Raw genomic sequence first — 115,343 nt, forward strand, 5'->3', positions numbered from 1 at the left:
AGGAAGTTATGGAACGCCATCACCTCCCAGTTGAGGGGATAAAGCTCCTGTTGCCAGCTGACGCGCCGCGCCACATTGGCGACCAGCAGCGTATCGCCCGAGTCATAGTCGTCGTCCCACCGTTCCCAGCCGTTGGTGAACGGAAACGCCTGATAGGTGCGCCAGACGCCGATATTGGACTCCAACGCCGGCGTAAAATGGTAGCCGACGCGCGCGCCCCAGCCGGCATAAGGCGCCGGGCCGAATACCGCCGTTTTATTCAGAATAGTGTTCACGCAGGACGGCTGCACATTACAGTTGGTGAAACCGAAGAACGCGCCGGGGTTGCTCTTACCCACTTCGATCGACAGTTTGTCGTCAAACAGCTTCTGCTCATAGGTGAAACGCAGCAGATGCGCCGTTTTGGGGATATAGGGCGGCGGGTCGCCGGCCAGCATCCCGCCCGCCTTATTGCCGTATTGCAGGTTATGGGAGAAGGGCACCCACAGTTGCAAGAAGTGGATATGGCCGCCGGGGATCAGTCCCATGCGATCCAGATTGAAATCGGCGCCGGCGAAAAACATCGTATAGGTCTGATGCTCGTCGGTGGCGGTCCCGGCGCTGGGGTTGCCCAACCACAGTTGGGAGGCGAACAGATGCGGCGTAATACCATGATCCGCCAACCATACGCCGGCCTCGGACAGCGGACGCCCGGACGGTTCCTCGCCGGCGGCGGCAACCGCCTCGCCGGCGGCCAGCATCATGCCTGACACAACAACGCCGGCGGCCAACATTCTTGTCCGCATATTATGATGTGTTATTTTCATTTTTCTATCTCATCAAAAGCAATGAGACGGCAACGGCTGTCATTGAATGACAAAAAACCACAGAGCGCATGATTAATCTTTATTCATTGTCTTTTACTTCTTACCTTCTATTTATCTCCATCGGCGACGGCTGGCGCTGCGCACCGCAAAAACGGAGATTGACAGGCGTTGAATAAGATTTTCCCACGCTCTTTTCAGTCATAAATATATTTTCTATGACGACACGGCGGTAATTATTCCACTGGTAGCCAGCTTTATTATTTTTACCGCGTTGTTTCCGTCTCTGGTTTTTATTAATGCGGCACATTTATTCTGTGCCGCATGGTTTATTATCAATATCGATTTATGGTTTTTTCACAACATATTGCGCCGCGTGTTCACCGGCGATACGCCCGGAGTTGAGCGCAAAGCCGTTCGCCAATCCCTGATAAGGCGGATAGCCCGGTACGCTGTAAAAGCCGGCCGCATTGTTCCCCACCGCATACAGACCGGCAATGGGCTGAAGATCCCCATTGGTGACCTGCAGGTCGGAATTCACCCGCACGCCGCCCAGGGAGCTTAGACTGACCACCACCGCTTTAAAGGCATAGAAAGGCCCTTTTTCGATACCGTATGCCAGATATTCCGCCTTTTTGCCGAAATCCTTATCCTGTTTGGCCTTCACGTTGCCGTTATAGCGGTCGACGGTGGCTTTCAGACTTTCGGGGGCGATCCCCATGCGCGACGCCAGTTCGGCAATGTCCTTGCCCTTGACGATCGACTTGCTGGTTCCGCCTCTGGTGCCTGCATCCGCCAGCGCGACAAAGTCGCCGGGTTTGGGCGGATTGGCCGGACCGGCTCCCGACAGCGGGAACGGCATGGCGTTCTTGGAGAAGGACTGCAGCGTCGGCGTATCGACGATAATGTAATAATGGCCGCCGACGGAGTAGGCGACGTTGGCCCAGAAGGCGGTATCGTAGATATGGCCCTCGTCCGCAAAGCGTTCGCCGACCACATCCACCCACAGCAGCGGCGATTTCAGCAGCCAGATCAGCGGGCTGTCCAGCGCCGCCGCGTCGCCGCCGCCGTGATGCGCCTCTTCCGAAGGCTCGATGTCGACCAGTTGGGCGGCGTGGATCAGGGCGGACTGCATATCCCATTTCGCGCCGCCGGCCTTCCAGGCCATTTCCAGCCCTTCCCCCATATTAGGCCATGCCAGCGGGAAAATATTCGCCGTCAGCATCGCTTCATCCAGCATCTTTTTGTTGGCGCCGAAGCCGCCGCTGGCCAGAATCACCGCCTTGGCGTGTACGGTTAACTTACCGCCGTCCGCTTTTTCCGCGATCAGCCCGGTCACGTTGCCTTTATCATCCTGAAGCAGCGATTTGCCGACGGTTTGGGTCAGCACTTTGCCGCCCAGCTTGGCGAACTCGTCGTACAGCGTCTTATAAGCCGCTTCGCCCCCGTTTTTGATGCGGTGATAGACGTCAGATTTAATCGGATCTTCCAGGTGCGCCTGCTGTACCGAGCTCCGTTTGGCGTCGCGCGTGGTCGCCACGATTTCCAGCTCCACGCCGTGCTTGATCATCCAGTCAACCGTCGATGCCGATTTATCGACGATCCTTTTGGTCAACGGGCCGTTGGAGAGATACTGGTTATATTCCAGCAGCCGCTGCGTCAGCTCGGCGGCGGTGTACTTCATGCCCTTCGCTTTCTGCAGCGACGACTCTACCGCGGTAAAACCGCTGGCCATGCGCCCCGCGCCGCCCAGCACCGGCATTTTCTCTATCACCAGCACCTTGGCGCCTTTTTCCGCCGCGGCCAGCGCGGCGGCGGTGCCGGAGACGCCGCCGCCCACCACCACCACGTCGACGCGGGTTTCCTCATCCCGCCCCTGTTTCGCCACCTTTCCCTGGTAGCGCGCCACGTCCGCGCCCGCCTGACCCAGCGCCGCGGAGACCGCCTTCTTCACCGCGTTGCTGGTCATGGTCGCGCCGGTCACGCCGTCCACATTCAGACTCTGATGCTCGACAATCGCCGCTCCCACTTCCGGACCGGCTTTGCCGCCCAGCTCCGGCGTTTCCTTGCTGGCATCCACCGCGATATCCTTGATAACCCCCGCGGCATCAATGGTGACCGTCACGCCGACTATCCCTTCATTGCCCTTTTCCGTGGCGCTGTACTGGCCGGCGGTAATCGCGGCATGGGCCGATGCGCCCAGCATACCGCACGCCAGCAACATCATGGCGAGCCGCCGTTTATAGGTGCGTCCTCTATTTTTCATTATCATAATTTCACCTTTATAGCGTTATTTTCAGACTGCCTGCAAAGTTATGCGCTTTGCCATTAATGATCCCCTGCACCGATATGTGCTATATGCGCTCCACTATCACCGCCACGCCTTGTCCGCCGCCGACGCAGAGCGTTGCCAGCCCCAGCGTTTTATCCCTGTCCGCCAGCGCATACAACAGCGTTACCAGGATCCGCGCGCCGGATGCGCCGATGGGGTGCCCCAGGGCGATGGCGCCGCCATTGATATTGGTTTTATCCATGTCCAGTTTCAGTTCGCGGCCGACGGCGACAAACTGCGCGGCAAAGGCTTCGTTGGCTTCCACCAGGTCGATATCCGCTATCGTCAGCCCCGCCCGGCTCAACGCCTGCCGGGTCGCCGGCACCGGCCCGATCCCCATTACAGCGGGATCGACGCCGCTGACGGCATAAGCGCGGATGCGCGCCAGAGGCCGGATGCCGCGCTGTTTTGCCCAGGTTTCGCTCATTACCGCCAGCGCGGCCGCGCCGTCGTTAATACCCGATGCATTGCCGGCCGTTACCGAACCGGCGGGATTAAAGGCCGGCGCCAGTTTGCCCAGGCTTTCCGCCGAGACGCCCGCCCGCGGGTGCTCATCAACCGCAAACAGCGTGTCGCCCCTTTTGCTTTTCAGCGTTACCGGGATGATTTCCCGGCGAAACGCGCCGCGCTCAATCGCCGCCGCCGCCCGCTGCTGGGAAAGCAGCGCCACGTCGTCCTGCTCCTGGCGGCTGATATGGTAGCGTTGCGCGACATTTTCCGCCGTGACCCCCATGTGGTAACGGTTGACGGCGCAGAACAGACCGTCGCTGACCATGCTGTCGGTTACCGTCTGGTCGCCCATACGGTATCCCCAACGAGCCTGATTGAGCAGATAGGGCGCCGCCGACATGTTTTCCATGCCGCCGGCCAGCACCACGTCCGCATTACCGGCGGCAATGCTTTGCGCCGCGAATATCACGCTTTGCAGGCCGGAGCCGCACACCATATTGATGCTGGTCGCCGGCGTGGTATCCGGCAGGCCGGCCTGCAGCAGCGCCTGGCGGGCGGGATTCTGCCCCAACCCCGCCTGAAGCACGTTGCCGAAAATCACCTCGTCGACCGCCGCCGGTCCGAGACCCGCCCGGCGAACCGCCGCATCCATAACCAACGCGCCCAGTTGCGGCGCGGTAAAGGCGCTCAGGCTGCCGCCGAACTTACCGATGGCCGTACGCGCCGCGCCGGCAATAACAAGTGATGTCATAAATGCCTCTTGTAAGCGAAAATAAAACCTTGTTTATACCCATCGCCGGGAACACCCTTATCAACGCGGCGATCCGGCCCGCCGAGCGGCGGGCGCGTCAACCTCCACCGGCGTCACATCGGTCAGCCAGATCAGCAGCAGCGCCAGGGCGCCCACGCCCAGCAGCAGCAGATAGGCGCCGGTATAGCCACCCAGATACGCCAGGCCGAAAGCCAGAATGGAGAACGCGAAGCAGCGCACCACGGATTGAATCGGGTGCACGATGCCGATGGCGCGAATATAGAGACGGCGGGGGAACTTGGTGGCGATCAGCGCGGTGCTTAAATTGGTGGCGCCCGGCAGGCTGAAGCCGATCATCAGCAGGGAGATCCACAGCATAAAGGCCCGGTGAGCGAACAGGTTGATCACCACCGCCGCCATCCACCAGACGGTGTAGACCATCAGCGCCCGTTTGACCCCGAGGCGCTGGTTAAGCCAGCCCCAGCCGTAAGCCCCCAGCGTGCCGAACAGCGCCGACGCGGACATATAAAAGATGGCGGTACGCAGCTCATAACCCATCTCCATCAGCCGCGGCACGATCTGGCTGACCACGCCCACCAGCATGATGTAGATGGCGCCGGTGGCGACGCCCATAAACCACACGTCGCGCATCCCCAGCAATTGTCTGACGCCGAGCGGACAGACATAGTCGTCATGGGCGCGCATGCGCTCGCCCAGTTCGGCGGCGGAAAGCCGCTCGTTATCCGGGGCCAGGCCGATATCCTCGGGTTTATTGGCGACAAACAGCAGCACCAGCACCGCCATGATAAACATCATGGTCGATATACCCCAGAAGCCATGGCGGATACCCAGCCAGACGAACAGCGCGGTCAGCGTGGGAACGAAAAACGCGCTGGAAAACGTCTGCCCCACCGTGCTCCACCCCAGCGCCAGCCCCGCCTTACGCACGAACCAGCTGGTCATGATGGCGGTGCCGCCCACGTAGGCAAAACCGGTGCCGAAGAAACAGACGCCGGCGAACAGCAGCGCGAACCCCGTTAGCGAACCGCTGTACCCCAGCAGGCCGAAGCACAGCCCGCAGGCCGCCAGGCAGAAAATTATGTTGAATTTGGCGCCTCTCTTCTCGCACAGCCAGGCGCATATCGGCCCCGCGGGAATAGAGGCCCAGGACGCCGGCGTCGCCAGCGCCAGCAGCGTGCTGTAGTCCAGATCGTAGGTCTGCGACAGCGCCGGCAGCATCACGTTCAGGCCGTGGGTGATGGCGCCGGCGGCGATCCAGAACATGACCGCCTGCAAGATGATGATGGTCCAGCCGCGCGCGCCAAAACCGTTGCTGCTGGCGGCGGGATGCGCATCGCCCCGGGTAGAACAATTTGCGGTCTTATTAAACGCCATATTATTTTCTTGCCCAGTCATAGGATAGTGCTCCCACGATGCCGGAACGCTAATGCGGCGCCGGCGCCGTTATACGTTGGTGTCGGAATGTTCCGCGACGTTCCGACGGGGAGTGGTGAGTTAAGCCTGCATAGTTGCCAGCCGTTCGGCGATCAGCAGCCGGGGTTCAACCTGGCGTTGAATATCCTCCGGCGTCAGCCCTTCCAGCAGTTCCACCAGCACCAGTCCGTCGTGGGTGACGTCAATCACGCACTGCTCGGTGACGATATGGTTTACGCAGCCCTTGCCCGTTAGCGGATAGCTGCATGAGTCAACAATCTTCGGCTCTCCTTTTTTGGTGCACAGCTCCATGGTGATAATCACTTTCCGCGCGCCGTTGACCAGATCCATCGCCCCGCCCATGCCGAATACGCGGCCGGGCTGCGCCCAATTGGCCAGATCGCCGTTCTCCGCCACCTGCAATCCTCCCAGCACCGTCGCCGCCAGTTTGCCGGAGCGCACCAGGGCGAAGGATTCGGCGCTGTCGAAGGTACTGGCGCCGGGCGCCGGCACGAAACGCAGGGCGGTGGCGTTGGAGAACCCCTCCACCGCCAGCACGCCCTCCACCAGCGGCCCCATGCCCACCAGTCCGTTTTCGGTGTGGAACATCACGCCGGGAGGCGCGTAGTCGCTGCACAGGCTGGGGATGCCGATGCCGAGGTTGATGACGTCGCCGGCTAAAAAATAGGCCGCGGCGCGCCGGGCTATCCGATCTCGCGCGTTCATAAGCGTTCTCCTTGCAGCGTCAGAATCTTGTCTACGTAAGCGCCGGGGGTGATGATGCAATCGATGCCGAGCTCGCCCACGTCCACCAGCATATCGGCATCCACCAGCGTCAGGCGCGAGGCCTTGGCGACCAGCGGGTTGAAATTGCGCATCGTGCCGCGATAGGTCAGATTGCCCAGCGGATCGGCGGTGCGCGCGCGCACCAGACCGATATCCGCCCGCAGCGCCGTTTCCAGCAGATAGCGTTCGCCATCCGCCTCGACGAACTGCTTGCCCTCCTCCACCATGGTGCCGATGCCGGTTTTGGTCAGCACCCCGCCCAGCCCCGAACCGCCGCAGCGCATGCGCTCGGCCAGGCTGCCCTGCGGCACCAGCTCCAGCTCGATTTTTCCGGCGGCGACCAGCGCCACCGTTTCGGTATTGCGCCCGATATGCGAGGCGATCAGTTTGTCCACCAGACCGTGGTGGATCAGCCTGCCCACGGTCAGATCCGCATCGCCGCTATCGTTGGAAATCAGGGTGAAGTGGCGCGCGCCGCTGTCGATTACGCACTGAATCAGGCGATTCGGCACGCCGTGGTTGGCGAACCCGCCGCACATCAGCGTTTGCCCGTCCTTAAACAGCGCGGCGATTTCATCTATTGAAGTGAATTTTCCCGACATCATCATTCCCTCGTCAGCAGGACCGCAACGCCCTGACCGCCGCCGACGCAAAAGGTAATCACGGCGTTGTTCAGGTGACGGCGTTGCATGTCGTAAACGGTTTTAGTGGCCAGAATGGCGCCGCTTCCGGCCAGCGGATGTCCGAGCGCGATCGCCCCGCCGTTGGGGTTGACCCGCTGCGGATCCATGCCGATATCGCGGATACAGGCCAGGGACTGGGCGGCGAACGCCTCGTTCAGCTCCCACAGATCAACGTCCTCGACCGCCAGTCCGGTCTGGCGCAGCAGTTTGGCCGTCGCCGGCACCGGCCCCAGCCCCATAAAGTTGGGATCCACGCCGGCGGCGGCATAGCCGCGGAATACCGCCAGGATCTCCAGCCCCTGCGCCTCGGCCTGCGAGCGCTCCATCACCACCAGCGCGCCTGCGCCGTCGCTCATCGGCGAGCTGTTGCCGGCGGTTACCATGCCCTCCTGGCAAAAACTGGGGCGCAGAGCGGAGAGCGCCTCCAGCGAACAGTCGGGACGCACCGACTCATCCTGCCGCACCACGATCTCCCGCCCGCGGCGATCCGGCAGCGTAACCGGCACCACCTGGGCGTCGAAACGCCCTTCCTGCCAGGCGGCCGCGGCCAACTGGTGGCTGCGCAGCGAAAATTCGTCCAGTTGCCGGCGGCTCAGCAAATAGCGCCGGGCAATATTTTCCGCGGTGATGCCCATGGAGGGATTGCCCAGCCGATCCGGCGAGGTATGGATATCCACAAAGCGCGGCGGCTGCACCGAATACGCCGTTTCGGTTTTCTCCAGCGACCAGGTGCGCCGGGAATCGCTCTCCACGCCGCCGACCACCACCGTCTCGGCGAAGCCGGCCATAATCTGAATCGCGCCGTAGGCCAGCGCGTTAAGCGAGGCGGCGCACTGGCGATCGAGCGTGATGCCCGGCACCGACATGGGCAGCCCCGCTTCCAGCGCCACCATCCGCCCCATGTTATTGATTTCATTATTCATTAAATTGGCAAAGATAACGTCATCAATGCTTTCGGGGTCGATCCCGGCCCGATGTACCGCTTCCTTCACCGCCAGCGCGCCCAGCATATGCGCCGGAACCGGCGCCAGCGTACCGCGGCATCTGCCGATCGGCGTACGCGCCGCCGACACAATGACTGCCTGTTTCATAATCGTTTCCCGATGTAACCGTATAAAGGGGTCGCTACAGAGGACGCAGCCCCAATAGTTTTCTGGCGACGGCCGGCGTCGCCACCTGTTTGCCCGCCAGGCGAACGGCCTGCGCCGCGCGCTCCACCAGCTGTGGATTGGTGGCTTTCACCCCTTTGCTGAAATAGACGTTGTCTTCCAGACCCACCCGCACATGGCCGCCCAGCGCCAGGGTGGCGAACAGAATCGGCAGATGGTGTTTGCCGACGCCAAAGGCCGACCAGGTGGCGTCGGCGGGAATATGCGCCACCAGATAGTTCAGATTCTCCACCGTGGCGGGCATTCCCCCCGGCACGCCGAGACAGAATTGATAGTGCAGCGGAGCGCGTAATTTGCCCTGTTCGACAAAATAGCCGGCGACACCCAGCATGCCGCTGTCGAAGATCTCCACTTCCGGCTTGATCCCTCGTTCGCTGAGGATTTCTCCCAGTTTGCCCAGGAACTGCGGGGAATTGATAAACACGCCGCCGGGCATCCAGTTAAACGAGCCGGCGTCCCAGGAAGCGATTTCAATCCCTTCCAGCCGGGAAACGTGTTCCATACGCTGCGCATCGCTGGCCCGATGATCGCCGGAGGTGGTGCAGTTGATAATCACATCGCAGTCGCGGTAGCCGCGCAGCAGACGGATGGTTTCGGCAAATTTGTCGCAGTCCATCGTGCCCTGCCCCTGGTCGTCGCGCATATGCAGATGCACGATGGCGGCGCCCTGCCGCCAACAGCGGTAGGCGTCGGCGGCGATTTCCTCCGGAGTCAGTGGGATATGTTCATTGATCTCTTTTGGCGTTACCGCGCCGGTCAGGGCGGCGGAAATAATAACGTCGTTGCCTGTGTTCATGGTTTTTCCCCGTTTACTGCTTCTATAGTTTTAAATCAACAGGTTACCTAGACATACCCGCCGTTGCGGCCACAGGCGGGCGACCGGCGCTTACTTGATTTCGTCTTCTTCCTGACCGCCGCCGATGCGCGGACGAATAACCTTGCCTTTCTTCTCGGCGGCCTTGACCAGTTCGGCCTCTTCGTGCGCCCACCTCCAGTAATTGGCTTCGTGTGGAGAGTGCTCGGTGGCGGTAACGAACATTTCGGTGGCGAAGGAGCCGCGCAGTTCGTTGGCGATATCTTCCTTCCAGGCTTTACGCAGCATCTGGGTGGTGATACGGCGGGTCACGCGGGTGCCGGTGCGCATGATCAGCTCGGCGATTTCCCAGGCGCGGTCGTAGGTCGCTTCCGTATCGGTGCAGATTTCGTTGACCATGCCGAGGGCCAAGGCCTTGCGGGCGGTGATGATTTCGCCGGTCAGTTCGGCGTAGGCATAGCGTTTGCGCCCCATCAGCTCGCGCCAGGCGATTTGAATACCGTCGCCGGGCACCATGTTGGTGCGAAAGTGCATCTCGGTGGTCCAGGCGTCCTCGGTACACAGGGTGATATCGCTGAACAGCACCAGATCGGTGTGGAAAGCGGCGCCGTTCCATACGCCGATGGTGGGCACCTCGACGTCGAATACCTGGCCTTCAATGTCGTTGGTGCCGTCATAATACTGATATTCATACATTTTCCACGCTTCGTCCGGCGCGGAGGCGAACTCGGTGGCCGGCAGCCAGTTGCCGTTCTCATCCAGCCGGCCGATGCCCTTCATAAAGTCCTTGCCGCTGCCGCCGAGGATAATGATTTCGTTGTCAGGGTCTCTTCCGGCCCAGTCGAAGAAGTAGTGCAGCGCCTGATGCGCCGGCGCTCCCCATTGCAGGCTGTCGCCGTTGGTATGCAGACGAGCTTCAAGAATTCCGTTCTTCCGCCTCATGGTGAAGCAGTGTTTGAGCTTTTCCGAATATTCTTCAAAAGGCATATGGGGAATTGTTCCCAATTCCTTATGTGGCATTTCTTTGCGTTTTCCGGCATCAGACTCATAATTGGCTTTAATCACCATGATTTACTCCTTCTTTATGGCATTATTTTAATTGATCGGAATTTATAGGAAGTAACGTCGATTTAAATGATGTGATTCACATTTTTCCTCTGATGCTTCCAGACAGGAAAAACGTAACACCCCGATTTAAACGGGAGAAATTCTTTTTATTTTTTCGGCTATGTTTTTTAAACATAACCGTTTATTCAATCATGACGGATTATTATTTTTCCATTATAAAACAATCACAAACAAGCGCGCCAACCATAATGCTTGGCTATTTTTATTTAAAATAGATAATAAAAAACAAGATATTAATGGGATGCAAGTCACATTTGACAATCATCCATAACATGGTATTAATCAGGCGCGGGGGATATCAAATATATTCAGGAGGGCTGATTTTTATTTTTAAAAAACTGTTTAAACTCTTTTAAAAAAAGCGGAATGCAGGGGTTGGTATTTTTACTGTCCCATACCAGTTCCAGATTAAACCAGTAGTCATTTTCAATCACCTCCAGTAATACACTGTTATTCCCCAGTAAGTAGCCGCGGTGCCTGGGCATCAGCAATGCCACCCGATCCCTGAATTCCAGATTAAAACAGCAGGTTTTAATATTGGGATATTCTTTGTCCAGCGTATACGCAATATCATAGCAATCGAAAAAACGGGTGCTGTATGCTTCAGCCAATAAGAACTCACGGGGATCGACGCGAATAATCGGCCATTCGCTGACTTCTCTTAATGATACCCGCCCCCTCCCGGCCAGCGGATGGTTTCTGTTCACCGCCACGCACAGCGGATCGGTTTGAAATGACAAACTGCAAAACTTTTTATTTTCCCAAAAATTGGGACGAATTAAAAAACCCAGATCGCAGGTATGCCCTTCGAGAAAAAGCAATGCCTCATCCAGTTCGCTGTCCCGGCAATCTACGGCGATGCCGATATTATTTTGTTGGAACTGGGTGAGAAATTTGACCAGCACATGCTGAATAGCCTCCCCCAGAAAAGTAATGGTCAGGCGGCGTCGGCTTTTGCCCGAAAAAGCGTTAACGACGGATACCGAGCTTTCATATTGAAAGATGATTTTACGCGCTTCCCCGGAGAACAATTTTCCTATCGATGTCAACTCGACGCTGTGCGTATCGCGCCGGAATAATTCAACGCCGAACTGTTCCTCAAGAGATTTCATATGACGGCTGAGAACCGGCTGGGTCATATTCATTTTCTGCGCAGCTTTACTGAAATTAAGCAATTCCGACAATAGAATAAATTCGTATAAAAGCTGCATTTTCATCGTTGAACTTTTCCCCTTAAAGCGTCCCCCCATACATATCCGACACTATAGCGAAATCACCGCGCACGAAATGTGAAAGCTATCAAAGCGTTTATCCTTGTCGTTTTGGCGCCGGGGCGATCCGGGGGCGGCGCTGAGGGCTCCCTATAAATTTTTTGGGAAAGGGTTTCGGTATGCGCAGTGAGGGTTTCGTGCGCACTAACCTCAGTCGATTTCTGCGACCTTTGCAGCACGCGCCCGGCGGCGGCGCATGCCGGGCTCGGTGATCAGTGGTACGCGCGCATACGCAGCGTCGCCGACGGTTTTTCGTTGAATAAGCGCTGATAATCGTTGGCGAATTGGCTTAAATGCCAAAATCCCCACTGCATGGCGGCGTCCTTGACGGTATGGCTGCGGGAAAAAGGACTGATAAGTTCGCGGCGCACCGCGTTGAGGCGGATCATTTTCAGCCAGGCGTTCGGGCCGACGCCCAGAACCTCGCAGAACGCGTTCTGCAACGTGCGGCGGCTGACATACAGTTCCCGGCACAGATCGGGCACCGTCACCGGCTCCGACGTCTGCTCGATCACATATTCCCGCGCGCGGGAAACCAGTTGCCGATAGCCCATGCGCCGGTTCGTTGTGCGCGGTGGGAGCGGGTCCGCGCTTTCCAGCAGCGCCATCACCATCGTCAGCAGACTATCATTAAGCATCTTGCCGGCATGGCGGTTTTGCATCCATTGCGGGTCGCGGCAGCCGTAGTACAGCGCCTGCCGCACCAAAGACCATAGCGCCGCTTTCTGGTGCGGCTCCACCATCAGCGCCGACGGTTGATGCAGCAGATGGCGGAACCGTTCCTGATCCGCCGGCATGCCGTTATGCCGGAACAGCGCGTCGTAAGAAATCACCACGCCCAGGATAGCGTATTCATTCGGCGTACTCAGCTCGAACTCCTTACCGCCGGGACTCAGCGCGATGCTCCGTTCATCAATGGGCTGCGAACCGATAAAGCCCGCCGCGCTCTGCGCGGCGGGAATACCCAGCCAGAATGCATCGGGCCACACCATACAGGACTGGCGTAACGCCAGATTGGTGTATTCATGGCAGAACTGGATACCGTCGACCCGCAGCTCAGTTAACTCGCCGCGAAAATGGCCGGGATGAATTTGATCGTAAAGCTGCTGCCATGCCGTAATCGCGCAGGATTGCGCATACACATCCTGCGTATAACGTTGATGCACGTTTTCATCTTCAATCAGCGACGCCGCTTTTGCCTGCGCGGGATAACTCACGCCGTCGAGACCATGCAGATTGGGGCGTTTTATCGTCATCGTACGCTCCTTAAGCGATATCAATATCAACCACTCTTATAGCATAACGGGGCGGATTAACGTCTTGCCATCGCCGCCAATCGCCGCCGCCCGAACGCCTCCTCCATCCCGCGGCCTGGCCGCCGGGTATTGTTGCCATTCACGCGCCGATGCGCATCATACAATACGGAACATATCGACCATCACGCAGCGGCGCAGGCGGACAAAGGTACGGGCCGACGTCACTCCTTCGCCCGTCGGCGTGGAAATGGTCATGGATGTCCAGCCCTCGCCCCCCAGCCCCAGACCGGCGATACAGGGACCGTTCTTGACGAAGATACTGGTATCAATGGCGCTGGCCATACGATGCATATTGTTGATATTAGTGGAATGGATCGCCGCGGTATGGTGGCGGCCGCCCTCCAGTTTCACCGCCAGGTCAATCGCTTCCTTCACGTCCTTGACGCGCACCACCGGCAGCACCGGCATCATCATCTCGGTGACGGCAAACGGGTGCGCGGCGTCGGTTTCCGCCAGCAGCAGGCGGGTTTGCTCGCCGACGTTCAGGCCGATGGAGGCGGCGATTTTCGCCGCGTCGCGGCCGACCCACTCCCGGCTGACGTTCCCTTTACCATTTTCGTCGATATCCGTCAACAGCCGCGGCAACAGCCGCCGCACCTCATCGTCGCTCAGCAACGCCGCCTGATGACACTGCATTTCCGCCAACAGCGCGTCCGCCACGCTATCAACCACAATCAGCACTTTTTCATCGGCGCAGATGATGTTGTTGTCAAAAGACGCGCCGCGTACGATGGCGCGCGCGGCGCGCGCTAAATCCGCCGTCTCATCCACCACCACCGGCGGATTGCCGGCTCCCGCCGCGATCAGCCGTTTGTCGGTGTGCCTGCGCGCCGCTTCCACCACCGCCTCGCCCCCCGTCACCACCAGCAGGCCGATGCCGGGATATTTAAACAGGCGCTGCGCGGTTTCAATATCGGGATTCGCCACGCTGACCAGCAGGTTTTCCGGCCCGCCGGCCGTCACGATGGCCTTGTTCAACAGGGTGATGGTATGCAGAGACACCTTTTTCGCCGACGGATGCGGTGCGAACACCACGCTGTTGCCGGCGGCGATCATGCTGATGGCGTTATTGATAACAGTGGCCGCCGGATTGGTGGAAGGCGTGACCGAGGCCACCACGCCCCAGGGCGCGTTCTCAATCAGGGTCAGACCGTTGTCGCCGGTCAATACCTCCGCCGACAGGCATTCCAGCCCCGGCGTACCGCGCGCCTGCGACACATTCTTGGTGTATTTATCGAAAACCCGTCCCATGCCGGTTTCGGCTACCGCCATCTCCGCCAGCACCTGAGCATACCGCTCTCCGGCCTGACGAATAGCGGCGACCACGCTCTGGCGCAGGGCTACGCTGTTCAGCATTTTCTGCGCCTGCGTCGCGGCGTATACCGCCTCATCCAGCGAGTCGAACACGCCGGCCTGCGGCGCCAGCACCGCCCCTTCAGTCATTAGCTGTTCCATTGATTATTCCTCTTGTTGTATTGCGAGCCGCTTCTGCCAAATGGTGCTGCAAACGATTCTGGCAACGATTCGCCAAAGGAAATAACAAATTTCGGCAAGTGAGATAAAAAATTGAAGTGGATCACTTAAATGAGCGCGCCCGCCGGCGGCAAAACGAAGAAAAATATTCTGCTAAGCTGTGTATATCCCCGGAGTATTCCTATTCGACGACAACGTAATGGCAAAATCCAAGCATCTCTTCACCCCCGGTAACCTATTGCCGTTAATGATCGTCGGGCTACTCCCCTTTCTGCTGGGCATTATCTTCAGCTATATCACGGCAAGACAAAACGTAAAACAGGATCTGGAAATAGCCGCCCTGGTCATGGTGCATCAGGCGGAATCCATCAGCCGGCAGGCCTGGGACATGGTGTCCGCCCTGCGGACGTTCGAAGGAAACTCCTGCGCTCTCGTTTCCGCCAGGCTGGTGCGCTTGGGAACCCTGTCCCCCTATTTTCGCTCGCTGGGCCTTACCCTGGGGCCGAACCTGTACTGTTCATCGGTATCCGGCGACGTGCTTGTACCTCTGAGCGACATTCTGCAATATCCGCTGCCTTCCCCTCCGCCCGCCGCCTGGAATGTTTCGCTGCGCGCGACCAGAGGAGTTCAGGAGCGCCCCGCGGTGATCTTTGCCCGGTTGAATGCTTCATCGTTCGGCACCTTTGCCATCGTCGACGGGCAGTATTTGATCGACTTTATGAACGCGATGGGAATTAGCCGGCAATATCAGCTGACGATACAATTCGGCGATGGCTATCAGATTAAGCAAGGCCGGGAAGTTATTGATAATCATCCATTGTTCTCCCCACTGACCAACGTCAAAACCTCCTCCCGTTACCCGATCACGGTCAGGGCCACGCTGCCGGCGTCCGAGTTGATTCAATCGTGGAGACGCGCTTTCCTCACCTTTCTGCCGGTGGCGCTGATCCTCGCGCTGATTTTCGTCTCCGTCGTACGTTCATGGCAAAAACGCAAAATGTCGCTGCGCGATGAACTGCGCAAAGGCATGCTCACTAACGAATTCAGCGTACATTACCAGCCCGTCTACGATATGACTTCCCGCTGCTGTGTCGGCGTGGAAGCGCTGATGCGCTGGTATCGGCCCGGCGGCAGAAGCATCAGCCCCGATGTGTTTATCACCGCCGCGGAATCCGAAAAAATGATTATCCCGCTGACGTTGCATCTGTTCGAATTACTGGCCGCCGACGTCAGACACTGGCAGGTGCCCGACGGCTTCCATCTGGGGGTGAACATCGCCGTCGAACATATTCAGCACCCGGCCTTTGTGAATGATATTCGCCGGCTTGCGACCATGCTGGCGCCGCACAAACTGAATATCACCCTGGAGCTCACCGAGCGCAGCCTTATCGCCAATAAGCAGGATGTGGCGGATAAACTGACGCTGCTGCGTCGGGAGGGATTTATTATCGCCGTTGATGACTTCGGCACCGGCCACTGCTCCTTATCCTATCTGCAAATGTTTCCGTTGGATTATCTTAAAATCGACAAGGGATTCGTCGTCGCCATCGGGACCGCGGACAACGATACCCCGGTGCTCGACGCCATTATCGGGCTCAGCAAACGGCTCGCGCTGGATATGGTCGCGGAAGGGGTGAGCTCGCGCCATGAATACCGCTATCTTAAACGGTGCGGCGTAAGGTATATGCAAGGGTATCTGTATGCCCGTCCGATGGACAGCCGGGCATTGATGGCGTGGCTGCGAGCGCAGCGGCGGCATCTCCAAGCTGTAAAAGCCCCTGCCGCCGCTAAAAACCGGGACTACCGCGCCTGACCGCGGGCATCGTACTCCGGCCACACCTTGTCCCACTGGCGCTCGGTGAGCGCTCGATCGACAAAACGGCCGTCGAACCATTCGTTCAGCGGGAAGTCGCGGCGGATCAGACCGGCGGCTTTCGCCCGCTGAATGCTGTCCGCAAAGCTGGCCTGCAAAAAGTCGTCCAGCCGCGGCGAGCTCTGGAAATTCAGCTCCTCCGGCCGCAGCTCTTCCTCAAACAGCGCCGCCGGGATCTGGCTCTGCGCCGACATCAGCGCGATATACTCGGTTAAATGCGCCGGATCGGCGATCCAGCGGGCGTTGTCCGCCAGCACCTCCACCAGTTGCCGGGTCGCCTGCGGATAGCGCTGAATAAACGCCTCCGTCGCCAGCACCGCCGCCTGGGTGGTGTTGGCCCGCCCCAGCGAACGGCTGTCGGCGACGATATTGATCCCCTGCCGGCGCAAAGTCAGCAGCCCTACGCCGCCCCATACCGCATCCACCCGTCTGGCGGCCAGCGCCGCTTTACCCGCGGTCCAGTCCAGATTGATCACCCGGATATCACGCTCGTTCAGCCCGGCGCTGCTCAGCGCGCGCTCAAACGACAGCTGGTCCGCCGTGCCCTTGTACACGGCGACGCGTTTGCCGCGCAGGTCCGCAATGCGTTGGATCCCCGACTCCGGCGTCGCCGCCAGATAAGAGTTGGAGCCGCGCGACCCCACCAGCACGCGGGTGGGCAAATCGCCCGCCCGGCCGATAATGGCGGCCAAATCCCCCAGATAGACCACGTCCAACTGCCGGTTGGCCAGCGCCTCATTCACCGCCGGCCCGGCGCCTTTGAAAAACGACCAGCGGATTTTGATGCCCTGCGGCTCAAACGCCTGTTCCAACTGCTGGCGGATATGCGCCAGCCCCAGCGGCCCGCGGATAAAGGGTTTGCTGCCGGCGCTCTGGTCGGGCAGGCCGATGCGGATTTCCGTCGGTTTGCTCTCCGCCGCCCGCGCGCCGGTCCCGGCCAGCGTCAGGCCGATCAGCATCAGGGCGCCGGCGAGACGGTAAATGGCCGCTCGCCGGCGAGGTTCGCGCCGTAGTGTCGTCGTGTGCATTATTTTATTTTCTCCGCCAATAACAGGACATTGCCTCAAACTAGCGAAGGGGGAATACGCGTCTTAAATAACATTTCCCGATTTATTCAGTAAAAAAAAGCATAAATCAGCCATCAGGCGGCAAGACGCCGGATATGCGTTTTTTGCACGCCGCTAATCGATTTAATGCATTGGCGTTCGGCGCCTAAACCTGTTTTTTATTCCTTTATTCGTCTATTTCGACTGGCTTCACGCAAGAAAATGAATAAGGCTATGGTGCTAAAACGCTCTCCGCCCACGCGCTTCCGGCCGCCGGCAAGCGCGTGGTATCCTCTGGCGGCGCCGCTGATGCTGCTACTGCTGTGGTACGTCGGCAGCCGCCAGGGCTGGATGCCGGCGCAAATCCTTCCCGCACCCGCCACGGTGATGCGCACCGCCGCCGAACTGTGGCGCGGCGATTTGCTGTCGCAGCTGTGGGTTAGCCTGCAACGGCTGTTCAGCGGCCTGCTGGCCGGGTTGATCGCCGGTACGGCGCTGGGCGCGCTGATGGGCGCGTCGCCGCGGGCGGCCGCCCTGCTGCACCCGACGGTGTATGCCGTGGCGCAAATTCCCACGCTGGGGTGGATCCCGCTATTTATGGTGCTGTTCGGCATCGACGACGGCCTGAAGCTGGCGGTCATCGTCAAAGCGGCGATCGTCCCCGTCACGCTGCACACCCAGAGCGGGGTGAGCAATATTCCCGCCTCGCTGCTGGAAGCGGCGCGCACCCTCTGCCTGCCCTGGCAGCAACGGCTGATGCGCCTGACCTTGCCGGCGATGCTGCCGGTCTGGCTGACCGGGCTGCGGCTGGCGCTGTCGCAGGCCTGGGTCTCGCTGATTGTGGTGGAGCTGCTGGCGTCATCGCAGGGCATCGGCTATCTGCTGGTGTGGGGACGTCAGCTGTTTCAACTGGATATCGTATTTGTCTGCATCGCGGTTATCGGCGCCGCCGGACTGCTGATGGAGTGGGGAATAGACCAACTGGAGCGGCGGCTGGTCTACTGGCCGCACCCCCCGGTCAGCCGCCTTAACGCCGCGCCGTCGCGCCGTCGCGCCGGAGTCGTGTTGCCGCTGGCGCTGCTGGCGCTGTGGCATCAGGCCGGCCAGTCCGGCTGGGTGGACGCCGCGCTGCTGCCGCCTCCCTCCGCCGTCTGGCACGCGCTGGTTCAGGGATTCGCCGACGGCGTCCTGCCGGACGCCATGCGCCACAGCCTGCTGCGCGCGCTGGCGGGCGCAGCAGGCGGCATCGCCGCCGGTCTGCTGCTCGGGGTGCTGCTCGGCCTCAGCCCGCGCGCCGACGCGCTGCTCACCCCCACCGTCGCCACGCTGCGCCAGATCGCGCTGTTTGCCTGGCTGCCGCTGCTCACCGCCTGGGTAGGCAACGGCGAAGCCGGCAAAGTGGTGTTTGTGGCGCTGGCCTCCTTCTTTCCGATGCTGGTGGCCAGCCACCGCGGCGTGCGTCGGCGCTCGCTCCAGCTTCAGGAGGTGGCGCAGGTGCTGCAACTATCGCTGGCGCTGCGGCTGAAAGCGCTGATCCTGCCGGGCGCCGCGCCCGCCATCTTTGCCGGTTTGCGCCTGTCGCTGATTTACGCCTGGCTCGGCACGGTCGGCGCGGAGTATTTCATGTCGTCGGATATCGGTATCGGCAGCCTGATGATCAACGCCCAGCAGTTGCTGGATATGCCCACCATTCTCAGCGGTATGCTGCTGATCGGCGTCACCGGCGCGGCCATCGACCGCGCCGGCCTCAGCCTGGAAAAACGCATGACCCGCTGGCGCAACGCAGGAGAATCCTTATGAGCGACATCCAAACCGGCCGGCCGCCGGTGGTGCAATTTGAACGCCTGAAAAAGCAGTTTCAGGTAAAAGAAGGGCCGCTGACGGTGATTGACGATTTTTCGCTGTCCATTTACAGCGGGGAACTGGTGGCTATCGTCGGCAGCAGCGGCTGCGGCAAATCCACGCTGCTGCGCATGCTGGTCGGACTGGATAATGACTATCAGGGGCGCATTCTGGTGGACGGCAAGCCGGTGCGCGGCATCAGCCGCGAGCGGGGGATGGTGTTTCAGGAACCGCGGCTGTTTCCCTGGCTGACGGTACGCCGGAATATCGCCCTGGGGCTGGCTTATGATAAACCGAGCCGCGCGACGCGCGAACGGCTGATCGACCACTTTATCCAGTTGGTTCACCTGGAGGAGTTCGCCGACGCCCTGCCCGCCCAGCTCTCCGGCGGCATGGCGCAACGCGTCGCCATCGCCCGCGGTCTGGCGGCCAACCCGCGCATTTTAATGCTCGACGAACCCTTCGGCGCGCTGGACGCCCTGACGCGCCAGCAGATGCAGCAGGAGCTGCGGCGCATCCATCAGACTCAGGGCACCACCACGCTGCTGGTGACGCACGACGTGGAGGAAGCGGTGTATCTCGCCGACCGGGTAGTGGTGCTGGCGCCGCGGCCGGGACGCATCCGCCACGTCGCCACGCTCGCGCTGCCACATCCCCGCCAGCGCGACAGCCACGAATTTCATCAACGGTGCGGCCATCTGCTGTCGCTGCTGACGCACCCCGATTCCCCGGCCGCGCCGGTTGAATCCGTTTCCACTTTCTGACTGGAGTTTTGCAATGGGACATCCTTCCGTTTACCCCACCGGCACCACCCTCTATAACCCGGAAAAATCCTGGGGCGGCTATACCGTCTTTCAGGCGCTGGAAAGCGGCGCGGTGCTGATCGATATGAACGGCGCCGAACTGCGTCTGTGGGAAGGGCTGCACGGTTTCCCCAATAAGATCCTGCCCGGCGGTTATATTCTCGGCCACAGCGGCGAACGCGATCCGCGCTACGGCATGCAGGATATGGTTGACCTGATCCAGGTGGACTGGGACGGCAATATCGTATGGAAATTCAATGGCTATGAACAGATTAGCGATCCCGGCCAGCCCGTCGAGTGGATGGCGCGCGCCCACCATGACTACCAGCGCAGCGGCAACCCGGTGGGCTACTATGCGCCGGGGCAGGAGCCGCAGGCCATCGGCGGCAATACGCTGATTCTGGCGCATAAAAATCTGCGCAATGCGCGTATCAGCGACAAGCTGCTGCTTGACGACACCATTATCGAGGTGGACTGGCAGGGAAATATTCTGTGGGAATGGCGCTGTAGCGATCGCTTTGACCAACTGGGCTTTGACGACGCGGCCAAAAGCGCCATCTATAATAATCCCAACATGCGCAAAAGCGGCGGCGGCATGGGCGACTGGATGCATATCAACTCGATGTCGACCCTCGGCCCCAACCCGTGGTTCGACCGGGGCGACGCCCGTTTTCACCCCGACAACATTATCTGGGACGCGCGCGAGTCCAATATTATCGCCATTATTGATAAAGCCAGCGGCGATATCGTCTGGAAGCTCGGCCCGGACTACGGCACCCCGGAACTAAAACATCTGGGATGGATTATCGGCCAGCACCATGCCCATATGATCCCCGCCGGCCTGCCCGGCGCGGGCAATATTCTGCTGTTCGACAACGGCGGCTGGGCGGGCTACGGCGCTCCCAATCCCGCCTCGGCCGACGGGGTGAAAAACGCCTGGCGCGACTACTCGCGCATACTGGAGATCAACCCGCTCACCCTGGATATCGTCTGGCGCTATTCGCCCTACGAAGCCGGTATCCCGCACCCGACCGACGCGTTTCGCTTCTACAGCCCCTATATCAGCAATATTCAACGCCTGCCCAACGGCAACACGCTAATCAATGAGGGGGCCAACGGCCGGATATTCGAGGTGACGGCTGAGCACGATATCGTGTGGGAGTATATCTCGCCCTACTGGGGCAAGACCGTCAACACCAATATGCTCTATCGCGCCTATCGCGTGCCCTACGACTGGGTGCCGCAGTTGCCCCGTCCGCGGGAAATCCCGGTGGAGGCGCCGGACAACACCCGTTTTCGCCTGCCGGGGGCCGCACAGCCCGGCTTCGCCAGCGTTATCCGCGTCGACGGCGTGCGCCCCTACAAAAAAAGCGCCGATGCGCTGTGCGTCGCCACCGACAGCGAGGATCTGAAACGCAGCCCCAAACTGTTCAGCGTCGACCGCTCCCGCTTCGCGCCGCTGGAGGAGGGAGAGCGGAACGCGCTCAGCGGGCAGTCCGCACTGGTGCTGGTCGGCGCGGAGCGGTGCGTGCACTGTAAGAGCCTGTATCGCCAGTTGGCGGCGATACTCCACGAGGACGGCTATCGCCATATCACCAGCCGCTATCTGGACGCCGACCATCATCCCGAGCTAACAGGTCAGCTCGGGGTGCGCTCGCTCCCCACCCTGCTGTGGCTGGCGCAGGGAGAGGAAAAAGGGCGCCTCGGCGGCGTACTCCAGGCGCACGCCCTGCGGCAATGGCTGGAGGGGGTGCGGTGAGGGGAATTGTCCCCTTCCCTGATGGGGCTTGATCGCGGATGACTAAATCGGTGCGCAGGCAGGGTCTGTTTCTGAGACGATGCGCTGTTGTTGGGTAGATTCCTGCCTGCGCAGGAATGACGGAAGGGGCAGAAATTCGGCGCGCGTTCTCGGCGTCATCGGCGCACGTTCTCGGCGTCATCCCCGCGCAGGCGGGGATCTGCTCCAGCAGCGGCGTCGCCATTGGGAAGGTTCCTGCCTGCGCAGGAATGACGATGAAGAGTATCCCGTCATCCCCGCGATAAAATATCCCCCGTCATCCCCGCAGTAGTAGGCGGGGACCTCCTACTGAAACCGTAAGCAGCCAAATGTTTCCCCTCCCGGAAACATTTCCTTTGCATCACCCCGACCCGTTTTGTTATGTTATTACATATCAAACCACCCAACATAGCGCAGCGATGTAATGACAACCAGGGACAAACAGGCGGAAACGGTGCTGGACGTGAACAACCTTGGCCTGTCCATTGGCGCGGAAAGCAAAGTCGGCAATCTCACTTTCCGCCTGCGCGCCGGAGAAAGCGTTTGTCTGCTCGGCGCCTCCGGCTGCGGCAAGTCGCTCACCGCCAGAGCGATCATCGGCACGCCGCCGGCAGGCTGCCGGATAAGCGGCGCCATCGAGATCAACGGCGCCGACGTCACCCACCGCAAGGCGCTCGCCCGCCCGGCCACTGCCCGCGTATCCGCCGTATTCCAGGACTCCGCCACCGCGCTGAACCCGTTGATGAAACTGGGTAAACAGCTGTCGCTGGCGCTGGGCGCGTCATCGCCGGCCGAACTGGACGCGCTGCTCGACGCCATCGGCCTGGGGGATATTCCCAACCTGCCGCAACGCTTTCCCGCCGAGCTGTCCGGCGGCCAACGCCAGCGCATCTGCATCGCCCTGGCGCTGCTGGGGCGCACCCGCCTGCTGGTGGCGGACGAGCCGACCACCGCGCTCGACGTGATTACCCAGCAGCAGGTTTTGCAGGTGTTACAGGCAAGGTATGCGCAAGAAAACGCCCCCGCGCTGCTGTTTATCACCCACGATATCACCGTGGCGGCGCAGCTTTGCCAGCGCGGACTGGTGATGGAAAACGGCCGTCTGGTGGAATCCGGCGATATGCGGCAACTGCTCAATGCGCCGCAGCATCCCTATACCCGCGGTCTGGTCGCCGCCGCCCGCCGCGGCGATGCCGCCCTGCCCATCACGCAGCTGGGAGCGCTTGCCGGATGAGCCGCCATCTTCACGCCATTTCCACGCCGTTTTTAAACCTGGACGGCGTTAGCCGCTACCGTCAGACGCCGCGTTTCCCATGGCAAAAGGCCGACCCCGCGGCGGCCATTTTCCGCGATCTGTCGCTCACGCTGCAACGCCATGAACGCGTCGGCCTGGTGGGTTCATCCGGCTGCGGCAAATCCACCCTGCTGAAAACGCTGCTGGCGTTGGACACGCCGGACAGCGGCACGATACACTGCGACGGCCACCGGGTGCGGCCGGGTTCCGTCCGTTCGCTGTTGTGGTATCGCCGCCGCGTCCAGTACATTCCGCAGGACCCCGCCGGCTCGCTGGATCCGCGCCAGCGTGTCGCCGCGCTGATTGCGGAACCGTTGCAACGCCTGCGCAGCGGCGAAAATATCGCGTCGGCGGTACGGGAAGCGCTGGATCAGGTCGGCCTGAGCGCCCGCCTGCTGGAGCAACCCGCCGGGCTGCTGTCGGGCGGGCAGGCCCAGCGCGTCGCCATGGCCCGCGCCCTGGTGACGCGCCCCGATTTTTTACTGGCCGACGAGCCGATCAGCGGACTGGATTTACCGCTGCGCGAACAGATCAAAACCCTGCTACAGCAGGTTACGTCGCAAAATAATATGGGATTGCTGATGGTGTCGCATGACATATCAATAATCGCCGGTTTGTGCGAACGCATGCTGGTCATGGACGATGGGCGCATTATCGAAGATCGTCCCACGGCCGAGGTGCTGGCGTCGCCACGGCACCGGCATACGCGCCGGTTATTACAAGCCATCCCTTCTTTACCTCTTTGAACGGATAACCTCTATGTCAGACCTCAGCGCCGATCGCGCACCGCGACCCTATCCGCCGTTATTGCTGGGCAGCCAGCTGGTTTTCAACATCGGCTTCTATGCCGTGGTGCCTTTTCTGGCCATCTTCCTGCGTGACGATATGCTGCTTTCCGGCTGGGCGATCGGGCTGGTTATCGGCTTAAGAACCTTTTCGCAGCAGGGCATGTTTCTGGTCGGCGGCGCGCTGGCCGATCGCTTCGGCGCGCGCGGCATCATTCTCTGCGGCTGCGTGGTGCGTATCGCCGGCTACCTGCTGCTGGCGCTGGCCGATTCGCTCTGGCCGATTATCCTCGGCGCCTGTCTGACCGGCGTCGGCGGCGCCCTGTTCTCGCCGGCCATTGAAGCGCTGATGGCGCAGGCCGGGACGCACAGCGAAAAACAGGGAAAACGCAGCCGGTCGGAATGGTTCGCGCTGTTCGCCATCTGCGGCGAACTGGGGGCGGTGCTCGGGCCGCTGCTCGGTTCGCTGCTGGCCGGATTCGGCTTTCAGCGGGTGGCGCTGGCCGGCGCGGCGGTATTTTTACTGGCGCTGCTGGTGCTGTTTTTCAGCCTGCCCGCCACGCCGCGCAACCAATCCGCCCTGCATATCGCCCCCTGGTGGCAAACTTTTCGTCAGCGCCGTTTTGTGGCGTTTATCATCGCCTACAGCGCTTACCTGTTTAGCTATAACCAGCTCTATCTGGCGCTGCCGGTGGAGCTGCACCGCGCCGGCGGCAGTGAAAAAGATCTCGGTCCGCTGTTTGTGCTGGCCTCGCTGCTGGTGATCGGCCTGCAACTGCCGCTGGCGCGTTTTGCCCGCCGCCACGGCGCCGCCCGCATGCTGCCGCTGGGATTCGCCCTGCTGGCGGCCTCTTTCGTCAGCGTGGCGCTGTTCGCCCCCGGCGTTCCGCCGCAAGGCTGGCTACGCTTACTGCCCGCCGTCTCACTGATTACCCTGCTGACTTTGGGGCAGATGCTGATCGTTCCCGTCGGTATGGATCTCATCCCCCGCTTCGCCAATAACCATAACCTCGGCGCGCACTATGGCGCGCTGGCGTCCATGGGCGGACTGGCGGTGCTGGTGGGCAATTTCCTGCTTGGCGGACTGCTCGACCTTGCGTTGACGCCCTCGCCGCAGGCGGCGGTTCCCTGGCTGATGCTGGCTGCGGTTCCATTGTGCAGTTCGCTGGCGATGGTGCTGATTTGCCGTCCGTTTACCCCCCTTTCCCCTCAAAATTGATAAGGACCGTCCGATGCGCGTACGCCCTCTCCATCCCGTTTGCGGCCTGCTTTGCGCCGCCCTGCTGCTTTCCGGCTGCTTCAACGAAGCGGAAGATCAATCCGCCGCCGATAACGGCGGCCGCCTGAAACTGGCGATGCTGCAACCGCCGCGCTCCGGCCTGACGCCGCTGAGCGACGACGCCTTTAAACTATCGCGCTGGAGCACGGCGGAAACGCTGGTGGTGCTGGACGCGCAGGGTGAAGCCCAGCCCGCCCTGGCGACCCGCTGGCGGCGAATCGACGACCATACCTGGCGTTTTGAACTGCGCCCCGACGTGCATTTCCATGACGACACCGAGCTAAACGCGGCGACCGTGGTCAACGCGCTGACGGTGGCCGCCAGCGCCGCGCCCAAACCGCGTATTCTCGACGGCGTGCAACTGAGCGTGGTCGCCGAGGGCGATAGCGCGGTGCTGGTGTCAACCGCCCAGCCGGATCCGCTGCTGCCCCAGCGGCTCTCCAGTCCGCAGTTGGCTATTCTGTCCGCCAATGCTTACGGCGAAAACGGCGTGGTCAACCCGCAAAATGCCGGCAGCGGTCCTTTTGTGCTGCGCAGCGTAAACGGCACCAGCGGCGCCACCCTGGACAGATTCGACGGCTATTGGGGGGAAAAGGCGCAGGCGAGCGGCATTGACGTCAGCTTTGTGCCGGACGGCCCGGCCCGCGCCGCCGCGCTGCGCACCGGCGCGGCGGATATCGTTGAAGCGATCCCGGTATCGCAGGCGCCGCTGCTGGATCAAAACCTGGTGCACGAAGTGCCGATGCCGCGCACCAATACCCTCTATCTCAATACCCGTCTGGGGCCGATGAAGGATCCGGCGCTGCGCGCGGCGGTGCGCGACGCCGTCAATCGCCGGCAGTTGGTCGATAACGTGTATGAGAAACGCGCCGACACGGCGCAGGGATTGCTCGGCCCGGCGCTGCCCTGGGCCGCCGAGCTGCGCCAGCCCGTCGCCGCCCCGGTAACGGCCGCGGCGCCCGATGGCGTAAGCATCACGCTGGCGACCTTCAGCGACCGCGCCGAACTGCCGGAAGTGGCGGTCTATCTGGCGCAACAGCTCACCGCCGCCGGTTTTACGGTAAAACAGGTGGTGCGCGAATATTCGCAGATCGAGTCCGATGCGCTGGCCGGCAAATTCGATGCCTTTATTTTGTCGCGCGCCACGGTGCTGGATTCCGGCGATCCCGTCGCCTATCTCTACAGCGACTTCGCCTGCGAGGGATCTTTCAATATTTCCCAGCTTTGCCGTCCGGAAATCGACGGCGCCCTGCAACAGGCGGCGGCCATCCCGGCCGGCGATCAGCGGCGCCAGGCGATTATGCGGGCGGAGAATCTGATTCTGGCCAGCGACGCCGCCATTCCGCTGCTGCACGAACGGGTTATTCAGGGGGAAAGCGCGCGGGTGAAGGATGCGCTGCGCGACCCGCGCGAACGCGTCTTGATCAACAGCGCCACCCGCATCGAACCGCCGACCAAAACCGAGTAATGGGTGAAACAAGGTCATGAGTGAGCAAATCTATTGCCGCACCTGCGCCGGCGTCAGCCGCATGCGCCACCCGCGCTACGGCATGCTGATACCGTTTTTTTCCCGCCTGCTGACGTTGGCGGCCATCGTCGCGCTGATTGGCGTACTGCCCTGGTTATCCGGTCAGGATCCGGCGCTGGCGCTGCTGCGCGCCCGTTCCGGCGATCAGGAAGCCACGGCGGAAACGCTAAATGCGATCCGCCAGTCGCTGGGGCTGGATCAGGGGCCTCTGCAACTGCTGGCGAACTGGATCGGCGGACTGCTGCGCGGCGACGCCGGTTATTCGTGGGTATCCGGCCGGCCGGTATTACCGGGAATGCTGCAGGCGGCGGGCGTCTCGCTGACGTTGATGGCCTCGGCGGCGCTGGTCGCCTTTTCGCTGGCGGCGCTGCTGTGCGCCCCCACGTTCCTCCAGGGATTACACGGCCGGATTCGCCGCTCCAACGGCCTGTTCGCCGCCATGTTCACCGCGCTGCCGGAATTTCTGCTGGCGTCGTTTTTACTGATTGTCGGCGCGGTGTGGCTGCGGTGGTTCCCGCCCTACGGCTGGCAGGGGCTGCACTATGCGGTGTTGCCGTCTCTGGCGCTGGGCATTCCCGCCGGCGGCTACCTGGGGCGGATTATCGCCGACGCGCTGTCGGCCACCTTTAGCGAAAACTGGCTGATGACCTGGAGCGTGGCGGGCGTCGGCCGCCGCCACATTGCGCTGGCGGTGCTGAAACGCACCCTGCCGGGGGTGATGCCGCTGGTGGGGCTGGTGCTGGTTTCACTCACCGGCGGCGCGATAGCGGTGGAAAAGGTTTTCGCCATACCGGGCCTGGGCAGGGCCACGCTGGGGGCGGCGGCGGCGCAGGATCTGCCCGCGCTGCAGACCGGCGTGCTTATTTTACTGACTATCGCCTCAATCGCCGGCATGGCCGCCGCCGGCGTACGGCTGCTGATCCTCGGCCGCGCGCTGCATAACGGCGCCATGCCGGTGCCGCAAGAAAACCAGGTGACGGCGTCGCGTTACGCCGTCTGGCTGCCGCTGCTCTGCCTGTTGCTTTTAGCGCTGCTGTTGATCGCCGGGCTGCCGCGCGATCCCTATAGCTCCGCCTTTTTGCGTCTGCAGGCGCCCTCTTTTGCGCTGCCGTTCGGCGCGGACGCCATGGGGCGCGACCTGCTGGCCCGCGTCGCCCACGGCACGCTGCATACCTGCCTGCTGGCGTTGGCGGTATCGCTGGCCTGTCTGGTCATCGGCCTGTTTATCGGTCTGTTTCCCCGTCTGTGCACCGGCCCGATAGAAGTAACCAATGCCCTGCCCCCGGTTATCGCCGGCCTGCTGGTGGCGGCCATCAACGGCCCGAGTTCGACGGGGGCGGCGCTGGCTGTGGTCGCCGTCAGCTGGGCGCCGCTGGCGGCGCACACCGCGGCGCTGGTCGCCGAAATCGCTGCGCGTCCCTATGTTCGCATATTACCGGTAATCGGCGTCGGCCCGGTGCGCCGCAGTCTGTTTTACGTCTTGCCGGCGCTGGCCGGACCGCTGTTCCGCCACGCCATGCTGCGCCTGCCCGGTATCGCGCTGGCGCTGGCCTCGCTGGGATTTCTGGGATTGGGCGCTTCGCCGCCGACCCCGGAATGGGGGCGCGTGCTGGCGGAAGGCATGCCGTATATCGAACGGGCCTTTTGGGGTGTGCTGGCGCCCGCGGCGGCGCTGGCCGTGCTGTCGGTGCTGGCGGTCAGCGCCGCCAATCTGTCGGGTCGGGGAAAACGCTGAACCGGAAGAGTCGTTTTTGCGCCTGTTTTCGGCTAGCCTGTTGATTAACGGGCTAACCGCTTCAGCCCACTACCGCTGAAGCTCAAGAAAAAAACGGAGAAGATATATGGGCAACAACGGATCCGGCACAAGGCTCACCGCCGCCGAGGCGCTTGATAAACTGGAAGCGTTGTACGATGGCGCGGTTGCGGCACTGCGCGACGCGATTGAAGACTTTATCACCCAGGGGAAATTGCCCGATGCGCAGGCGCGCGCCGCGGGGCTTTTCGCCTATCCGGAGCTGCGCGTCAAATGGGACGGCGTCGCGGCGGGCCACACCAGACACCGGGCGTATGGGCGATTTACGCGGCCCGGCAGCTACACCACCACCATCACCCGCCCGCGTTTTTTCCATCACTATCTGACCGAACAGCTGACCCTGCTTGAGGGGGAGTACGCCGCCAGCATTGAAGTGGCGCCGTCCCATCAGGAAATTCCCTTCCCCTACGTGCTGGACGGATCCGACCTTATCCTCGACCGTTCGATGAGCGCCGGGATCGCCCGGCATTTTCCCACCACCGAGCTGTCGCAAATCGGCGATGAAACCGCCGACGGATTATTCCACGCCACCACCACCTCGCCGCTGTCGCATTTTGACGCGCTGAGGACCGATTTTTCCCTGGCGCGGCTGCGCCACTATACCGGCACGGCGGTGGAACATTTTCAGTCGTTCGTTCTCTTTACCAACTATACCCGCTACGTGGACGAATTTGTGCGCTGGGCCTGCGACCAGATCGCCGACGCGCACAGCCCGTATGAATCCCTGTCCTGCGCCGGCGGCATCTCTATTACCTCGGCAACCGCCAATCCCGAACGCTCCGTTTCCGACCTCGCCTGGAAAAACCACCAGATGCCGGCTTACCACCTGATTTCGCGCAACGGCAAAGGCATTACCCTGGTAAATATCGGCGTCGGCCCGTCCAATGCCAAAACCATCTGCGATCACCTCGCGGTGCTGCGGCCGCACGCCTGGCTGATGATCGGTCACTGCGGCGGCCTACGCGAAAGCCAGGCGATCGGCGATTACGTGCTGGCTCACGCCTATCTGCGCGACGACCACGTTCTTGATTCGGTGCTGCCGCCTGATATTCCTATCCCCAGCATCGCCGAGGTGCAGCGCGCCCTTTATGACGCCACCAAAACGGTGAGCGGCATGCCCGGCGAGGAGGTGAAACAGCGTCTGCGCACCGGTACGGTGGTCACTACCGACGATCGCAATTGGGAGTTGAGATATTCGGCCTCCGCGCTGCGCTTTAATCTCAGCCGCGCGGTGGCCGTGGATATGGAAAGCGCGACCATTGCCGCGCAGGGTTACCGTTTCCGGGTGCCTTACGGCACGCTGCTCTGCGTCTCCGACAAGCCGCTGCACGGCGAAATCAAGCTGCCCGGCCAGGCCAACCGCTTCTATGAGGGCGCCATTTCGGAGCATCTGCAAATCGGCATCTGCGCCATCGATCTGCTGCGCGCCGAAGGCGACCGCCTGCATTCACGCAAACTGCGCACCTTCAACGAACCGCCGTTCCGTTAGGTCGCGGTTTACCGCCGGCATTGCATCTGATAAAGATGCAATGCCGGCGCCAGCGCCTTAATTGATTTCCGGGTGCTGGTCGATCAGGCTTCTTCTTTTCTTCTGCAGCTCGGTGATTTGCTCGTCAATATCTTCGATTTTCTGCTCGATATTGTCGTATTGCTCCTGCAACAGCTCTTTCGCCTCGGCCCGGTCGGAAGCCGCCGGCGTGGCGCCTTTTAACGGCCGGTTGGCCGTTTCTTTCATTGCTATCCCGGTGACCAGCCCGATGACGGCAATCACCATCAAATAATAGGCCGGCATATAAAGATTGCCCGTTGATTCAACCAGCCATGCCGCCGCCGTCGGCGTAAAGCCGGCAATCAGAACGGATATATTGAATGAGATCGCCAACGCGCTGTAACGTATATGCGTCGGGAACAGCGCGGGTAAAATAGACGCCATCACGCCGGTAAAAGAGTTAAGCAGCACGGCCAGAATCAGCAGTCCGCAAAAAATAAGGCCAATCACGCCGCTGTTAATAAGCATGAAACTGGGGATGGATAAAAGAAAAAGACCGATGCTGCCGCAAATAATAAACGGCTTGCGCCCGAATCTGTCGCTCATTAATCCCATGACCGGCTGGACAAACAGCATACCGAGCATCACGGCGATAATAATCATTACGCCATGATCTTCCGAATAATGCAGGCTGTGCGACAGGTAGCTCGGCATATAGGTCAGCAACATATAGTAGGTGACGTTGGTGACAATAACCACGCCGACGCACATCAGCAACCCCCGCCACTGTTTGGCGGCAATCTCCCTGAACGACACTTTGGGCGCCGACTGCAGGCTGTCTTTCGAGTCTTTATCAAGTTTATCGACATGTTGTTGAAAGGCAGGTGTTTCCTCCAGCGCATGGCGCAAATAGATCCCGATCAGTCCCAGAGGACCGGCGATAAAGAACGGAATACGCCATCCCCATTCGAGGAAGTCCGCTTCACCGACAATCGACGAAATCAGCACCACCACGCCCGCGCCTAAAACAAAGCCGGCGATCGACCCGAAATCAAGCCAACTGCCTAAAAAGCCGCGCTTTCTGTCCGGTGAATATTCGGCAACGAATATCGCCGCGCCGGTATATTCCCCGCCGACGGAAAAACCCTGCGCCAATTTCGCCAGCAGCAATAATATCGGCGCCCAGATACCTATTGATGCATAGGAGGGGATTAAACCAATACAGAAGGTGCTGACCGCCATAATAATAATGGTGACCGACAACACTTTCTGGCGGCCGAATTTATCGCCCATGGCGCCAAAAAATACGCCGCCCAATGGCCTGACCAGAAAAGGAACCGAAAAGGTCGCCAGCGCGGCAATCATTTGCACGCCGGGATCCGCGCCGGGGAAAAATACCCGTCCGAGCGCATAAGCAACAAAACCATAAACGCCGAAATCGAACCATTCCATCGCATTGCCAAGCGCTGCGGCCGTAATGGCTTTTTTAAGCTTGGCGTCGTCAATTATCGTAATGTCCTGTATTTTCATCGGCACACGACGTTTCTTTTTTAATACCATTTATGACTCCATTTGTTTAAAAAACAACCAATCCAACAGCAATAACTATAAACCGTTGCAATAATACTTTCCCCAAACGACTTGATTATAGGATATTTTAAAAAAGTGACGCATATTACGCCCGATAATTAAAATCGATTTACGACTTTATTAATAAATAACAGAGCAGTAATTTCATATTGAAATTACTGGCATGTGAAATACAACGATTGTTATTACGCCAAATTCCCTCTGGACAGACTGATGGCGGTGGATGAAGCCGGATATGCACGATGCGCTCGCCCGCTTTTGCACCAAATAACAGCAGGCCGTTCCAATATGAGGCAAATCGCCCGGCGCATACCGCGAAAAGTAAACTACCAGACAACAATTTTCTGCCGCCCCGGGCCACTTTCCCACAAAAAAATTGACTGCCTGGCAAATTTTTTCCTACCTTTCGCCCTGATTTCCCCGTCGATTTTCGCCGAAGAAAGAATTTTAATTTACTGTTTTAACTATGATTTTTGTTACATTATGACGAAGAGTACCGTGTTGGCAGACCGAATCGGCCGCATGAAAAAACGCCGAATTATATAAAATGGCATGAAAGATGCTTGAATGTGTAAAAGTTACCTAATACGCAACAAGAGGGATCGGGATGCCTCATTCAGTTCATGATGACCAATCTGAGAGTAGCAGGAAAAATGACGCAGTCGAAGACTTTAACGTTGGCGTGCGCTTGCGCGCCCTGCGTAAAGCCAAAGGGATGCGTATCGAAGAAGTCGCGCAGCAGGTCGGCGTGAGTAAATCGTTTATCAGCCGACTGGAACGCAATGTGACGCAGGCGTCAATCGCCACGCTGCTGCGTGTGTGCGAAGTCGTGGGCATTACGCCGTCAAAACTGTTTGATCCGCCGTCAACCAACTTTGTCCCGGCAGGCCAGGGCACACCGATCAGCCTCGGCGGCGAGAACATGCGCGAGTATTTGATTAGCGGTGCCGGCAACGAAGAGATGATGGTGCTGTTCTCCGAGATCGATCCCCAGGGGGGGTCCGGCACCGAGCCTTATACCTTGCAAGCGGCGGTGGATATGGTGCATGTACTGAGCGGCAGCCTTGAAGTGGTGATTGAAGAGCAGCGCTATGTGCTGAAAAAAAGCGACACGCTGACCTTCAAACCCACGCTGCCCCATACGTGGCGCAACACGTCGACCACGGAGATATGTACCGCCATCTGGGTGATTGTGCCGCCTCCGATGGGCACCTGAGTCCGAGCGGTGGGAACGGCGAGCCAGACGACATATCGGCAGGCCACGGCCTGTTGCGGGATAACGAATTAAACCAACCAGAGGATGTAACGATGAAAAAAATATCAAAAGTGCTGCTGGCTGTCGCTGCAATGAGTCTGGCAGGCCCGGCTTTGGCCAAAGGGCCGATCACCATCGCCACCGACGCCACTTTCCCGCCGTTTGAGTCGGTGGATGATTCCGGCAAGCTGGTCGGCTACGACATTGAGCTGGCGGAAGCGGTGTGTACGGCGGCAGAGCTTAACTGCAACATTATCAACGCCGCATGGGACGGTATGATCCCCGGCCTGATCAGCGGCAAGTATGACGCGCTGATTTCGCAGTTGACGGTAACCGACGCACGCCGCAAGGTGATGGCGTTCAGCGATATCTACCAACGTCCGGTGTTTCGTTTCGTGGCGCGCAAAGGGGCGATTACCGACACATCGCCGGCAGGCATGAAGGGCAAGGTTATCGCGGTGCAGACCGGTACGCCGATGGATGCCTGGGTGTCAAAAAATTACCGCCAGAGCACTATCAAACGCTATGACGGCGGCAGCGCGCCCTATCTTGACCTCGCCGCCGGTCGCGCCGATGTACATATGAGCTACGAGGCGCAAATTATCCACAGCTTTCTGAAAAAAGAGAGCGGTAAGGACTATGAACTGGTGGGGCCGCGCCTGACCGGGAAAGACGCGCCCGAGTTCGGCGAAGGCGTGGCGATCGCCATCAACAAAAAGAATACCGCCCTGTTGGAGAAAATTAATCAAGGGCTGGCTAAAGTCCATGCCGACGGTCAGTTGGACGCGCTGAATAAGAAATACTTCTCAGCCGAGTGACCGCCATGTCTGGTAACTACTTTTTCATGGTGATCGGGGCGGGATGGGTAACGCTGCAACTGGCGCTGGCCGCCCTACTGCTGGCGGTGCTGATCGGCCTGCTGTGCGCGCTGGGCAAACAGTCCGGCGCCCGCTGGCTGAACTATCTGATCGCGCCCTATACCCTGCTGGCGCGCGGCATCCCGGATCTGGTGTTGATGCTGCTGGTGTTCTATAGCCTGCCGGCGCTGCTCAATAACGGAATCGAACTGGCCGGCGGGGAGTATCGCGTGGAGTTCAGCCCGTTCACCGCGGGCTTTGTTACCCTGGGTTTTATCTTTGGCGCCTACATGACCGAGACCTTCCGCAACGCGCTGACCAACATCCCTTACGGGGAAATTGAAGCCGCGCAGGCGTTTGGCTTCAGCGCCGGCAAAACCTTTTACCGCATCGTCCTGCCGCAAATGATCCGTCTGGCGCTGCCCGGCTTCACCAACAACTGGCTGGTGTTGATGAAAGCCACCGCGCTGGTTTCCCTGCTGGGGCTGGAGGACATTATGTTCCGTACCCGCAGCGCGGCGGAATCGACCGGCCAGCCGTTCACCTTTTATCTGCTGGCCGGCGCTTTTTACCTGGCCATCACCCTGCTGTCGGTGCTGGCGCTACGCTTGCTGAGTAAACGTTATGCGCTGGGCGTGCGCGAGGTGGATTTATGAACTGGGATATCATCGCCGACAATCTCTGGATGTACGCCGACGGCACCCGCCTGACGCTGCTGCTGACGGCGGCTTCGCTGGGCATCAGCTTCTTCCTGTCGCTGGGGCTGGCGCTGGCGCTCAACAACGCGCCGAGGCCGCTCCGTGCGCTGATCGAACTGTATACTTTGATTTTTCGCGGCACGCCGCTACTGGTCCAGCTATTCCTGATCTACTACGGACTGGCGCAGTTCGAGTTGCTACGCAACAGCCTGCTGTGGCCGTGGTTATCCAGTCCGTTGGTCTGTGTGCTGCTGACCTTTGTGCTCAACACCACTGCCTATACCACGGTTATATTCGCCGGCGGGCTGCGCCATTTGCCGCCCGGCGAAATTGAGGCGGCCAGAGCCTACGGCATGTCGTTCCCGGTTCGCGTGCGGCGCATCCTGCTGCCCGCCATGCTGACGCGTTCGCTCTCGCTGTATAGCAATGAAACCATCATGATGCTGCACGCCACCTCGCTGGCCAGCACCGTCACGCTGATGGAAATCACTGGCGCCGCACGCAACATCAGTCTGAATTACTACATTCAGTTCGAACCCTACGTGACTGCGGGGCTGATCTATCTGGCGCTGACGCTGCTGCTGTTGACGCTATTTCGCTACGCCGCGCAGCGTTGGGGTGGTTATCTACAGTCGCCGCGTGGTTAATATTCGTCTGTATTAGAGGCTGGTATGAACAAGAAAAGACAGTTTGATTTATGGGGTGTTCCTTTCGATGGCGAGTCCTCGCTCGGCTGGCCAGGCTCTCGCTATGCGCCGGCGCGGGTGCGCGAGTGCGCACGCTGGATTAATATGCGTATCCAGCAGGGCAGAGTCTACTGCCTGGAAACCGACAGCCAGATGGAAGTGGGAGAACAGTTGCTGGTCGATCGGGGCGACATCAGCGTGATCCTGAACGACACGTTGAAAACCTTCGACGCTACCTCGCAGGCGGTGCAGGAATCCATTGGCAACGGGCGCGTCCCGGTGGTGGTCGGCGGCGACGACAGCCTGCTGTTCCCGGTGGCGCGCGGCATACATGATGCGCTGCCTGGCCGGATTGGCATCATTCACTTCGACGCCCATCTGGATTTGATGGATGAGAGCGAACTACAGGGGCGCCACAGCCAGTCGAGCGGTATGCGGCGCTCGCTGGAGCTGGAGCGCATCGCCTCCGCCGACTGCATCCAGGTATGTGAACGTCACTTTAACTTTCCGGCTTCCGGCCAGTTCAAGCACGACAACGATCTGGTGCATCTGTCCGCACGCGACGTACTGCGGCTCGGGGCGGAAGAGTCGGTCGCACGCATCCTGCAACGGGTAGCCAGGGCTGACCACCTGTTCCTGTCGTTTGATATCGATTCGGTCGATCCGGCCTTCGCGCCCGGCGCCGGCGCGCACGAACCCGGCGGCATTAGCTCCGATCAGGCGCTGCACATGGTGGAACTGCTGGCGCCGCACTGCGCGGCAATGGCGATTACCGAGGTCAACCCGACCAAAGACGTCGGCGATATGACTTCGACGCTGGCTGCCTATCTGGCCTTTACCTTTGCAGTTTACGGTAGCCAGACGAAATAAGCCGGCCTGGCGCTATTTTTACCGGGAACTGCGGGCCGCAATAATGTCTTCCGTCACATTGCGCGGCGCTTCCACGTAGTGCCGGAACTCCATGGTATAGGTCGCCCGCCCCTGAGACATCGAGCGCAGCGCGGTGGAGTAACCGAACATCTCGGACAAGGGCACCTCGGCGCGGATAATCCGCCCGGCGATCATTTCCTCCATGCCTTGCACCAGACCACGGCGGGAAGAGAGATCCCCCATGACGCTGCCGGCATACTCCTCCGGCGTTTCAACCTCCACTTGCATAACCGGCTCCAGGATCACCGGATTGGCGCGTTTGATTGCATCACGAAAGCCGAAAATCGCCGCCATCTTGAACGCCATTTCCGAGGAATCCACCTCATGATAGGAACCGAAAGTCAGCGTGACCTTGACGTCGACAATCGGATAACCCGCCAGCACGCCGGTCATCATCGCTTCGCGCACGCCTTTTTCAACCGACGGAATAAACTCACGCGGCACCACCCCGCCCTTGGTGGCATCCTCGAAGGCAAACCCCTTGCCCGCGTCCTGTGGCTCAACCGTCAGCACCACGTGGCCATACTGGCCTTTACCACCGGACTGACGGACAAACTTCCCTTCCACATCAGTCACTTTGCGGCGTATCGTTTCACGGTAGGTGACCTGCGGCCTGCCGATATTGGCCGCCACGCCGAACTCGCGCTTCATGCGGTCGACGATGATCTCCAGATGCAACTCGCCCATGCCGGAAATAATCGTCTGCCCGGACTCCTCGTCGGTTCTGAGGCGGAATGATGGATCTTCCGACGCCAGCCGTTGCAGGGCGATCCCCATTCTTTCCTGATCGGCTTTGGTTTTGGGTTCAATGGCAAGCGAAATCACCGGCTCGGGGAACTCCATGCGTTCCAGCGTCAAAACGGCATCCGGGTCGCACAGAGTTTCCCCGGTGGTCACCTCCTTCAGGCCGACGCAGGCCGCGATGTCCCCGGCGCGGATTTCATCCACCTCGTGGCGCGCATTGGCGTGCATCTGGACGATACGTCCGATACGCTCTTTTTTGCCCTTGATCGGGTTGTAAACGCTGTCGCCCTTGCGCAGCACGCCGGAATAGACGCGGATAAACGTCAACTGGCCGACGTAGGAATCGGTCATCAGCTTGAACGCCAGCGCCGCGAATTTATCGTCGTCGTCGGCGTGACGCACCGTCTGATTGCCTTTTTCATCAATACCGCTGACCGGCGGAATATCCAGCGGCGACGGCATCAGCTCTATAATGGCGTCCAGCATGCGCTGTACCCCTTTATTTTTAAACGCGCTGCCGCACAGCATCGGCTGAATCTCGCCGGCGATGGTGCGGGTACGCAAGCCCAGGGTAATCTCGTCTTCACTCAACGCCACGCCATCCAGATACTTGGTCATCAGTTCATCGGAAGCCTCTGCCGCTGCCGTGACCATTTTCTCCCGCCATTCCTGCGCCGTTGCCAGCAACTCGTCCGGGATCGCCTCATAGCTGAAGGTCATCCCCTGCGTGGCGTCGTCCCAGATAATGGCGCGCATCTTGATCAGGTCGATCACGCCGATAAAGTTTTCTTCACTGCCTATCGGGATAACGATGGGCACCGGATTGGCTTTCAGCCGGTCAATCATCATCTGACAGACACGGAAATAGTCGGCGCCGGGGCGGTCCATTTTGTTGACGAACGCCAACCGCGGCACCTGATATTTATTGGCCTGACGCCAGACCGTTTCCGACTGCGGCTGCACGCCGCCGACCGAGTCATACACCATTACCGCGCCGTCCAGCACGCGCATCGAGCGCTCGACTTCAATGGTGAAATCCACGTGTCCGGGGGTATCGATAATATTGATATGATGCCGGGGATAGCGGTTCTCCATCCCCTGCCAGAAACAGGTCACCGCCGCGGAGGTAATGGTTATGCCGCGTTCCTGTTCCTGCGCCATCCAGTCGGTGGTTGCCGCGCCATCGTGGACTTCGCCCATCTTGTGACTCACCCCGGTGTAAAACAGGATGCGTTCCGTCGTGGTGGTTTTGCCGGCATCAATGTGGGCGGAAATGCCAATATTGCGATAGCGTTCAATGGGGGTTATGCGAGCCATATAACATCCTTAATTAGTTAAACTAATTCTGGGGCTGGCAGTTAACTGTCTGCGGCAGAACTGGATACTGGTATCGGCGAACAGTATAGTACAAATGTACGAGTATATTCGAACATTTTGTTCAATCAGTATTCCTGATGAGATGAATGAAATGCCGTACCGCTACATTATTACCGACCGAGAGATTTTTGCTGAAAAAATGCGCCGGTTATGCGCACTCTGGTTTTGATTTCCGTCACACATACTGTCCATGACCGTTGTCATATCAATGCAAACTTTCTATATATAGAGACACAGGGCGTGACTGAATCAAGGCGAACCTGTCATGCATGGCTTACTACCATGCATGACAGGTTTTTTTTATGGCACCAAAGGAACAACATCAATGAATAAATCGCTCGCAGCCGGATTATTGCTTTTATCTGCCGCCAGCCAGGCCTTACCGGCCGACGGGCCGCAGGTCGAACTGGACAGCGGCAGCATTGCCGGAACCACGCAACATGGCGTGGATGCCTTTAAAGGTATCCCCTACGCTGCTCCGCCTCTGGACGGGCTACGCTGGCAGCCGCCGCAGCCGGCGCCTCACTGGGCGGGGATTCGCCCGGCCGCGGCATACGGTAAGGATTGCATGCAGGAACCCTTTCCCGGCGATGCCGCCCCGCTCGGCGTCGGCTTTAGCGAAGACTGTCTGACCGTCAATGTGTGGCGTCCGGTCAATGCCCGCGGCCCCCTGCCGGTGATGGTGTGGATCTACGGCGGCGGATTCGTCAATGGCGGCTCGTCGCCGGAGGTCTATTCAGGTGAAGAGTTTGCCCGTCAGGGTGTGGTATTCGTCAGCTTCAACTACCGCGTCGGCCGTTTTGGTTTCTTTGCCCATCCGACACTGGCGGACCAGCCGCTGCGCGGCAATTACGGCGTCATGGATCAAATCGCGGCGCTGGAATGGATACAAAGGAATATCGCGGCATTTAATGGCGATGCGCAAAATGTTACGCTGTTCGGCGAGTCTGCCGGCGGGTTTTCCGTCGGCACCCTGCTCACCACCGATTTGGCGAACGGGCTGTTTCACAAAGCCATTATTCAATCCGGCGGCGGCAGACATAATATCATGCCTTACCAGGGCTGGCATAAAGCGGAACAGGCCGGTTTAGCGTTTGCGCAAGCCAACGGTATCAGCGGAAAGGATGAAAACGCCCTGGCGGCGTTACGCCGCATTCCGGCGGATAAGGTGGTCAACGGCCTGAATATGGCGATAAGTCCGGCGGATTATTCCGGCCCGATGATCGATGGCAAACTGATCATCGGCGAACCGCAGGATCGGTATCGCCAGGGCGCTTTCCAGCGCGTGCCGCTGATAATTGGCGCAACCGACGCCGATATCGGCTTTCCCCCCGAGGTGTCAACTCTCGATGAGGCGGTGGCGGTGTTTGCCGCCGCCGATCGCCAGCAGGCCAAACAGGCTTATCAGGGTTTGCCGCCTCAGGCTGTCGCCAAAGCGATTTCAAGCGACCGCTTTATGGTGGAACCGGCACGCTTCGTCGCGCGTATCTGGGATAAAGCCGGGATTCCGGTATGGCAGTACCGCTTTGGCTATGTGGCGGACAGTATGCGCGATCAATGGCCGGCCGCGGTGCATGCCAGCGAGATCCCTTATGTGTTTAATACGCTGACCGCGCGCTACGGCGAGCAGGTCACGGCGAACGATCGGGCCATCGCCCGGCAAATGCAGCAGTACTGGGTGAACTTTGCCCGCACCGGCCGGCCGGATGGCGCCGACCTGCCGGAATGGGAGCGCTATAGCCAGCAAAAAGACAATATTCTGATCGTTCCGGCCGACGGCGCGGAGCACACCGCGCAACAGCCCGACCCGTGGCGGCAGCGCCTGGATCTGGTGGAAAAACTGGCGGAGCAATAACATAGCCGGCGGCGGCCCCGAGGGTGGCGGGCAGGACGCCCGCCATAAAAAAACCAGTCAAGTTAAAATCCGACTGGTTTTTGGTATAACAGAAGCAAAGCGCGACCTGCCGTAGCGGAATCGCCGAGGTTACTCAACTACATATTCTTTGATTTTATTCTCCTCCGCGCTTTTTCCCGGCATCATTCCCCTGAGCTTTTTTAACACCTCACCCGCTTCCTTCAGTACGCGAGCGCACTGTTCGCGGGTGATGGTAAGCGGCGGTTCGATGCGCACCGATTTGGCGTTATTCAACGTTCCGGCGACAAGAATATGGCGATGGAAAAGTTCTTTTGCAAACGTATATCCAATCTCGTTTTTCCTGAACTCGATAGCCTGCAATAAACCAAGGCCGCGTACTTCGGAAATCAATTCAGGGTAGCCGGCGGCAAGCTCTTTCAGTCCTTGCAGTAAAAAATCCCCTTGCTGCGCGGCTTGCTCAGGCAATTTTTCCGTCAGCAGAACATTGATGGTGGCCAGCGCCGCCGAACAGGCCAGCGGGTTACCGCCAAAGGTGGTGGTATGCAGGAACGGGTTTTCAAACAGCACCGAGAACACCTCTTCCGTCGCAACCGTGGCGCCGATCGGCATCACGCCGCCGCCCAGCGCCTTAGCCAGACAAAGGATATCGGGCTGAACGCCATAATGTTCACAGGCAAACATCTTGCCGGTTCGCCCCATGCCGGTCTGTACTTCGTCCAGAATCAGCAATGCCCCAACCTCGTCACATAATGCTCTGACCGCAGGTAAGTAATTTTCCGGGGGTACAATCACCCCGCCCTCTCCCTGAATGGGTTCAAGGATGATGGCGGCAACGTCATCTCCGGTCTTCTGGCATTGATGAACCTGCTTCCTCATGGCGCTGATATCGCCAAAAGGAACATGGTGGAAACCGGGCAGCAACGGCATGAAAGGGCGGCGAAACTCGGCCTTGGCGGTGGCGGACAGCGCCCCGAGCGACTTACCGTGAAACGCGCCCGATGCGGCGATAAAGGTATATTTGCCACGCCGGGACTGATAAGCCTTGGCCAGTTTCAACGCCGCTTCGACCGATTCCGTTCCGCTGTTGCTGAAAAAACTGTATTTAAGGTCGCCGGGCGTTAATGCCGCCAGCGTTTTCGCCAGCATGGCGCGCAACGGGTCGAGGAGTTCCTGACTATGTAAGGGTTGTTTGGCGAGCTGCTGCTCTACGGCAGCGATAACAGTGGGGTTGCGATGACCGACGTTGAAGATACCGTAGCCGCCCAGGCAGTCCAGATATTCGTTTCCCTGGGTATCAACCAGCGTATTCGGACCACTGGCGCGCCATTCCATCGCGCCGTATTCACCCCCGGAGGTGACGGATTTTCGATATTCAAGAAAACCCGGATTGACGTATTCACGAAAAGAGCTCAAGACTTCCTGATTTAATGCGTTCATCTCCTCGGCGGTCAACGTTTCGCTCTTAATCCAATGTAAAGCCTGCTGAGTGCACTCTAGCGGGTTGAGGTTTGCCTTTGATCTGGACAAAATGCGCTCCTTAATAACGGATATCACATGATATCAATTTAATTAATGCACAGAACACGCCAATTTGCAGCCCCAAACGGCAATTAAAAATTAAAATCTGATACGGCATACAAAACTGAAATAAAAAGAAAAATAAAACTTTACCTTCAGCATTAAAAATCGCAGCGCGGCGTTAATTGCCGAGAAAGACGAGTAAAAACCACACAGATGCACCATAAATGAGCATTAAGCGTTAGCGTGGTGCAAAAAGACATATAGAAAACAACGGTTCAGAACGGTAAATTTTGCGATGGGAGAATTACGACCGCGCCTTGCCTCGATAACAACCGAGACAAGGATCGATGGGGGAAATCAGTGACGGATCATGATATGACGAACAATGGTGTAATCCTCAAGGCCGTATATCGACATATCCTTGCCGTAGCCGGAAAGTTTCTGACCGCCGTGCGGCATTTCGCTCACCAGCATGAAATGGGTATTCACCCAGGTACAGCCGTACTGCAGGCGCGCGGCCAGACGGTGCGCCCGCCCGATATCGCTGGTCCAGACGGACGAGGCCAGCCCGTAGCTGGAGGCATTGGCCCAGCCAAGCACCTGCGCTTCATCATCAAACGGCGTAATGGAAACCACCGGGCCAAAAACCTCTTTCTGTACGATCTCATCTTCCTGACGGGCGCCCGCCAGGACGGTGGGCTGGAAGTAATACCCATTTCCATCCACCTTTTCGCCGCCGGTCACCACGCTAATGTGCGGCAGCGCTTTGGCACGATCGACAAAGCCGGCGACCCTTTCCAACTGCGCCGCGGTGATTAACGGCCCCAGTTCGGTTTGTTCATTCTGCGGGGCGCCCCTATTTAACGTCGATACCGCTTTGCCCAGTTCGTTTACCACTTGCTCATAGATACCGCGCTGGACGTAAAGGCGACAGGCCGCGGTACAATCCTGACCGGCGTTATAAAAACCGAAGCTGCGGATGCCTTCAACCACCTGGGCGATGTTCGCGTCATCAAAGACAATCACCGGCGCTTTCCCGCCCAGTTCCATATGCGTACGTTTGACGCCGGGTGCGGTGTTGGCAAGAATATGCACGCCGGTGGCAATCGATCCCGTCAGGGAAACCATTCGCACCTTGTCATGCCCGGTGAGCGCATTACCCACGTCGGCGCCGCGCCCAAACAAAATATTCACCACGCCGGCCGGCAGAATATCCGCCAGCAGGTGCGCCAGATAAAACGTCGTCAGCGGGGTTTGTTCCGCGGGTTTCAGCACCACGCAGTTTCCGGCGGCCAGCGCCGGCGCCAGTTTCCAGGAGGCCATCATCAGCGGGTAGTTCCACGGGGCGATGGAGGCCACTACGCCCACCGGATCGCGCCGGATCATTGAGGTATGGCCCTCCAGATATTCCCCCGCCGCCGAACCGTTCAGGCAGCGCGCCGCGCCGGCAAAAAAGCGGAATACATCCGCAACCGCCGGAATCTCGTCATTCAGCACCGCATGATAGGGTTTGCCGCAGTTAAGAGATTCCAGTCGGGCAAACTCCTCTCCATGCTTCTCAACCGCATCGGCAATTTGCAATAAAAACGCGGCGCGCGCTTTGGGCGTGGTTTGCCCCCACTGCGCAAATGCCGCATCCGCCGCCTTTACGGCCGCATCGACCTGATGCAGGTCAGCCTGGGGAATCAAGGCGATTTGCTCTCCGCTTGCAGGATTAAAAACCGCCAGAACCTCCCCCCGGCCGGCGACTTGTTTACCATCTATGAGCAATTTGTCATGCATAACACTTCCCTTTTAAACAGAAACTCAGTGGAGTTTTATCGCTTGCTGATTCTTCAATTATAAAAGATACCTGCAAAATACCTGCCAGTTTTTCAGGCGGATACCATACCGACATCGCCAATGCCGGCGGTGGAGATATCAACGGCGCTTAAGTGCCGTGGCTCGTCATGCGGATGAGTAGCGCTAGCGTTTTTTAGCCGCCTCTTTTTTCGACTCTATCACCGCCTTTTTTGCCTCTTCGGCCAACGCATCCACTTCCTCGTCGCTCAGCTTGTCAGCCGCTTCACGCATTTTCGCCAGCCCTTCGCTGACGGTGACATCTTTGGGGTCGGACTCGGCCATAATTGCTCTCCTGATACCTTTTCTGTGAGGACGCCTTACAGAGTAAGTGTAGCCTATCCCTGTCATCCGGGGATTTATACAACGTAATAGCGGGTATTTTAAAATCTATTGGCTATATAGAGTTATTATTTTAATAACTTATAAAGCTATATGTCATCGGACCATATCTTTTCAAAAGAAAAATAAAAACCAGGCGACTCGCGCATCATTAGATAAAAAGAAAGCGGTATAAACTGGTTATTATCGTTAATTGGAATATTAAAATCATTTGATAATTGACATTTACTTGCAACAGGTATTCCCCCTCAAAAAATAAAATTTATTCAAAAAAATCAATATAATAAAAAAACACAATCGTTAAAAAACAACACTTACCACATAACAAACGATTAATTTATCAAAAAACAAAACCTAATTAATCACAAATTAAAACCAATTAACAACAAAAATAAAACAACGGGATGATGAACATATAATTTTTTAAAGATTAATTAACCAAGAGATTTTTCATCAATCTTTAATTTACATTAAAAAATTAATTTTATACTTAAAAAACTAAAAAAACCATGGAAAATAATAATTGGGAGCTGGTTCTTTTATTTCAAGCAAAATAAAGAAACATTTAAAATAATAGACTTAGATCAAGAAAATGAATAACAAACAGTATCTATAGTACCCACGACGAAAGTAAGCCAACCGAATTAATTAACTCGTCATTCTGAGCAATGGGGTATATATGGATTTTATCATTCAGTTAATCATTGTCCTGATCTGCCTTTTCTACGGTGCTAGAAAAGGCGGGATCGCGCTGGGGCTGTTAGGCGGCATAGGACTCGTTATTCTGGTGTTTGTATTTAAGCTCCAACCAGGCAGGCCGCCGGTTGACGTTATGCTGGTTATCATCGCGGTGGTGGCGGCATCGGCAACGCTTCAGGCCTCAGGCGGCCTGGATGTCATGTTACAGATAGCGGAACGTCTGCTGCGCCGTAATCCCAAATATGTTTCGATTATTGCGCCGTTCGTTACCTGTACCCTGACCATTCTGTGCGGTACCGGCCACGTGGTGTATACCATCCTGCCGATTATTTATGATGTCGCCATCAAAAATAATATCCGTCCGGAAAGGCCCATGGCCGCCAGTTCCATCGGCGCGCAGATGGGGGTTATCGCCAGCCCGGTATCGGTGGCCGTTGTATCGCTGGTTGCGATGCTGGCTAACTTTACCTTCCACGGTAAACACCTGGAGTTCCTCGACCTGCTGGCGATTACCATTCCGTCTACCCTGCTGGGTATTCTGGCAATTGGTATCTTTAGCTGGTTCCGGGGTAAAGATTTGGATAAGGATCCGGAGTTTCAGAAATTTATCTCTGTCCCGGAAAACAAGGAATATGTATACGGCGATACCGCCACGCTGCTGGACAAAAAACTGCCGCGCAGCAACTGGGTTGCCATGTGGATCTTTTTGACCGCCATTGCCGCCGTCGCCATTCTGGGCGCGGTATCGGAACTGCGTCCGCAATTCAACGGCAAGCCCTTATCCATGGTGCTGGTTATCCAGATGTTTATGCTGTTGGCTGGCGCAACCATCATTATCGCCACCAAAACCAACGCGGCTTCCATCTCCAAGAACGAGGTATTCCGCTCGGGGATGATCGCCATCGTCGCCGTTTATGGGGTTGCCTGGATGGCGGAAACCATGTTCGGCGCGCATCTGGAAGAAATTAAATCCACGCTGGGTACGCTGGTAGCGAAATACCCGTGGGCCTACGCGATTATTCTGTTGCTGGTATCTAAATTTGTTAACTCACAGGCCGCCGCATTAGCCGCTATCGTGCCGATTGCGCTGGCCATTGGCATCAACCCGGCTTATATCGTCGCTTCCGCGCCGGCTTGTTATGGTTACTACATTCTGCCGACCTACCCAAGCGACCTGGCCGCCATTCAGTTCGACCGCTCAGGTACAACCAAAATCGGCCGTTTTGTTATTAACCACAGCTTCATCCTGCCAGGTTTAATCGGGGTGTTTACATCCTGCGTATTTGGCTGGGTGTTTGCCGGTTTGTATGGCTTCCTATAGCGTTTAAGCCGTTTGCCACATGTAAAAAAGACCGCCCGGTTTTCCGGGCGGTCTTGAGGTTGCTGACAAAGTCGCCTGTAAGTCGGCGATACCCGGGCCTACCGTACCGAGGGGCGCTCCGGCGGCTTACGCCGCTACGGCCCCTCGCCACGCTCTCCCTAATAACAGGCTTTGTCAATGGTCTGAAGACCGCCCGGTTTTCCGGGCGGTCTTTTTTTTAGGGGGGATTATCGATTAGCTGAGCATCGCCCATTCCCGCACGCAGGCCCGAGCCAGCGCACGGGTCGGGTCGAGGCTGATATCCAGCCAACGGGAATTTATCGCCGCTAATGCCGGCGGCACTTCGGTACAGGCCAGAACCAGCCACTCCGCACCGCGATCGATCAGTCGTTGGGCAAGCTGTTCAAGTAAATATCCACCCTGCTGTAACTCTCCGCGTTTTACCGCATAACAGCCCGGCACAAAAAGCGTCGCCAGTTCCTGTTCATCCGGCTCCAGCGTTTCCGCCCCCAGCGCGGCAAAGCGCTGCTGATACCAACCGGCATCAAGGGTGCCCCTGGTGGCAATCAACCCTATTTTCCGCAGGACCTTGGCCCGGTTTTTCACCAGGTATTCCACCGAAGCGAGCGTCGCATCGGCAATATGGATCAACGGCGCCTCGCTTTTCTGCGCCAAGGCATCAAACCAGTGGTGCGCGGTATTACAAGGAATCACGATATGACTGGCGGAAAGGCGATTAAGCTGCTCCACCGCGGCCAGCAGCGCGGGCAGCGGCGACTCGCCCGTTCCGGCCAGCGCCTGCTGCCGATCGGGGATCTGCGGCACGTTCCAGGCCACCACCGGCACATGATCCTGATCGCGTGAAACGGGGGTTTCCTCGATGATCTTTTGCAGCAGATCAACGGTCGCCAGCGGCCCCATGCCGCCCAGCACCCCGATTAGGGTATGCCGTTGCGCTTGAGTGGTCATTACAACGCCGCTTGCTCAAAGAGTTGGCGATAGCCGAACAGCCCGGCGGAACCCCCGGTATGGATAAAGACCAGGTTCTGGTCGCGCGCAAAATGTCCTTTGCGAATCAGATCGATCAGCCCCGCCATCCCTTTGCCGGAATAGACCGGATCAAGCAGAATGCCCTCCAACTGCGCCAGCAGGGTCAGCGCTTCCAGCGTCCCCTGATTTGGAATGCCGTATCCTTTCCCCACATAATCGCTATTCACCTGCACCGCGTGGCGCGGAATTTCACCGTCAATGCCCAGCAGTTGCCAGGTTCGCTGCGCCAGCGCATACACATTCTCTTCCTGCTTCTCGCGCGGCGCTCTTACGCTGATCCCAAGCAGGGGGATCTGGCTGTTGGTGGCGGTTAATCCAGCCAACAGGCCGGCCTGCGTTCCCGTACTGCCGGTGGCATGAACGATATGATCGATACGCAGACGCTGCTGACTGGACTGAAACAGCAGCTCCTCCGCCGCGGCCACATAACCCAACGCGCCGATGGGATTGGAGCCTCCACCGGGGATCACGTACGGCTTGGCCCCTTGCTGGCGCAGGGTGTCCGCCAGCGCTTCCATCGCCTGCTGCATATCCGTTCCCGCCGGCAGATGATCGATTATTTCGCCCCCCAGCAGGTTATCCAGCAGAATATTTCCGGAGCGCTGATAGTCGTCGCCATAGTCGGTTACGCGTTTTTCCAGCAGCACTTTGGTTTTCAGCCCCAGCTTCGCCGCCGCAGCGATGGTTTGCCGTACATGATTGGACTGCGTGGCGCCCTGGGTGATAATCACATCGGCCCCTTGCTGCAGGGCGTCGGCCAGCAGAAACTCCAGCTTACGGGTTTTATTGCCGCCGGTCGCCAGCCCGGTGGCATCATCGCGTTTGATATAGATATTCGGTCCGCCCAAATGTTTGGACAGGGCCGGCAGCGCCTCCAGCGGCGTGGGGAAATGCCCCAGCGTCAGCCGGGGGAAACGGGCAAGGTGCATGATATTCTCCTCAAAATGGATGTCAGGCTACAGATTAATATGGCGGCGCGCTTCTTCGCGCACCCGGTGCAAAACGTGGCGCTTAAGCTCGGCGTATTGCGGATGCTGCGCCAGAGTTTCAATATTTCGCTCACGGCCGAACGGCAGATGAATCTCCTCGGCGATACGTCCGGGACGGGCCGACATCACCAGCACCCGGTCGGCCAGAAACAGCGCTTCTTCGACGTCATGGGTCACAAACAGCAGCGTCGTGCCGGTTTTCTGCCAGGCGGACAGCAAAAGCTCTTGCATCATCAGCCGGGTTTGCGCGTCTAATGCGCCGAATGGCTCATCCATCAGCAGGACCTCGGGCTGAGGCAGCCACGCCCGGGCCAATGCCACTCGCTGTTTCATGCCGCCGGAAAGCTGCCACGGATAGTGCCGATGAAAATCATCCAGCCCCACCAGCGACAGGTAGTCCGCCGCATCGCGCCGGACCTGTTTTTTATCGGCGCCCTGCATACGCGGACCAAAGGTGACATTGTCCAGTACCGTCAGCCACGGAAATAAATTGGCCTGCTGAAAAACCATCCCGCGCGACGGACCCGGACCGGGGACGGGCTGTCCCGCGCAGAGCACTTTCCCGCTGCCGGGCTTTTCGAAACCGGCGATCAAATTCAAAATGGTCGACTTGCCGCACCCGGAAGGCCCGAGCAGTACCACAAACTCCCCGCGGCTCACCCGCAGCGAGACGTCATCCAGTACGGTTAACGTCCCGCTCTGAGAGGGAAAGGCGAGGCTGACGCGCTCTACGGCGATATGCGTCTGTTGTTGGTCGGTCATTACTCTTTCCCCGCCCACGGCACCAGAATGCGCTGAAGTCCCACCAGCAGCAAATCCAGCAAATAGCCAATGCCGCCCAGCAGTAAAATTCCCAGCATGACAATATCCGTGCGCAAATAGGAACTGGCGTTCATCACCATCCAGCCAATCCCCGAGGTCGCCGCCACCATTTCGGCGGCAATCAGCGACGTCCAGCCGATACCGATCGCCAGCCTGACGGTGGTGAATAATTCAGGCAGCGTATCGGGCAATACCACGCGGCAGAAAATCTGCCCGCGGCTTGCCCCCAGCGTCTGCGCCACCCGGATACGGTTGCGGCCGATACGCTCCACAGCGGCATTAGCGCCGACCACCACGCTGAGAAAGGTGGCGATGAAAATCAGGAAGAACTTGGACTCCTCGCCGATCCCCAGCCACACCACCGCAAGCGGGATCAGCGCGATCTTCGGCAGCGGACGCAAAAACTGCACAAAAGGATTAAACACCGCGGCGACCGGGGCGGACAGCCCCATCAGCAACCCCAGGGGGACGCCGGTGATAATCGCCACGCTGAACGCGCTCAGCGCCCGGGCGACGCTGACCAGAATATGCTGCCACAGCGGAACCTGACGGTAGCCATCGTGCATCAGTTCCGTCGCGGTTAAACCGATGTCCGACAGCGGCGGTAAAAGCAGCGGATCGACCCACTGCCTGACCCCGGCGATCTGCCATAAAACCAGCACCAACGCGACTGACGTGATGCTTATTGATGCGTAGGACCACTTTCCCATGATCCGTTAATTTCCTTTCCCTGCCTGCTGTAGATAGGATGAGTTGATGGCATCGGCATAGGAGGAAGGAATATCACGCTGGCGAACTTCACCGATACTTTCCAGGAAATTCGCCGTTTTGGCGACCGCCTGCCCGATCCCGCTTTGGTCGGTATTGGTGCCGTCGCCCAGCCATTGCGCCGTCGCCTGCTCTTCGAGCGTCGGATATTCCAGACCCGACAAGGTATTGGTGGTCGTAGTGACCGGCGCGCCGACCTCTTTTGCCACCGTCGCCGCGGCTTTCTCCGGATCCTGACGGAATTCATTCACTTTTTGCTGATGCACGCGCAGGAAACGGGCGACGATTTGCGGATACTGCCGGGCGAACGCCTTTCTGACCACATAGTTGTTGTAGATCAGGTAGCCGTCTTTTTGCAGATCCTTGGTGGCGAATACGCCATGCCCGCCGGAAGCTTCCAGCTCCTGGGCAAAGGGCGCCCAGACATAGCCGGCGTCGATATCGCCGCGTTTCCACGCCGCCACCATTTCAGCCGGACGTAACGGTATCAGGTTGATTTTGCTGCGATCGAGCTTGTGAACGGCTATCGCCGCTTCCAGCGCATACTGGGCGGTCGAATTAGGCGGATACGCCACGCGTTTGCCCTCTATATCCTTCAGCGAATTAATGCCCTGCTTGCCAATCAGCCGCTCATAGGTGGCAATCACCCCGGAAACGCCGATAATCTCGATAGGCAATTTGCGCACGATACCAGCCGCCGCCGGGCTGGAGCCAAAGTTGGCGATATCAATGGCATTGCCGGCGAAATAATTAAGCGCATCGGCGCCGGTGGCGAATTGCACCCACTTGACCGGCGCGCCAAGCGCTTTTTCCAGCGAGCCGTCCGCTTTCGCCAGCACCAATACCTGTGAGCCGCCGCTGTAGGCCACCCGGACTTCATCCGGTATATTTTCCGCCGCCCATGCCGAGGTGGCGATAAATAACAGACCGCTTATTCCTACCGCGCTGAATACATTTTTGCTCACGTTCAGTTCCCTATTGGATTAAAATAAGTTAACTAATATTTAAATAAAAAAAACCATCGTATTACGCAACCTGCGTATTTAAATCGGCAAGCTGCTTCCAACTGGTATCATCAACGTAAATACCCTCTTCGAGACGCTGACGATATTTTTGTTTTTCCGGATCGCCCGGCAATAATAACTCCCCGTCGTCACGCGACTGGCGAACCCAGGCCAATAAAGCAGGAATTTCCTGGCGGTAAGTTTCCGCGCCGCCTAAGCGTTGCGGATCGATCAGAATGGACAGCATGCTGTTGATAATCTGTTTTTTTTCTCTCTTTGCCGTGCGTTCGGTTCGGCCGCCGGTCAAGGCCGCCCCCAGCAGCGAGCAAATAAGCGATAGCCCCGCCCCTTTATGCTGACCGAACGGCAGCAGCGCCCCCAGCGGCTGCTCCATCAGCCAGCGCGGATCGACCGTCGGTTTCCCCTGATTATCAACGATGCACCCCGGCGGCAGTTGTTTCCCTTCATTCCAGGCGATACGCGCTTTATTACCGGCTATCACGCTGGTGGCGAAATCGAGAATCACCGGTTCGTCGCCGTCGACCGGTACCCCCACGCAGAAAGGATTGGTGCCGAAACGGGGCAGTTCCCCCTGCCACGGCAGTACCACCGTGGAATGAACATTGGCGAAATGCAGGGAAACCAGACCGGCGCTCGCCGCCTGTTCAGCCCAGGCGCCGATGCGCCCCAGGTGGTGCGCGTCCGCCAGACTGACCACGGCGACCCCCTGATCCAGCGCGCGGGAGATCCCTTCGGCTAACGCCTGCCGCGCCACCACCTGCCCGAATCCCTGCCGGCCGTCGAAAGAGATCAACGGCCCGAAATCCAGCGTTTTTTCAGCATTGGCGTGAGGTGACAGCCCCCCTTCCCGGATAGCGGCGATATAGCGCGGCAGCATGCTGACGCCGTGCGAATCATGCCCCTTAAGGCTCGACTCCACCAGATTATCCGCCACAATCTGCGCCACGCTGGCATCCACCGCGACATTGACTAATTGGGTGCGCAGATAATCTCGTAAATAATGATGACTAAATACCGGCATAATCAACTCTGAATACTGAATTAAATAGTGTAGGCAACACTATAACGCCGGCGTTTTTATCCCTAAATGAGAAATAAAACTATCTATAGACAATATTGTTCTAATGAAATAAGTATCCGATATTTAATTGATATTTAATAAACAACGGGGCATTTATTCTAAGTTATTCCAAAATAGACTTTATAAATAAACAACAATTTCCCTATAAAGCCGGACGAACGGAAATCAGACTTTATCTATATTAAAAGCACCTAAAATTATGTCGTTCTCTCAATTGCCGCGGTTCAACATAAGACAATTTCGCCCTCGCCCGGTTATGCAAAATTCATCCATGCATAATCAGAATCATTCTTTTGCCGCTTTCCGCATCGCTGCTACAACTGATTTATTTCCTTTTCCGCGGACATATCGGAGGTCACGGACATGATCGCAATACAAGCGCCTGGAACCTATCTGAATCGTGATGGCGTCATCGGCGCCGTCGGTGAGTTTGTAAAACCGCTGGCCGAAACCCTGTTGATTATTACCAGCCCGCAGGCATGGCTGGCGACGTCAGAAAAAGTCGAGCACAGCCTGAACCTACAGGGTTTGAAGTATCGGATTGAATTTCTGCCGGGCGACTGCACCAAGCCGGCAATAGAAGCATTGACCCTTCAGGCGCGAGAGTTTGGGGCCGAATTGATTCTGGGAATCGGCGGGGGCCGGGTATTGGATTCGGCCAAAGCCGTCGGTGAAGTCTTGGGGCAGATACCGGTCATTACCGTTCCGACCATTGCGGCGACCTGTGCCGCCTGGTCGCCCATCAGCGTGATTTACAGCGAGACGGGAGCGCATCAGGGGCCGTTGGCGCTGAAGCGGTTGCCCGTATGGGTACTGGTCGACGGCGAAGTGATTGCGCAAAGCCCGCCGCGCTACCTTAAGGCCGGCATCGTTGACGCGCTGGCAAAGTGGTATGAATTCCAGCCCTATCTGCGCAATGGGGACGAGGGACTGGCTCTGGCGCTGAAAGCGCAGGCCGCCAGGTTGGCGGTGGACACGTTTAACCGCTACGGCGAACAGGCCATTGCGGATAATCAGCAAAAGCAGGTCACGCCGGCCTTACGCAAAGTGATTGACGCCGCGATCGCGCTGGCGGGCGTGGCTAACAGCATGAAAGACGATGTGCCGCGTATCGGCGTCGCTCACGCCATTCATAACAGCATGACGCGCCTGCCGGAATTACATCACTGGCTGCACGGTGAAAAAGTGGGATTCGGTCTGGCGGTCCAGGCCTTCCTCGAACATGACGATGCGCATGATAGAGAAGAGCTGTTATTGCAGCTTCGCCGCTACGGCAGTCCGCTGACGCTGGATTCGCTCGGCCTCGGCGACCGGCCTGCTCAGGTTGATGAGATTGTTAAAAACGTGAAGATCGGCCCCCATATCGCCGCGCGGCTGCCCTTTTCCGTCGAGCCGGAAAGCATTGGCAAGGCGTTGTGGAGTACGCAACAGCTCACGGCATTCGCCGTGGTTAATGATAATCGCGCCGCCTGATGTCGTTGAAAAGCCCGGCCTCCCACTTGTCAGGGGGAGGAGCAAAAATTCGCTCCCCCTTTGCCAGGTGAGGCGCAAAACTCCCTCCCCTGCGACTGTCTCTTATACACAAATCCAAGGAACCTCTAGAGGCCATGTGTATTCTGGTCTTGGATCTTGGTTTTTTGCTTTTGGTCGGCGTAAAAAATTATGCTGAGGAATGGGAGGTCTCCCGAATGAGCCGCATGGACGCGGCGAAAGCCAGTGCCGCGCCGGGAGCGCGTCAATGGCGGTTCGACAGGAGACCTCCGATTCCGAAGGCACCGCGAAGCGGCATAATTTCAGCCGGAAGCCAGGGTTCTCAGGGCTGCGGCGCTTGAGCGTCCTGAGTCGGGCGCGTGCTACGACGTGGCATAAAAATACTATTCTTTTCGCGCACGAAATAACACTGAGCTTACATATACCGTTAACAGTAAATGTGACTAAGAGACAGCCCCTGCGAAGGGGAGGCTGGGGTCAATAATGGCAACGCGGCGAGATAATTACCCCTGCTCCTGCCGCACGGGTTCGCTATTCCCGCTGTGCAGTTCGCGTTCGTAGGCCCGCGCTTTTTTCTCGTCAAACTGGCGTTCCCATTTGGCAATCACCAGCACGGCCAGGGCATTGCCCACCACGTTCAGCGCGGTACGCGCCATATCCAGAATACGGTCCACGCCGGCGATAAACGCCAGACCTTCCAGCGGGATCCCCACGCTGCCGAGGGTTGCCAGCAGAACCACAAAAGAGACGCCGGGAACGCCGGCGATCCCTTTCGAGGTCAGCATCAGGGTCAGCACCAGCACAATTTCCTGCCCGATAGAGAGATCGATGCCATACAGTTGCGCGATAAAGATCGCCGCGATGCTCTGGTACAGCGTCGAACCATCCAGATTAAACGAATAACCGGTCGGCACCACAAAACTGGTGATCGATTTCGGCGCGCCGTACGCTTCCATCTTCTCGATAATGCGCGGCAGCACGGTTTCCGAACTGGCGGTGGAGTAAGAGAGGATCAGTTCGTCTTTCAGAATGCGAATCAATGTGGTGATGCGCAATTTACACAGGCGGGCAATTCCCCCCAGCACGATCAGGGCAAAGAACAGTATGGCGCCGTAAACCAGCACCACCAGCTTTGCCAACGGCAGTAACGAGGCGAAACCGAAGTTCGCCACCGTGACCGAAATCAGCGCGAATACGCCGACCGGCGCATAGCGCATGATCATATGCGTCACTTTGAACATGGTTTCCGAGACGCCGCGAAACACGTTCAACAGGGGATCGCGATGCTCTTTTGACAGCGATGACAGCCCCAGACCGAACAGCACCGAGAAGAAAATAATCGGCAGCATGTCGCCGTTGGCCACCGCGGCAAAAATATTCGGCGGGATCAGCGACAGAACGGTGCTCACCAGGCTATGAGAGCCGCTTTGCACCTGTTCGGTGGTTTTTTCATATTGCGAGATATCCGCAGAGGTCAGGATCGACATATCGATGCCCGTCCCCGGTTGAAACACGTTCGCCAGGGTAATACCCAAAATAATGGCTAATGTGGTGACCACCTCAAAATAGATAATGGTCTTCAAACCGATGCGGCCCAGCTTTTTGGCGTCGCCGACCCCGGCAATCCCCACAATCAAGGTGGCGATAACGATGGGTACGACGATCATCTTAATCAGGCGGATAAAGATATCGCCGGCCGGGCTGAGAATATTACCGATCAGCCATTGGCGGCTGTCCGCCTGTTCGTGCAATACGGTGCCGAGCGCGATACCAAGCGCCAGCGCAATAAGAATTTGCCAGGCCAGACTGATTTTCTGTGTTTTCATAGCGATTTTCCGTTTCAAAACTCCTCGCCAGGAACGAATGGCGATAGCGCAAATTCCGGTTCAACGTGAACCGTAAAATAAGCGTGGAGACAGCGAGTATCAGGCATGTTTGGATGGGGCAGTTACCGACGTTTATTGTCGAATCGGTACGCAGAATGAATCACATATTTATGCAATAAAAACCCACAACTCTTTGTATCTAAAAAAAAATACCAAACATATGTTATTGTTATGCGTGGGGATGCTACTATCCCGCCACGGCGAGATCAAGTGGATTGTTAATCGCGGAAACCATAACTATGCTAACGGAATGCATTAGCCCGGCTGCTTGGACGAGGCGGAAACCAGGTAAAACGGCGGCGGGAAAAGCAGGCAGCCAGAAATTTTCTGGCTGATGAATCAGATACCCATGCGACGGGCTTCAAGGTTCGCAACGACGCAAAACCAGCCAATCTCCCAGGCGCCGACTGAGCCGGGCGATTGGAGTAAGCGCCGCTTGCCGCGGGTCAGATTTGATAGTCGATCACATTCTCGTCGTTCTCGGCAAAGACCTTGTCTTTAATCTCGGCCAGAGACAGCTCGGTATTACACAGCTGGATAAACTTCCAGGCATAGTTACGCTGTAACTGATTCTTTTTCAACCCCAGCCACACGGTATTGGCTTCAAACAGATGTTCGGCGTTCAAGCGCACCAGCCCTTTGTCGCGAACCGCATCGTAGGCCTTGTCAGCCAGAATGCCGACCCCCAGTCCCAGTTCGACATAGGTTTTGATGACGTCTGAGTCCTGTGCGCTCAGGGTAATATCCGGCGCCATGCCCGCCGCCTGAAAGGCGCGGTCGACGCGGGAACGCCCGGTAATCCCCTGACGATAGGTAATCAGCGGCGCCGCGTTAAGCATATCCAGCGTCACCACCGGCTCGCGCGCCAGCGGGTGATCTTCCGGCACCACGATTGAATGGTGCCAGCGGTAATAGGGAAAAGCCGCCAGAGAAGCATCGTTAATCAGGCGTTCACTGGCAATGCCGATATCCGCTTCCCCTGAATGCAGCATCGTCACAATCTCTTCAGGCGTGCCCTGATTAAGCACCAGACGTACCTGGGGATAAAGCGCGCGGAACGCTTTTATCACCTGAGGCAAACTGTAACGCGCCTGGGTATGGGTGGTGGCAATGACCAGTTGGCCGGTATCATTGTTGGTAAATACGTTGGCCAACCGGCGGATATTGCTGGCGTCGTTCAGGATCCTTTCCGCCACAATCAGCAGTTCTTTGCCCGGTTCGGTCATGCCCAGCAGGCGTTTACCCCGGCGGACAAATATTTCAATCCCCAGTTCTTCTTCCAGCTCGCGGATATGACGACTCACCCCGGATTGCGAGGTAAACAGGGTATTCGCCACTTCGGTCAGGTTGTAATTGCACCGTGCTGATTCACGAATAATCTTCAGTTGCTGAAAATTCACCCTTCACTCCATCACTGTTGCGCCATTCAGAATGTAACATTGATACGAAGAAATAATGCCCGGGACAAATAAGGAAATCGATTTGATTATATTTTTTTATACTAAGAAAAGTTAGCCGATGCCTTTTAGACAAAAACAAAGGCAAAAAGCAACAATAAATTCTTTATATTCAATAAATTAAAAATACATTATCATAAACGGACACATCAGCGCCCATCACGTGATAAATCTTTTAGATATTAGTTATAATCTTCAAGTCTAATAATTTGCCCGACCGGCGCTATCGACGCCGGGTATGGAAATAGCGATACAGGTGACGGAATAAGCGTTAAGCTGCGGTGAAAAGCTAATTCAGGCGCGCGTCGCTCAAACGGTTAAAATAAGGTTTATCATGTTGACTGGCGTTGTTTTCGCCCTTTGTGCCGGGCTGATGTGGGGATTGATTTTTGTCGGCCCCCTGCTGGTGCCTGAATACCCCGCCGCGTTGCAATCGACCGGCCGCTATCTTGCCTTCGGCCTGATCGCTTTACCGCTGGCCTGGCTCGATCGCCATCGGTTGCGGCTGCTTAGCGGCAAAGACTGGCGCGAGGCGCTCAAACTCTCCGCCATCGGCAACCTGCTCTACTATTTCTGCCTGGCCAGCGCCATTCAGCGTACCGGCGCCCCGGTTTCGACCATGATTATCGGCACCTTGCCGGTGGCGATCGCCGTTAGCGCCAATCTGCTCTACGGCAGGCATGACGGCAAGGTGTTATGGCGGCAGCTGGCTCCCGCGCTGTTGCTTATCGCCGCCGGGCTGCTTCTGGTCAATATCGCGGAGCTGAGCGCCGCGACGGCTTCGCTGGACCTCTGGCGCTATCTTGGCGGCATCGCGCTGGCGCTGGCGGCGATGGCCTGCTGGACCTGGTATCCGCTGCGCAACGCGCGCTGGCTGCGAGAAAACACCGGCAAAACGCCCACAACCTGGGCCACCGCGCAGGGGCTGGTCACCCTGCCCTTGGCTTTGCTGGGATACCTGCTGGTTTGCGGCCAGTTGGCGCTCGGCCGCGAGGATTTCCCCCTGCCGTTCGGCCCGCGGCCGGCGGTGTTTATTACCCTGATGATCGTTATCGGCCTGTTTTGCTCATGGCTGGGCACGCTATGCTGGAACGAAGCCAGCCAGCGGTTGCCGACCGTGCTGATCGGCCCGCTGGTGGTGTTTGAAACGCTGGCGGGGCTGACCTATTCATTTATCATCCGCCACTCCTGGCCGCCGCTGCTGACGCTGGGCGGCGTGTTCTGCCTGGTTGCCGGCGTGATTTATGCGGTCAGAATCAAGCCCCGGCCGGTGGTGGTGCCGGTGGCGGTCGCCGATCCGGCGGGGAAATAACGCGGGAATAAGCCTGACGATACTGCTATTCGCCGCTGGCGAAATCAGCTTCCGCGGGCCAGCCGCGCAAACAGTTCCGTCAGTTGCCGCTCGTCTCTGGCGCCCTGATGCTGGGCGGTGACCTTACCGCCGCCGTCAATGATAAATGACGTGGGGGTGCCGATAACCTGGTAACGCTCTTTGGTGATCCCCAGTTGATCGCGGATAACCGGGTAGTTCACCCTTTGCTGCGCCAACAGCGGGGCGATGTCCACGCCGTCCGGGTCGGTATTCACCGCCACCACCACGATTTTATCGCCGTAGCGCTGGCTGAGTTTCTCCAGCGTCGCCATTTCCGCCAGGCAACCGCCGCAGCCCGCGGACCAGAAGTTCAGATAGACGTTTTTCCCCCGCCAGCGGCTCAGGTCCGCCGCTTGCCCGGCCAGATCATAAGCGGCCAGCGCGGGCGCCGGCGCCCCGACGCTGACCTGTTCCTCTTTACAGCCGCCGAGCAGCGCCAATGAGGCCAGCAGACAGCAGGCCGGTAAACCGTTACGCCATAACATGATGATTTACCTCCTCGCCGAAATATTTACCGTGCTGCAAACGGATAATACGATCGGCGAACTTACCCAGCTCGGGGTTATGCGTCACCATCACCACGGTGCGCCCCTGATGGTGCAAATCCTTGAGCAGATCCAGCACCCGCCGTTCATTTTCCTCATCCAGATTGCCGGTCGGTTCATCGGCGAAGATAACCGGCGGCTCGTTCACCAGCGCCCGGGCAATACACACCCGCTGCTGCTCGCCGCCGGAAAGCTGGCTGGGTAAATGTCCCATGCGGTGGGCCAGGCCCACCTGCTCCAGCACCCGCCGCGCCGCGGGTTCATCCACGATACTGTGGTAATGCTGCGCCAGCATGATGTTTTCCAGCGCGGTCAGAAAGGGAATCAGGTGGAATTGCTGGAACACCAGGCCGATCTTGTCGGCGCGGAATTTACGCCGCCCTTCTTCATCCAGCGCCGCGGCGTCAATGCCATCCAGCAGCACCTGACCTTCGCTGACCGTATCCAGACAGGTGAGGATATTCATCAGGGTGGTTTTACCCGATCCCGAAGCGCCCATAATGGCGACAAACTCACCGCGGGCAATGCGAATATTGATATCCTCCAGCGCGGTAACCTGTCCAAAACGCTTGTATAGTTGGCGTGTTTCAATCACCGCCTCCGGCGCCTGCTCCGCGCCCTGCACATTTATCGATGAGGACATCGCTACTCTCCTTTTAATACTTTGGCCGGTTCGACATGAATCGCCCGTCGGGTGGGAACAATGGCCGCGACGGCGGCCACCAGCAGCGAGAGCAGCAGCGTCAGCGGAAAGACCGGCGCCCGCAGCGAGATCGTCGCGTTGAACACCGCCATCCCCAGAATCTGCGCCAGCAGGTAGCCCAGCAGCGAACCGCACAGCGCCGCCGCCAGCGCAATGATGCCGGTCTCCGCCAGCATCTGGCGGATAATATCCCGCCCGCTGGCGCCCAGCGCCTTTTGCAGGGCGAACTCGCGCGCCCGTTCGCCGACAATCGCCATCAGGGTGGTGTTGACGCACAGCGAGGAGAGCACCAGTATCACCGCCGACACCAGCCCCATCAGCCCTTTGATTTTATTCAGCACCTGTCCTTCGGAGGCGGAGACCTTGAGGATCGGCCGGATTTCCAACTGCGGATACTGCTGTTGCAGCCGCGCGGCGAACTGGTCCACCTGCCCCAGATCATTGCTGACGCTGAGTAGCGCATTGCTGATCGCCCCCGGTTTATTCAGCCATTTCTGCGCCAGATCCAGACTGACGATCAGCATGTTGTCCGTGGCGTCGCCGGATTCCACAATGCCTTTAATCTGCAAACGCTGCCTTTCGCCGTCGCCGACCAGCGTAATGCCGTCGCCGACTTTAACGTTCAGCCGCTCCGCCAGCTTGACGCCGATCATCGCGTTGCGATCGTCGAAGCTGACGCCGATCCAGTTTCCCTTTACCTGCCAGTAAGGGGCGAGCGGACGCAATGATTCAAACCACACCCCCATCAGCACCACTTTTTCCAGCTCGGTGCGCGCCATGCCATACAGATACGGACTGGCGGCATTGATTAGCCCGGCCGGCGCGCCGTCGACGATCTGCTGAAACGTTGGCTGGGGCAGCGCATTGCCGCGCGCGGGCCCGATATAAAAGTTCGCCCCGAAGGTGCGCAGTTCCTGACTCATTTTGGCGTTGATATCGAAATACACCGCCGACATGGCGGTGACGATCGCCGCGCCCACCGTCAGGGCGGCGAACACCACGCCGACCCGCTGCATCCGCAGCCGCAACGCGCGGATCACCAGCCGCCAGAACATCCCGTTCATCCAGGCATTAGCGGCCATACAGCACCTCCACCGGGTAGAGTCCGGCGATGCGCCGGGCCGGGAACCAGGTGCCAATCAGCGCGATCAGTATCGAAATCACCAGCACGCAGGGGATAACGATCCAGGCAAAGCTGAGCGGCACGCCAAACAGCATCAGGCCGATGGCTTTCGCCAGCCCCCAGCCCGCCAGGCAGCCGGCGATGCCTCCCAGCAAACCGCTGAGCGCCGCTTCCAGATAGAACAGCAGCATAATCTGCCACTGCCGCGCCCCCAGCGCTTTCATCAGGCCGATCTCTTTCGCCCGCTCCATAATGGTGCTGGTCATCAACGAGGCGATGCCCATGGCCGCGGCGACCAGCGCCGCAAAGGTGACCACCGCCAGCAACAGCTGGATTTTATCGATCACCACGCCTTCCGACGCCGCCACCTGCCAGATAGGCCGCACCACCGAACCGGAAATCGCCTCTTCCAACTGGTGGGCGATAGAGGAAACATAGGCGGTGCAGTACCACAGGTCATACTCTTCGGCGTTCAGCGCCTCCAGATTTTCACGCGCCCGGCGCGACAGGTCGTTTTCCGGCACCGTCAGCGCGGAAACGCGGATCGCCTGTATTTTCCCCTCCAGGCCCAGCAGACGCTGCACCGCCGCCAGCGGCATCACCAGCCGGTTTTCCTCATCCCCGCCGCTGCTCAGAATGCCGCTGACCCGCACTATGGCTTCACCCTGCGGGCCATGCAGCCGGAGCTGGCTGCCCGCCTGCCAGCCGTTCTGCTGCGCCAGCTGTTTGCCCGCCAGCGCCTCGGCGGCGCTTCCTTCCGTCACCGGCTCCTGCGGCCACCGGCCGGCAACCTGCCAGTAAGGGCTGACGGTTATCTGTCCGGTGCGATAATCCTCTTCGTCCGGCACCGCCACCGGCTGTGAGAAAAAGGTGCCCAATACCGCCACCGGCTGCCCGTCGATCTCCACGTCGCCGCTCAGCAACGGCGCGAATCCGACGATATTGTTGCGCCAGAAAATATCCTTGATGTTGGGCAACTCCGACTCATCGAGAAAATCCTGCCCTTCCAGCGGATTGCCGTGCTCGCCGAACAGCGCCGGCAGCGCCGCCTGTCCCGCCGGTTCAATCAGGATATTGGCGCCATAGGATTTCAATTCGCGCGCCATTTTGTCGCCGATATCGATAGAGACCGCCAGCAGGGCCGAAATCAGCCCCGCCGCCAAAAAGACCGTCAACACCGCCAGCGATTTACGCCGGATATTTCTGCGCCAGGATTGGCGTAACATGCGCCATAACATGGTTATTCCCCTTCCGCTTGATCGTCAGCCGTCGCCGCGGAGGTAACAAATTTTCCGGGGCTTTCACGGAAACGCTTGTAGTTCGCTTCAGATGAGAAGAAATAGGTTTTACCGCCGTAGCGATACTTATGTTCGGCCTGCACGTTGGTGAGTTTCGAACCGTCAACCGGATCGACGACCTCCAGCGATATCACCGTGGTGAAATAGTTGGTGCCCGCCGCCAGCGACGCCTGGCTAATCACCAGCTCATTGTCGTCATTGCTCCAGCCTTCGATGGGCACGGGGTTACACCCGCCCGCCTTGCCGATGGAGGGGATAAAGATGCGTACGTCGCAGGCGACGCAGATCACCTGATTACCTTCCATCACATAGCCCTGATCGCCGCACAGCAGGCAGGCATCGAACACCACTCCCAACCGCAGCCGGTCCGGATAGCGGTTAATGACGAAAAAGCGCACCGCCTTGCCGTCATCGGCAACCCACACAAACCGATGCAGTTTGCCGTCGCGAATCTGTTCGATGGGAATATGCACCTTGCCGTCGGCGGCCGGCGTCACCGGCAACGCCTCGGACAAACGGGGAGGCTGGGACGCCACCTTGTCCCAGTAAAGCTGCGCCGCCACGATCGCCAGCAGCGCAATCAGGGCGGCCAGCACCGTGCGCCGCACATTGCGGTAGTCGGCGGTGGCGCGGCGCCTGGCGATGGCCTCGGCGGCGGCCTGCATCCGCCGGCGCGTGTGGAATAAAGGCAGCAGATAGCCGGCCGCTGCCACCGCCAGCAATAGCGCGCCGAGATAATTCAGCAGCCAGGCGCTATTGGTGACCTGCGCCACATAGCTCAGGCGCGGTTTGTTCAGCCCCAGCACCTGTAGCTTCATCAATAACAGCAGCAGATTGCCGCTGATCGGCAACAGTAATAGCGCCGCCAGCGCAACGAGCAGCGGCCAGCGCAATACGCGGATACGCCGCACCATCATGCCGCAAAGCGCGGCGCTGAATATCAGCCAGCCGAAGGCCGCCGCCACCGCGCTGAAATTCAGCAGCAGATCGGTATTCACCACGTGCGTGCTGGTCAGGGCGCTCAGGTTGGGATCGCCGCCCCAATGAATAGCCGCGCCGGCAACCAGGATGGCCTGCCAGAAATAACCGATGCGGGAATGAGAGAAAAACTGACTGACGAGAAACAACAGCAGGACGATCGCCTGAATGCCGGTGATCCAGAGTTGCAGCTGCTGGCCGTTGGGCAGGCGAATGCCGATTACCGTGCCGGCAATCAGCGCCAGCAGGGTGGTCCACGCCAACGGCCGGATTTCAGGCGGGGAACGATGGCTCCAGTTCAGCCCCAACAGCAACGCTATCGGCAGGAATGACTGTAGCGTAGTAACGAAGAAGTAACTCATATTCCCTTCATCTTTCAAGTTGCAGGTGCGTTGGCTTCCGCACCTTGAAATCTATTGGGTAATAAAGCGCACGCCCCTGGCGGCTATCGGCAGAGGCGTGGGCATTAGCGCGATAAGGAAGCGCTTATCGCGGACGGGATCATCACTTGATGCCGACGTATTTGAAATCAAAGCTGACGTCAAACGGTTTCCACCAGCGGCCGACGCCGGTTTCCTCGTCGGTATGGCGGTGCATGCCGGCTTTGGAGGGCGGGTCGATGTGGTAAATCACCTTGTAGTTGCCCACGCCCATCATTTTGATGTTCGCGCCATAGTGCGGGCCGTCGCTGGCGACCATCGGCATAAAGGTTCCTTCCTGCTTGGCGCCGGTATCGGTGTTGGTCAGGGTATAGGCGATGGTCAGGAACGGCATCCACTCGCCGGCGCCGAATCCGTTTTTATTCCCCTCCACCGCATGGATATCGGCTTCCAGGTGGATATCCGCCTTTGCCGCCGGCAAACCCATGCCGCGGGGTTCCATATCAATCGGCTGCAGATAAACCGCGGCGATCTCCAGCTCGTTTATGGTCACCGGTTCGCCAGCCGGATACTCTTCAAACGCCAGCGCCGCGGGCGCGGTGAAAACAGCGGCGATAATCGCCCCGGCAATCAGACTTTTTTGCTTATTCATCAACCCATCCTCGTGTCATCAATGTACCCGTCATCTTGCAAGCCGGCGGTTGCCCGCGCCTTGCAGTCATCGGGGCGTAACGGTCGTTTCTGGTTATTTTTGCTGGTCACTGCTTCCAGTATCAGATTGTCGAGGCTCTGCGCCGCATGATCCACAGCGCCGCCAATGCCGCGACTAACAGCACCCCTTGCGGGATTAACGTTTCCACATAGGGATAAATACCCAACCCGCTGATTTCCGGTACGCCGGTCAACAGCGTCGGTTCAAACAATTTGCCTTCAATCAGTTCCAGTACCCCTTTACCGGCAAAGACGAACGCCATCAGATACATGAAACAACCGGTAAACATAAAGAAAGGCTTAAGCGGAAGTTTAACCACGGTGAAGCGCATGATCAGATAGGCAACCACCAGGATCACGCAGCCGATGGCAAAGCCCGCCAGAATGGAGAGGTGCCCGGCCATATTGTTGGCATCGCCCACCAGCGCGTAGTAAAACAGGACGGTTTCCGCCCCTTCCCGGTAGACCGCCAGAAAACTGGTCAGCCATAATCCCGCCAGCGACCCGCCGCTCAGGGAGTGCGACAATTTACCTTCCAGATAGGCTTTCCAGTGCCGGGCTTCCACCTTCGACAGCAGCCAGTAACTCATAAAGAACAGCATCACCACGGCGATAAGCATGGTGACGCCTTCCAGCAGTTCGCGGCTGGCGCCGGAGTTGGTAAACAGCAATTGGAAAATAACGGCGGTGATCACGCTGCACAGCAGCGCGATATAAACAGACTGGCGGATAAGCGGCAGCTTATCGCGATGATTGTTTTTCACCAGATAAGCGACGATGGCCGCCACGATCAGCAGCGCTTCCATACCTTCACGCACAATGATCAGCAGGCTGTAGATCAGCAGGCTCCAGTGGGTATCTCCCCCTTCGCCCAGCATGGCCACGGCGTTCGCCAGATCCTGCTGTAGCGCATCGGCCTGAAGGTGCAGTTGCTCCACCGGCTGGCCGGCATTCATCAGGCTGACCATACGGGTGAAATAGCCTTCCAGCGTCGATTTGAACGCCGCATTGCGCGAACCGACCTTGTTCTCCATGCCGGTGGCTTCGAACAGATCGAAGTAGGCGTCCTGCACGGCGATCATCGCCGGTTTCACCTCGCCCTGACGGTACTTTTCGATGGCCGCCAGAATGGCCTGATTAATGTCGTCGGATATTTTAGCCCAGTTAGCGTCCGGCACGTCGGCGGCGTCGAGCGCGCCGTCGCCGTCATCGGCCGAGGTTGCGCTAACCGGCTGGCTGTCGCGCGTGGTGGGCAACCCCGGCAGCAGATCTTCAATATCCTGCAACAGCGTCGTCACGCGATAGGCCACGTCAGTCAGTTGATCCGGTTGATTCGCCAGGGCGATCAGCGCGGAAAATTGCTGATTAATGGCGGCGGCCTGCTGCGCGGAGCGGTTCTGCCGCACCGACATCTCCATTTCCGAGTTTTTAAACCCCTGATAGTGCGCCTGCTGCACGCTCTGGCTGGCCCTGGCGTAGTCGCCGGCCTGATATTCGCTTATCGCCTGCGCCAGTTGATCGTCGATGATCTTAAAACTCTGCTGCCAGTACAGCGCGATATCGCTGTTGTCATACGCGCCGTGCTGTTGCTGCGCCACCAGCCGATGGCCGTCGGCCAATACCGGCAGCACCGCGTTCAGTTCCCCTTTCAGCCAGGTCACTTTAGCCTGCACGTCGGCCAGCGGTTTTCCCTCGCCGATCATGCGCCGGATTTCACCGAACGCGGCTTCCAACTGATAGCTTTTTTGCGCGGAAATATTGATACGGATGGGGCCTTCGAGATTTTCGAACACTTCGAAATAGGCCATCTGAACTTCGGTGCGGGCTTCATCAGGCTGTTGCTGCTGATACAGTTGAACCGTTTTATCCAGTCTGGATTCGATATCCTGGATAAAGGAAGCGTAGTCGGTTGCGGCCAGCGCCAGAGAACAGCCGGATAGCCAGCACAACGAAAAGAAAAGTTTTAGCCAGATAGACATAATCACGAAGCGATGTGCTAATGATATTTATTCTTATTATCACCTTGAGAAATGAACAAGTCTTGATTTACGTCACGAAAAGAAATCTATTGACGCAGAAAAATTGTAACATCTTGTTCTACCTCCTCCATTTGCCGTAAAGCGTCGAGCGTTGCATACGCCTCCTCTTCATCCAGACGGCTCATGGCAAACCCGACGTGAACCAGCACCCAACTGCCGATCAGCCGTCCGGCGTCCACGCCGTCCGCCACCAGCGCAATGTTTACCTCGCGCCGGACGCCGCATACGTCGACCCATGCCAGCTGTCGTTCGGCGGAAGCCAGTTCAATAATTTTTCCCGGAATGCCCAGACACATAGTGATTCTCCATTAAGGATGCCGCGCGGCAAAGCACCCGTCGGTATATTTTTATGCTTAGCAATTTTTACGCCACCTATTAAAAATTTGAATTAACATGCTGTTTGGCGGCGCATTAAATATCAATTTCTTTACGATATGCTTAATTAAGATTACATAAGGCGGCGCTTTTTCCGCCCAAAACCAGGCCGGCCTCCTCCGGTCGTCAAAAGTGTCGAATCCTCCCCGCCAATCGCCGTCGTCACTAATGTCGAGTCTGGCCATATCGTGCGCGCTTTTGCCGGCCCTCGCTTGTTCAATCCCTTATCCTACGCGGCCTGACGGCCGGATCGCCCGAGGTGGCACAAAATATGCTTTAACGCGGCAAACCTTGACACAATCCCCCTGGAGGATATGGCTATGAACCGCTTCGTCATTGCGGAGCCTAAACGCTGTATCGGCTGCAACACCTGCATGGCCGCCTGTACGCAGGTACACCGCCGCCAGGGATTGCAGACGCATCCGCGGCTGACGGTGGAGCGCGACCTCGCCGGCACCGCGCCGGTGTTATGCCGCCATTGCGAAGACGCGCCCTGCGCCAGAGTCTGTCCGGTTAACGCCATCACCCATCAGGATCAGGCGGTGGTGCTGAATGAAAATACCTGCATCGGCTGCAAACTCTGCGCCATCGCCTGCCCCTTCGGCGCGATAACGCCGTCCGGCAGCAAGCCGCCGGCCATCCCGGAGACCTTCAGTCAGAACATTCCTTTATCCCTGCTTTCCGATGTCCCATGCAGCATTTCCTCCATCAATCCTCTTCTTTCCTGGAACGCCGGGGTACGCAGCGTCGCCGTCAAATGCGATCTCTGCGCCTTTCAGGAAAAGGGGCCGGAATGCGTCCGGGTGTGTCCAACCAAGGCGCTGTTCATCGTCGACGATCGGGAGCTTGAACGGCTGAACGCAGAAAAACGCCGTCATGCCATGGAATGGCCGGCCGGCAACAGACCCTTCCCGCCAGACGCGGTCGATCGGGAGAAGAAACTATGATGACTTCACTGGAATGGTTGGCGCTGGCGCTGACGTTCTATTCCGTCGGCGCGCTGCTGTCCCTGTGTCTGGCCCGCGCCGAGTCGCTGGCTATTCTGTTGAGCGGCCTCAGTTCCGCTCTGGGCGGACTGTGCGGCATCGCCGCCGCACTGCCGGTACTGCTCGACGGCCGGGTACTGACCGCCGCATTTGAAGGGCCATTCGCCGCGTTTGCCCATTTAACGCTAAGAATGGATCCTCTTGCCGCCTTCATCATCATGGTCATTTCGCTGCTGGTTATTATGACTTCCCTCTATTCGCTCTCTTATCTACAGCAATACCGTGGACGCGCCTGGGCGATGGGATTCTTTATGAACCTGTTTATCGCCTCGATGGTGGCGCTGGTGGTTATCGATAACGCTTTTTACTTCATTATCCTATTTGAAGCGATGTCGCTCAGCTCCTATTTCCTGGTGATTTCCGATGGGGACGAAGAGGCCGTCAATGCCGGTCTGCTTTACTTTTTAATCGCTCACGCCGGTTCGGTGCTAATCATGATCGCCTTCCTGCTGCTGTATCGGCACAGCAACAGCCTTAATTTCGCCGATTTCCGCCAGGCGACTCTCTCCGCGCCGCAGGCGTCCAGCGTATTTCTGTTGGCTTTCTTCGGCTTCGGCGCCAAAGCCGGGATGCTGCCGCTGCACGGCTGGCTGCCGCGCGCGCACCCGGCCGCGCCGTCTCACGCGTCGGCGTTAATGTCCGGCGTGATGGTGAAAATCGGCATCTTCGGCATTATCAAAGTGGGCATCGACCTGCTGGGCGCCGCTGAAGTCTGGTGGGGCGTGGTGGTGCTGGCGTTCGGCGCGGTCTCCTCGGTGCTCGGCGTGCTCTACGCGCTGGCCGAACACGATATCAAACGTCTGCTGGCCTATCACACCGTGGAAAACATCGGCATCATTCTGATGGGCGTCGGCGTGGGGATGATCGGCATCGCCACCCATCACCCGCTGCTGGCGGCGCTTGGCCTGCTGGGCGGCCTGTATCACCTGCTGAACCATGCCGTCTTTAAGGGACTGCTGTTCCTGGGCGCGGGCGCGGTGATTTACCGTCTGCACACCAAGGATATGGAGAAAATGGGCGGCCTGGCGCGCGCGATGCCCTATACCGCGCCGGCGTTTCTTATCGGCTGCATGGCGATTTCCGCGCTGCCGCCGCTGAACGGCTTCGTCAGCGAATGGTTCACCTACCAGTCGCTGTTTACCCTCAGTCGCGAGGGCGGTTTTTCACTGCGCCTTATCGCGCCCATCGCCATCGTGATGCTGGCGATTACCGGGGCGTTGGCGGCCATGTGTTTCGTCAAGGTTTACGGCATCAGCTTCTCCGGCGCACCCCGCAGCGAGAAAGCCGCGCAGGCGCGGGAAGTCCCCTGGCCGATGACCGCGGCCATGTGGCTGCTGGCGCTGCTGTGCATCGCGCTGGGCGTCGGCGCCGGCGAAGTGGCGCCGGCGATCGGCCGGGTCGCCGCCAGCCTGACGGGAAGCGCCGCGCCGACTGTGGCTCAGGGCATGCTGGTGTTCCCCGGCGACCCGGCGCAAACCTCGCTGGCGGCGCCGCTGATTTTCATCCTGCTGCTGGCCTTGCCGCTCCTGCCGTTGCTGCTTTATATCGGCGCGAAAGGCGCGCGGCTGAATTTTCGCCGCCGCGGCACGCCCTGGGCCTGCGGCTATGGCTACGAGGCCTCGATGGCGGCCTCCGCCGCCAGCTTCACCCAGCCATTGCGCGTAATGTTCGCGCCTTTATATCGAATACGTAAAACGCTGGATCCGGCCCCGATGCTGCAAACCGCGCTGGATAAAACCACCCTGACCGCCGGGCGAACCGAACCCGTCTGGGATAGGCGCCTAATCATGCCGCTGGTCCGCCTGGCGCAGCGTGTCGGCCGCATCGCGCAGCGGATTCAGCATGGCGACTTCCGGGTTTACTGCCTGTATGTGGTCGCCGCCCTGGTGATCCTGCTGCTGACGATGGCCTGAGGAGAACATGATGATCGCAGATAGCTCAATCACAGGAACGATAAACTCAGGGACGCTGGCCGCGCCCGTCTCCAGCCTGATTGTCTGCGCGCTTATTCAGGCGCTGGTGTTGCTGGCGCTGGCACCTCTGATGTCCGGTATGGCGCGGGTTATTCGCGCCAAAATGCATTCCCGGCAGGGGCCGGGCGTGTTGCAGGACTACCGTGATATCTTCAAGCTGTTGAAACGGCAGGATATTTCTCCGCAGCATGCGGGCGGCGTTTTTCGCCTGATGCCTTACATCCTCATCGGCACCATGCTGCTGGTGGCCATGACGCTGCCCATCGTCACCTGGGTATCGCCGTTTGGTGCCGCCGGCGACGTCATTACCCTGCTCTATCTGTTCGCGCTGTTCCGCTTCTTCTTTGCGCTGGCCGGTCTGGACTCCGGCAGCAGCTTTGCCGGCATCGGCGCCAGCCGCGAGCTTACGCTGGGAATTCTGGTCGAACCCATCATGATACTGGCGTTGCTGGTGGTCGCGCTGATTGCCGGATCCACCAATATCGGCAATATCAGCAGCATGCTGGCCGCCCGCCATTGGCTGTCGCCGACCGCCACCGTGATGGCGTTGCTGGCCTGCGCGTTCGCTACCTTTATCGAAATGGGAAAAATCCCGTTCGACGTGGCCGAAGCCGAGCAGGAGCTACAGGAAGGCCCGCTGACGGAATACTCCGGCGCGGCGCTGGCGCTGCTGAAATGGGGGATCAGCCTGAAACAGGTGATGGTGGCCGCCCTGTTTCTTTCCATCTTCGTTCCGTTCGGCAAAGCCGAAACCTTTACGCCGGCCGCCCTGATCGGCGGTTCGATCGCCTTTGTCATCAAGCTGATCGTGGTGTTTATCATTGCCGCCTTAATTGAAAACAGCCTGGCGCGCGGGCGCTTCCTGCTCACCGGACATGTTACCTGGTTGGGCTTCGGCGTCGCGGCGCTGGCGTTCGTTTTCTATTTTACCGGTCTATAAGGAGCAGGCATTCATCATGGATATTTTCATCTTAAAGAATGTTGCTCTGGCGACCATCCTGCTGCCGTTTATCGGCGCGCTGCTGATAGCCACCCTGCCGCAGCGCCAGGCTAAAGGACTCTGCGTCCTGTTTGCCCTGCTGGCGACGTTCGGCATGAGCTGGCTGGGCTACGGCTATCTGGCCGGCGGGAAAACGGATCTTGCCTATACCCTCTACCGCTACGGCCAGGCTGAGCTGTTCGGTTTTCTGTTCGACCGCATCAGCCTGCTGATCGGCTTTGCCGTGGTGTTCCTCGGCCTACTGGTCAGCATCTATTCCACGGGCTATCTGACGTTGGGCAACCGGGAACATCCCCACGAAGGCACCAACCGCTATTATGCCTTTCTGCTGGTGTTCATCGGCGCGATGGCCGGCGTCACGCTGTCATCCACCCTGCTGGGACAACTGCTGTTTTTCGAAATCACCGGCGGCTGCTCCTGGGCGCTCATCGGTTATTACCAGCAGCCGAAATCTCTGCGTTCGGCGCTGAAAGCGCTGTTGGTCACGCACATTGCGTCCGTCGGGCTTTATCTGGCGGCGGCTTATCTGTTTGCGCAGACCGGAACCTTCGCGCTGAGCGCGCTGGCGGAGTTGGACGCCAACGGCAAAATCATCGTATTCAGCGGCATTCTGTTCGCCGCCTGGGGGAAATCGGCGCAGTTGCCGCTGCATATGTGGCTGCCCGACGCCATGGAGGCGCCGACGCCGGTCAGCGCTTATCTGCACGCGGCGTCGATGGTGAAAGTCGGCGTCTATATTTTCGCCCGGGCGATCCTCTCCGCCGGGCAGGTGCCGCATATTATCGGCGCGCTCGGCATCGTCATGGCGACCATCACCATGGTGTATGGCTTCATCATGTATTTGCCGCAAAAAGATATGAAGCGGCTGCTGGCCTACTCCACCATTACGCAACTGGCCTACATTTTCTTCGCCCTGTCGCTGGCGACGTTCGGCTCGCGCATGGCGTTCGACGCGGGCGTGGCGTACATCTTCAACCACGCCTTCGCCAAGAGTCTGTTTTTCCTGGTGGCCGGCGCGTTCAGCTACAGCTGCGGCACCCGGATGTTGCCGAAACTGAAAGGCATGATGCGGAAAATGCCGCTGCTGGGCGTCGGATTTTGCGTTGCGGCGTTGGCGATTGCCGGCGTACCGCCGTTTAACGGCTTCTTCAGTAAATTCCCCCTGTTCGCCGCCGGTTTCAGCCTGTCGCGGGAATATGTCTGGCTGCTGCCTTTACTCATTATTTCGCTGATTGAGTCGGTAGCCAGTTTTGCCTGGCTTCTCTACTGGTTCGGCCGCACCGTACCGGGAGAACCGTCCGAAGACGTTGCCGCCGCCATACCCGTACCCTGGGCGATGCAGGGGGTGCTGATGGTGCTGATCGTCATGTCGGTATGTTCAAGCGTTATCGCCGCCATCTGGCTGAACTAAGGATGAATGATGACTGGATCTCTGATCGTTAATAATCTGGCCGGGTTGCTGATTATTACTTCCCTGCTGGTAATCTGCGCCCGACGCCCAACGGTATCGGCCTGCCTGTATGCGCTACAGTCGCTGGTGCTGGTGCTGATTTTCTTCTCGCTGGCCGAATTGCTACAGGCCCGCCAGCTTTATCTGTGGTCCCTGAGCGCGTTTATCACCAAAGTCATACTGGTTCCCGTCATTATGTACCGGGCGTTTCGCAAGCTGGACGACCCGAAAGCCGATGGCGGCGTAGTCGGCCCGGCGGTGATTATCCTGTTGGCGACCCTGATTGTGGTGCTGTGCTACTTCGTGGTCGAACCGGTTAAATTGCCGATGGTCAGCGCGCTGAAACCGGCGCTGGCGGTATCCCTCGGCCACTTCATGATCGGCCTGCTGTGCATTGTCACCCAGCGCAATATCCTCAAACAGGTATTCGGCTACTGCCTGATGGAAAACGGCTCCCACCTGACGCTGGCGCTGCTGGCGCACCGGGCGCCGGAGCTGGTGGAAATCGGCATCGCCACCGACGCGATTTTCGCGGTGATTGTCATGGCCCTGATGGCCCGCAAAATCCACCGCACGCTCAATACGCTCGATGTGCAACAGCTAACCGTGCTGAAGGGGTGAATAACATGACCACTACCGCTCTCCTTCTCACCCTGCTCGCCACCCCGATGGTAACCGCGCTGCTGGCTTTCCTGTGCCGTTTCACCGGCGGTCAGGCGCGCATGCTGGTGAGCATCATCCACCTGCTGGGCATTATCGCCCTGCTGGCTGTTTCCATGCAGCAGGTGTGGCTGGTGTGCCAGAACGGAGAAATTCTGGCCGTAGATAACTGGCTGCATCTGGACAGCCTCAGCGCCCTGTTTTTGTCTATTCTCGGCATCATCGGCTTTCTTACCGGGTTGTACTCCATGGGCTATATGCGCCATGAGGTCGACGGCGGGGAAATCACGGTGACCACCCTGTGCGACTACTACGGCTTCTTTCATCTGTTCCTGTTCACCATGTTGCTGGCGATCACCAGCAACAACCTGATCCTGATGTGGGCCGCCATTGAAGCCACCACGTTGAGCTCCGCCTTTCTGGTCGGCCTCTACGGCCAGCGCTCTTCGCTGGAGGCCGCCTGGAAATACATCATCATCTGTACGGTCGGCGTCGCTTTCGGCCTCTATGGCACCGTGCTGGTGTACGCCAACGCCGCCAGCGTGATGGCGCAACCGGGCGATGCCATCTTCTGGACGGAAGTACTGAAACATGCGGGGGAACTGGACGGTACGCTGATGCACCTGGCGTTTATCTTTATCATCATCGGCTTCGGCACCAAAACCGGCCTGTTCCCGATGCATGCCTGGCTGCCGGATGCGCACAGTGAAGCGCCAAGCCCGACCAGCGCGCTATTGTCCGCGGTTTTGCTGAACTGCGCGCTGCTGGTGATCGTGCGCTATTACATTATCGTCAGCGCCGCTATCGGTTCCGATTTCCCCCGCACGCTGCTGCTGGTGTTCGGCATGCTGTCGGTGGCAGTCGCCGCCTTCCTGATCCTGGTTCAGCGCGATATGAAACGCCTGCTGGCCTATTCCAGCGTTGAAAACATGGGGCTGATCGCCGTTGCGCTGGGGATTGGCGGCCCGCTGGGCATTCTCGCGGCTTTGCTGCATACCCTGAATCACAGCCTGGCGAAAACGCTGCTGTTCTGCGGTTCCGGCAACGTGCTGCTGAAATACGGTACGCGCGATATGGATGCGATTACAGGCATTATGCGCGTCGCCCCGCTCACCGGCGCATTGCTGGCCGGCGGGGCGCTGGCGCTGGGCGGCATGCCGCCGTTCAATATGTTCCTCAGCGAATTTATGACCGTAAGCGCCGGCATCGGCGGCGGCCATCTCTGGCTGGTGATTGCCCTGCTGGTCTTGCTGACCGTGGTGCTGGCCGGGTTGATCAGAATGGTGGCCGGCACCGTGCTGGGCAGCAGCCCGGCGGCGGTCGACAAGGGCGAACTGGGGATCATGACCACCGCGCCGATGGTGCTGCTGCTGATCCTGATGCTGGTCATGGGAACGCATATTCCCCAACCGGTTATCCGCCTGCTGGAAAATGCGACGGCCATCGTGACCAACGCGGCACCGCGCCACGAGATTGAATTAAATAGCCCGTTCCCGCAGCCCTGGCTGCGCACCGCGGACGGCGGCACAACCGGACTTCACACCGCTGAACATTCAGCGCCAACCCCTTCCCGTCAGGAGACGTATCGTGATCAATGATCCCCCAGCTTCCAGCCAGGTATCCCATACTGACAAACTCGGCGCCGGTTATGCCGCGCAGGTCAGACAGCGATTCCCGGCGGCCATTCTGGAGGAAGAGTGGCAAACATCGAATCAGCTGACCCTGAGCGTCAAACTGAATATGCTGCCGGAGGTGGTTGAATTTCTTTACTACCAGCAGGGAGGATGGCTGCCCGTGCTGTTTGGCAACGATGAACGTTCACTGAACGGCTATTTCGCCGTTTACTACGTGCTGTCGATGGAAGAAGGCGAAAAGTGCTGGGTGATTGTCAAAGCGCTGGTCAACCCGGACAACCCGGAGTTTCCCTCCGTCACGCCCCGCGTACCGGCGGCCGTGTGGGGAGAACGCGAAGTGCGCGATATGTATGGTCTGATCCCGGTCGGCTTACCGGATGAACGCCGGCTGGTGCTGCCCGACGACTGGCCGGACGATCTCTATCCGCTGCGCAAGGATGCCATGGATTATCGCCAGCGGCCGGCGCCGACCCGCGATGACGAATGCTACACGTTTACCAATGAAGCCACCGGCGCCACCCGGGTGGTGCCCATCGGGCCGCTGCACATCACCTCGGATGAACCCGGCCACTTCCGTCTGTTCGTCGACGGAGAGCAGATTATCGATGCGGACTATCGCCTGTTCTACGTACACCGGGGCATGGAAAAGCTGGCGGAAACGCGCATGGGTTATAACGAAGTGACCTTCCTGTCGGACCGGGTGTGCGGTATTTGCGGCTTTACCCACAGCGTGGCTTACTCCTCATCCATCGAAAATGCGTTAGGTATCGTGGTTCCGCCGCGGGCGCACAGTATCCGCAGCATTCTGTTGGAAGTAGAACGCCTGCACAGCCATCTGCTGAACATCGGGCTTTCCAGCCACTTTTCCGGTTTCGATACCGGTTTTATGCAGTTTTTCCGCATCCGGGAAAAGTCGATGACCATTGCGGAAATGCTGACCGGCGCGCGCAAAACCTACGGACTGAATCTGATTGGCGGCATCCGCCGCGATATTCTGAAAGACGACAGGCTGAAAACCATCAGGCTGATCCGCGAGATGCGCACCGAGGTCAGCCAGTTGACCGATATGCTGCTCAACACGCCCAATATGCTACAGCGTACTCAAGGCATTGGTATTCTGGACAAAAAAGTCGCCCGCGATTACAGCCCGGTCGGGCCGATGATCCGCGCCAGCGGTTTTAAGCGGGATATGCGCGTCGACCACCCCTACGCGGGCTATCGGGATTTGCCGATGGAGCTGCATCATCTGGATGCGGGCGATGTCTATTCCCGCGTGCTGGTCCGGGTGCGGGAGGTATTCACCTCGATGGCGATGATTGAATACGGTCTGGACAACCTGCCGCAAGGCTCATTGCTCAACGAAGATTTCACCTATCGGCCGCACAAATTCGCCTTGGGCTTTACGGAAGCGCCGCGCGGCGAAGACATTCACTGGAGTATGACCGGCGACAACCAGAAACTGTTCCGCTGGCGCTGCCGCGCCGCCACCTACGCCAACTGGCCGGTGCTGCGCTATATGCTGCGCGGCAATACCGTTTCCGATGCGCCGCTGATTATCGGCAGTCTGGATCCCTGTTACTCCTGTACCGACCGGGTGACGCTTATCGACGTGCGCAAACAGAAAATCACCACGGTGCCTTATAAAGAAATGGAACGTTACGGCCTGGAACGCACCCGTTCGCCGCTCAAGTAGAGGGATGAATCATGCTGAAACTGTTTAAAACCATCCTCAAGGCCGGCAACAGTACGGTGAAATACCCGTTTAAACCGCTGGACGTTCCAACGGGATTTCGCGGCAAACCACAGTACGACGCCAAACAATGCATCGCCTGCGCCGCCTGCACCATGGCTTGCCCGCCGAACGCGCTGACGATGGAAAACGACGTCGTCAACGGCACCCGTACCTGGCAGCTGTTTCTCGGGCGCTGCATCTTCTGCGGACGCTGCGAGGAAGTGTGCCCGACCCGCGCCATTGTGCTGTCGCAGGAGTTTGAAATGGCCGTCGCCAGCAAGGCCGATCTCTATCAGCGGGCGACCTTTAACCTGTTGAACTGCCACGTTTGCCGCCGTCCTTTTGCGCCGCAAAAAGAGGTGGAATACGTCATGGCGCTGATGGCGCAGTCCGGCCTGTCCGAAGAAGAGGCGGCGGCGCGGCGCAATCAGTTTGCAACCTGTCCCGAATGCAAACGCAAACAGAATATGGACAACAAAGACAATGTGATGCTGAGCCGCTATGTTCAATCGACGGCCGGCGGCGCTCCGGCGACGATCAAAGGGAGCAAATCATGAGTACTCACGCCGATCACTACCGGAGCACGCCGATCGTATTGGATGAACAGGCGCAACAGCTGAAAAAAACGCTGCTGAAGGATATCCAACGTTCGGCCTACGTTTACCGCGTCGACTGCGGCGGCTGCAACGGGTGTGAAATAGAGATTTTCGCCGCCATTACCCCGGTGTTCGACGCCGAACGTTTTGGCATCAAAGTGGTGGCCTCGCCCCGTCATGCCGACATTCTGCTGTTTACCGGGGCGGTGACCCGCGCCATGCGAACCCCTGCGCTGCGCGCCTATGAGTCCGCGCCCGATCCTAAAATCTGTATCTCTTACGGCGCCTGCGGCTGCGGCGGCGGCATCTTCCACGACCTGTATTGCGTCTGGGGCGGCAGCGACGCCATCGTGCCGATCGACGTTTATATTCCCGGCTGTCCGCCGACGCCCGCCGCCACGCTCTATGGATTCGCGGTCGCGCTCGGCCTGCTGGAACAAAAGCTTCACGGCAGCGCATATCAGCAGGAAGAGGATGAAAAAGCGGCCTTGATTCATTCCGCCGTGCCGCCGGATCTGCGCGTATTGCTGGAACGGGAAGCCCGACGAATGGCGGGATACCGTCAGGGACGGGAAATCTGCGACGCCTTCCTGGCCCGGCTGAAAAATCAATCGCCGGACGGTTTCGATCAACGTATCAACGATTGGCTGCAACCGCATAACGACCCACGGCTGAATGAAATCGTCGGGCGGTTGCAACAAATTTACCTGTCGCTGCTTAGGGGGGAGCGCTGCCGATGAACAGTCAGGCGATTTTCTACGCGCTGAATCAGAAGTTCCTCGACAGCAAGGACAAGGTGCCGGAGCAGGCGCAACAGGTAATATATTACTCGTTGGCGATCGGCCATCACGTCGGGGTGATCGACTGTTTGCAACGAATACTGACCTGTCCGTTCGCGGATTATCAACGCTGGATCGGCCAACTCCCCGACGGCGAGGCGCGGCGTAAAATGGCCGGATTGATGAAGTTCGGCGAGATCGTCATCGATAGCAGTCACACCCAACTGCTGGGACCGGCTTTCAGCCGCTTAGCCGACGGAGAGGACGCCTGGCCCGACTGGACCAACACCCTGCTCGCTTATCTACAGGCGATTGAACGGGAAAGCGCGCTCTATTTAATGGTGAAACGGATTGATGACTGAACCTAACCAACGTACCGACAATATGGTGCTCGCCGTCGGCAACAGCATGATGGGGGACGATGGCGCCGGGCCGTTGCTGGCCGAGCGCATGGCGCAAAATCCGGTTGCCGGCTGGTCGGCGATCGACGGCGGCGCCGTTCCGGAGAATACGGTGCACCAGATCCGCGCCCTGCGGCCCAAACGGTTGCTGGTGGTGGACGCCAGCGATATGGGGTTGGCGCCGGGTGAAATACGTATTGTCGATCCGGCGCGTATCGCCGAAGACCTGCTGATGAACACCCACAATCTGCCGCTGAATTTCCTCATCGACCAGTTGAAAAACGATATTCCCGAGGTGATTTTCGTCGGCATTCAGCCCGCGCTGGCGGCGTTCTATTTTCCGCTCAGCGCGGAGGTGGAACGGGCGGTGGAACAGATTTACCAGCGGCTGGCGAACTGGCAAAAGAATGGCGGATTTCAGAAATTGTGAAGATTTTCCTTAATGCGCACTAACCATGCGCATTAAGGCCTGTATTAACAATCAATAAAATGATAAACAAAAACCGCGGCGACGAGCGGTCAAATCAGAATTTTTCCCAGCCGCTGTCGCCGTGGCTGCTGGCGCTCAACAATTGCGTATTTTCCCTCACCATCACCGGATGTTTCAGCGGCGTGTTCAACGCGTCGTACTGTTCCGTGCCCGGCAGACAATCATCATTCCCAAGCTGGAAAACATCCACCGCCGCCGCCAGCTCGCTTGTCTGCCGGTCCAGTTTGGCGGCGGACTCCGCCGATTGCAGCACCAGCGCGGCATTCTGCTGCGTTACGCCGTCTATTTCATGGATTGCCTGGCTAATCTGGCCGATGCCGCGGGTTTGCTCATCGGTAGCGGCGGCAATTTCACCGATCAAATCGTTGAGATGATCAATGGCGGTAATAATGGCTTCCATCGCCTCGCCGGATTGCCTGACCAGACCCGCACCGGCGGAAACCCGGGATACCGACTCGGCGATCAGGGCATCAATTTCTTTCGCCGCCTGAGCGCTGCGCTGCGCCAGCGTGCGGACTTCACCGGCCACCACCGCGAATCCCCGGCCCTGCTCCCCGGCCCGGGCAGCTTCAACCGCCGCGTTAAGCGCCAGAATATTGGTCTGGAAGGCAATATCGTTAATCACCGTGGTAATATCGGCAATCTTGCGCGAACTGGCGCTAATGTCATCCATGGTGACCATAACGCTATTGCTGATTTCACCGCCTCTTTTCGCGACATCGGAGGCGTTCTGCGCCAGCCCGCGCGCCTGATGGACGTTCTCTGAGGTTTGTTTCACCGTTGAGCTGATCTGTTCCATGCTGGCCGCGGTTTGCTGCAATGCGGCGGCCTGCTGTTCGGTCCGGCCGGAAAGATCGTCATTACCGTGCTTGATATGGGTGGTGCCGCTATCAATAGCCGTGGCGCTTTGGCGAATGGCGGTGACCGTATCACGTAAGCTTTGCTGCAACCTTTTGATATCAGGAATCAGGCGACCCGCACAGTTACGACCGAATTCCACCAGATCGCATCCCAACCGGCCCGCCGTCAGCTGCGCCAGATGCGACTTAAGCACCCCTATCGGCATAACCAGATAATTCCTCAAATAATAGTCGGTAAACAGCAGCACCGCGATGCCGATAATAATGCTGGCAATCAGTACGTTTCGATTATGAATGTTGTACTCATTCACCAGCGGAATAAATTCCGCGGCGGTAATTTGGTCGGTGTATTTTTTAATATCGACGCCGAAGGCCAAACTGATCGGCGGATAAACACTACGGAATATCTGACGGAATTCCTCGATGTTATTCCGTTGCAACGCGTTGTTCATGGGATCGATCGCCTCGGATATTAACCGCGACCAGTTATTGGTAATGTCAGCAAGGGTGGCGTTTCCCACCCCGATATGCTCCCCGGCTTTAAATTTTTCCAACGATTCTTTGCTATTTTTTATCGCCGACTGAGCCATATCCAGTGTTTTTCGCGCATTTTCCGGATCATTTTTCTGTAAATAATCCATTGTCCGTTCCATGCGGGTAATCGCCCGGAAATACTGATCGCTGCCATAGACCAGATAAGAGTAAGTTTTGCGCTGCACTTCGTTTTTATTAAGTAAATCAGTTGTATGATACAGAGAATACAGGCTGTATCCTGATGCGATACCCCAAATCATCAGCAGGAATGCCACAATAATTAGCACCATAACTCTTATGCTGATATTCTTTAGAAAGCTCATAGTAAACCTCATAAAGTTATAAAATAGTTTCCATACCAGATCCAGATTTGGAAACTATTTTGTATTTTGATCATTGCTGTGTCCTCCCAGCGGCGCGCATCGACAAGCCAAACGGACCCTCAGGCATATCAAAACGCCCGATTCAGCAGTCGTGCAGCAAAAAAGCCGAGATACCCAGAGGTCGGTTAATGAAAGTTAGCCTGTCTCCCCTGTAGCGGAGATAAATAAAGTATAGGCACGAATAGATAAAATGAGGGGGGGGTTAGCGCAATTCATATCAACTTATCTACTACCATACCCCGCCTGCGCAATAGTAAGGGCGCGGCAGGGTTACGGCAGTAAAGCCATGACTAATGCTTTTTACCGCGTATTTTTCTGGAGAAATCACGAAATCTGTTGCGCAGGCCGATAAGATAATAAATGAGATTGTTGATTTTTAAATCGATGTCATAAAACTTTTTCAAGGCAAAGGCATCGTTCACCTGACAAATTGACAGACTGCCGGCGTCAGACAAATCAATAATACGCAGTCCGTGGTCGGTGAGAATAATATTGCCGGGATGGATATCGTTGGAGGCCAGCCGGTGATCGTGCAAATCTTCCACGCAGGCTTTGATTTCATCTTTATAAGGCGAAAAATCACCCAGTTCGGCCAGCGGCCTGCCTTCCACATACTCCGCCAGGATGTAGGTTTCCACCGCTTCGCGATGTCTGACCTTTTCGGCGACGGCATAAATATCCGCCGTTTTGGTACAGCCTTGTTCGCGCGCCACGGCCACGCGGTACATTAATCTGGAGTAATACGGACCGAAGATAAAACGGGACAGGCGTTTCTCCAGCCGGGGATCCCGCTCCCGCTCCCATTTCAGCACATATCTGGTGCCATTAACCTCTAGCAAATAGACCTTGCGCTCTGCACTGCCGCTGTTAAGTAACTTATAGCCGATTTTCCCCGCGCAAAAATCGGCTAAGATTCGGACGTAGGTCCCGCATCGGGACTTTTCATAGACATGAAAGCCATTTATTTCTCTTTTGATTATGGTTTCCGGCATAACAATACCTGACGTTACTATTTATAGTGCCAGGCGAAATATACGCTTCAGTGTGACAGTTTTTTGACATAAATTGCCATTGATACCTCCTTGCTCCGATTGTTTGAGCGACATCATATTTTTTCGTCAAATCTGCCGAAATAGCGTTCCCGTCGTCGTCACCGTTGACGCTCACGCCATGTTTCACGGCAAAGAATAATAATAAATAATTAATATTCAATACATTAGTAACCGCATATCACTATTGGCATAAAGCCTGCTTATTGGCGGCGATGTGCCGCCGCATCGATATGTCGACACAACGATTTTTTCACCTGCACTCAGGTCGGAGACGATGTCATGAACCGGTTCGTTATTACAGATCCCTGGAAATGTATTGGCTGTCGCACATGCGAAGTCGCCTGTGCGCTGTCCCACAGCGACGGTAAGGCCGCATTATCCTCAGAAAACTTTTTACCGCGCCTCAGGGTCGTTAAAGGGCTGAATATCAGCACCACGATTCAGTGCCGCCAGTGTGAGGATGCGCCATGCGCCATCGTGTGCCCGAACGGCGCCATCACCCATGCGAACGACCGTATTAAGGTACAGCAGGAAAAATGTATCGGCTGTAAGACCTGTGTGGTGGCTTGCCCTTACGGCGCCATGACCGTGATCAGTAAACCTGTTGCCCGCATCAGCCATTATCAGGTACTGAGCAGTCATATAAAAGCCGAGGCGCAGAAATGCGATCTTTGCGATAAGCGCGCAGCGGGACCGGCGTGCGTTGAGGTTTGCCCGACGAAAGCATTACGGATGTTCAGCCGTGATGATATTCAGGCCATGATCCAACAAAAACAACGGCGTGCGGCGCTTGATGAAGCCGCAGGAATGCAATTCTGAACAGCGCCATAAAGAGACGCTGAAGGAGAATCATCATGCAAAAAGTGATCACCGTCTGCCCATATTGCGGGTCAGGCTGCAAAATTAACCTGCTGGTGGAAAACGGCAAGGTGGTCGGCGCGGAGGGCGCCAACGGCGTCACCAATGAAGGCGAACTGTGCCTGAAAGGCTATTACGGCTGGGATTTCCTTAACGACACCAAATTATTGACGCCGCGGCTGAAACGACCGCTGATTCGGCGCCAAAAAGGCGCGCCGTTTGAAGCGGTCTCCTGGGATGAGGCGATTGCGTTCGCCAGTTCCCGACTGAAATCCATCAAAGAGAAGTACGGCGCGGAATCCATTATGCATACCGGTTCTTCCCGCGGTCCCGGCAATGAAACCAACTATGTGATGCAAAAATTCGCCCGCGCCGTTACCGGCAACAACAATGTCGACTGCTGCGCCCGCGTTTGCCACGGTCCTTCCGTCGCCGGTTTACAGGTCACGCTGGGCAATGGGGCGATGAGTAACTCCATCTGCGAAATCGAGCATACCGAATGTATTCTGGTGTTCGGCTATAACGCCGCAGACTCGCACCCTATCGTTGCCCGCCGCATCCTGAAAGCCAAAGAGCGCGGCGCCAAAATCATCGTCTGCGACCCGCGCCGCATCGAAACCGCGCGTATCGCCGATCTCTGGCTGCCGCTGAAAAACGGCTCCAATATGGCGCTGGTCAACGCCTTTGCCAACGTGCTGATTAATGAGGGTCTTTATAACAGGGAGTATGTGGCGCGCCATACGGAAGGATTTAAGGAATATAGCCAGATCGTCGCCAAATACACGCCGGAATACGTAGCGGACATCACCGGCCTGTCGCCGCAGTTGATCCGTGATGCAATGCGCATGTACGCCGCCGCGCCATCGGCAACCATTCTGTGGGGCATGGGCGTAACCCAGTGGGGCCAAGGCGTTGACGTGGTGAAAGGATTGTCGGGACTGGCGCTGATAACAGGAAACCTGGGACGTCCCAACGTGGGCGTTGGTCCGGTGCGTGGTCAAAACAACGTACAGGGCGCCTGCGATATGGGCGCCCTGCCGAATGTCTTCCCCGGTTATCAAAAAGTCACCGATGAAGAGGCGCGCGCCAAATTCGCCAAAGCCTGGGGAGTGCCGAACCTGCCGGATAAAATCGGCTATTCACTTACTGATGTGCCGCACAAGATCAAAGAAGGAAAAATCAGAGCTAATTATGTGATGGGCGAAGATCCGCTGCAAACCGAACCGGATCTCTCCATGATGCGCGAAGCGTTCAACGAGCTGGAATTGCTGATCGTACAGGATATCTTTATGACCAAAACCGCGGCGGTGGCCGACGTGATTCTGCCCGCGACCTCCTGGGGCGAACACGAAGGGGTTTATTCCGCCGCCGACCGCGGCTTCCAACGCTTTTACAAGGCGGTAGAACCTATAGGGGATGTCAAACCCGACTGGGAAATCATCAGCCTGATGGCGACCGCGCTCGGCTATCCGATGCACTATAACAGCACCCAGGAAATCTGGGATGAACTGCGCCATTTATGCCCGCTCTATTACGGGGCGACCTACGAGAAAATGGCCGGCCTGGGATACCTTCCGTGGCCGTGCGCCACCGAGGATAGCCCCGGCACGCCATGGCTATACGCAGGCAACCAGTTTGACCGTCCCGGCGGCAAAGGCCTGCTGTTCGCTACCGAATGGCGGCCGCCAATGGAGCTGGTGGATGAAAGCTACCCGCTGGTGCTGTGTACCGTGCGTGAAGTCGGCCACTACTCCTGCCGTTCGATGACCGGTAACTGTAGCGCGCTGCAAACGCTGGCGGACGAACCCGGTTACGTTCAGGTCAACCCTGAAGACGCCGAACGACTGGGCCTGAGCGATCAGCATCTAGCCTGGATTTCCTCCCGGCGCGGCAAGGTCATAAGCCGCGTGTCCGTCAGTGAGCGGGTCAATAAAGGCGCGGTGTATATGACCTATCAATGGTGGATTGGCGCCTGCAACGAGCTGACGCTGGATCACCTCGATCCGATTTCCAAAACCCCGGAATATAAATATTGCGCGGTGAAACTGGAAGCGATTGAGAACCAGCTGTGGGCGGAAAACTATGTCCAGCAGGAATATAGCCAGTTGAAAGCCCATCTGCGCAAAACCGCGGAGGAAGTGAATTAACCCTGCGCGGCCGGAGATGCCGGCCGCTATCCGCAACGGGAGCGGCGGTTAAAACGGCGTCGCCGATTCGGCGCCTGCCGGAAATGTGAGAGAATGAATTCACTCCACGCGCTCGATGCTCTTGGCCGAGATCCCCATACGCTGCATGCGCGATAGCAGTGTCGTGCGCTTCAAACCCAGTTTCGCCGCCGCGCCTTTTGGCCCGGCGACAATGCCGTTGGTTTCTCTCAGCACCCGGATAATCCGCTGGCGTTCCGACTCTTCTTTCTTATCTTCCGCTATGGGAACCGCCGCCGGCGCAGCGGGTTTGGGCGTTTCCAACGGAGAGAGGTGGTGTTGCAACTCGGCCAACTGCAAATTCAGCGTGGTCCCTTTGGTGAGGATCACCGCCCTTTCAATCACATTCTCCAGCTCGCGCACATTCCCCGGCCAGGGGAGCCGGCTTAGCTGACGCAGTATTTCACTGGGAATGTTGTCAATGCCCCGATTCATCCGGCGCGCAATCTTGCGGGTGAAAAACTTCGCCAGCAGCGGAATGTCTTCCGGCCTTTCGCGCAGCGGCGGTATCACGATAGGAAAAACATTCAGGCGATAATAGAGATCGCTGCGGTATTCCCGAACGGCCACCATCTGTTTCAAATCACGGTTGGTGGCAGCAATCAGCCGCACGTCTACCGGAATAACTTTACTGCCGCCCAGCCGTTCGATCTCCCGCTCCTGCAATACGCGCAGCAGTTTGGGCTGTAGCTCCAGGGGAATATCGCCGACTTCATCCAGAAACAGCGTGCTGCCGTCCGCCATTTCAAAACGTCCCTGCCGCTGATTCGTGGCGCCGGTAAAAGCCCCTTTTTCATGTCCGAACAGATCGCTTTCCAATAATCCGCAAGGTATCGCCGCACAGTTCATTTTCACCATGCCTTTGCCTTTACGCCGACTCAGACGATGGATCGCTCTGGCAATCAACTCTTTCCCGGTGCCGGTTTCTCCCAGAATAAGCACGGTACTGTCGCTGCCGGCCACCATTTCCACCTGTTCAAGCACCTGGCGGATCGCCGCACTGCGACCGATAATTTCACCAAAGGCCTCCCCACCCAGACGTTGGGAATGTTCGGTCAACTGCTCCGTCAGATAGAAGTTTTCATGAATCAGGCTGTCTTTCAGACGGGTGATCTGCTCATAGGCCAGCGCGTTATCCAGCGCGATGGCGATGCGCGACGCAATCTGGCGCAGTAATTTCATGTCCGCGTCATTGAACGATAAAGCTCGGTGAGCCAGTTCCAGAACGCCCAGAACACGATTGCCGCACGCCAGAGGAAGCAGGCAGGCATGTTTTAGTCCGCGGTCAAACCATTGCGCCAGATAACGCGGCCCGCCGGGCTGGATAGTCCGCTCACGATTATCGATCAGCATGGCTTCATTGTTGCGCATAACTTCAGCCGCCGGCGTTTCCGCCAGCGCCAGTTCTCCCTCGCCTGAGCGCGGCGCATGCCCGGCAAGGTAATGCGTGGCGTAATACTTCAGCGTTTTATCGTCGTCATCCCGTAATGCCAGCGCCACAAAGTCGACACTGAAAAAAAGATGGATCTGCTTTGAAACCTCCCGCGCCAGCGCTTGCGGTTCCCGCATGGAAATAACGGTATTGGTCACATCGACCAGAATGCGGAAATGGTCGCGCTCATGACGCAGTTTCTCTTCTTCCTGCCGGGCCAGCTCTCGTTCGCTGATATTCTCCAGCGCCAGCGTAATCACCGCGGACAGCGCCTGGAAAAAAGTAATCTCGCTGTCGTCGAACCGGCTGCCGTCGGTTTTGATAAACTCGACGCCACCCAATGCGCGGTGCGGCGTCAATAAGGGCAGTTGGCAATAATCGCTAAGTCCGGCATAGGCGGGTTGATCGCTAAGATGGGGAAAGTCGCGTCGGAAACAGGCCTGGTCGCAATGCAGCGGCGTACGGGTACGCCATACCGTGCCGCCGGGTCCATCCAATAACAGCAGGGCGTCCTCACTACAGAGTGTTTTATCCGCCTCGCGATCGCGGCGATAAAACAAGGTTTGATTATGCAATGGATCGATCAACAACAGATTGACCCGCCCAAAGCGCACCACCGAAAAAGATAAACTATCCAGCGCCTGTAACACGGCATCGATACTACGCTGTTGCAACAATGTCTGTGATATTTTCAGCAAGGTATCCTGCCACAGGATTGATAACCGTGATGGAGAATCACTCAGTCGCATCGCCATAACCACCACAATAAAATCATCATTAACAATAAGGATAATAGTGTAGGGACTAACCGAAAGAAAACCCACGTTGTCGCGTCAATAGATTGATCTGAATCGTGGTTAGCCGCCATGAATAACAATTTGCGCCGCCCCTAAATAATAATAAGAACCATTTACTTACTTTACTTTCAATAAATCGCCGACGGCCGGATTTTATTTTAATTCATGCGCCGAATATCATAAATCATCGCCATGGCGTAACCACAGCCGTTAATTAACATAAACATCACTTTTATTTATCATTGAAAATACAAATATTCTTCTCGTCGCCACCTTACCTCGCAGGGAGAAGCGTGCGGACAAAATTCTATTTATTGTTAATCGTCTTATTATTATAAGTAAATCTGATAATACGGTAAGCCTGTGATGACCCAGGCGAATAAAACAGTCTATCATTTTGTTTTTTATGTGTTTTATAAAAAACCATCCGCAGCGGCGCATCAATGCCGCATCCGCCATTGACATAACTTCCTTTTTATAATGCGTTTTTTGCATTTAATTGCTATGACTTGCATCTCATCACACAGAAAAAAACGCTAAAAAATCAGAATCAATGTAATATCTGGCAGGCAGACACACATCCCCAATAACAGTCAGGGTGCTGGTTCAGTGCGTTCAAGGAATACGCACCGTTTCCCACGCTGTAATAATACCGTGCGTTGTCTGAATCTATTCACCAATATGAGGTTTATATGCAAAGGCAGAAGTTACTTATACAGATAGTCGTCGCTATCTTATTAGGGATATTCATAGGATGGCTTTGTCATCAATATCTTGATGGCGGGCGAGCAAAAGAAATCGCCTCTTATTTCAACATGGTTACCGATATTTTTCTGCGTTTGATCAAGATGATCATTGCCCCGCTGGTGTTCTCCACGCTGGTCTCCGGCCTGGCCAGTATGGGCAACTCTTCCGCGGTCGGACGTATTGGCCTGAAAGCCATGACCTGGTTTATCACCGCTTCTTTCCTTTCTCTGCTTATCGGCATGGTGCTGGCTAATTTCTTCCAGCCCGGCGGCGGTATGAATCTGGAAGTTCCCGCCACGGCGGCGCACGTCGCCACCGGTCTTAACACCGACGGCTTTACGCTCAAGAACTTTATCAGTCACATCTTCCCGAGAAGTATCGTGGAAGCCATGGCCAACAATGAAATTCTGCAGATCCTGGTCTTCTCGCTGTTCTTCGGTTCAGCGCTCGCCTACGTGAAAAACAAGAACAAAAGCGCGACGGCGATTGCGTCGATGATCGAAGAACTGGCCAAGGTCATGTTCCGCGTGACCGACTACGTGATGAGCCTGGCGCCGATTGCGGTATTCGCCGCCATCGCGTCCGCCATTACCACCCAGGGACTGGGTCTGCTTTACGACTTCGGCAAGCTGATCGGCGAGTTCTACCTCGGTCTGGCGATACTGTGGGCGGCGCTGTTCCTGGTTGGCTACGCTTTCCTCGGTAAACCCATTTTCACCCTGGCGAAACTGATCCGCGAACCGACCGTACTGGCCTTCGCCACCGCCAGCAGCGAGTCGGCCTATCCGAAAACCATGGAAGCGCTGACTAAATTCGGCGTGCCGAAAAGAATAACCAGCTTTGTGCTGCCGCTGGGCTACTCGTTCAACCTTGACGGTTCAATGATGTATCAGTCCTTTGCGATCCTGTTTATCGCCCAGGCATACAACATTGATTTAAGCGTGACGCAGCAAATCCTGATTCTGCTGACCCTGATGATCACCAGTAAAGGGATGGCCGGCGTCGCCCGCGCCTCGGTGGTGGTGGTCGCCGCCACGCTGCCGATGTTCAGTCTGCCGGAAGCGGGCATCCTGCTGATTATCGGTATCGATCAGTTCCTGGATATGGGCCGCACCGCCACCAACGTCATCGGCAACAGCATCTCCACCGCCGTCGTCGCCAAACTGGAGAACAGCATTGGCGAACCGGAGGAGGAAGAAGAAGATGCGGAAATTGCCTATCAGGAAGCCAATGCGAACCGGTAATTAACCGTTCGTCCGCTTCTCATATGGCGGCCTTAGCGGCCGCCATACTCTTTTTAGCGCCCGAATTTACTGCTGGCTCAGGCTTTTCAGATAACGCCAGAACTTCTCCGACGCCATATTCAACCGGGTATCGAGACGATAAATATAGACGCCCATGCGCATCACCCCATGCTCCATATTGATGATGGCGAGCGTTTTATTTTTTAGCTCTTCCTGAATCGAATAATCCGGCAACCAGGCGATGCCGTACCCCTGCCTGACCATCCTTTTCAGCAAATCACTCATTGAAGAGACAAAGGTAATGGCGAATTTATCGCTGTCGATGCCGGCGAGATAGCGGTTTACCTGGCGCCCCATATAGCTGCTGTCGGTGTAGTTCAGCAAGGGCACGGAGGGCGCGTTGATATCGAACAGCGGCTTGCCCGCGCTATCACAGGCGCAGACCGGATAAAGACGGGACTCCAGTATTTTCTCATGCATAAAGGGCTCGGACATCAGCTCTTCATTGTAAAAAGAGAAAATAAAATCGCTCCGCCCCTCTTTAAGATTCAACACCGCCTCATCAACGTCAATGGACTCGACGTAAAATATCTTTTCCTGCGTCTCCGGCACCCCTTTAAGCAACTCCGGCATAATAAAAATTGACAGCGAATGCGCGGCGGCGATAGTTATTTTATTTTTATAATTACTGCCGCCGTGCAGTTTATTCAACTGATATTCCAAATCATCCAGCGTATTGCGAATATGCGCGTGAAAAACCCGGCCCTGTTCGGTTAATTGCAAAGGCGAGGAGCTGCGGTCAAAAATATCAAAACCTATGGCGCTTTCCAGCGCGCGAATACGACGGCTGAATGATGACTGAGAGATATTTCGTTTTTCGGCGGCGACGGTAAAACTGCGGAACTCCTCCAGCGCGATAAAATCATAAAGCCATTTGGTTTCGATATTATTAAGCATGAAATTTCACCGATTCTATTTTACCGCGCGGTTAAAACCAAGAAAAGCATAAGAATGCCATGTGCTATGCAAATCATACATAGCGCATGGGGATTTAGCAATTCACATTCCAGACCAATATACCCAAAGTAATCGATATCGCAGCCGACAACGCGGCGACGTCAAATCCAGGGATACGAGAGAGTATTCCTTCATATTCAAAAACCTATGGGGAACAGCATGAACCGTTTAGTGGGTATTCTTGGCGGCATGGGACCGGGCGCCACCGTTGACGCCATGCAAAAGCTGATAAAAAACACCCCGGCCTACCGCGACCAGGATCATATTCCGATGATTGCGGTTTCCATTCCGGATATTCCGGACAGAACCCAATGCATTCTCGACCATAGCGCGTCGCCGCTGGAAAAAATGATTCAATATATGAAAATACTGGAGAATGCCGGCGCCGAGTGCATTATTATTCCCTGCAATACCGCACATTACTGGTTCAACGAATTAAAGTTGCATAGCCGCGTCGAAATGATCAGCATTATTGACGCCGCCTGTCAGGTTATTCGCGATAAGAAAATAGCCAGCGTCGCACTGTTGGCCACCACCGCCACCATCAAGGCGCAGATTTATCAGCGCCATCTGGCGGAAAGCGGTATTGACTGCCATATTCCGCCGGCGGCGGAGCAAAGCGCGGTGATGGAAAGCATTTACGCGTACAAGTCGGGCGATGCGCAAAGGGCGCATAGCCTGTTAACGCCAATAAAAGATCGCCTGCTGCAAAGCGGCGTCGAAAAAATCATTCTGGGCTGCACCGAGTTGCCGCTTATTCTGCAACAGGAGATCAAACTCGCCCCCGAGAATTATATTGACGCCACCGAAGCGCTGATCAAAAAAACCGTCGAGTGGTACTTCACGCATACGCACAGAAACGAAGTCGCGGCCTGATCTGTTAACTCGCTTCCATTTTTATTTCCTGCGGTTGCGGGCGCCCGTATTACTACTCATCATTACGCTTTGATGACTTTGGGTTAGCGTGGAATAGCATGATTAATGTGGCGCTGATAGACGATCACATCGTTGTACGGTCTGGCTTTGCGCAGCTTCTGACATTGGAAAAGGATATTCAGATCATCGGGCAGTATTCCTGCGCGGCGCAGGCATGGCCGCACCTGCTCAAACAGCCCATTGACGTGGCGGTGATTGATATCGCCATGCCTGATGAAAGCGGCCTGAGTTTACTTACCCGCCTGCGCCGGCAGCGCCCCGGTTTTCGCGCCATTATTCTGAGCATCTATGACACCAGCGCCTTTGTGCAAAGCGCGCTGGACGCCGGCGCCGGCGGTTATCTCACCAAACGCTGCGGTCCTGAGGAGCTGGTGCAGGCGGTGCGCACCGTCAGCGGCGGCGGGTTATACCTGTGCGCCGACGCCCTGCGCGCCATACGCCATCAGCAGCAATTGCCGCAGGAGCTGCTGGCGCTGACGCCGCGCGAGCGGGAAATATTTACCATGCTGATCAACGGAATAAGCGTCAAGCATATTGCGGAACGGCTCGCGCTGAGTCACAAAACCGTGCACGTCCACCGGGCCAATATCCTGGGCAAGCTACAGTGCGCCAGCACAGTCGAACTGGTGCATTTCGCCCTACAGCATCAGTTGCTGCCGGGGAACTGATCGATGCGCCGCCTGCGTTCCGCCGGCATGATGCTGTTTCTGGGCTTTTTCTACGGCTTGAGTTGGCTGGCGCTGTGGACAATCAGCTTCTATCTGAGCAATAACGGCCAACAGGCGACGCTGCTGTTGCCGCAGGGACTGCGGCTGGCGCTGATGATCCTGCTGCCGCGCAAACACTGGCCGATCCTCCTGCTGACGGAAACGGCGCTTCAGGGCTGGCTGATCGGCGAACAGCTGCTGACCCGGCGGCTGATGCTGCTCTCCCCCTGGCTGAGTCTGCTACCGGCGGCGCTGACACATAAAATCTGGCATCGATATACCCTTTACTGGCAGCGGCTACTGTTATTGCTGGCCGCCCTGACGCTGAACAGCATCCTGCACGGCGTGTTTATCGGCCCCTGGCTGGATACGCAGCTGACCCAGACCCTACTGGCGACCTTTACCGGCGGCGTGCTGCTGATTCCCTTTACCTATCTGATCCATGAGTATATCAAGCAGCAGCACCTGCAAACCCTGCTGGCGCAGGCGATCCCCGATCCGCCGCTGCGCACCTCCCTGCTGATTTGGTGCTCGCTGTTTTTCTCGATCGGCGTCTGTCTGCAAATCACCTTTACCCCGGAGATGGAGCGCCTGCTGATCATTTTCGTTTTCCTGCCGAACGTGGTGATGGCCTACAAATTCGGCTGGCAAGGCGGAGTGCTCTCCGCGGTGCTGGGCAGCCTGATGATTACCATCACCCGTCAGGTCAGCGGCGCCTTCAACGACCTGCGCGAACTGGAGCTGTTCCTGTCCACCCAGGCGCTGTTGGGCATCGGGCTGGGGATCGCCATCAGCCGCCAGCAGCAGTTGGCGCAGCGCCTGCAACGCTACCGCCAGCAGTTGGAACAGGAGTTGAAAACCCGCCGTCGGCTGATGGAGCGCATCATTCACACCGAAGAGGAGGTGCGCAAGGAGATCGCCCGCGAGCTGCATGACGATATCGGGCAGAATATTACCGCCATCCAGATTCAGGCCATGCTGGTCAGGCACAGCACGCCGGAAGAAACCGCCCGCCATGCCGCCGGGCAAATCAGCGAGCTGTCCCAGCGCATTCATCACACCACCCGGCAGCTGCTGCGCCGGCTGCGCCCCCCGGTGCTGGATGAAATGGTGCTGGATCAGGCTCTGCGCCATCTGGCGGATGAGTTCGCCTTCAATGCCAGAGGCATCGGCTTCCAACTGGATTATCAACTGCCGCAGCAGACCTATGACGATGTGGTGATCTTTACCCTTTACCGGCTGGTGCAGGAGTTGCTCAACAACATCAACAAACACGCCTTTGCCCGGCATATCGCGGTGGCGCTCTACCAGCGCAACGATCTGATCACCCTGGAAGTGACCGACGACGGCATCGGCATCCCGCCGCACAAAACCGACGGTTTCGGCCTGCGCGGCATAGAAGAACGGGTGCGCGCCCTGGGCGGCAACTGGCAGGTGCGGGCCAGGAGCCGCTCTTCGGCCGCCGACGAAACGGCGCGCCCGATGGGCACGCGGATAATTGTTAACCTGCCCACAAAATTTAAACAAAAGGCCGAATAACTAAGAATTATTCCTAACGCCCTACAACCTTATCTCATCCCTTTTCCCTTGCTTCCCCCTACTCTTCCCTCAATGCGACGGAGATCCCCATGCAGGCAACCACGCTTTCAGCGACACAAATCAGCCAGCGCTACCGTTACTGGCGGCCGCGCCTGCTGGTATCGATGATTATCGGCTACGCCACCTTCTATCTGACCCGGCGCAGCGTCAATTTCACCATGCCGGTGATGCAGTTGGAGCTGGGGTTGACGAAAGACGATATCGGCCTGCTGGGTACGCTGTTTTATCTTTGCTACGGCGCATCGAAGTTTATCTCCGGCATGGTGTGCGATCGCAGTCAGGCGCGCTGGTTTATGGGCGTCGGGCTGCTGATCACCGGCATATTGAACATCTTGTTTATGTTTTGCCAGTCGCTCGGCGGGCTGCTGCTGGTCTGGGCGCTGAACGGCTTCTTTCAGGGATGGGGTTGGCCGCCGTGCGCCAGACTGCTGACCAGCTGGTATTCGCGTAACGAGCGCGGCTTCTGGTGGGGATGCTGGAACACCTCGATCAATATCGGCGGAGCGGCGGTGCCCTTACTGGCGGGCTATCTGGCCGCGGAATGGGGCTGGCAGGCGGCGCTGCTGGTGCCGGGCATCATCGGCATCCTGATTGGGCTGTGGCTGTGCCGCCAGCTGTGCGACAAGCCGCAGCAACAGGGGCTGCCGAGCGTCGGCCAGTGGCGGCGCGACGCGCTGGAAATCCGCCAGGAACAGCAAAGTCCGCCGATGCCGATGAGGCAAATTCTGCGGGAGACGATCCTGGGCAACCGCACCATCTGGCTGCTGGGGGTTTCCTACATTCTGGTGTACCTGATCCGCATCGCCCTGAATGACTGGGGCAATATCTGGCTGGCGGAAAACCACGGTTTCAACCTGCTCAGCGCCAACGCCACGCTGTCGCTGTTTGAACTGGGCGGCCTGGCCGGCGCGCTGTTTGCCGGCTGGGGATCGGACCTGCTGTTTCGCGGCCAGCGCGCCCCGATGATCCTGCTGTTCGCGCTGGGGCTGTTTCTGACCATGAGCGCGCTGTGGCTGGCGCCGGTGCATCATTATCCGCTGCTGGCGGCCTGTTTTTTCAGCATCGGCTTTTTCGTTTTCGGCCCGCAAATGCTGATCGGTCTGGCGGCCGCCGAGTATAGCCATAAGGACGCGGCCGGCACCGTCACCGGTTTTCTGGCTCTGTTCGCCTATCTGAGCGCGGCGTTGGCGGGCTGGCCGCTGGCCCAGGTGTTGCACCACGCCGGCTGGTCCGGGTTTTTCACCCTGCTGGCGCTGGCGTCGGCCTGCATCGGGCTGTTGCTGATGCCGCTGCTGATGGCGGGCATCAGCCAGCGGGAAACGATGAAATCGCTGTAACCTCAATACCCTAAGAAAGGAAAACATAATGAAACTGACTACCCTTACCTCTCTGATTGCCGCCGGGCTAACGCTGGCCGCCGCCGCGACCAGCGCGCAGGCCGCCGGACGCCTGGTGATTTACTGTAGCGCCACCAACGCCTTCTGCGAGGAGGAAGCCAAGGCGTTCGGGGCAAAATATGACGTCAGAACCTCGTTTATCCGCAACGGTTCCGGCAGTACGCTGGCGAAGGTCGAGGCGGAGAAAAGAAACCCCCAGGCGGACGTCTGGTACGGCGGTACGCTGGATCCGCAGTCTCAGGCGGGAGAAATGGATCTGCTTGAACCCTACCAGTCCGCCAATCTTGAGCAAATCATGCCGCAGTTCCGCGACCCGGCCAAACGCAAGGGCAACTACTCTTCCGCCGTGTACGTGGGGATCCTGGGCTTTGGCGTCAACACCAATCGCCTGAAAGAGAAAAATCTGCCGGTGCCGCAATGCTGGAAGGACTTGACCGATCCCGTCTACAAAGGCGAAATCCAGATCGCCGATCCGCAAAGCTCCGGCACCGCCTATACCGCGCTGGCCACCTTCTCGCAGCTGTGGGGCGAGGATCAGGCCTTTGACTACCTGAAAAAACTCAACGCCAACGTTTCGCAATACACCAAATCCGGCATCGCCCCGGCGCGCAACGCCGCGCGCGGCGAAACCGCCATCGGCATCGGTTTTCTGCATGACTACTCGCTGGAAAAAGAGAAAGGCGCGCCGTTGACGCTGGTCTCCCCCTGTGAGGGCACCGGTTACGAAATCGGCGGGGTCAGCATCCTGAAAGGCGCGCGTAATCTGGATAACGCCAAGCTGTTCGTGGACTGGGCCTTATCGAAAGAGGCCCAGGAGCTCTCCTGGAAGAAAGGCCAGTCCTACCAGATCCTGACCAACACCACCGCCGAGACGTCGCCGCTGTCGCTGAAGCTGCAGGACCTGAAGCTGATCAACTACGACATGGATAAATACGGCGCGGCGAACGTGCGTAAGGAGCTGATCTCCAAATGGGTTAACGAAGTAAAAATGGGGAAATAGCCGTTTATGGGGCAATGTCCGGCGGATAATGCGCAAACGGCATGGCTGCCGCCATCGGCTTATCCGCCGGCCCGACGCCATTAAATACTAATAACAATCCCGCTTAATGAATAATGACAACACCAGGGAATCCATCATGTCACACACCTTAACACTAGCGCCGCCGCGCAAACGAGACCCCGTCTTTCTGTGGCTGGCGCTGATAGCGGCCTCCTTTCTGCTGCTGCCGGCCTGGAGCCTGGATTACGGCCTGTTTGACGTCTCGCGTGATGAACTGCTGGAGGCCTACAGTTGGTCAAGCCTGAACGTCAGCCTGCTGTGGTTTGCGCTGCCGCTCGGCCTGTTGCTTCGCCCGCGGGCGGCCGCCGGCCGCGAACGGCGCGGGCGGCATCGCGCTGACGCGGCCTACGCGCTGTTCTGCGCCCTCTTCGTGGTGATCGGCTCCGCCATTGAAGGTCGGGGCATGGGTTACGCCACCATCGCGCTGTTTATCGCGCTGGGGGCCATCATCACCCTGTCGCTGTCGCGCCTTGACTGGCTGGGCGGCGATCGGTTCGTTATTGGCTCGCTGGTCGGCATCATTGCGCTGATCGGGGTATTTATTCTTTACCCCAGCATCGCCATTTTCATCCCCATGTTCACCAACAGCAGCGGCGAGTTCGCGCCGCTGCTGTTTATGCAGATACTGAAGCAAGCCCATATTTTACAGGTGATCGGCAACTCGTTCATGCTGTCGGTGGCGGTTGGCGTCGGCTGTACCTTTTTCGGTATGGTACTGGCCATCTACACCTCGCGCATCGCCCGGCGCTCCGCCATTATCAGCCGGGTATTCTCCATCCTGCCCATCGTTACGCCGCCGTTCGTGGTCGGGCTGGGGGTGACCCTGATGATGGGGCGCTCCGGCTACGTTACCGAACTGATGGTCGACTGGTTCGGATTAACCAACACCAACTGGCTCTACGGCTTTACCGGCATCTGGCTGGCGCAGGTTCTCGCCTTTACCCCGATGTCGTTTATGATCCTCGAAGGGGCGATTAAAACCATCCATCCGTCGCTGGAGGAAGCCTCCTATACGCTGCGCGCCAACCGCTGGCAGACCTTTCGGCGCGTCTTTCTGCCGCTGCTGAAACCGGCGCTGGCCAACTCATTCCTGATCGTTATCGTGCAGTCGCTGGCGGACTTCAGCAACCCGCTGGTGCTGGGCGGCAACTTCGACGTTCTCGCCACCCAGATCTATTTCTATATCGTCGGCGCCCAACTGGATTATCAGGCGGCCAGCACGCTGGGGGTGATCCTGCTGCTGTTCTCCCTGGCGGTATTCTGTATCCAGTACCTGTGGATCGGCAAACGTTCCTACGTCACCATCTCCGGGAAATCCTACCGCGGGGACGTTCAGCCGCTGCCGGTATCGCTGGTGTGGATCGTCAGTATTCTGCTCTATTTGTGGATTGCCTTTAACTTCCTGCTGTACGGCAGCATTTTCTACGGCAGCTTCACCGTTAACTGGGGGGTCGACTACACCCTGACGCTGGCCAACTTCAGCAAGCTGTTCGGACAGGGCTTCAGCGAAGGCGCCTGGCCCTCCATGCTCGATACCCTGCTGTTCGCCGGCATTGCCGCGCCAATCACCGCGCTGTTCGGGCTGCTGATTGCCTACATCGTGGTGCGCCAGCAGTTTCATGGCAAGAAGACCATCGAGTTCACCACCATGCTGTGCTTCGCCGTGCCGGGCACCGTGGCCGGGGTCTCTTATATTCTGGCGTTTAACAACGCGCCGATATATCTGACGGGCACCGCGGCCATCGTGATTATCTCGATGGTGATGCGCAACGTGCCCGTCGGCATCCGCGCCGGGATCGCCGGGCTGGGCCAGTTGGATAAATCGCTGGATGAGGCGTCGCTCAGCCTGCGGGCGGGATCGATGCGCACCGTGTTTTATATCCTGCTGCCGCTGCTGCGCCCGGCGATCCTGTCGGCGCTGATTTACAGCTTTGTGCGCGCCGTCACCACCGTCAGCGCCATTATCTTTCTGGTGACGCCGGACACCCGGGTCGCCACCTCCTACATTCTGAACCGGGTGGAAGACGGTGAATACGGCATGGCGATTGCCTACGGCTCCATTCTGATTGTGGTGATGCTGGCCATTATTTTCCTGTTCGACTACCTGGTCGGCGAAGCGCGGGTTTCCCGCTCCAAAGCCCAGAACAGCGACTAAGCGGAGTGATTACCTTGAATACTGCAAACCAACAAGCGCCGGCAACCTCATTTAACGCCGGCCCACAGGGCGCCCGTCATAAGAACTTTGTTGAACTGAAACACGTCACCAAACGTTTCGGACACAACACCGTTATTGACGACCTCAATCTGGCCATTCCGCAAGGGAAAATGGTCACGCTGCTCGGCCCCTCCGGCTGTGGCAAAACCACCGTACTCCGCCTGGTCGCCGGACTGGAAAAACCGACGGAAGGCCGCATCCTTATCGACGACGAAGACGTGACCGAACGCTCCATTCAGCAGCGCGACATCTGTATGGTGTTTCAGTCCTACGCCCTTTTTCCGCATATGTCGCTGGGGGAAAACATTGGCTACGGGCTGAAAATGCTCGGGCGCCCAAAGGCGGAAATTAACCAGCGGGTAAAAGAGGCGCTGGCGCTGGTGGACCTGGACGGGTTCGCCGATCGTTTTGTCGACCAGATCTCCGGCGGCCAACAGCAGCGGGTGGCGCTGGCCCGCGCGTTAATCCTCAAGCCCAAGGTTTTACTGTTTGATGAACCGCTGAGCAACCTGGACGCCAACCTGCGCCGCAGCATGCGCGAGAAAATCCGCGAGCTTCAGCAGCAGTTCAATATCACCTCGCTGTACGTCACGCACGACCAGAGCGAAGCCTTTGCGGTTTCCGATATGGTGCTGGTGATGAACAAAGGCAAAATCATGCAGCTGGGCGCGCCGCAGGAGCTGTATCGCCAGCCGGCGTCTCACTTTATGGCCAGCTTTATGGGGGATGCCAACATCTTCCCGGCGGCGATCGCCGATGACAGCGTGGCTATTTACGGCTATAAACTGCCGCGCCCGCCAGGCTTCGCCGACGGCGCGGGCGAATGCACGGTCGGCGTGCGCCCGGAAGCCATCACCCTCGGCCTGCAAGGCGAGGAAAGCCAGCGCTGCACCATTACCCAGGTCGCCTATATGGGGCCGCAATACGAAGTGCAGGTGGAGTGGCACGGACAACCCCTGCTATTGCAGGTCAACGCCACCCAGCTCCAGCCGAATCCGGGGGATAGTTACTTTTTACAGATTCACCCCTACGGGATGTTTGTGCTGGCGGATAACGAACCGGCGAATAAATAGCCGGCGCCGGTATCGGGTGCGCGGACGCCCGATACCGGACGGCGGGATAAATTCCCGCAGATTGCACATTCTCTCGCCGAACGGTTCAAATATATGGTCGCCGCCTTTGACATGCGCGATACACCCCGTTATGATGCGCCCCGTTCACACGATTCCTCTGTAGTTCAGTCGGTAGAACGGCGGACTGTTAATCCGTATGTCACTGGTTCGAGTCCAGTCAGAGGAGCCATCTACTTGTTTTCATGTATCCTTGCGAATCCCTATTTGTACATTGATTCAATAGGTTAGCGTGAAAAACCTTCCCGATGCGTTGCTGGTTTTCCCTCCGCATCGGGAAAAAAAGGTGGTCAGATTTGGGGTCAGGTTGGTTCGATAATGGAGTGCCCCCCCTATTTCCCTTTCCAACGCGCAAATCCGCAGTCTCAAGCCGACATCCACCCCCGCAAAATCGCCGATTCTTGAATAGCTCTACATAAAAGAGCGAGAACCGATAATCTCTATTAATGAGGTTAACGCGGTAAGTGTCAGCCGCTACTCGACATCCAGAGCCGAGCGCAGCGGCGTAACGCCAAAACGCTTACCGAGGGCGATCAGTTCATCCCGGCTGATGGTCTGCTTCATGCCGCCCATGGAAATCACTTTCACCAGTACCTCGGCGGACTTCTCGGCGGTATCGATCAGGCCGAATGTCTCGTCGAGCGTCGGGCCGCTGCCAAATACGCCATGGAACGGCCACAATACCAGGGAGTGCTTTGTCATCTCGCCGGCGGTCGCGGCGCCTATCTCATCGGTGCCCGGCACCATCCACGGCAGAATGCCCACGCCGTCGGGAAACACCACCAGGCACTCGGTGCTGCCTTCCCACAGTTTGCGGGTAATGATGTCGCTGTCGTTTTCCAGTACGTAGGTCAGGGCAATCAGGTTAGTCGCGTGGCAATGCATGATCACGCGATCCTTACCGCCGGTTGCGTTAATGCGAACGCTGTGCGACTGGAAGTGTGACGCCAGTTCGGACGTCGGTACAGCGCCGTTCTCCAGCCCCCATAAAATGTGGTAGCCGCTTCCGTTGCCGTCTACCCGCGCCACGCCAATATTGCCGGCGGGATCAAGCTGTACGTTGCGGAAAAACTTGCCGGAACCGGTGACGATAAACGGCGTGTCGGCCAAATCCGGCATCGGCCGGCTTAACGCGATGTAACGTGGTTGTTGATGAAAATCCGCCTGATAGGGGGCGATGTCGTCCGCGCTTAAACGCAGGGTGATGTTGCCGCCGTTGCGTTCATCCCAGCCTTTCAGCCAGGCGTCCGATGTTGCTTTAATCATGCCTTCGACAAACCAGGCGTTGAGGATGCTCTGCATATTATCAATTCCTTGTCGCCATTAACCGCGTTGACTCAAAATGTCTTTTTCATAGCGCCGTACGTCGGCCAGCCATTGAACGTCGGCCGGCGTATCATGCTGCTGGCAATACATTTCCCACACCGCCTGCCACGGCAGCGATTTCTGTTCTTCGAGCAGCGCAAGGCGGCCGGTGTAATCGCCCTCCTGCTCCAGTCGGCGCAGTTGCGCCGTTGGCTCCAGCAGGGCGCGCAGCAGCGCTTTCTTCATATTCCGGGTGCCAATAACCCAGGCGGCGATACGGTTGATGGAAGCGTCGAAGAAGTCGAGGCCGATATGCACGCGGTCGAACAGGTCGTGGCGAATGATCTCGCCGGCGATGGCCTGGGTTTCATCATCCAGCAGCACGACGTGGTCGCTGTCCCAGCGAACCGGGCGGCTGACGTGCAGCAACAGACGCGGTACGTACAGGATTGCGCTGGAGATTTTATCGGAGATGACTTCAGTCGGGTGGAAATGGCCGGCGTCCAGACACAACGCGGTCTGACGGCTGGCGGCGTAACCGAGGTAAAACTCGTTGGAGCCGACGGTGTAGCTTTCCGCGCCGATGCCGAACAGTTTGCTCTCGACCGCGTCGATATGATGTGCCGGGTTAAGCTTCTCGGCGATAATTTCATCCAGCGCGGCAAGCAGACGTTGGCGCGGGGCAAGGCGATCCACGGTGATATCCTTCATGCCGTCCGGGATCCAGATGTTCATCACCGACGGCGTGCCGAGCTGCTCACCGAAATAGGCGGAGATCCTTCGGCTGGCCTGGCAGTGCTCAATCCAGAACCGGCGGATTTCATCGTTGGCGTGCGAGAGCGTAAAACCATCAGCGCTCAGCGGGTGAGAGAAGCATGTCGGGTTAAAATCCAGCCCCATTTTATTGCCCCTGGCCCATTCCACCCAGTTTTTAAAGTGCTCGGGTTTGATTTCATTGCGTGCGACAGGCCTGGCGGATTCCAGATAGATCGCATGCAGATTCAGACGTTTCGGGCCGGGGATCAGACTTAACGCCCGGTCGAGATCGGCGCGCAGCTCGGCCGCGTTGCGCGCTTTGCCCGGATAGTTGCCGGTGGCCTGGATGCCGCCGCTCAGACCGCTTTCCGGGTTTTCAAATCCGGCGACGTCATCGCCCTGCCAGCAGTGCATCGACACCGGCAGACGATCGAGCTGGCGCATCGCCTCCCCGGCATCGACGCCGATGGCGGCAAAGCGCACCTTCGCCAGTTGCCAGGCTTGTTCAATGGATTGACTCATAATGTTATTTCCTCTTTCAGATGGCAGGGCGTCAATAAACGATGCCGGTGTGTGGCGATCCAAGGTTCCGGGGGTAAGGGAAATTGGCCTATTGATACGCCGCCATTTCATACGGCCACTATAAAATCCCTTTTTTCTATGGTCGGTAGTGTATTAACAATCATCCGCTGAGACCTTCCGGTGGATGTCAGCATAAAGGGGCTAATGGCAGAATAATCAAGGTGGATGTGCACTCGATCACAAAGTGGTAATACCGGAAATGAAATATAGCGGCGGACAATGAATTGAATTACCTAACCCTCCCCCTGTGATCCACAACGCAAATTTTAATATTTCCTGGCCGATCTTTAAAAAATAACGGAAATATCGATTATGCCGTTCATTTATTCAAGGTGAAGCCGCGTCAAGCACCATACTATACCCTAAATAATTCGAGTTGCAGGAAGGCGGCAAGGGAAGGACAAATTCGTCGGGAACGAATTTGACCAGCCAACGGTTGGCCTCCGGTGAGAGCAGGATGTCTCTCATTAATCCCGATGAGTTTACTTAAGTAAGTGATTCGGGTGACTGACAAATCTGCCTGGAGCAGATTTGAACGCTGCTTGCAGCGGCCCCAACGGGGCGAGTCCCAGGGAGGGGCCGAGTAATGCAGCCAACACATCTGCAGCTTGAAGTATGACGGGTATATAAACCCTGTATAACGGTGAGGAGCTAAATATGACGCTACTTTACGCTGATGATTTCTTTATTTCCAAAGACGCGACAATTACCATAGAACCACGCATACCCCAGGCTGCTTTTCCTGAGCATTGTCACGATTTCTGGGAAATTGTCCTGGTGGAAAAGGGGTCGGGCACTCACGTTTTTAACGATCAGCCTTATATATTAAATAGCGGTACCGTATGCTTTATCCGTGCGGATGATCATCATTTATTTGAGAATGTCGATGAGTTGATCATGACGAATGTGCTTTATCGTTCGCCGCTCGGCTTTCGTTTTTTAACCGATATCAGTCGTTTTCTTCCGTCCCACACCTTGCCGGAAAGCCAGGTTAACTGGCAGATTAACCATGCGGACATGCAACGGGCCAAACAGTTTATCCAGTCGCTGGCCGGCCTGTCGGCGGATACCTCTCCCGAGGGCATCGCGGCCAGCGAAGGACTATTTTTGCAGTTATTGATTATGCTGAGTCGTTGCCGCTTTCAAAACCAGGGGCAAGGCGGCCGTGAACAGCGCCTACAGGATTTGCTGCGCTGGCTACAGCATAATTTCTGCAACGATATAAACTGGGTTTCCCTTGCCGAGCAATTTCAACTGCCGTTGCGCACGCTGCACCGCCAGTTAAAACAGCAGACAGGAATGACGCCCCAGCGTTATCTTAACCGGCTCCGTTTGCTGGAGGCCCGCAAACGGCTGCTGACGAGCGACCAGACCATTACCGAGATAGCCCATGCCTGCGGTTTTGGCGACAGTAATCATTTTTCCACCCAATTCCGGCGCGAGTTTTTCAAATCACCTAAAATGTTGCGTAATAACGAGCATTGATCTCGCCGCCAGCCGACGAGAAAAAAGCACAATTGCCGCCGGCCTCAAATTTCTTTTATCCCTGTGATGTCATTTTTTATCCCTTGCCCGGAAACTGAGGAGGATATTGAAGGTGTCTAATCTGAAGCTAAATACCTCCGATTATTTTCTGTCGGATAAACATGCGATTACCGTGGCGGAACGTTATCCTCAACCGGTATTCCCCACGCATTGCCATGATTTTGACGAGTTGGTAATTGTCTGGCGCGGCAGCGGGTTGCACATCCTTAATGATGTACCCTATGCCATCACCTGCGGCGATCTGTTTTATGTCAATGCCCGCGATCGCCATAGCTATGAGTCGGTTAACGAGCTGGAGCTGGATAATATTCTTTATTGTCGACACCGGCTAACCCTGGGTTCTGATTGGAATGCGCTGCTTCCCGGTGAGGATGTGCCGCAGGAACAGCGATACTGGCGCCTGAGTACCCCCGGCATGCAGGTATTACGCCGAGCGGTTGACGCGCTGGCGCGGGAATGCATGAAAACCGATTCGGTGTCGGTTTTATTGAGCGAAGCATTATTTTTGCAAGTGGCGTTACTGCTAAAGCGCTTTCGTCACGCCCCCGACAGTCCGTTACTGTCAGACGCCGAACAGCTGGATTTACTGCTGACCGCGTTACGTGTCAGCATTGAACGACCCTTCCGCCTGGACGATTTCTGCCTACAGCATCAGCTTAATGCCCGCCGCCTGAAGGCGGTGTTCAAACAGCAGACAGGTATCGGCGTTAACCTCTATTTGCGGCAATTGCGGTTGTGCAAAGCCATGGATCTGCTGCGGCACGGACAGCAGACCATCGGCGAAGTGGCGAAGCGCTGTGGTTTTGACGATAGCAATTATTTTTCGGTGGTTTTCAACCACTCTTTCGGCGTATCGCCACGGGAGTATCGCCAGCGATTTCAGAAAGATCATACGGCCAAAAGCCCCTATAGTGAAGAAGCCGGCATTTCACCGTAACCATTGATGACCCCATACGGATGGATGGTACGCAAATTCTGACATTTTAGGCCCATGACCTGCGTTAAAGCGGCGCCGGGCTCAGAGGATAAACCATCATCTGCGAAACCTTGTACCGCCAGTATCCAGGCTTGTTCAGCGTAACCTTTCATTTTCCGTTTTCTTTGATGAAGTACAAATTACCCGGAAACGTTGCCATACCACGGAAAACTCAGGGAATGTCCGTGGTAAATAGCGCCGTGTCGGGAAGCTGCGCTCCACTATTCGACGCCAGCAGGCGAGATCGGCCACGTCGCCCAATGTCATTAATTGGCAACCTACGTTGCCCAAGGCTGTCGCTTCCACCGGACCGGCGGTTACCGGGATCTGGCAAATATCCGCGCAGAGTTGATTAAGCAACTGGTTCTGGCAACCGCCGCCGACGATATAAAGGTGGTTAAGTTCAGCGCCGCGAAGCGAGCTCAACTCCTGTAAAACCTGACGGTAGCATAAAGCCAGACTGTCCAGAATAACCCGCGCCAGCGCAGCGTTATCTTTCGGCGCCGGTTGATCGGTTTCCCGGCAGGCATCGCGAATGGCTTGTACCATGGACGGCGGATTAAGGAAGCGTTCATCGTTGGGATTGATCAGGCTGGAAAAGGGAGGCTGGTCGGCCGCCCGGGCAATCAGGGCCGGCAAATCGGCGATCGCGAGTTCCCGGCAGACGCTTTGCAACAACCACAGTCCCATGATGTTCTTCAGCACCCGGAATGTCCCGCTGACGCCGCCTTCATTGGTAATATTGGCTACCAGCGCCGTTTCATTGTTATAAGGAACATCGCTTTCGAATCCCATCAGCGACCAGGTTCCCGAACTGAGATAAGCGCTATGCCGATCCCGTAGCGGCGCCGCCACGACAGCACTGGCGGTATCGTGACTGGCGACGGCAATAACCGGCACCGCTTGACCGGAGGGGCATCGCCATTCGCCGACGGTGTTTCCCGGCAGGCGAGGCGTGCCGAACCAACGGCGGGGAATGCCCAGATAATCAAGCAAGCTCTGATCCCAGTCGCCGTTTTCCAGATTAAGCAGCTGAGTCGTACTGGCGTTGGTGTACTCGCGGTTGAGCTTACCGGTCAGGCGATAGGTGAAATAATCCGGGATCATCACAAAATGCGCAGCTTTGGCGATCGTTTCCGCTTGCCGTTCACTCAATGCTTTCAACTGATACAGGGTATTGAACGGTAAAAATTGAATCCCGGTATGACGGTAGAGCGTCTTATACCCCAGTTCGGCGGTAACTCTGGTCATTACCCCGTCCGTTCGATGGTCGCGGTAGGAAACCGCCTCGCCAACCCGCTCGCCCTGCTCGTCCAGCAAAACATAATCCACCCCCCAGGTATCGATGCCAATACCATCCAGACGGCACGAATCATTATCCAACAGCGTCAGCCCGGTCAGGATTTCCCGTTCCAGCCGATCAAGATCCCAACAGTCATGACCCGCCACCTGCTTAAAGCCGTTGGTAAAACGATGTATTTCATTCAGCGTCAATTTTTGCCGATCGGCGTCCCAGCGAGCCAGCATCACCCTTCCGCTTGAGGCGCCGAGGTCAATGGCGGCGAGATTACGTATGGTCATAAGTAATTTCCCCACTTTCTTCAGGATGCGATGCCAAGGCCGACGATATTGGCGGCCAGAATGATCACCAGCGCGCCGAGACTCAGCACTCGAATCGGTTTTTTACCCACGCCCCCCCACTCTTTCAACAGCAGCCCGACAATACCGCCGCACAGTACATAGAAGCTCATATGCAGCATCCAACTGACATAATGGAATTCAGACGGGATATTGGCGTGACCCCAGGCGTAAAAGAAAAATTGCAGATACCACATCACCCCGCCGAGGATGGAGAATAGCGCATTCGCCAACAGCAACGATTTGCCCAGGGATAAATCGGCCTTCAGCGACAACTCCGGTTTGATGGCCAGCCGGACAAAGCAATAACACAGGTTGACGATGGCGCCGCCGCCCATGATCACCACGTAACTTGGCAAGGCCACATAGAGCGGGCTGATGCCAACGTTTTTTGCCTCCTCGTGCATCGGCACCGCGGCATCCATGGCAAATGACATGCCTGCGGAAAAAACGCCGCACATGACAGCCAGCACCAGACCCTTTTTAAGGTTGAATTCTTCCGTGCTGATACCTAATGCGCGTTCCTTCAAGACGCCGGCATAGCTGACGATAGCGACGCCTGCCAGCGCGACGAATACCCCCGCCAGGGTAATTTGGCCTCCGGTAGAACGGATCATTACACCGAACTTGCCTTGCAGAATGGGAGTCATGAGCGTCCCGACAATCAGGGTAATACCGATGGCGATGCCGATCCCCATAGACATACCGAGATAACGCATCGTCAGGCCGTAATTGACATTACCGATGCCCCACATGGCGCCAAAAAGAAATACCGGCAGCAATGTCGACAAGGGAAATGAAGAGAAATAGCCCCAGAAGTCAGGAAGCAGGATAGCGCTGATGGACCAAGGCAAGACCAGCCAGGAGAAAAAACCGCCCAGCGACCACATTGTCTCCCAACTCCATTGCCGGACCTTTTTAAATGGCGCATAAAAACAAGCCGCGGAAGCGGCCCCCACAAGGTGCCAAAAAATACCGAGCATGATTGAACTACCCATTTAAAAATTCCTCAGAAATAAAATTTCAGGATGTAGTGATGTTTTAATAAAAATAACTTTATAAACATATTTTTATATTAATTATAAAACTCACCCAAACCTTCTTATCGATGCCATATCGTCAGGCGATATGGCATTTAAATAAAGATAGAAGTGATAACGCTCACAAAAACACTATTTTTACCTTGAGATAAAAACAACAGCCTAAAAAACATGATCGTTTATTCAAAATCACGCGTAACAGGAAATAAAAAAACATTCAGTCTGAAAGGATTTTATAGAAAAAATACCATGTAGCAGATATACATAACGAATATTAGCTTTGACAGAGCAGACCAATCAGCTCAGGAAGTTTTTCCATATGCTAAAATTAATCTTTAAAATATTGCCACTATTGAATATAAAGTGGCAATAAGAGGAAGGTCAGATAGTGGTAATCGGTTTAACCTACTAAAATAAAGAATTTAAAAATTCAGACTACTGCCAGCTATTTATTCATTAAGGAATATAACTTTCATTAACTCAAGGTTAAAACCATGACTAATCGTATAATTTTAAATCAAACTTCCTATTTTGGCCGCGGCGCGATTTCGCATATTATTGATGAAGCGAAATCACACGGTTATAAAAAAGCGTTAATTGTTACAGATCAGGAATTAATCCGTGTAAAAGTTGCTACGCGCGTGTTTGCGCTATTAGAAAAAGAGGGGGTTGATTTCGAGGTTTTTGATGAAGTATTGCCCAACCCAACCATCAGTATGGTAAAACGCGGCGTGGCCGCTTTCAAAGCGGCGCAGGCGGATTATCTGATCGCTATTGGCGGAGGTTCACCTCAGGATACGAGCAAGGCCATCGGCATCATTATCAATAATCCCGATTTTGCCGACGTGGTTAGCCTGGAAGGGGTGGCCGCAACCGCCTCCCCCAGCGTCCCGATAATAGCCATTCCCACCACGGCCGGCACAGCTGCCGAGGTAACGATCAATTATGTCATCACCGATGAGGAGAAACGGCGTAAATTCGTATGCGTCGATCCCCACGACATCCCGTTGGTGGCGATTATCGACCCGGACATGATGTCAAGCATGCCGGCTTCCCTTAAGGCCGCAACCGGCGTTGACGCCCTGACCCATGCAATTGAAGGGTACACCACCCAGGCAGCGTGGGAATTAACCGATATGTTTCATCTGAAAGCAATTGAAATCATCTCACGTTCGCTGCGCGCCTCGGTCCAGGGCGATCCCCAGGGAGTCGATGACATGGCGTTAGGGCAATATATCGCCGGCATGGGATTCTCCAACGTCGGTCTTGGGCTGGTGCATGGCATGGCGCACCCGTTAGGGGCGTTTTACAACACCCCTCATGGCGTCGCCAACGCCATCCTGCTGCCACATATTATGGAATATAACGCCGCATATACTGGTGAAAAATTCCGGGCGATCGCCGTGGCGATGGGCGTGGGTAAAGCAGCATCCATGACGATTGAGCAGGTAAGGACAGCGGCGATCGACGCGGTGAAGTCGCTCTGCCGCGACGTGGGGATCCCGGCGCGCCTGAGCGAAGTCGGCCTGCAGGAACAGGACATCCCGGCGCTGGCGCAGGCCGCGCTTGACGATGTCTGTACGGGCGGTAATCCCCGTCAAACCAATATCGACGATATCACGGCCCTTTATCGGACGATCTATTAAATGACCGCCTTAGCGACCCCACTGATTCGGTTGCCGTATGGTTGGACCTGCGGTTAGCCGCGCGCATTCCGCGTGCGGCTAACGCTAATGGCGATAGCCAACATCGTGACGGCGGCCGCCATCCAAAGACTCAGTCGAACCGCCTGCCCCTCCTGTGCCGCTATATTCAGGGGGTCGCCGTCGGATTGAACATACGCCGACAGAATAATCCCGATAAAAGCCGCGCCCAGACATTGGCCGAAAGTACGCATTATCGCCAGCACGCCTGACGCGTAGCCGCTGTTTTCACGGGAAGCGTTCGACAATATTTCGCGATTATTGGGACTTTGAAAACAACCGAACCCAATGCCGCACAACAAGCTACGAACGCCGATATCCCACATCTGCGCGTGCTCGGGCAGTTGCGCCAGCAGCGCCAGCCCAATGGCGAACAGGCATAGCCCCACAGAAGAGATGATCGCCGGCGGATAGCGGTCGGCTAGCCGTCCGGCATAGGGCGCCGCCAGGATGATGCCTATCGGCCAGGGAATAAAAAGCAGCGCCGAAACAAACGCGCTGTAGCCATAAACGCTCTGGAACAAGAACGGCAATGCAACGAAGGTAATACCCTGGCTGACAAACGATGTCAGGGAGGTTAACGCCGCCAGTGAAAACCGTGAGGACGCGAACATGTCGAGAGGAAGAAGCGGCTTCGGCGCGCGGCGCTGACGCCAGACGAAAGCCAGGCCGGCGATGACGGCGGTTAATCCATAAGCAACGGCCGTCGTCAGCGTATTAAATGAAAGCGCCCCATCCCCCGGTTGGGAAAAGGTTCTCGCCGTCATGATAAGCGCGCCCAACATGGTTGCAGACAGAATGGCTCCCGCGATATCGAACGGTTCGCGCGCCGGGGACGGTTTGCCGGGGATCACATGCAGGGTGAGCGTCAACGCGATAATGCCTAACGGAATATTGATGGCAAATAACCATTGCCAGCTCATGGCCGACAACAGCGTACCGCCCAGTATGGGGGCAATGGCCGTGCTGGCCGCAACCAGCAAGGCATTCAGGCCCAGTATTCGTCCCAGCAAGCGGTTTGGAAAAACCGATCGGAGAATGGCGGGACCGATACTCAGCGTCGCCGCACCGCCAATACCTTGCAGCAGCCGCATGGCGATAAGCATCTCGAGCGACGATGACATTACGCAGCCCAGCGACGCCAGAGTGAACACGCTGAGACCGATGGCAAACAACGCCCGAAACCCAAACCGGGTGGCAAGCGCCGCAAATATCGCCAGCGTCATGGCGACCGATAAAAGATAGCCGTTGGAAACCCAGATAGCGGATCCTGCGGAAACGTTCAGCGCCCGCGCTATCTGCGGCAACGCGATATTCACCATAGATCCGTCAAATACGGCCATCGCCGTCATCGTCATCACCGCCGTCATGGCTAAACGACGTTCATGGCCCGGCAACCCTTCATCACCCGTCTTGTCGGAAAATAATTCCATCTTAAAAATAACCCCTGCCAATCAACACCCGCATGACATGATCGGCGTGCGGTCATGGTATATATTAACGTCAGATTGTTATGCGCGGCGACGCCTTTTATTCGTATTGTATCCTCACATCGGCGCCGATAATATCAAACAGTATATCCAGCGCGATGATTCCCTCCTCTATCGTCCAACTGTTCTTCGGCATTAAAATGCAATTTTTCAGCGCGCCGCAAAAAACAAAATAAACCAGGCAGGCCAGCGTTTGCGCACGCACAGGCGTAGTTATTTCTCCGTGTAATTTGCCAGACTCGAAAATATGGCGTAGCCATAGCATCAATTTATCCGCACCCTCCTTTCCCGGCGCGAATTCACCGCGCATCTCAGTGGGACATTCGCCACGGAAGAGCATAATCTCAATAACATTGCGCAAATGTCGATCCCCCTGAAGATCGCTCAGACTCCGCAGCAGGCAACGGCGCACAGACTCCACCGATTCGGGAACATTACCGTAGGCGATCGTCTCCAGTTCGGCGATGAACCGCATGGGCGATCGTTCGATAACCTGCCGCAGAAGTTGGTGTTTTTTATTGAAGTGCCAGTAAATGGCGCCGCGGGTGCATCCGGCCCGCGCCGCCACCATTTGCAGCGTGGTACGCGCCACGCCGACATCGCGGAAACAAAGTTCCGCCGCGTCCAGAATCTGTTCGCGGGTCTTCTCCGCCGCAACTTTTGTGCGTCTTGCCACCTGTTCACCTCCTCATCATCCGTACAGTGATGTTTATGGTTGGACAGCGAGCACGCGCCCCGAAAACGACGGGCGGAGCGTCTGGCCCCGCGGCGATACCGCGGAGCGCGTTTATTTCTTCCGGCTGAACCAGCCCGCCACCAGCACATAGAACAGCGGGATATAGAAAATCGCCAGCACGGTGGCAGTGAGCATGCCGCCCACCACCCCGGTGCCGATGGCATGCTTGCTGCCGGAACTGACGCCGGTCGCGACAGCCAACGGAATAACCCCCATAACGAACGCCAGCGATGTCATGATGATCGGACGCAGACGCACGCGCGCCGCCTCGATAGCCGCCTCTTTCAGCGGTTTGCCGGTTTTTTCGTGCAGATCGCGCGCGAACTCGACGATCAGGATGGCGTTCTTCGCCGACAGCCCGATGGTGGTCAACAGACCGACCTGGAAAAACACATCGTTGCCCAGGCCGCGCAGCAAGGTGGCGGCGACCGCGCCGATAACCCCCAGCGGGACCACCAGCATGACGGATAAGGGAATGCTCCAGCTTTCATACAGCGCCGCCAGACACAGAAAAACGATAAGCAGGGAGAGCGCGTACAGCGCGGGCGCCTGCGAACCGGAGAGCCGCTCCTCATAGGAAAGCCCGGTCCAGGAGATATGGAAACCGTCCGGCAGTTTGGCGGCGATATCCTCCACCGCCTGCATGGCTTCCCCCGAACTGTAGCCCGGCGCCGGTTCACCCAGCAGCTCCATCGCCGGCAGGCCGTTGTAGCGCTCCAGCTTCGGCGAGCCGTAGACCCATTTACCGCTGGCGAAAGAAGCAAACGACACCATGTCGCCGTCGCTGTTGCGCACATACCACTTATCGAAATCCTGCGGGGAGATACGTCCCGCGGCAATCCCCTGGATATAGACCTTCTTGACGCGGCCGCGATCGTTGAAATCGTTGACATAGCTCGATCCCCAGGCGGCGGACATGGTGCTGTTGACGTCCGACAGACTCAGCTTCAGCGCCTGTACCTTTTCGTCGTCGATCAGTATCCGGTACTGCGGTTCGTCATTCATGCCGTTGGGGCGCACCATGTGCAGAGCGGGATGCCGCGCCGCCTCCGCCAGGAGCTGGTTGCGCGCCTGCATCAGCTTCTCGTGGCCGTTGCCGCCGCGGTCCTCCAGGAACAGGTTGAATCCGGTAGCGCTCCCCAGTTCCGGCACCGCCGGCGGCACGAAGGCGATGACGCTGCCCTGCTTGATAGTGCTGAAATGGGCCATCGCCCGGTTAGCCACATCGTATACGCTGCCGTCCCGTTCGGCCCAGGGCCGCATCTGCACGAATCCCATCGCCGACCCTTGTCCGCGCCCGGCGAAGTTGAAACCATTAACGACCAGCGCGGAGGAGACCAGATCCTTCTCCCGATCGAGAAAATAGCCGGAGACATCCGTCAACACCTTCTGCGTCTGCTCGGCGCTGCTATTGGGCGGCATCTGCACCTGCACCATGAGTTGCCCCTGATCCTCGTCCGGCAGGAATGAGGTGGGGATCTGGGGAAACAGCGCCGCCAGGATGGCGATAATCAAGCCAAAGAACAGCATCGCCCGCCGGGGGGCGTTCAGGGTTTTCACCACGCTGTTGCGATAGAGCGACGTGCCGCGATCAAAGTTGCGATTGAACCAGCCGAAGAAGCCTTTTTTATTCGCCTGTCGTTGGTGTTCTACCGGCCGCAGCAGGGATACGCACAGTACGGGCGTGAAAATCAACGCCACCAGCACGGACAGCGCCATTGCCGACACGATGGTGATGGAAAACTGCCGGTAGATCACCCCGGTGGAGCCGCCGAAAAAAGCCATCGGCACGAATACCGCCGACAGCACCAGCCCAATGCCTACCAGCGCGCCGGAGATCTGATCCATGGATTTACGCGTGGCCTCCAGCGGAGAGAGACGCTCCTCCGTCATCAGCCGCTCGACATTTTCCACCACCACGATGGCGTCGTCCACCAGCAGGCCGATGGCCAGCACCAGCCCGAACATGGTGAGGAGATTAATGCTAAAACCGAACGCCGCCATCACGCCGAAAGTGCCCAGCAGCACCACCGGAACCGCCATCGTGGGGATCAGCGTCGCACGCCAGTTTTGCAGGAACAGCAGTATCACCAGGAACACCAGCACGATGGCCTCCAGCAGCGTGTGCACCACGCTCTCGATGGACTCGCTGATGAACGGCGCGTTGTCGTAGGGGTAAACCACCTCCATGCCGGGCGGGAATCCCGCTTTCAGTTCGTCCACCTTGGCCTTCACCGCGCTGATGGTATCAAGCGCGTTGGCGCCGGTTCCCAGGCGCAGCGCGATACCGGTGCTGGGCTTATCCCCACCGTATTTCGACTGAATGGAGAAGCTCTCCGCGCCCAACTCCACCCGGGCGACGTCTTTGAGCAGCACCCGCGAACCGTCCGGCTGCACTTTGAGCAGGATATTTTCAAACTGCTCCGCTTTGGTGAAGCGCGTCTTGCCGATGACGGTGGCGTTGAGCTGGGTGCCGTCCTGGGTGGGCAGCCCCCCCAGTTGCCCGGAGGAAACCTGTACGTTCTGCGCCTGTATCGCGCCGCTGACGTCCAGCGGCGTCAGGTTATAGCCGTTGAGCCTGGCCGGATCCATCCAGATGCGCATGGCGTACTGCGACCCCAGCACGATAAAGTCCCCCACGCCGTTGATGCGCGACAGCGGATCCTGTAGGTTCGACACCGCGTAGTCGCCGAGATCGAAACTGTTCATGCGTCCGTCAGTGGATACCAGCCCGACGACCAGCATGAAATTGACCTGGTATTTGACCACCCTCATTCCCTGCGACTGCACCTCGTCGGGGATCATCGGCGTCGCCAGAGAGAGCTTGTTCTGTACCTGCACTTGGGCGATGTCGGGATCGGTGCCCTGATGGAACGTCGCCGTAATGGTGAACGAACCGTCCGAATTGCTTTCGGATTTCAGGTAGCGCAGGTTATCCAGCCCGCTCAACTGCTGTTCGATCACCTGCACCACCGTGTCCTGCACGGTATCCGTAGAGGCGCCGGGATAGCTGCCGATGATGGCTATCGCCGGCGCGGCGATATTCGGATATTGGTTGACGGGAAGACGATTGATGGACAGCCCGCCCGCCAGCATGATGACGAGGGCGATGACCCAGGCAAACACCGGCCGATCGATAAAAAAGCGTGACATGGCGGCTCCTTACTGTGGCTGGGATACGGTGGTTACGCCGGCCGGCGCGGGCGTTTCCGCGTCCACGACCCGGACTTCACCGCCGGGCCTCGCCTTCTGCACGCCGTCGACGATCACCCGGTCGCCGGGCGCCAGTCCGGCGCTGACCAGCCACTGGTTGCCCACCACCCGTTCCGTCGTCACCGCTTTCTGCGTCACTTTGTTATCTTCTCCCACCGTCAGGACAGTCGCCTGACCGGAGGTATTACGCGTGATGCCCCGCTGCGGCACCAGCAGCGCCCGTTCACGCACCCCCTCCTGTAGCCTGGCGCGCACGAACATACCGGGCAACAGGCGGCCCTCCGGGTTGGGAAACTGGGCGCGGATAATCACCGAGTCCGTGCCTTCATTCACCGTCACCTCGGAGAATTTGAGGCGTCCGGCATAGGGATACTCCATACCGTTGTCCAGCAGCAGCCGCACCTCCGCCTGCCGATCGCCGCTGCGTTTCAGACTGCCGGCGGCCAGTTCATCCTGTAGGCGCAAAAGCGCCGTCGAAGACTGGGGAATATCCACATAGATGGGATCGAGCTGCTGGATGGTCGCCAGCGCCTCCGTTTGGTTCGCCGTCAGCAACGCGCCCTGCGTCACCGACGAACGGCCGATACGGCCCGAAATAGGCGCGATGATTTTGGTATAGCCGAGATCGATACGCGCGGAATCCGCCGACGCCCGCGCCTGTAGCCAGGACGAACGGGCGTCATCCCGCTCCTGCTGACTGATGGCCCCGTTCCGCACCAGCCGTTCGTAGCGCTGCGCCAGCAACCGCGCCGACTCCAGGCTCGCTTCCGCTTTCGCCAGCGTGGCGCGGTAAGGCGCGGGATCGATCTGGTACAATACCTGCCCCGCCTCTATCATACCGCCCTCGTCAAACAGACGTTGCTGGAGAATACCGCCGACCTGCGGTCTGATTTCGGCGATGCGATACGAGGTGGTTCTGCCGGGCAGTTCGGTAGTGAACGCCACATCCGATTCAGCGAGCGTAATCACGCCGACTTCGGGAATAACGGCCGTTGGCTGATTCTGGGGGCGATCGCATCCTGACAACCATAACGCCAGTAAGGCGGGTAAAACCGGCCGGGTGAGACGAGAACGAAGAGATATCACGCGGTTGCTCCGATCGATTAGAATGTTCATTCTAGTATATTCATACTAAAATGAGATTTGCAATACCAGACCTCGCAATACAGGGGAGAGAAAAATGAAAGACAATGAGGACAACGAGATCCGGGAAAAGAATCGGGATCGCCGGAAACAGGTGCTGGACGCAGCGGCGAAATGTTTCAGGGAAGAAGGGTTTCATGGTTGCAGTATCGCCCGGATTTCCAAAGCGGCAGGCATGAGTCCCGGACACATCTACTACCATTTCGCCAATAAGGAAGCGATCGTCGAGGCGCTGGTAGCGCAGCAGGAAAATTCGCTGCTCGAACTGGTGAACGATATCGCCGCCTCGCCGCCGGATGAAAATCTGGCCGACACCCTGACCCGCCATACGAAGAAGATGGTCGATCACCACACCTCTGCGGATTTCGTCGGGCTGTGGCTGGAAATGGCCGCGGAGGCCACGCGTAATCCGGGCATCGCCAGACTGCTCCAACTGTCGGATAAAACCATCAGCGCCAAATTCGACCAACAGTTGGCCGCCAGAGGAAAAGCCGCCACCGCGGAGCAACTGAGGCAGCTAAGAATCGGTATGGAGATGATAGCCACCATCTTCAACGGCCTGTCTGCGCGCGCCTATACGCGGGCCGAGGAAAACGGTTCTGACAAGGCGCTGCTGGTGGAAACGATCAACGGCATCATCGCCCATCTGTTTACCCGCAGGTAGCTGCGGGCGCTAATTCGAAGACGCCCCTCCCTGAATCGACGGCGGGCGGATAACCATAACCCGCCTATTTGTGCTGCCGGAATATCCATTCGCGGATAGGTTCAATGGTATACGCAATGCGCCAGGTATTCCGGTGCCCGCTGGCTCCGGCGCTTGACTGATTTGCCGGGATAACGGTGCCTTTGCGGAAAGTCACGTAATTGATTGGGCTATTCTCAGCCTCTATCTTCTCAAAAGCGCGGCGGAATTGTTGCGGCGTCCAAGTACCATCCCAGACCGCGCGGCTGATTTTCGCCCCTTCCTTTTCCAGATTGGCGGTAATGGCGTTTTGACCCGGATAGGCTTTGTCGTCATCTTGCGATACCAGGATCCAGAGTTTCTGTTTGGCGAGCGGTTTCACCCGTGCGGGATCCCATTGACCGGCCACCAGAAAAGAGGCGGCGAAGAGTGTCGGGTACTTGATATTCATCGCGATCGACATCATACAGCCGCCTGACTGGCCGGTGGCGTAGAGCCGGTTCCGGTCAATGTTGTATTGCTCCGCAAGCGCCTTGATCAAATTGATGGTGGTATCCAGCATCGCGGAGGTTTTCGAATCGTCATCGGCGATGATTTCGGCGTACTGCGGCGCCAAAACGAAACAGGGCCGCCGGGCCTGATCTTCGGGACTCGCCCAGGACACCGCGCCCAGCCCCTGATACAGCGTGGTGCGCGTGACGTCGCTGGTCGCGCCGGCATCGTGCATAAACAGCACCAGCGGACAGGCGGTGCCGGCAGCATGGTTTTTCGGCACGAACAGATTATAACGCAGCATCTTGCCGGTCTGCGGGTCGTGGAATGCCAACTGCCGGA

At 57.6% G+C, this 115,343-nt stretch carries 93 protein-coding genes and 1 tRNA gene (2 of these 94 running past the window's edge); 46 read left to right on the forward strand and 48 right to left on the reverse strand.

The features are described 5' to 3' along the window. The 12 genes from EH206_RS14250 to EH206_RS14305 form a co-directional block, all read right to left on the reverse strand. Positions 1-806: the 5' portion of a carbohydrate porin gene (locus EH206_RS14250; protein WP_136163901.1), read on the reverse strand. It extends 574 nt beyond the left edge of the window; the window shows 806 of its 1,380 coding nt (coding positions 1-806); its start codon is at positions 804-806; its stop codon lies off the left edge, out of view. Positions 807-1,149: 343 nt separating this feature from the next. After that, positions 1,150-3,069, reverse strand: a complete 1,920-nt coding sequence (locus tag EH206_RS14255) for an FAD-dependent oxidoreductase (protein WP_232216505.1) — start codon at positions 3,067-3,069, stop codon at positions 1,150-1,152. Positions 3,070-3,157: 88 nt separating this feature from the next. Then, complete coding sequence (locus EH206_RS14260; RefSeq protein WP_009113525.1) at positions 3,158-4,336, reverse strand: acetyl-CoA C-acetyltransferase; 1,179 nt, start codon at positions 4,334-4,336, stop codon at positions 3,158-3,160. Between the two features lie 60 nt (positions 4,337-4,396). Next, positions 4,397-5,731 (reverse strand): MFS transporter, encoded by a 1,335-nt coding sequence (locus tag EH206_RS14265; protein WP_232216506.1) that lies wholly within the window; start codon positions 5,729-5,731, stop codon positions 4,397-4,399. Between the two features lie 120 nt (positions 5,732-5,851). Beyond that, on the reverse strand, positions 5,852-6,496 hold the full coding sequence (locus EH206_RS14270; protein WP_009113527.1) for a succinyl-CoA--3-ketoacid-CoA transferase: 645 nt from the start codon (positions 6,494-6,496) through the stop codon (positions 5,852-5,854). After that, positions 6,493-7,158 (reverse strand): 3-oxoacid CoA-transferase subunit A, encoded by a 666-nt coding sequence (locus tag EH206_RS14275; RefSeq protein WP_040343302.1) that lies wholly within the window; start codon positions 7,156-7,158, stop codon positions 6,493-6,495. The genes EH206_RS14270 and EH206_RS14275 overlap by 4 nt, the downstream gene beginning before the upstream one ends. 2 nt (positions 7,159-7,160) lie before the next feature. Beyond that, complete coding sequence (locus tag EH206_RS14280; RefSeq protein ID WP_009113529.1) at positions 7,161-8,330, reverse strand: thiolase family protein; 1,170 nt, start codon at positions 8,328-8,330, stop codon at positions 7,161-7,163. Positions 8,331-8,364: 34 nt separating this feature from the next. Further along, complete coding sequence (locus EH206_RS14285; protein ID WP_009113530.1) at positions 8,365-9,204, reverse strand: beta-keto acid cleavage family enzyme; 840 nt, start codon at positions 9,202-9,204, stop codon at positions 8,365-8,367. Positions 9,205-9,294: 90 nt separating this feature from the next. After that, the gene (locus tag EH206_RS14290; RefSeq protein WP_009113531.1) at positions 9,295-10,290 is read right to left on the reverse strand and encodes an enoyl-CoA hydratase/isomerase family protein; all 996 of its coding nucleotides are present in this window, start codon (positions 10,288-10,290) and stop codon (positions 9,295-9,297) included. A 368-nt stretch (positions 10,291-10,658) separates the two neighbouring features. Then, positions 10,659-11,567 (reverse strand): LysR family transcriptional regulator, encoded by a 909-nt coding sequence (locus EH206_RS14295; RefSeq protein ID WP_136163902.1) that lies wholly within the window; start codon positions 11,565-11,567, stop codon positions 10,659-10,661. 266 nt (positions 11,568-11,833) lie between these two features. Next, complete coding sequence (gene eutR / locus EH206_RS14300; protein ID WP_009113533.1) at positions 11,834-12,877, reverse strand: HTH-type transcriptional regulator EutR; 1,044 nt, start codon at positions 12,875-12,877, stop codon at positions 11,834-11,836. Between the two features lie 156 nt (positions 12,878-13,033). After that, positions 13,034-14,392 carry an aldehyde dehydrogenase family protein gene (locus EH206_RS14305; protein ID WP_009113534.1) on the reverse strand — a complete coding sequence of 453 codons (1,359 nt, stop codon included), beginning with the start codon at positions 14,390-14,392 and terminating at the stop codon, positions 13,034-13,036. Between the two features lie 217 nt (positions 14,393-14,609). Here EH206_RS14305 and EH206_RS14310 point away from each other — a divergent pair, with 217 nt between their 5' ends. Further along, positions 14,610-16,223: an EAL domain-containing protein gene (locus EH206_RS14310; protein WP_009113535.1), complete on the forward strand. Its 1,614-nt coding sequence runs from the start codon at positions 14,610-14,612 to the stop codon at positions 16,221-16,223. Here the strand turns inward: EH206_RS14310 and EH206_RS14315 are convergent. Then, on the reverse strand, positions 16,211-17,242 hold the full coding sequence (locus EH206_RS14315; RefSeq protein WP_136163906.1) for an ABC transporter substrate-binding protein: 1,032 nt from the start codon (positions 17,240-17,242) through the stop codon (positions 16,211-16,213). The genes EH206_RS14310 and EH206_RS14315 overlap by 13 nt on opposite strands. A gap of 309 nt (positions 17,243-17,551) precedes the next feature. On the opposite strand from EH206_RS14315, the gene EH206_RS14320 reads away from it, so the two are divergent. From EH206_RS14320 to EH206_RS14360, 9 genes are all read left to right on the forward strand, one after another. Further along, complete coding sequence (locus EH206_RS14320) at positions 17,552-19,129, forward strand: ABC transporter permease (protein ID WP_009113537.1); 1,578 nt, start codon at positions 17,552-17,554, stop codon at positions 19,127-19,129. After that, complete coding sequence (locus tag EH206_RS14325) at positions 19,126-19,935, forward strand: ABC transporter ATP-binding protein (RefSeq protein ID WP_009113538.1); 810 nt, start codon at positions 19,126-19,128, stop codon at positions 19,933-19,935. The genes EH206_RS14320 and EH206_RS14325 overlap by 4 nt, the downstream gene beginning before the upstream one ends. A gap of 13 nt (positions 19,936-19,948) precedes the next feature. Continuing rightward, entirely contained in the window at positions 19,949-21,733 is a 1,785-nt protein-coding gene (locus EH206_RS14330; RefSeq protein WP_009113539.1) for an aryl-sulfate sulfotransferase, read from the forward strand. A 442-nt stretch (positions 21,734-22,175) separates the two neighbouring features. After that, entirely contained in the window at positions 22,176-22,985 is an 810-nt protein-coding gene (locus tag EH206_RS14335) for an ATP-binding cassette domain-containing protein (protein WP_009113540.1), read from the forward strand. Beyond that, complete coding sequence (locus tag EH206_RS14340; protein WP_009113541.1) at positions 22,982-23,791, forward strand: ABC transporter ATP-binding protein; 810 nt, start codon at positions 22,982-22,984, stop codon at positions 23,789-23,791. Before EH206_RS14335 ends, EH206_RS14340 begins: the two co-directional genes overlap by 4 nt. A gap of 13 nt (positions 23,792-23,804) precedes the next feature. Continuing rightward, positions 23,805-25,049 (forward strand): MDR family MFS transporter, encoded by a 1,245-nt coding sequence (locus EH206_RS14345; protein WP_009113542.1) that lies wholly within the window; start codon positions 23,805-23,807, stop codon positions 25,047-25,049. Between the two features lie 13 nt (positions 25,050-25,062). Then, positions 25,063-26,577 carry an ABC transporter substrate-binding protein gene (locus EH206_RS14350; protein ID WP_009113543.1) on the forward strand — a complete coding sequence of 505 codons (1,515 nt, stop codon included), beginning with the start codon at positions 25,063-25,065 and terminating at the stop codon, positions 26,575-26,577. Positions 26,578-26,593: 16 nt separating this feature from the next. Continuing rightward, positions 26,594-28,372 carry an ABC transporter permease subunit gene (locus tag EH206_RS14355; protein ID WP_009113544.1) on the forward strand — a complete coding sequence of 593 codons (1,779 nt, stop codon included), beginning with the start codon at positions 26,594-26,596 and terminating at the stop codon, positions 28,370-28,372. A 106-nt stretch (positions 28,373-28,478) separates the two neighbouring features. Then, a complete protein-coding gene (locus EH206_RS14360) occupies positions 28,479-29,939 on the forward strand; it encodes an AMP nucleosidase (RefSeq protein ID WP_009113545.1) in 1,461 nt (486 codons plus the stop codon). Between the two features lie 57 nt (positions 29,940-29,996). On the opposite strand, the gene proP is transcribed toward EH206_RS14360, so the two are convergent. Continuing rightward, on the reverse strand, positions 29,997-31,499 hold the full coding sequence (gene proP / locus EH206_RS14365; protein WP_009113546.1) for a glycine betaine/L-proline transporter ProP: 1,503 nt from the start codon (positions 31,497-31,499) through the stop codon (positions 29,997-29,999). A 243-nt stretch (positions 31,500-31,742) separates the two neighbouring features. Between proP and EH206_RS14370 the strand changes: the two genes are divergently transcribed. From EH206_RS14370 to EH206_RS14395, 6 genes are all read left to right on the forward strand, one after another. Beyond that, positions 31,743-32,075, forward strand: a complete 333-nt coding sequence (locus EH206_RS14370) for a hypothetical protein (RefSeq protein WP_136163903.1) — start codon at positions 31,743-31,745, stop codon at positions 32,073-32,075. Positions 32,076-32,136: 61 nt separating this feature from the next. Next, on the forward strand, positions 32,137-32,745 hold the full coding sequence (locus tag EH206_RS14375; RefSeq protein WP_009113548.1) for a helix-turn-helix domain-containing protein: 609 nt from the start codon (positions 32,137-32,139) through the stop codon (positions 32,743-32,745). A 92-nt stretch (positions 32,746-32,837) separates the two neighbouring features. Beyond that, positions 32,838-33,602: a transporter substrate-binding domain-containing protein gene (locus EH206_RS14380; RefSeq protein WP_009113549.1), complete on the forward strand. Its 765-nt coding sequence runs from the start codon at positions 32,838-32,840 to the stop codon at positions 33,600-33,602. A gap of 5 nt (positions 33,603-33,607) precedes the next feature. After that, positions 33,608-34,297 carry an ABC transporter permease gene (locus EH206_RS14385; protein ID WP_009113550.1) on the forward strand — a complete coding sequence of 230 codons (690 nt, stop codon included), beginning with the start codon at positions 33,608-33,610 and terminating at the stop codon, positions 34,295-34,297. Beyond that, positions 34,294-34,986, forward strand: coding sequence for an ABC transporter permease (locus EH206_RS14390; RefSeq protein ID WP_009113551.1), 693 nt, complete (start codon positions 34,294-34,296; stop codon positions 34,984-34,986). The genes EH206_RS14385 and EH206_RS14390 overlap by 4 nt, the downstream gene beginning before the upstream one ends. 24 nt (positions 34,987-35,010) lie before the next feature. Next, on the forward strand, positions 35,011-35,895 hold the full coding sequence (locus tag EH206_RS14395) for an arginase family protein (RefSeq protein ID WP_009113552.1): 885 nt from the start codon (positions 35,011-35,013) through the stop codon (positions 35,893-35,895). Positions 35,896-35,913: 18 nt separating this feature from the next. Here the strand turns inward: EH206_RS14395 and fusA are convergent, their stop codons facing one another. Further along, complete coding sequence (gene fusA, locus EH206_RS14400; RefSeq protein WP_009113553.1) at positions 35,914-38,016, reverse strand: elongation factor G; 2,103 nt, start codon at positions 38,014-38,016, stop codon at positions 35,914-35,916. A gap of 385 nt (positions 38,017-38,401) precedes the next feature. Here fusA and EH206_RS14405 point away from each other — a divergent pair, with 385 nt between their 5' ends. Next, positions 38,402-39,931, forward strand: a complete 1,530-nt coding sequence (locus EH206_RS14405) for a carboxylesterase/lipase family protein (RefSeq protein WP_009113554.1) — start codon at positions 38,402-38,404, stop codon at positions 39,929-39,931. A gap of 129 nt (positions 39,932-40,060) precedes the next feature. Here the strand turns inward: EH206_RS14405 and ygjG are convergent, their stop codons facing one another. From ygjG to EH206_RS23085, 3 genes are all read right to left on the reverse strand, one after another. Beyond that, positions 40,061-41,479, reverse strand: a complete 1,419-nt coding sequence (gene ygjG / locus EH206_RS14410; protein WP_009113555.1) for a putrescine aminotransferase — start codon at positions 41,477-41,479, stop codon at positions 40,061-40,063. Between the two features lie 351 nt (positions 41,480-41,830). Next, the gene (patD, locus tag EH206_RS14415) at positions 41,831-43,255 is read right to left on the reverse strand and encodes an aminobutyraldehyde dehydrogenase (RefSeq protein ID WP_009113556.1); all 1,425 of its coding nucleotides are present in this window, start codon (positions 43,253-43,255) and stop codon (positions 41,831-41,833) included. 183 nt (positions 43,256-43,438) lie between these two features. After that, positions 43,439-43,597 carry a hypothetical protein gene (locus EH206_RS23085; RefSeq protein WP_009113557.1) on the reverse strand — a complete coding sequence of 53 codons (159 nt, stop codon included), beginning with the start codon at positions 43,595-43,597 and terminating at the stop codon, positions 43,439-43,441. A 736-nt stretch (positions 43,598-44,333) separates the two neighbouring features. On the opposite strand from EH206_RS23085, the gene EH206_RS14420 reads away from it, so the two are divergent. Continuing rightward, entirely contained in the window at positions 44,334-45,674 is a 1,341-nt protein-coding gene (locus EH206_RS14420) for an anaerobic C4-dicarboxylate transporter (RefSeq protein ID WP_009113558.1), read from the forward strand. A gap of 234 nt (positions 45,675-45,908) precedes the next feature. Here the strand turns inward: EH206_RS14420 and cuyB (EH206_RS14425) are convergent, their stop codons facing one another. The 6 genes from cuyB (EH206_RS14425) to EH206_RS14450 all read right to left on the reverse strand — a co-directional run bounded on the left by cuyB (EH206_RS14425) (position 45,909) and on the right by EH206_RS14450 (position 51,349). Beyond that, positions 45,909-46,643, reverse strand: a complete 735-nt coding sequence (cuyB, locus tag EH206_RS14425; protein WP_009113559.1) for a cysteate racemase — start codon at positions 46,641-46,643, stop codon at positions 45,909-45,911. Continuing rightward, positions 46,643-47,653: a D-cysteate sulfo-lyase gene (cuyA, locus tag EH206_RS14430; RefSeq protein WP_009113560.1), complete on the reverse strand. Its 1,011-nt coding sequence runs from the start codon at positions 47,651-47,653 to the stop codon at positions 46,643-46,645. Before cuyA ends, cuyB (EH206_RS14425) begins: the two co-directional genes overlap by 1 nt. A gap of 27 nt (positions 47,654-47,680) precedes the next feature. Beyond that, the gene (locus tag EH206_RS14435; protein WP_009113561.1) at positions 47,681-48,475 is read right to left on the reverse strand and encodes an ABC transporter ATP-binding protein; all 795 of its coding nucleotides are present in this window, start codon (positions 48,473-48,475) and stop codon (positions 47,681-47,683) included. Next, positions 48,475-49,245: an ABC transporter permease gene (locus EH206_RS14440; RefSeq protein WP_009113562.1), complete on the reverse strand. Its 771-nt coding sequence runs from the start codon at positions 49,243-49,245 to the stop codon at positions 48,475-48,477. The genes EH206_RS14435 and EH206_RS14440 overlap by 1 nt, the downstream gene beginning before the upstream one ends. A 6-nt stretch (positions 49,246-49,251) precedes the next feature. Continuing rightward, on the reverse strand, positions 49,252-50,220 hold the full coding sequence (locus EH206_RS14445) for a taurine ABC transporter substrate-binding protein (protein WP_198008357.1): 969 nt from the start codon (positions 50,218-50,220) through the stop codon (positions 49,252-49,254). A 109-nt stretch (positions 50,221-50,329) separates the two neighbouring features. Further along, complete coding sequence (locus tag EH206_RS14450) at positions 50,330-51,349, reverse strand: malate/lactate/ureidoglycolate dehydrogenase (protein ID WP_009113564.1); 1,020 nt, start codon at positions 51,347-51,349, stop codon at positions 50,330-50,332. 423 nt (positions 51,350-51,772) lie between these two features. On the opposite strand from EH206_RS14450, the gene EH206_RS14455 reads away from it, so the two are divergent. Next, the gene (locus tag EH206_RS14455; protein WP_009113565.1) at positions 51,773-52,882 is read left to right on the forward strand and encodes an iron-containing alcohol dehydrogenase family protein; all 1,110 of its coding nucleotides are present in this window, start codon (positions 51,773-51,775) and stop codon (positions 52,880-52,882) included. A 521-nt stretch (positions 52,883-53,403) separates the two neighbouring features. Here EH206_RS14455 and gltP read toward each other — a convergent pair. Further along, positions 53,404-54,726, reverse strand: coding sequence for a glutamate/aspartate:proton symporter GltP (gene gltP / locus EH206_RS14460; RefSeq protein ID WP_009113566.1), 1,323 nt, complete (start codon positions 54,724-54,726; stop codon positions 53,404-53,406). Between the two features lie 506 nt (positions 54,727-55,232). After that, the gene (cbl, locus tag EH206_RS14465) at positions 55,233-56,186 is read right to left on the reverse strand and encodes an HTH-type transcriptional regulator Cbl (RefSeq protein WP_009113567.1); all 954 of its coding nucleotides are present in this window, start codon (positions 56,184-56,186) and stop codon (positions 55,233-55,235) included. Positions 56,187-56,577: 391 nt separating this feature from the next. Between cbl and EH206_RS14470 the strand changes: the two genes are divergently transcribed. Then, positions 56,578-57,555, forward strand: a complete 978-nt coding sequence (locus EH206_RS14470) for a DMT family transporter (RefSeq protein WP_009113568.1) — start codon at positions 56,578-56,580, stop codon at positions 57,553-57,555. Between the two features lie 44 nt (positions 57,556-57,599). Here the strand turns inward: EH206_RS14470 and EH206_RS14475 are convergent, their stop codons facing one another. The 8 genes from EH206_RS14475 to hypC all read right to left on the reverse strand — a co-directional run bounded on the left by EH206_RS14475 (position 57,600) and on the right by hypC (position 65,688). Beyond that, positions 57,600-58,100 carry a TlpA family protein disulfide reductase gene (locus tag EH206_RS14475; RefSeq protein WP_009113569.1) on the reverse strand — a complete coding sequence of 167 codons (501 nt, stop codon included), beginning with the start codon at positions 58,098-58,100 and terminating at the stop codon, positions 57,600-57,602. Continuing rightward, positions 58,087-58,803, reverse strand: coding sequence for an ABC transporter ATP-binding protein (locus EH206_RS14480; RefSeq protein ID WP_009113570.1), 717 nt, complete (start codon positions 58,801-58,803; stop codon positions 58,087-58,089). Before EH206_RS14480 ends, EH206_RS14475 begins: the two co-directional genes overlap by 14 nt. A gap of 2 nt (positions 58,804-58,805) precedes the next feature. Continuing rightward, positions 58,806-59,918 (reverse strand): ABC transporter permease, encoded by a 1,113-nt coding sequence (locus EH206_RS14485; RefSeq protein WP_198008358.1) that lies wholly within the window; start codon positions 59,916-59,918, stop codon positions 58,806-58,808. A 16-nt stretch (positions 59,919-59,934) separates the two neighbouring features. Then, entirely contained in the window at positions 59,935-61,224 is a 1,290-nt protein-coding gene (locus EH206_RS14490; protein ID WP_009113572.1) for an ABC transporter permease, read from the reverse strand. Between the two features lie 2 nt (positions 61,225-61,226). Further along, positions 61,227-62,624: a Fe-S-containing protein gene (locus EH206_RS14495; RefSeq protein ID WP_009113573.1), complete on the reverse strand. Its 1,398-nt coding sequence runs from the start codon at positions 62,622-62,624 to the stop codon at positions 61,227-61,229. Between the two features lie 142 nt (positions 62,625-62,766). Further along, positions 62,767-63,294, reverse strand: a complete 528-nt coding sequence (locus tag EH206_RS14500) for an iron transporter (RefSeq protein WP_009113574.1) — start codon at positions 63,292-63,294, stop codon at positions 62,767-62,769. A 121-nt stretch (positions 63,295-63,415) separates the two neighbouring features. After that, complete coding sequence (locus EH206_RS14505; protein WP_009113575.1) at positions 63,416-65,332, reverse strand: FTR1 family iron permease; 1,917 nt, start codon at positions 65,330-65,332, stop codon at positions 63,416-63,418. Positions 65,333-65,418: 86 nt separating this feature from the next. Next, on the reverse strand, positions 65,419-65,688 hold the full coding sequence (gene hypC / locus EH206_RS14510; protein ID WP_009113576.1) for a HypC/HybG/HupF family hydrogenase formation chaperone: 270 nt from the start codon (positions 65,686-65,688) through the stop codon (positions 65,419-65,421). A gap of 399 nt (positions 65,689-66,087) precedes the next feature. Here hypC and EH206_RS14515 point away from each other — a divergent pair, with 399 nt between their 5' ends. From EH206_RS14515 to hycI, 11 genes are all read left to right on the forward strand, one after another. Continuing rightward, positions 66,088-66,714 (forward strand): 4Fe-4S dicluster domain-containing protein, encoded by a 627-nt coding sequence (locus EH206_RS14515; protein WP_009113577.1) that lies wholly within the window; start codon positions 66,088-66,090, stop codon positions 66,712-66,714. Further along, positions 66,711-68,726, forward strand: a complete 2,016-nt coding sequence (gene hyfB, locus EH206_RS14520; RefSeq protein WP_009113578.1) for a hydrogenase 4 subunit B — start codon at positions 66,711-66,713, stop codon at positions 68,724-68,726. Before EH206_RS14515 ends, hyfB begins: the two co-directional genes overlap by 4 nt. Positions 68,727-68,856: 130 nt before the next feature. Beyond that, entirely contained in the window at positions 68,857-69,726 is an 870-nt protein-coding gene (locus EH206_RS14525) for a respiratory chain complex I subunit 1 family protein (protein WP_232216609.1), read from the forward strand. Positions 69,727-69,742: 16 nt separating this feature from the next. Beyond that, positions 69,743-71,197 (forward strand): hydrogenase 4 subunit D, encoded by a 1,455-nt coding sequence (locus EH206_RS14530; protein WP_009113580.1) that lies wholly within the window; start codon positions 69,743-69,745, stop codon positions 71,195-71,197. Between the two features lie 9 nt (positions 71,198-71,206). Further along, entirely contained in the window at positions 71,207-71,857 is a 651-nt protein-coding gene (gene hyfE, locus EH206_RS14535) for a hydrogenase 4 membrane subunit (protein ID WP_009113581.1), read from the forward strand. Positions 71,858-71,862: 5 nt separating this feature from the next. Continuing rightward, entirely contained in the window at positions 71,863-73,494 is a 1,632-nt protein-coding gene (locus EH206_RS14540) for a hydrogenase 4 subunit F (protein ID WP_009113582.1), read from the forward strand. Further along, the gene (locus tag EH206_RS14545) at positions 73,484-75,223 is read left to right on the forward strand and encodes a hydrogenase large subunit (protein ID WP_009113583.1); all 1,740 of its coding nucleotides are present in this window, start codon (positions 73,484-73,486) and stop codon (positions 75,221-75,223) included. Before EH206_RS14540 ends, EH206_RS14545 begins: the two co-directional genes overlap by 11 nt. Before the next feature lie 11 nt (positions 75,224-75,234). Then, entirely contained in the window at positions 75,235-75,819 is a 585-nt protein-coding gene (hyfH, locus tag EH206_RS14550) for a hydrogenase 4 subunit H (protein WP_009113584.1), read from the forward strand. Further along, positions 75,816-76,598 carry an NADH-quinone oxidoreductase subunit B family protein gene (locus EH206_RS14555; RefSeq protein ID WP_009113585.1) on the forward strand — a complete coding sequence of 261 codons (783 nt, stop codon included), beginning with the start codon at positions 75,816-75,818 and terminating at the stop codon, positions 76,596-76,598. The genes hyfH and EH206_RS14555 overlap by 4 nt, the downstream gene beginning before the upstream one ends. Then, entirely contained in the window at positions 76,595-76,999 is a 405-nt protein-coding gene (locus EH206_RS14560; RefSeq protein ID WP_009113586.1) for a formate hydrogenlyase maturation HycH family protein, read from the forward strand. Before EH206_RS14555 ends, EH206_RS14560 begins: the two co-directional genes overlap by 4 nt. Then, the gene (gene hycI / locus EH206_RS14565) at positions 76,992-77,468 is read left to right on the forward strand and encodes a hydrogenase maturation peptidase HycI (protein WP_009113587.1); all 477 of its coding nucleotides are present in this window, start codon (positions 76,992-76,994) and stop codon (positions 77,466-77,468) included. The genes EH206_RS14560 and hycI overlap by 8 nt, the downstream gene beginning before the upstream one ends. 94 nt (positions 77,469-77,562) lie before the next feature. Here hycI and EH206_RS14570 read toward each other — a convergent pair whose 3' ends face one another. Then, complete coding sequence (locus EH206_RS14570) at positions 77,563-79,245, reverse strand: methyl-accepting chemotaxis protein (RefSeq protein WP_009113588.1); 1,683 nt, start codon at positions 79,243-79,245, stop codon at positions 77,563-77,565. Positions 79,246-79,595: 350 nt separating this feature from the next. Beyond that, positions 79,596-80,297 (reverse strand): lipopolysaccharide core heptose(II) kinase RfaY, encoded by a 702-nt coding sequence (locus EH206_RS14575; protein ID WP_009113589.1) that lies wholly within the window; start codon positions 80,295-80,297, stop codon positions 79,596-79,598. 339 nt (positions 80,298-80,636) lie between these two features. Between EH206_RS14575 and EH206_RS14580 the strand changes: the two genes are divergently transcribed. Together EH206_RS14580 and fdhF are read left to right on the forward strand one after the other, a co-directional pair. Then, positions 80,637-81,176, forward strand: a complete 540-nt coding sequence (locus EH206_RS14580) for a 4Fe-4S dicluster domain-containing protein (RefSeq protein ID WP_009113590.1) — start codon at positions 80,637-80,639, stop codon at positions 81,174-81,176. Between the two features lie 35 nt (positions 81,177-81,211). Then, a complete protein-coding gene (gene fdhF, locus EH206_RS14585) occupies positions 81,212-83,362 on the forward strand; it encodes a formate dehydrogenase subunit alpha (protein WP_009113591.1) in 2,151 nt (716 codons plus the stop codon). Positions 83,363-83,461: 99 nt separating this feature from the next. On the opposite strand, the gene flhA is transcribed toward fdhF, so the two are convergent. After that, complete coding sequence (gene flhA / locus EH206_RS14590; RefSeq protein WP_136163905.1) at positions 83,462-85,606, reverse strand: formate hydrogenlyase transcriptional activator FlhA; 2,145 nt, start codon at positions 85,604-85,606, stop codon at positions 83,462-83,464. A 734-nt stretch (positions 85,607-86,340) separates the two neighbouring features. Here flhA and EH206_RS14595 point away from each other — a divergent pair. After that, a complete protein-coding gene (locus tag EH206_RS14595; RefSeq protein WP_009113593.1) occupies positions 86,341-87,639 on the forward strand; it encodes a dicarboxylate/amino acid:cation symporter in 1,299 nt (432 codons plus the stop codon). 66 nt (positions 87,640-87,705) lie between these two features. Here EH206_RS14595 and hypT read toward each other — a convergent pair whose 3' ends face one another. Both hypT and EH206_RS23725 read right to left on the reverse strand, forming a co-directional pair. Continuing rightward, positions 87,706-88,596 carry a hypochlorite stress DNA-binding transcriptional regulator HypT gene (gene hypT / locus EH206_RS14600; RefSeq protein ID WP_009113594.1) on the reverse strand — a complete coding sequence of 297 codons (891 nt, stop codon included), beginning with the start codon at positions 88,594-88,596 and terminating at the stop codon, positions 87,706-87,708. A gap of 94 nt (positions 88,597-88,690) precedes the next feature. Then, a complete protein-coding gene (locus tag EH206_RS23725) occupies positions 88,691-88,747 on the reverse strand; it encodes a hypothetical protein (protein WP_483995146.1) in 57 nt (18 codons plus the stop codon). Between the two features lie 68 nt (positions 88,748-88,815). Between EH206_RS23725 and cuyB (EH206_RS14605) the strand changes: the two genes are divergently transcribed. From cuyB (EH206_RS14605) to EH206_RS14640, 8 genes are all read left to right on the forward strand, one after another. After that, entirely contained in the window at positions 88,816-89,532 is a 717-nt protein-coding gene (gene cuyB, locus EH206_RS14605; protein ID WP_009113595.1) for a cysteate racemase, read from the forward strand. Between the two features lie 98 nt (positions 89,533-89,630). Continuing rightward, positions 89,631-90,260, forward strand: a complete 630-nt coding sequence (locus EH206_RS14610) for a response regulator transcription factor (protein WP_009113596.1) — start codon at positions 89,631-89,633, stop codon at positions 90,258-90,260. Positions 90,261-90,263: 3 nt separating this feature from the next. Continuing rightward, a complete protein-coding gene (locus EH206_RS14615; RefSeq protein ID WP_009113597.1) occupies positions 90,264-91,838 on the forward strand; it encodes an MASE1 domain-containing sensor histidine kinase in 1,575 nt (524 codons plus the stop codon). A gap of 89 nt (positions 91,839-91,927) precedes the next feature. Next, positions 91,928-93,235, forward strand: a complete 1,308-nt coding sequence (gene uhpC, locus EH206_RS14620) for an MFS transporter family glucose-6-phosphate receptor UhpC (RefSeq protein ID WP_009113598.1) — start codon at positions 91,928-91,930, stop codon at positions 93,233-93,235. Between the two features lie 28 nt (positions 93,236-93,263). Further along, positions 93,264-94,295, forward strand: a complete 1,032-nt coding sequence (locus EH206_RS14625) for an ABC transporter substrate-binding protein (RefSeq protein WP_009113599.1) — start codon at positions 93,264-93,266, stop codon at positions 94,293-94,295. A gap of 136 nt (positions 94,296-94,431) precedes the next feature. After that, positions 94,432-96,510, forward strand: a complete 2,079-nt coding sequence (locus EH206_RS14630) for an ABC transporter permease (RefSeq protein WP_009113600.1) — start codon at positions 94,432-94,434, stop codon at positions 96,508-96,510. Between the two features lie 95 nt (positions 96,511-96,605). Continuing rightward, positions 96,606-97,643, forward strand: coding sequence for a ferric ABC transporter ATP-binding protein (gene fbpC, locus EH206_RS14635; protein WP_040343966.1), 1,038 nt, complete (start codon positions 96,606-96,608; stop codon positions 97,641-97,643). A 153-nt stretch (positions 97,644-97,796) separates the two neighbouring features. Beyond that, positions 97,797-97,872 (forward strand) — tRNA-Asn (locus EH206_RS14640). Between the two features lie 302 nt (positions 97,873-98,174). Here the strand turns inward: EH206_RS14640 and rhaD are convergent. Beyond that, positions 98,175-99,002 (reverse strand): rhamnulose-1-phosphate aldolase, encoded by an 828-nt coding sequence (gene rhaD / locus EH206_RS14645; protein ID WP_009113602.1) that lies wholly within the window; start codon positions 99,000-99,002, stop codon positions 98,175-98,177. Positions 99,003-99,023: 21 nt separating this feature from the next. Then, entirely contained in the window at positions 99,024-100,283 is a 1,260-nt protein-coding gene (locus EH206_RS14650) for an L-rhamnose isomerase (RefSeq protein ID WP_009113603.1), read from the reverse strand. Between the two features lie 717 nt (positions 100,284-101,000). Here EH206_RS14650 and rhaS point away from each other — a divergent pair. Continuing rightward, positions 101,001-101,828 (forward strand): HTH-type transcriptional activator RhaS, encoded by an 828-nt coding sequence (rhaS, locus tag EH206_RS14655; RefSeq protein WP_009113604.1) that lies wholly within the window; start codon positions 101,001-101,003, stop codon positions 101,826-101,828. A 112-nt stretch (positions 101,829-101,940) separates the two neighbouring features. Next, the gene (rhaR, locus tag EH206_RS14660) at positions 101,941-102,825 is read left to right on the forward strand and encodes an HTH-type transcriptional activator RhaR (protein ID WP_009113605.1); all 885 of its coding nucleotides are present in this window, start codon (positions 101,941-101,943) and stop codon (positions 102,823-102,825) included. A 135-nt stretch (positions 102,826-102,960) separates the two neighbouring features. Here rhaR and rhaB read toward each other — a convergent pair whose 3' ends face one another. Then, the gene (gene rhaB, locus EH206_RS14665) at positions 102,961-104,445 is read right to left on the reverse strand and encodes a rhamnulokinase (protein ID WP_009113606.1); all 1,485 of its coding nucleotides are present in this window, start codon (positions 104,443-104,445) and stop codon (positions 102,961-102,963) included. A gap of 20 nt (positions 104,446-104,465) precedes the next feature. Next, positions 104,466-105,500 (reverse strand): L-rhamnose/proton symporter RhaT, encoded by a 1,035-nt coding sequence (rhaT, locus tag EH206_RS14670; RefSeq protein ID WP_009113607.1) that lies wholly within the window; start codon positions 105,498-105,500, stop codon positions 104,466-104,468. Positions 105,501-106,036: 536 nt separating this feature from the next. Here rhaT and fucO point away from each other — a divergent pair. Beyond that, complete coding sequence (fucO, locus tag EH206_RS14675; protein ID WP_009113608.1) at positions 106,037-107,188, forward strand: lactaldehyde reductase; 1,152 nt, start codon at positions 106,037-106,039, stop codon at positions 107,186-107,188. Positions 107,189-107,241: 53 nt separating this feature from the next. Here the strand turns inward: fucO and EH206_RS14680 are convergent, their stop codons facing one another. The 4 genes from EH206_RS14680 to EH206_RS14695 all read right to left on the reverse strand — a co-directional run bounded on the left by EH206_RS14680 (position 107,242) and on the right by EH206_RS14695 (position 113,800). Then, positions 107,242-108,678 carry an MFS transporter gene (locus EH206_RS14680; RefSeq protein ID WP_009113609.1) on the reverse strand — a complete coding sequence of 479 codons (1,437 nt, stop codon included), beginning with the start codon at positions 108,676-108,678 and terminating at the stop codon, positions 107,242-107,244. Between the two features lie 97 nt (positions 108,679-108,775). After that, positions 108,776-109,411 (reverse strand): TetR family transcriptional regulator, encoded by a 636-nt coding sequence (locus EH206_RS14685; protein ID WP_009113610.1) that lies wholly within the window; start codon positions 109,409-109,411, stop codon positions 108,776-108,778. 111 nt (positions 109,412-109,522) lie between these two features. Further along, positions 109,523-112,624: an efflux RND transporter permease subunit gene (locus EH206_RS14690; RefSeq protein ID WP_009113611.1), complete on the reverse strand. Its 3,102-nt coding sequence runs from the start codon at positions 112,622-112,624 to the stop codon at positions 109,523-109,525. A gap of 9 nt (positions 112,625-112,633) precedes the next feature. Then, entirely contained in the window at positions 112,634-113,800 is a 1,167-nt protein-coding gene (locus EH206_RS14695; RefSeq protein ID WP_050815610.1) for an efflux RND transporter periplasmic adaptor subunit, read from the reverse strand. Positions 113,801-113,864: 64 nt separating this feature from the next. Between EH206_RS14695 and EH206_RS14700 the strand changes: the two genes are divergently transcribed. Continuing rightward, positions 113,865-114,491, forward strand: coding sequence for a TetR/AcrR family transcriptional regulator (locus EH206_RS14700; protein WP_009113613.1), 627 nt, complete (start codon positions 113,865-113,867; stop codon positions 114,489-114,491). 64 nt (positions 114,492-114,555) lie between these two features. Here EH206_RS14700 and EH206_RS14705 read toward each other — a convergent pair whose 3' ends face one another. Beyond that, positions 114,556-115,343 carry the 3' portion of a carboxylesterase family protein gene (locus tag EH206_RS14705; RefSeq protein ID WP_009113614.1) on the reverse strand. 577 nt of this gene lie beyond the right edge of the window, so 788 of the gene's 1,365 nt are visible here — the last part of the coding sequence; its start codon lies beyond the right edge, outside the window; the stop codon is at positions 114,556-114,558.

The organism is Brenneria nigrifluens DSM 30175 = ATCC 13028 (assembly GCF_005484965.1).
In the GTDB taxonomy this organism is placed as follows: Bacteria; Pseudomonadota; Gammaproteobacteria; order Enterobacterales; family Enterobacteriaceae; genus Brenneria; species Brenneria nigrifluens.

Bases quoted from the DNA above. Each gene is read 5' to 3' on its own strand.
- EH206_RS14255 (WP_232216505.1), bottom strand. From the start codon at position 3,069: ATGAAAAATAGAGGACGCACCTATAAACGGCGGCTCGCCATGATGTTG.
- EH206_RS14260 (WP_009113525.1), bottom strand. From the start codon at position 4,336: ATGACATCACTTGTTATTGCCGGCGCGGCGCGTACGGCCATCGGTAAG.
- EH206_RS14265 (WP_232216506.1), bottom strand. From the start codon at position 5,731: ATGGCGTTTAATAAGACCGCAAATTGTTCTACCCGGGGCGATGCGCAT.
- EH206_RS14270 (WP_009113527.1), bottom strand. From the start codon at position 6,496: ATGAACGCGCGAGATCGGATAGCCCGGCGCGCCGCGGCCTATTTTTTA.
- EH206_RS14275 (WP_040343302.1), bottom strand. From the start codon at position 7,158: ATGTCGGGAAAATTCACTTCAATAGATGAAATCGCCGCGCTGTTTAAG.
- EH206_RS14280 (WP_009113529.1), bottom strand. From the start codon at position 8,330: ATGAAACAGGCAGTCATTGTGTCGGCGGCGCGTACGCCGATCGGCAGA.
- EH206_RS14285 (WP_009113530.1), bottom strand. From the start codon at position 9,204: ATGAACACAGGCAACGACGTTATTATTTCCGCCGCCCTGACCGGCGCG.
- EH206_RS14290 (WP_009113531.1), bottom strand. From the start codon at position 10,290: ATGGTGATTAAAGCCAATTATGAGTCTGATGCCGGAAAACGCAAAGAA.
- EH206_RS14295 (WP_136163902.1), bottom strand. From the start codon at position 11,567: ATGAAAATGCAGCTTTTATACGAATTTATTCTATTGTCGGAATTGCTT.
- eutR (WP_009113533.1), bottom strand. From the start codon at position 12,877: ATGACGATAAAACGCCCCAATCTGCATGGTCTCGACGGCGTGAGTTAT.
- EH206_RS14305 (WP_009113534.1), bottom strand. From the start codon at position 14,392: ATGGAACAGCTAATGACTGAAGGGGCGGTGCTGGCGCCGCAGGCCGGC.
- EH206_RS14310 (WP_009113535.1), top strand. From the start codon at position 14,610: ATGGCAAAATCCAAGCATCTCTTCACCCCCGGTAACCTATTGCCGTTA.
- EH206_RS14315 (WP_136163906.1), bottom strand. From the start codon at position 17,242: ATGCTGATCGGCCTGACGCTGGCCGGGACCGGCGCGCGGGCGGCGGAG.
- EH206_RS14320 (WP_009113537.1), top strand. From the start codon at position 17,552: ATGAATAAGGCTATGGTGCTAAAACGCTCTCCGCCCACGCGCTTCCGG.
- EH206_RS14325 (WP_009113538.1), top strand. From the start codon at position 19,126: ATGAGCGACATCCAAACCGGCCGGCCGCCGGTGGTGCAATTTGAACGC.
- EH206_RS14330 (WP_009113539.1), top strand. From the start codon at position 19,949: ATGGGACATCCTTCCGTTTACCCCACCGGCACCACCCTCTATAACCCG.
- EH206_RS14335 (WP_009113540.1), top strand. From the start codon at position 22,176: ATGACAACCAGGGACAAACAGGCGGAAACGGTGCTGGACGTGAACAAC.
- EH206_RS14340 (WP_009113541.1), top strand. From the start codon at position 22,982: ATGAGCCGCCATCTTCACGCCATTTCCACGCCGTTTTTAAACCTGGAC.
- EH206_RS14345 (WP_009113542.1), top strand. From the start codon at position 23,805: ATGTCAGACCTCAGCGCCGATCGCGCACCGCGACCCTATCCGCCGTTA.
- EH206_RS14350 (WP_009113543.1), top strand. From the start codon at position 25,063: ATGCGCGTACGCCCTCTCCATCCCGTTTGCGGCCTGCTTTGCGCCGCC.
- EH206_RS14355 (WP_009113544.1), top strand. From the start codon at position 26,594: ATGAGTGAGCAAATCTATTGCCGCACCTGCGCCGGCGTCAGCCGCATG.
- EH206_RS14360 (WP_009113545.1), top strand. From the start codon at position 28,479: ATGGGCAACAACGGATCCGGCACAAGGCTCACCGCCGCCGAGGCGCTT.
- proP (WP_009113546.1), bottom strand. From the start codon at position 31,499: ATGGTATTAAAAAAGAAACGTCGTGTGCCGATGAAAATACAGGACATT.
- EH206_RS14370 (WP_136163903.1), top strand. From the start codon at position 31,743: ATGGCGGTGGATGAAGCCGGATATGCACGATGCGCTCGCCCGCTTTTG.
- EH206_RS14375 (WP_009113548.1), top strand. From the start codon at position 32,137: ATGCCTCATTCAGTTCATGATGACCAATCTGAGAGTAGCAGGAAAAAT.
- EH206_RS14380 (WP_009113549.1), top strand. From the start codon at position 32,838: ATGAAAAAAATATCAAAAGTGCTGCTGGCTGTCGCTGCAATGAGTCTG.
- EH206_RS14385 (WP_009113550.1), top strand. From the start codon at position 33,608: ATGTCTGGTAACTACTTTTTCATGGTGATCGGGGCGGGATGGGTAACG.
- EH206_RS14390 (WP_009113551.1), top strand. From the start codon at position 34,294: ATGAACTGGGATATCATCGCCGACAATCTCTGGATGTACGCCGACGGC.
- EH206_RS14395 (WP_009113552.1), top strand. From the start codon at position 35,011: ATGAACAAGAAAAGACAGTTTGATTTATGGGGTGTTCCTTTCGATGGC.
- fusA (WP_009113553.1), bottom strand. From the start codon at position 38,016: ATGGCTCGCATAACCCCCATTGAACGCTATCGCAATATTGGCATTTCC.
- EH206_RS14405 (WP_009113554.1), top strand. From the start codon at position 38,402: ATGAATAAATCGCTCGCAGCCGGATTATTGCTTTTATCTGCCGCCAGC.
- patD (WP_009113556.1), bottom strand. From the start codon at position 43,255: ATGCATGACAAATTGCTCATAGATGGTAAACAAGTCGCCGGCCGGGGG.
- EH206_RS23085 (WP_009113557.1), bottom strand. From the start codon at position 43,597: ATGGCCGAGTCCGACCCCAAAGATGTCACCGTCAGCGAAGGGCTGGCG.
- EH206_RS14420 (WP_009113558.1), top strand. From the start codon at position 44,334: ATGGATTTTATCATTCAGTTAATCATTGTCCTGATCTGCCTTTTCTAC.
- cuyB (WP_009113559.1), bottom strand. From the start codon at position 46,643: ATGACCACTCAAGCGCAACGGCATACCCTAATCGGGGTGCTGGGCGGC.
- cuyA (WP_009113560.1), bottom strand. From the start codon at position 47,653: ATGCACCTTGCCCGTTTCCCCCGGCTGACGCTGGGGCATTTCCCCACG.
- EH206_RS14435 (WP_009113561.1), bottom strand. From the start codon at position 48,475: ATGACCGACCAACAACAGACGCATATCGCCGTAGAGCGCGTCAGCCTC.
- EH206_RS14440 (WP_009113562.1), bottom strand. From the start codon at position 49,245: ATGGGAAAGTGGTCCTACGCATCAATAAGCATCACGTCAGTCGCGTTG.
- EH206_RS14450 (WP_009113564.1), bottom strand. From the start codon at position 51,349: ATGCCGGTATTTAGTCATCATTATTTACGAGATTATCTGCGCACCCAA.
- EH206_RS14455 (WP_009113565.1), top strand. From the start codon at position 51,773: ATGATCGCAATACAAGCGCCTGGAACCTATCTGAATCGTGATGGCGTC.
- gltP (WP_009113566.1), bottom strand. From the start codon at position 54,726: ATGAAAACACAGAAAATCAGTCTGGCCTGGCAAATTCTTATTGCGCTG.
- EH206_RS14470 (WP_009113568.1), top strand. From the start codon at position 56,578: ATGTTGACTGGCGTTGTTTTCGCCCTTTGTGCCGGGCTGATGTGGGGA.
- EH206_RS14475 (WP_009113569.1), bottom strand. From the start codon at position 58,100: ATGTTATGGCGTAACGGTTTACCGGCCTGCTGTCTGCTGGCCTCATTG.
- EH206_RS14480 (WP_009113570.1), bottom strand. From the start codon at position 58,803: ATGTCCTCATCGATAAATGTGCAGGGCGCGGAGCAGGCGCCGGAGGCG.
- EH206_RS14485 (WP_198008358.1), bottom strand. From the start codon at position 59,918: ATGTTCTGGCGGCTGGTGATCCGCGCGTTGCGGCTGCGGATGCAGCGG.
- EH206_RS14490 (WP_009113572.1), bottom strand. From the start codon at position 61,224: ATGTTATGGCGCATGTTACGCCAATCCTGGCGCAGAAATATCCGGCGT.
- EH206_RS14495 (WP_009113573.1), bottom strand. From the start codon at position 62,624: ATGAGTTACTTCTTCGTTACTACGCTACAGTCATTCCTGCCGATAGCG.
- EH206_RS14500 (WP_009113574.1), bottom strand. From the start codon at position 63,294: ATGAATAAGCAAAAAAGTCTGATTGCCGGGGCGATTATCGCCGCTGTT.
- EH206_RS14505 (WP_009113575.1), bottom strand. From the start codon at position 65,332: ATGTCTATCTGGCTAAAACTTTTCTTTTCGTTGTGCTGGCTATCCGGC.
- hypC (WP_009113576.1), bottom strand. From the start codon at position 65,688: ATGTGTCTGGGCATTCCGGGAAAAATTATTGAACTGGCTTCCGCCGAA.
- EH206_RS14515 (WP_009113577.1), top strand. From the start codon at position 66,088: ATGAACCGCTTCGTCATTGCGGAGCCTAAACGCTGTATCGGCTGCAAC.
- hyfB (WP_009113578.1), top strand. From the start codon at position 66,711: ATGATGACTTCACTGGAATGGTTGGCGCTGGCGCTGACGTTCTATTCC.
- EH206_RS14525 (WP_232216609.1), top strand. From the start codon at position 68,857: ATGTCCGGTATGGCGCGGGTTATTCGCGCCAAAATGCATTCCCGGCAG.
- EH206_RS14530 (WP_009113580.1), top strand. From the start codon at position 69,743: ATGGATATTTTCATCTTAAAGAATGTTGCTCTGGCGACCATCCTGCTG.
- hyfE (WP_009113581.1), top strand. From the start codon at position 71,207: ATGACTGGATCTCTGATCGTTAATAATCTGGCCGGGTTGCTGATTATT.
- EH206_RS14540 (WP_009113582.1), top strand. From the start codon at position 71,863: ATGACCACTACCGCTCTCCTTCTCACCCTGCTCGCCACCCCGATGGTA.
- hyfH (WP_009113584.1), top strand. From the start codon at position 75,235: ATGCTGAAACTGTTTAAAACCATCCTCAAGGCCGGCAACAGTACGGTG.
- EH206_RS14555 (WP_009113585.1), top strand. From the start codon at position 75,816: ATGAGTACTCACGCCGATCACTACCGGAGCACGCCGATCGTATTGGAT.
- EH206_RS14560 (WP_009113586.1), top strand. From the start codon at position 76,595: ATGAACAGTCAGGCGATTTTCTACGCGCTGAATCAGAAGTTCCTCGAC.
- hycI (WP_009113587.1), top strand. From the start codon at position 76,992: ATGACTGAACCTAACCAACGTACCGACAATATGGTGCTCGCCGTCGGC.
- EH206_RS14570 (WP_009113588.1), bottom strand. From the start codon at position 79,245: ATGAGCTTTCTAAAGAATATCAGCATAAGAGTTATGGTGCTAATTATT.
- EH206_RS14575 (WP_009113589.1), bottom strand. From the start codon at position 80,297: ATGCCGGAAACCATAATCAAAAGAGAAATAAATGGCTTTCATGTCTAT.
- EH206_RS14580 (WP_009113590.1), top strand. From the start codon at position 80,637: ATGAACCGGTTCGTTATTACAGATCCCTGGAAATGTATTGGCTGTCGC.
- fdhF (WP_009113591.1), top strand. From the start codon at position 81,212: ATGCAAAAAGTGATCACCGTCTGCCCATATTGCGGGTCAGGCTGCAAA.
- flhA (WP_136163905.1), bottom strand. From the start codon at position 85,606: ATGGCGATGCGACTGAGTGATTCTCCATCACGGTTATCAATCCTGTGG.
- EH206_RS14595 (WP_009113593.1), top strand. From the start codon at position 86,341: ATGCAAAGGCAGAAGTTACTTATACAGATAGTCGTCGCTATCTTATTA.
- hypT (WP_009113594.1), bottom strand. From the start codon at position 88,596: ATGCTTAATAATATCGAAACCAAATGGCTTTATGATTTTATCGCGCTG.
- cuyB (WP_009113595.1), top strand. From the start codon at position 88,816: ATGAACCGTTTAGTGGGTATTCTTGGCGGCATGGGACCGGGCGCCACC.
- EH206_RS14610 (WP_009113596.1), top strand. From the start codon at position 89,631: ATGATTAATGTGGCGCTGATAGACGATCACATCGTTGTACGGTCTGGC.
- EH206_RS14615 (WP_009113597.1), top strand. From the start codon at position 90,264: ATGCGCCGCCTGCGTTCCGCCGGCATGATGCTGTTTCTGGGCTTTTTC.
- uhpC (WP_009113598.1), top strand. From the start codon at position 91,928: ATGCAGGCAACCACGCTTTCAGCGACACAAATCAGCCAGCGCTACCGT.
- EH206_RS14625 (WP_009113599.1), top strand. From the start codon at position 93,264: ATGAAACTGACTACCCTTACCTCTCTGATTGCCGCCGGGCTAACGCTG.
- EH206_RS14630 (WP_009113600.1), top strand. From the start codon at position 94,432: ATGTCACACACCTTAACACTAGCGCCGCCGCGCAAACGAGACCCCGTC.
- rhaD (WP_009113602.1), bottom strand. From the start codon at position 99,002: ATGCAGAGCATCCTCAACGCCTGGTTTGTCGAAGGCATGATTAAAGCA.
- EH206_RS14650 (WP_009113603.1), bottom strand. From the start codon at position 100,283: ATGAGTCAATCCATTGAACAAGCCTGGCAACTGGCGAAGGTGCGCTTT.
- rhaS (WP_009113604.1), top strand. From the start codon at position 101,001: ATGACGCTACTTTACGCTGATGATTTCTTTATTTCCAAAGACGCGACA.
- rhaB (WP_009113606.1), bottom strand. From the start codon at position 104,445: ATGACCATACGTAATCTCGCCGCCATTGACCTCGGCGCCTCAAGCGGA.
- rhaT (WP_009113607.1), bottom strand. From the start codon at position 105,500: ATGGGTAGTTCAATCATGCTCGGTATTTTTTGGCACCTTGTGGGGGCC.
- fucO (WP_009113608.1), top strand. From the start codon at position 106,037: ATGACTAATCGTATAATTTTAAATCAAACTTCCTATTTTGGCCGCGGC.
- EH206_RS14680 (WP_009113609.1), bottom strand. From the start codon at position 108,678: ATGGAATTATTTTCCGACAAGACGGGTGATGAAGGGTTGCCGGGCCAT.
- EH206_RS14690 (WP_009113611.1), bottom strand. From the start codon at position 112,624: ATGTCACGCTTTTTTATCGATCGGCCGGTGTTTGCCTGGGTCATCGCC.
- EH206_RS14695 (WP_050815610.1), bottom strand. From the start codon at position 113,800: ATGAACATTCTAATCGATCGGAGCAACCGCGTGATATCTCTTCGTTCT.
- EH206_RS14700 (WP_009113613.1), top strand. From the start codon at position 113,865: ATGAAAGACAATGAGGACAACGAGATCCGGGAAAAGAATCGGGATCGC.